The sequence below is a fragment of the Streptomyces sp. NPDC045022 genome (genome assembly GCF_056432605.1).
The window spans coordinates 418,910-506,190 of the sequence record NZ_JBWKIR010000001.1; the positions used below are offsets into that span (position 1 = coordinate 418,910).

At 71.6% G+C, this 87,281-nt stretch carries 71 protein-coding genes, 3 pseudogenes and 1 riboswitch; of the genes and pseudogenes, 39 read left to right on the forward strand and 35 right to left on the reverse strand.

The genetic code is table 11. The features are described 5' to 3' along the window. From AC07C1_RS01810 to kynU, 5 genes are all read left to right on the forward strand, one after another. The coding region (locus AC07C1_RS01810; protein ID WP_478936223.1) for a 2Fe-2S iron-sulfur cluster-binding protein at positions 1 to 1,310 on the forward strand (1,310 nt) is incomplete at its 5' end. Between the two features lie 56 nt (positions 1,311 to 1,366). Further along, positions 1,367 to 2,143, forward strand: coding sequence for an SDR family oxidoreductase (locus tag AC07C1_RS01815; protein ID WP_478936224.1), 777 nt, complete (start codon positions 1,367 to 1,369; stop codon positions 2,141 to 2,143). Positions 2,144 to 2,220: 77 nt separating this feature from the next. Further along, entirely contained in the window at positions 2,221 to 3,069 is an 849-nt protein-coding gene (locus AC07C1_RS01820; RefSeq protein WP_478936225.1) for a tryptophan 2,3-dioxygenase, read from the forward strand. Beyond that, complete coding sequence (locus AC07C1_RS01825; RefSeq protein ID WP_478936226.1) at positions 3,059 to 3,919, forward strand: alpha/beta hydrolase family protein; 861 nt, start codon at positions 3,059 to 3,061, stop codon at positions 3,917 to 3,919. The genes AC07C1_RS01820 and AC07C1_RS01825 overlap by 11 nt, the downstream gene beginning before the upstream one ends. Beyond that, positions 3,916 to 5,169, forward strand: coding sequence for a kynureninase (kynU, locus tag AC07C1_RS01830; protein WP_478936228.1), 1,254 nt, complete (start codon positions 3,916 to 3,918; stop codon positions 5,167 to 5,169). Before AC07C1_RS01825 ends, kynU begins: the two co-directional genes overlap by 4 nt. A 9-nt stretch (positions 5,170 to 5,178) precedes the next feature. On the opposite strand, the gene AC07C1_RS01835 is transcribed toward kynU, so the two are convergent. From AC07C1_RS01835 to AC07C1_RS01875, 9 genes are all read right to left on the reverse strand, one after another. Further along, positions 5,179 to 5,340: a hypothetical protein gene (locus tag AC07C1_RS01835; protein ID WP_478936229.1), complete on the reverse strand. Its 162-nt coding sequence runs from the start codon at positions 5,338 to 5,340 to the stop codon at positions 5,179 to 5,181. Between the two features lie 192 nt (positions 5,341 to 5,532). Beyond that, complete coding sequence (locus tag AC07C1_RS01840; RefSeq protein WP_478936230.1) at positions 5,533 to 5,973, reverse strand: fatty acid desaturase family protein; 441 nt, start codon at positions 5,971 to 5,973, stop codon at positions 5,533 to 5,535. Between the two features lie 122 nt (positions 5,974 to 6,095). Beyond that, positions 6,096 to 7,184, reverse strand: a complete 1,089-nt coding sequence (locus AC07C1_RS01845; RefSeq protein WP_478936231.1) for an ornithine cyclodeaminase family protein — start codon at positions 7,182 to 7,184, stop codon at positions 6,096 to 6,098. A 23-nt stretch (positions 7,185 to 7,207) separates the two neighbouring features. Further along, on the reverse strand, positions 7,208 to 9,118 hold the full coding sequence (locus tag AC07C1_RS01850; protein WP_478936232.1) for a S9 family peptidase: 1,911 nt from the start codon (positions 9,116 to 9,118) through the stop codon (positions 7,208 to 7,210). A gap of 4 nt (positions 9,119 to 9,122) precedes the next feature. Further along, entirely contained in the window at positions 9,123 to 9,305 is a 183-nt protein-coding gene (locus AC07C1_RS01855; RefSeq protein WP_478936573.1) for an MbtH family protein, read from the reverse strand. 16 nt (positions 9,306 to 9,321) lie between these two features. Next, the gene (locus tag AC07C1_RS01860) at positions 9,322 to 12,528 is read right to left on the reverse strand and encodes a non-ribosomal peptide synthetase (protein ID WP_478936233.1); all 3,207 of its coding nucleotides are present in this window, start codon (positions 12,526 to 12,528) and stop codon (positions 9,322 to 9,324) included. Then, positions 12,525 to 14,879 (reverse strand): type I polyketide synthase, encoded by a 2,355-nt coding sequence (locus tag AC07C1_RS01865; RefSeq protein WP_478936234.1) that lies wholly within the window; start codon positions 14,877 to 14,879, stop codon positions 12,525 to 12,527. Before AC07C1_RS01865 ends, AC07C1_RS01860 begins: the two co-directional genes overlap by 4 nt. 3 nt (positions 14,880 to 14,882) lie before the next feature. Further along, entirely contained in the window at positions 14,883 to 20,720 is a 5,838-nt protein-coding gene (locus AC07C1_RS01870; RefSeq protein ID WP_478936236.1) for an amino acid adenylation domain-containing protein, read from the reverse strand. Continuing rightward, the gene (locus AC07C1_RS01875; RefSeq protein ID WP_478936237.1) at positions 20,717 to 21,958 is read right to left on the reverse strand and encodes an MFS transporter; all 1,242 of its coding nucleotides are present in this window, start codon (positions 21,956 to 21,958) and stop codon (positions 20,717 to 20,719) included. Before AC07C1_RS01875 ends, AC07C1_RS01870 begins: the two co-directional genes overlap by 4 nt. Before the next feature lie 93 nt (positions 21,959 to 22,051). On the opposite strand from AC07C1_RS01875, the gene AC07C1_RS01880 reads away from it, so the two are divergent. The 5 genes from AC07C1_RS01880 (at position 22,052) to AC07C1_RS01900 (ending at position 33,530) form a co-directional block, all read left to right on the forward strand. Continuing rightward, a complete protein-coding gene (locus AC07C1_RS01880) occupies positions 22,052 to 24,199 on the forward strand; it encodes an aminotransferase class III-fold pyridoxal phosphate-dependent enzyme (RefSeq protein WP_478936574.1) in 2,148 nt (715 codons plus the stop codon). Between the two features lie 10 nt (positions 24,200 to 24,209). Further along, entirely contained in the window at positions 24,210 to 28,274 is a 4,065-nt protein-coding gene (locus tag AC07C1_RS01885; protein ID WP_478936238.1) for a thioesterase II family protein, read from the forward strand. Positions 28,275 to 28,291: 17 nt separating this feature from the next. Further along, positions 28,292 to 31,540, forward strand: a complete 3,249-nt coding sequence (locus tag AC07C1_RS01890) for a non-ribosomal peptide synthetase (protein WP_478936239.1) — start codon at positions 28,292 to 28,294, stop codon at positions 31,538 to 31,540. A 21-nt stretch (positions 31,541 to 31,561) separates the two neighbouring features. Continuing rightward, on the forward strand, positions 31,562 to 31,945 hold the full coding sequence (locus AC07C1_RS01895) for a nuclear transport factor 2 family protein (RefSeq protein WP_478936241.1): 384 nt from the start codon (positions 31,562 to 31,564) through the stop codon (positions 31,943 to 31,945). A 112-nt stretch (positions 31,946 to 32,057) separates the two neighbouring features. Next, positions 32,058 to 33,530 (forward strand): aminotransferase class I/II-fold pyridoxal phosphate-dependent enzyme, encoded by a 1,473-nt coding sequence (locus tag AC07C1_RS01900; protein ID WP_478936243.1) that lies wholly within the window; start codon positions 32,058 to 32,060, stop codon positions 33,528 to 33,530. 136 nt (positions 33,531 to 33,666) lie between these two features. Here AC07C1_RS01900 and AC07C1_RS01905 read toward each other — a convergent pair whose 3' ends face one another. Beyond that, positions 33,667 to 35,379 carry an MFS transporter gene (locus tag AC07C1_RS01905; RefSeq protein WP_478936244.1) on the reverse strand — a complete coding sequence of 571 codons (1,713 nt, stop codon included), beginning with the start codon at positions 35,377 to 35,379 and terminating at the stop codon, positions 33,667 to 33,669. A gap of 191 nt (positions 35,380 to 35,570) precedes the next feature. Between AC07C1_RS01905 and AC07C1_RS01910 the strand changes: the two genes are divergently transcribed. Continuing rightward, positions 35,571 to 36,380, forward strand: coding sequence for a TetR/AcrR family transcriptional regulator (locus AC07C1_RS01910; RefSeq protein WP_478936245.1), 810 nt, complete (start codon positions 35,571 to 35,573; stop codon positions 36,378 to 36,380). A 65-nt stretch (positions 36,381 to 36,445) separates the two neighbouring features. On the opposite strand, the gene AC07C1_RS01915 is transcribed toward AC07C1_RS01910, so the two are convergent. The 5 genes from AC07C1_RS01915 to AC07C1_RS01935 form a co-directional block, all read right to left on the reverse strand. Next, entirely contained in the window at positions 36,446 to 36,886 is a 441-nt protein-coding gene (locus tag AC07C1_RS01915) for an OsmC family protein (protein ID WP_478936246.1), read from the reverse strand. 122 nt (positions 36,887 to 37,008) lie between these two features. Next, on the reverse strand, positions 37,009 to 39,312 hold the full coding sequence (locus AC07C1_RS01920) for an ATP-binding protein (protein ID WP_478936247.1): 2,304 nt from the start codon (positions 39,310 to 39,312) through the stop codon (positions 37,009 to 37,011). Positions 39,313 to 39,707: 395 nt separating this feature from the next. Then, positions 39,708 to 40,523 carry an intradiol ring-cleavage dioxygenase gene (locus tag AC07C1_RS01925; RefSeq protein ID WP_478936248.1) on the reverse strand — a complete coding sequence of 272 codons (816 nt, stop codon included), beginning with the start codon at positions 40,521 to 40,523 and terminating at the stop codon, positions 39,708 to 39,710. Positions 40,524 to 40,830: 307 nt separating this feature from the next. Then, positions 40,831 to 42,075 (reverse strand): PP2C family protein-serine/threonine phosphatase, encoded by a 1,245-nt coding sequence (locus AC07C1_RS01930; RefSeq protein WP_478936249.1) that lies wholly within the window; start codon positions 42,073 to 42,075, stop codon positions 40,831 to 40,833. Between the two features lie 338 nt (positions 42,076 to 42,413). Next, complete coding sequence (locus AC07C1_RS01935; RefSeq protein WP_478936250.1) at positions 42,414 to 42,824, reverse strand: DUF6234 family protein; 411 nt, start codon at positions 42,822 to 42,824, stop codon at positions 42,414 to 42,416. A 270-nt stretch (positions 42,825 to 43,094) separates the two neighbouring features. On the opposite strand from AC07C1_RS01935, the gene AC07C1_RS01940 reads away from it, so the two are divergent. Genes AC07C1_RS01940 through AC07C1_RS01950 form a run of 3 tightly spaced genes read left to right on the forward strand, consistent with a single transcriptional unit; the run spans position 43,095 to position 45,645 of the window. After that, positions 43,095 to 43,379 carry a polyprenyl synthetase gene (locus tag AC07C1_RS01940; protein WP_478936251.1) on the forward strand — a complete coding sequence of 95 codons (285 nt, stop codon included), beginning with the start codon at positions 43,095 to 43,097 and terminating at the stop codon, positions 43,377 to 43,379. Next, positions 43,372 to 44,424: a polyprenyl synthetase family protein gene (locus tag AC07C1_RS01945; RefSeq protein ID WP_478936253.1), complete on the forward strand. Its 1,053-nt coding sequence runs from the start codon at positions 43,372 to 43,374 to the stop codon at positions 44,422 to 44,424. The genes AC07C1_RS01940 and AC07C1_RS01945 overlap by 8 nt, the downstream gene beginning before the upstream one ends. A 57-nt stretch (positions 44,425 to 44,481) precedes the next feature. Then, entirely contained in the window at positions 44,482 to 45,645 is a 1,164-nt protein-coding gene (locus tag AC07C1_RS01950) for an oxygenase MpaB family protein (RefSeq protein WP_478936255.1), read from the forward strand. A gap of 91 nt (positions 45,646 to 45,736) precedes the next feature. Here AC07C1_RS01950 and AC07C1_RS01955 read toward each other — a convergent pair whose 3' ends face one another. Genes AC07C1_RS01955 through AC07C1_RS01965 form a run of 3 tightly spaced genes read right to left on the reverse strand, consistent with a single transcriptional unit; the run spans position 45,737 to position 48,095 of the window. Then, positions 45,737 to 46,120 (reverse strand): ABC transporter permease family protein, encoded by a 384-nt coding sequence (locus AC07C1_RS01955; RefSeq protein WP_478936576.1) that lies wholly within the window; start codon positions 46,118 to 46,120, stop codon positions 45,737 to 45,739. Beyond that, positions 46,117 to 46,791, reverse strand: a complete 675-nt coding sequence (locus AC07C1_RS01960; RefSeq protein WP_478936256.1) for a TetR/AcrR family transcriptional regulator — start codon at positions 46,789 to 46,791, stop codon at positions 46,117 to 46,119. Before AC07C1_RS01960 ends, AC07C1_RS01955 begins: the two co-directional genes overlap by 4 nt. An 8-nt stretch (positions 46,792 to 46,799) precedes the next feature. Continuing rightward, the gene (locus tag AC07C1_RS01965) at positions 46,800 to 48,095 is read right to left on the reverse strand and encodes a PucR family transcriptional regulator (protein ID WP_478936257.1); all 1,296 of its coding nucleotides are present in this window, start codon (positions 48,093 to 48,095) and stop codon (positions 46,800 to 46,802) included. 189 nt (positions 48,096 to 48,284) lie between these two features. On the opposite strand from AC07C1_RS01965, the gene AC07C1_RS01970 reads away from it, so the two are divergent. The 6 genes from AC07C1_RS01970 to AC07C1_RS01995 all read left to right on the forward strand — a co-directional run bounded on the left by AC07C1_RS01970 (position 48,285) and on the right by AC07C1_RS01995 (position 55,956). Continuing rightward, positions 48,285 to 49,043 (forward strand): ABC transporter ATP-binding protein, encoded by a 759-nt coding sequence (locus tag AC07C1_RS01970; RefSeq protein WP_478936259.1) that lies wholly within the window; start codon positions 48,285 to 48,287, stop codon positions 49,041 to 49,043. Beyond that, a complete protein-coding gene (locus AC07C1_RS01975) occupies positions 49,040 to 49,846 on the forward strand; it encodes an ABC transporter ATP-binding protein (protein WP_478936261.1) in 807 nt (268 codons plus the stop codon). Before AC07C1_RS01970 ends, AC07C1_RS01975 begins: the two co-directional genes overlap by 4 nt. A gap of 5 nt (positions 49,847 to 49,851) precedes the next feature. Further along, the gene (locus AC07C1_RS01980) at positions 49,852 to 50,733 is read left to right on the forward strand and encodes a branched-chain amino acid ABC transporter permease (protein WP_478936262.1); all 882 of its coding nucleotides are present in this window, start codon (positions 49,852 to 49,854) and stop codon (positions 50,731 to 50,733) included. Continuing rightward, positions 50,730 to 52,022, forward strand: a complete 1,293-nt coding sequence (locus AC07C1_RS01985; RefSeq protein WP_478936263.1) for a branched-chain amino acid ABC transporter permease — start codon at positions 50,730 to 50,732, stop codon at positions 52,020 to 52,022. Before AC07C1_RS01980 ends, AC07C1_RS01985 begins: the two co-directional genes overlap by 4 nt. A 5-nt stretch (positions 52,023 to 52,027) precedes the next feature. Continuing rightward, the gene (locus tag AC07C1_RS01990; RefSeq protein WP_478936264.1) at positions 52,028 to 53,305 is read left to right on the forward strand and encodes an ABC transporter substrate-binding protein; all 1,278 of its coding nucleotides are present in this window, start codon (positions 52,028 to 52,030) and stop codon (positions 53,303 to 53,305) included. Between the two features lie 230 nt (positions 53,306 to 53,535). Next, the gene (locus AC07C1_RS01995) at positions 53,536 to 55,956 is read left to right on the forward strand and encodes a SpoIIE family protein phosphatase (RefSeq protein ID WP_478936266.1); all 2,421 of its coding nucleotides are present in this window, start codon (positions 53,536 to 53,538) and stop codon (positions 55,954 to 55,956) included. A gap of 97 nt (positions 55,957 to 56,053) precedes the next feature. Here AC07C1_RS01995 and AC07C1_RS02000 read toward each other — a convergent pair whose 3' ends face one another. The 3 genes from AC07C1_RS02000 to AC07C1_RS02010 all read right to left on the reverse strand — a co-directional run bounded on the left by AC07C1_RS02000 (position 56,054) and on the right by AC07C1_RS02010 (position 59,333). Next, positions 56,054 to 57,670: a sodium/solute symporter gene (locus AC07C1_RS02000; protein WP_478936267.1), complete on the reverse strand. Its 1,617-nt coding sequence runs from the start codon at positions 57,668 to 57,670 to the stop codon at positions 56,054 to 56,056. Next, positions 57,667 to 58,125 (reverse strand): DUF485 domain-containing protein, encoded by a 459-nt coding sequence (locus AC07C1_RS02005; protein ID WP_478936268.1) that lies wholly within the window; start codon positions 58,123 to 58,125, stop codon positions 57,667 to 57,669. The genes AC07C1_RS02000 and AC07C1_RS02005 overlap by 4 nt, the downstream gene beginning before the upstream one ends. 155 nt (positions 58,126 to 58,280) lie before the next feature. Continuing rightward, the gene (locus AC07C1_RS02010; protein ID WP_478936269.1) at positions 58,281 to 59,333 is read right to left on the reverse strand and encodes an alcohol dehydrogenase catalytic domain-containing protein; all 1,053 of its coding nucleotides are present in this window, start codon (positions 59,331 to 59,333) and stop codon (positions 58,281 to 58,283) included. A 142-nt stretch (positions 59,334 to 59,475) separates the two neighbouring features. Here AC07C1_RS02010 and AC07C1_RS02015 point away from each other — a divergent pair, with 142 nt between their 5' ends. Together AC07C1_RS02015 and AC07C1_RS02020 are read left to right on the forward strand one after the other, a co-directional pair. Then, the gene (locus AC07C1_RS02015; protein WP_478936270.1) at positions 59,476 to 60,177 is read left to right on the forward strand and encodes a TetR/AcrR family transcriptional regulator; all 702 of its coding nucleotides are present in this window, start codon (positions 59,476 to 59,478) and stop codon (positions 60,175 to 60,177) included. 120 nt (positions 60,178 to 60,297) lie between these two features. Further along, positions 60,298 to 61,305: an NADP-dependent oxidoreductase gene (locus AC07C1_RS02020; protein WP_478936271.1), complete on the forward strand. Its 1,008-nt coding sequence runs from the start codon at positions 60,298 to 60,300 to the stop codon at positions 61,303 to 61,305. Positions 61,306 to 61,468: 163 nt separating this feature from the next. Here the strand turns inward: AC07C1_RS02020 and AC07C1_RS02025 are convergent, their stop codons facing one another. Continuing rightward, positions 61,469 to 61,645, reverse strand: a complete 177-nt coding sequence (locus AC07C1_RS02025; RefSeq protein ID WP_478936272.1) for a hypothetical protein — start codon at positions 61,643 to 61,645, stop codon at positions 61,469 to 61,471. Positions 61,646 to 61,903: 258 nt separating this feature from the next. Next, positions 61,904 to 62,467 carry a CGNR zinc finger domain-containing protein gene (locus AC07C1_RS02030; protein ID WP_478936274.1) on the reverse strand — a complete coding sequence of 188 codons (564 nt, stop codon included), beginning with the start codon at positions 62,465 to 62,467 and terminating at the stop codon, positions 61,904 to 61,906. Positions 62,468 to 62,937: 470 nt separating this feature from the next. Here AC07C1_RS02030 and AC07C1_RS02035 point away from each other — a divergent pair, with 470 nt between their 5' ends. The 3 genes from AC07C1_RS02035 to AC07C1_RS02045 all read left to right on the forward strand — a co-directional run bounded on the left by AC07C1_RS02035 (position 62,938) and on the right by AC07C1_RS02045 (position 66,305). Next, positions 62,938 to 65,019: a SpoIIE family protein phosphatase gene (locus AC07C1_RS02035; protein ID WP_478936275.1), complete on the forward strand. Its 2,082-nt coding sequence runs from the start codon at positions 62,938 to 62,940 to the stop codon at positions 65,017 to 65,019. A 108-nt stretch (positions 65,020 to 65,127) separates the two neighbouring features. After that, positions 65,128 to 65,273, forward strand: a riboswitch (cobalamin riboswitch). A gap of 36 nt (positions 65,274 to 65,309) precedes the next feature. Next, a complete protein-coding gene (locus AC07C1_RS02040) occupies positions 65,310 to 65,531 on the forward strand; it encodes a CbtB domain-containing protein (RefSeq protein ID WP_478936276.1) in 222 nt (73 codons plus the stop codon). 21 nt (positions 65,532 to 65,552) lie between these two features. After that, positions 65,553 to 66,305, forward strand: coding sequence for a CbtA family protein (locus tag AC07C1_RS02045; protein ID WP_478936277.1), 753 nt, complete (start codon positions 65,553 to 65,555; stop codon positions 66,303 to 66,305). Between the two features lie 62 nt (positions 66,306 to 66,367). On the opposite strand, the gene AC07C1_RS02050 is transcribed toward AC07C1_RS02045, so the two are convergent. Further along, complete coding sequence (locus AC07C1_RS02050; RefSeq protein ID WP_478936278.1) at positions 66,368 to 66,958, reverse strand: histidine phosphatase family protein; 591 nt, start codon at positions 66,956 to 66,958, stop codon at positions 66,368 to 66,370. A gap of 360 nt (positions 66,959 to 67,318) precedes the next feature. Here AC07C1_RS02050 and AC07C1_RS02055 point away from each other — a divergent pair, with 360 nt between their 5' ends. After that, positions 67,319 to 69,571 (forward strand): serine/threonine protein kinase, encoded by a 2,253-nt coding sequence (locus tag AC07C1_RS02055; protein ID WP_478936279.1) that lies wholly within the window; start codon positions 67,319 to 67,321, stop codon positions 69,569 to 69,571. Positions 69,572 to 70,077: 506 nt separating this feature from the next. On the opposite strand, the gene AC07C1_RS02060 is transcribed toward AC07C1_RS02055, so the two are convergent. The 4 genes and pseudogenes from AC07C1_RS02060 to AC07C1_RS02075 all read right to left on the reverse strand — a co-directional run bounded on the left by AC07C1_RS02060 (position 70,078) and on the right by AC07C1_RS02075 (position 71,843). Further along, positions 70,078 to 70,638 (reverse strand): WD40 repeat domain-containing protein, encoded by a 561-nt coding sequence (locus tag AC07C1_RS02060; RefSeq protein ID WP_478936280.1) that lies wholly within the window; start codon positions 70,636 to 70,638, stop codon positions 70,078 to 70,080. Continuing rightward, positions 70,541 to 70,951: a TIR domain-containing protein gene (locus tag AC07C1_RS02065; RefSeq protein ID WP_478936281.1), complete on the reverse strand. Its 411-nt coding sequence runs from the start codon at positions 70,949 to 70,951 to the stop codon at positions 70,541 to 70,543. Before AC07C1_RS02065 ends, AC07C1_RS02060 begins: the two co-directional genes overlap by 98 nt. Then, positions 70,941 to 71,273, reverse strand: a pseudogene (locus tag AC07C1_RS02070) (SLATT domain-containing protein); the annotation flags it as partial. The pseudogene AC07C1_RS02070 and the gene AC07C1_RS02065, both read right to left, overlap by 11 nt. 15 nt (positions 71,274 to 71,288) lie before the next feature. Then, positions 71,289 to 71,843: a DUF4231 domain-containing protein gene (locus AC07C1_RS02075; protein WP_478936282.1), complete on the reverse strand. Its 555-nt coding sequence runs from the start codon at positions 71,841 to 71,843 to the stop codon at positions 71,289 to 71,291. Between the two features lie 238 nt (positions 71,844 to 72,081). On the opposite strand from AC07C1_RS02075, the pseudogene AC07C1_RS02080 reads away from it, so the two are divergent. Then, a pseudogene (locus AC07C1_RS02080) lies at positions 72,082 to 72,309 on the forward strand (SpoIIE family protein phosphatase); the annotation flags it as partial. Between the two features lie 156 nt (positions 72,310 to 72,465). Here AC07C1_RS02080 and AC07C1_RS02085 read toward each other — a convergent pair. Further along, positions 72,466 to 72,879, reverse strand: coding sequence for a (R)-mandelonitrile lyase (locus AC07C1_RS02085; protein WP_478936284.1), 414 nt, complete (start codon positions 72,877 to 72,879; stop codon positions 72,466 to 72,468). Positions 72,880 to 73,054: 175 nt separating this feature from the next. Further along, positions 73,055 to 74,071 carry a zinc-dependent alcohol dehydrogenase family protein gene (locus AC07C1_RS02090; RefSeq protein WP_478936285.1) on the reverse strand — a complete coding sequence of 339 codons (1,017 nt, stop codon included), beginning with the start codon at positions 74,069 to 74,071 and terminating at the stop codon, positions 73,055 to 73,057. A gap of 253 nt (positions 74,072 to 74,324) precedes the next feature. On the opposite strand from AC07C1_RS02090, the gene AC07C1_RS02095 reads away from it, so the two are divergent. Beyond that, positions 74,325 to 75,212 (forward strand): helix-turn-helix transcriptional regulator, encoded by an 888-nt coding sequence (locus AC07C1_RS02095; protein WP_478936286.1) that lies wholly within the window; start codon positions 74,325 to 74,327, stop codon positions 75,210 to 75,212. Positions 75,213 to 75,556: 344 nt separating this feature from the next. On the opposite strand, the gene AC07C1_RS02100 is transcribed toward AC07C1_RS02095, so the two are convergent. After that, positions 75,557 to 76,630: an NAD(+)/NADH kinase gene (locus AC07C1_RS02100; RefSeq protein WP_478936287.1), complete on the reverse strand. Its 1,074-nt coding sequence runs from the start codon at positions 76,628 to 76,630 to the stop codon at positions 75,557 to 75,559. A 306-nt stretch (positions 76,631 to 76,936) separates the two neighbouring features. On the opposite strand from AC07C1_RS02100, the gene AC07C1_RS02105 reads away from it, so the two are divergent. Continuing rightward, positions 76,937 to 77,311, forward strand: coding sequence for a hypothetical protein (locus AC07C1_RS02105; protein WP_478936288.1), 375 nt, complete (start codon positions 76,937 to 76,939; stop codon positions 77,309 to 77,311). Here the strand turns inward: AC07C1_RS02105 and AC07C1_RS02110 are convergent. Both AC07C1_RS02110 and AC07C1_RS02115 read right to left on the reverse strand, forming a co-directional pair. Then, positions 77,278 to 78,066 carry a CAP domain-containing protein gene (locus AC07C1_RS02110; RefSeq protein WP_478936289.1) on the reverse strand — a complete coding sequence of 263 codons (789 nt, stop codon included), beginning with the start codon at positions 78,064 to 78,066 and terminating at the stop codon, positions 77,278 to 77,280. The genes AC07C1_RS02105 and AC07C1_RS02110 overlap by 34 nt on opposite strands. A 436-nt stretch (positions 78,067 to 78,502) precedes the next feature. Beyond that, positions 78,503 to 78,697, reverse strand: coding sequence for a DUF2795 domain-containing protein (locus AC07C1_RS02115; protein WP_478936290.1), 195 nt, complete (start codon positions 78,695 to 78,697; stop codon positions 78,503 to 78,505). Between the two features lie 225 nt (positions 78,698 to 78,922). Between AC07C1_RS02115 and AC07C1_RS02120 the strand changes: the two genes are divergently transcribed. From AC07C1_RS02120 to pqqB, 7 genes are all read left to right on the forward strand, one after another. After that, positions 78,923 to 79,099 carry a hypothetical protein gene (locus AC07C1_RS02120; protein ID WP_478936291.1) on the forward strand — a complete coding sequence of 59 codons (177 nt, stop codon included), beginning with the start codon at positions 78,923 to 78,925 and terminating at the stop codon, positions 79,097 to 79,099. 16 nt (positions 79,100 to 79,115) lie between these two features. Further along, positions 79,116 to 79,433, forward strand: a complete 318-nt coding sequence (locus tag AC07C1_RS02125) for a DUF2795 domain-containing protein (RefSeq protein ID WP_478936292.1) — start codon at positions 79,116 to 79,118, stop codon at positions 79,431 to 79,433. Between the two features lie 122 nt (positions 79,434 to 79,555). Beyond that, positions 79,556 to 81,061 (forward strand): purine-cytosine permease family protein, encoded by a 1,506-nt coding sequence (locus AC07C1_RS02130; RefSeq protein WP_478936293.1) that lies wholly within the window; start codon positions 79,556 to 79,558, stop codon positions 81,059 to 81,061. Further along, entirely contained in the window at positions 81,058 to 81,615 is a 558-nt protein-coding gene (locus AC07C1_RS02135) for a cysteine hydrolase family protein (protein WP_478936294.1), read from the forward strand. Before AC07C1_RS02130 ends, AC07C1_RS02135 begins: the two co-directional genes overlap by 4 nt. 132 nt (positions 81,616 to 81,747) lie before the next feature. After that, positions 81,748 to 81,879 carry a hypothetical protein gene (locus AC07C1_RS02140; protein ID WP_478936295.1) on the forward strand — a complete coding sequence of 44 codons (132 nt, stop codon included), beginning with the start codon at positions 81,748 to 81,750 and terminating at the stop codon, positions 81,877 to 81,879. Between the two features lie 278 nt (positions 81,880 to 82,157). Continuing rightward, the gene (locus AC07C1_RS02145; RefSeq protein WP_478936297.1) at positions 82,158 to 82,556 is read left to right on the forward strand and encodes an SseB family protein; all 399 of its coding nucleotides are present in this window, start codon (positions 82,158 to 82,160) and stop codon (positions 82,554 to 82,556) included. 559 nt (positions 82,557 to 83,115) lie between these two features. Then, positions 83,116 to 84,030, forward strand: a complete 915-nt coding sequence (gene pqqB / locus AC07C1_RS02150) for a pyrroloquinoline quinone biosynthesis protein PqqB (RefSeq protein ID WP_478936298.1) — start codon at positions 83,116 to 83,118, stop codon at positions 84,028 to 84,030. Here the strand turns inward: pqqB and AC07C1_RS02155 are convergent. Then, a complete protein-coding gene (locus tag AC07C1_RS02155; protein ID WP_478936299.1) occupies positions 84,027 to 84,425 on the reverse strand; it encodes a MarR family winged helix-turn-helix transcriptional regulator in 399 nt (132 codons plus the stop codon). The two genes, pqqB and AC07C1_RS02155, sit on opposite strands and share 4 nt — an antisense overlap. 74 nt (positions 84,426 to 84,499) lie before the next feature. Next, positions 84,500 to 84,850: a VOC family protein gene (locus AC07C1_RS02160; RefSeq protein WP_478936300.1), complete on the reverse strand. Its 351-nt coding sequence runs from the start codon at positions 84,848 to 84,850 to the stop codon at positions 84,500 to 84,502. Positions 84,851 to 85,024: 174 nt separating this feature from the next. Here AC07C1_RS02160 and AC07C1_RS02165 point away from each other — a divergent pair. The 3 genes and pseudogenes from AC07C1_RS02165 to AC07C1_RS02175 form a co-directional block, all read left to right on the forward strand. Further along, positions 85,025 to 85,599, forward strand: a pseudogene (locus AC07C1_RS02165) (glycosyl hydrolase 53 family protein); the annotation flags it as partial. Positions 85,600 to 85,787: 188 nt separating this feature from the next. Next, positions 85,788 to 86,075, forward strand: a complete 288-nt coding sequence (locus AC07C1_RS02170; protein ID WP_478936301.1) for an ArsR family transcriptional regulator — start codon at positions 85,788 to 85,790, stop codon at positions 86,073 to 86,075. 82 nt (positions 86,076 to 86,157) lie between these two features. Next, positions 86,158 to 87,117 carry an SMP-30/gluconolactonase/LRE family protein gene (locus tag AC07C1_RS02175; RefSeq protein WP_478936302.1) on the forward strand — a complete coding sequence of 320 codons (960 nt, stop codon included), beginning with the start codon at positions 86,158 to 86,160 and terminating at the stop codon, positions 87,115 to 87,117. The last annotated feature ends 164 nt before the right edge of the window (positions 87,118 to 87,281 follow it).

The window sequence follows — 87,281 nt, forward strand, 5'->3', positions numbered from 1 at the left end:
ACCCCGGCTTCACCGAACGCCGGTCCACCGACCCCGGCTTCACCGAACGCCGGTCCACCGACCCCGGCTTCACCGAACGCCGGTCCACCGACCCCGGCTTCACCGAACGCCGGTCCACCGACCCCCGGTCCACCGACCCCCGGTCCACCGACCCCCGGTCCACCGAACGGCCCGCGCCCGGTCGGTCCGAGGCCGTCTCCGGCCGGCCTCCCGCCGCTGGCCGACCCCGGCGCACCGGCCGGCACCGGCTCACGGTGGCCGCCGTCCGGCAGCTGCCCGGGAACGCCGTCGCCGTCACCCTGGACGTGCCCGACGCCCTGCGGGACACCTTCGCCCACCGGCCCGGCGAGCACGTCCTCGTCCGGCATCACCGCGCCGGCGCGGAGCTGCGCCGCAGCTACTCGGTGTGCCCTCCGCCGGACGATCCGGGCGCTCTGCGCCTGGTGATCAAGCGGGGCGCCCCCGACGGCTTCGGCGTCTACGCCATGACCGGCCTGGCACCCGGCGACGTCCTCGAACTCTCCCCACCCGCCGGTGCCTTCGCCCTCCCGGAGCGGCCCGGCGCCCATCACGTGCTGATCGCGGGCGGCTCCGGCATCACCCCGCTCGCCGCCATGGCGACGGCCGCGCTGCGCGAGGACCCGGACTGCCGTGTCTCCCTGGTCCACTCCGTGCCCACCGCCGCGGACGCCCTCCTCGCCGACGAACTGGCCCTGGTGAAGGACACGTTCGTCGACCGGTTCACCGTCCTGTACGTACTCACCCGCGAGGAGCGGGACAACAGTCCCCTCACCGGACGGATCGACGGCGGCAGCCTGCCCCGCCTGCTGGCCGCGCTCGATGCCGAGCCCGGCCCCGGCACCACGTTCGCCCTGTGCGGCCCGGGCGGCCTGGTCACCACGGTCCGGCAGGCACTCATGGACCGGGGAGCCGACCCGGCCCTCGTCCGCTCGGAGCAGTTCACCCTCGGCGCCACCCCGCCCACCCCGCCCACGCCATCACCACCTGCCGGCCCGAGCCCGTCCCCGCACGGCACCCGCGTCACGGCGCACTACGACGGCCGCCGCCATGTGGTCACCGCGCGGCCCGAGGACACGGCCCTCCTCGACACGCTGCTGCGCCGCCACCCCGACGTCCCCTACGCGTGCCGCGAGGGCTTCTGCGGCAGCTGCCGGGCCAAGGTCCTGTCCGGCCGGGTGGCCACCGGGCCTCAGCACGCCCTCGACCCCGCGGAACTGGCCGCCGGCTACACGCTCGCCTGCCGGGCCCGGCCCCTCGGTCCCGCGGTCACCCTCGACTTCGACGCATGACCCGGCACACACCGGCTCCGCCCCGGCAACACGACTGCCCGACGAAGGAGAAGACGATGACCACCCCCCTGCGGCACGACGGCAGGACCGCCCTGGTCACCGGAGGCAGCCGCGGCATCGGCCGGGCCATCAGCCGGCGTCTGGCCCACGAGGGTGCCCTGGTGGCCGTCCACTACGGACACGACCCGGCCGCGGCCGAGCGCACCGTCAAGGAGATCGAGACGGACGGCGGGCGCGCCTTCGCCGTCCATGCCGAACTGGGCGTCCCCGGTGACGCCGACACGCTGTGGGCGGCCTTCGACCGCGCCCTGGCCGGCCAGGACACCCGCCCCGGCCTGGACATCCTCGTCAACAACGCCGGCATCACCGTCCCACGGCGGATCGCGGACGTGACCGAGGCCGACTACGACCGGGTGTTCGCCGTCAACACCAAGGCGCCCTTCTTCATCGTCCAACGGGGCCTGGACCGGCTGCGCGACGGCGGCCGGATCGTGAACGTCTCCTCGGTGGCCACCCGCGTCGCCTTCCCGGCGATCATCGCCTACACCATGACCAAAGCCGCCCTGGACTACCTCACCCTGGCCCTCGCGCAGGAACTGGGTCCGCGGGGCATCACGGTCAACAGCGTCGCCCCCGGCTACACGGAGACCGAGATCAACCCCACGCTCAGCATCCCGGAGATCCGCCGGCGGTACGCGGACGCCTCCGTGTTCGGCCGGCTCGGCGCCCCCGCGGACATCGCCGACGTCGTGTCCTTCGTGGCGAGCGACGACGCCCGCTGGGTGACCGGCCAGTGGATCGACGCGTCCGGCGGCGTCCACCTCGGCGTGTGAGACCCGAGCCCTTCCCGCCGCGCCGCCCACCGGCCCACGCCCCGGCCGAACGACGGCAGCACTAGGAGACACACACCATGAACGACACCACGTCCGCACTCGCCCGAGAGGGCGCGGACGACTCCCTGACCCAGCCCTTCGCGGGTGCCAGCCCCTACGACGCCTATGTGCACGCGTCCGTCCTCAACACTCTGCAGCACCCCCTCACCGAGGCCCCCGACGAGATGGGGTTCATCATCACCACGCAGGTGATGGAGCTGTGGTTCACCCTCGTCGTCCACGAGTGGCGCATGGCCGGCACGGCCTTCGCCAAGGACGACCTGGACGCCGCCATGGACGCCCTGACGCGCAGCCGGCGCGCCCTGACCGCTCTCAACGCGTGCTGGGCACCACTCGCCACCCTGACACCCCATCAATTCAACGGCTTCCGGGACGCGTTCGGCAACGCGTCGGGATTCCAGTCGGCCATGTACCGCCACATGGAGTTCCTCCTCGGCGACAAGTCCCCGTCGATGCTGCGCCTGCACCAGGGCGACCCAGCCGTGCACCAGGCACTCAGCGAGACACACCGTGAACCGTCCCTGTACGACCAGGCGCTGGGCTACCTGCACCGGCAGGGACTGCCGGTCCCCGACCACGTCCGGGAGCGGGACCTGACCGCCCCCTACAGCGCGGACCCGGGCGTCGTCGAGGTGTGGCGGCGGATCTACTCCGGCCCGCAGCACCACCCGCACGTCGCCCTCGGCGAACTGCTCACCGACATCGCCGAACTCGTCCTGCGCTGGCGTTTCGACCACGTCATGGTCGTGCGCCGCGCCATGGGCGCCAAGAGCGGCAGCGCCGGCTCCACCGGACTCGCCTGGCTCGAACAGCGGGCGACCCGGCCGGTCTTCCCCGAACTGTGGGAGGCGCGCGGTGCCATCTAGGGTGATCTCCGCCTTCGCGGCCGAGGAGGAGAAGCGGGTCCTCAGCCTGAAACCGGTCCTGGCTCCCGTGCACGGGCGGTACGGCGACCACCCGCACCAGGCCTACGACGCCTGGCCGGCCGAGGACCCCGGCGCGCCGCTGGTGATCCTGCTGCACGGCGGATACTGGCGCTACGACCGCATGCATCTGACCCCCTTCGCGGCCTACCTCTCCCAGCAGGGCTTCGACGTGCTGCTGCCCGGCTTCCGCCGGTCCGGCGGCGCCGGCGGCTACCCGGAGACCTTCGACGACATCGCCCGGATCGTGGACACCCTGCCCGAGGGACGGCCGTACGTCCTGGCGGGCCACTGCTCCGGCGGCCATCTCGCCCTGTGGTGCGCGGCCCGCGGCCTGCTGCCGGAAGGCTCGCGCTGGCACACCTCCCTGCTGCCGACGAGCGTGCTGGCGCTCGCGCCGATCACGGACCTCACCGCCACCCGCCGCGACGACCTCAGCAACGGCGCCGCCCTGCAACTCCTCGGCGGCGAGGAGGTCTTCGCGGAGCGGTTGCCCGCGGTCGATCCGCTCACCCTGTTGCGCGGCGCACGCACGACCGGTGTGCCGACGGTGCTGCTGCACGGCGCCGTGGACGAGGAGGTCCCGCTCACCCAGTTCGCCGACTACGCGGCCGTACACGACGACCTGAGAACCGTCGTGCTCCCCGGGACGGGCCACTACACGCTCATCGAGCCGGGAGCGCCCGGCGCCCGCGCGGTCGCGGACACCCTGTGGGAGATGTCGGCCGCCTTCGGCGCCCGGCGACCCGACACCGGCTCCGACTCCGACTCCGGGAAGGCCACCCAACCGTGACGACGGTCCCCACCGCACTCGACGAACGGGCCGCGCGAGCCGACGCGGCCGACGTCCTCGCCCCGCTCGCCGAGCGGTTCCTGCTCCCCGACGGGCTCGTCTACCTCGACGGCAACTCCCTGGGCCCGCTGCCCGCCGCCGTACCCCCGGCCCTGGCCGACGCCGTGACCCGGCAGTGGGGCACCGACCTGATCGCCTCCTGGAACGACAACGGCTGGTGGGACGCACCGCTCCGGATCGGTGACACCATCGGCCGCCTCATCGGCGCCGCACCGGGCCAGACGGTGGCGGGGGACTCCACCAGCGTCCAGCTGTTCACCGCGCTCACCGCGGCCACCGCGCTGCGCCCCGGCCGTCCCGTGCTGGTCACCGACCCGGACCACTTCCCCACCGACCGCTATCTGGCCGAGTCGGTCGCCCGCCGCCGCAACACCCTGGAAGTGCGCCGGATACCCCCGGCCGACCTGGAGGCCTTCCTCGCCGCGGAGGGCGACCGGGTCGCCGCGGTCAGCTACGCACCGGTCGACTTCCGCAGCGGGGAGCTGTACGACATGGCCACGCTCACCGAGGCGACGCACCGCGCCGGCGCCCTCGTGGTCTGGGACCTGTGCCACGCCGCCGGCGCCATGCCGATCCACCTCGACACCCTGGGGGTGGACTTCGCCGTCGGCTGCGGCTACAAGTTCCTCAACGGCGGCCCGGGGGCACCCGCCTACCTCTACGTCGCCCGTCGCCACCACGCTGCCCTGGAAACCCCCCTGACCGGCTGGACCGGCCACGCGAACCCCTTCGCCATGCAGCGGGACTACACCCCCGCACCCGGCGTCGCCCGCGCCCGCATCGGCACCCCGCCCATCCTCTCCATGCTCGCGCTGGAGTCGGCGCTCACCGTCTTCGAGGGCGTCGACCTCGCCCAGGTCCGCGCCAAGAGCCTGTCCCTGACCGGCTTCCTCCTCCACTGCACCACGGAACTCCTCACCCCCCTCGGCGTCGAACCCGTCACCCCGTCCGACCCCGCCCGCCGCGGCAGCCACGTCGCCCTGCGCCACCCCCACGCCCACGGCCTGACCCATGCCCTGGCGGACCGAGGCGTGATCATCGACATGCGCGCCCCGGACCTTCTCCGCTTCGGCGTCAACGCCCTCTACACCACCCACCGCCAGCTGCTCACCGCCGCCCACCATGTGCGGGACATCCTCCGCGACTCGGCTTACGACCCTGCCCCGTCCCGGACGGGCCCGGTCACCTGAGCCCGCCGTTCACGCCCTGCGCTGCCGCCTGATCGGCTCTCCCACGCGGTGCATGTGTGTCAGGGCCTCGCGGTAGGACTGGACCAGTCCGGTCTCGTGGTACGGCACCCCGATCTCGGCGCAGTACCGCCGCACGATCACCCGGGCCCGACGGAGATGCACCGTGGGCATGCTGCGCCCTCCGGCAACCGGTTCCTCATGAACGGTGAGCGCAGCGCCCGCACCCGCGCGACGTGCAGGTTGATGCCCTCCAGGGTCAGCAAAGGGAAGAACAGCAGTGCCTGGTGACCACCGAGGAGGCGAGCCAGGCCCCGGCTGGCGCGGGCCTGTTCGGCGGACCACACCAGGATGTCCGGGGCGACATCAGGGTCGAGATCCTCGTGGTTGGGATGGGCCGTGGTGGCGGGTGTGCTTGTTCATCCACCACCCGTAGCTCATGCCGATACCGAGATTCCCGAACAGCCGTCCTCCGATGTCGCTGTGCCGGCGCCGCCGGAAGACCTGCCGGTGCGCCAGATCGTGCGCCACGAGCGCGACCTGCCCGAACACCAGAGCCAGAAAGGCGGCCACGACCAGTTGCCACCAGGTGTCGCCGAGCGCGAAGAAGGCTCCCCAGCCGGCGGCGAACAGCCCGATCACGAGACCGAGCCGCACCGTGTAGTAGCCGGGGCGCCGCTTCAGCAGGCCGGCCTCGGTGATCCGCCGGGACAGCCCGGCGAAGTCGCTGCCGGCACCGGGGCGCGACGGGCCCGCGTCAGCGGCGCGGCGGCGGGTTGGGACGGAGGCATCGGGAGTTGTCGTCATGCCGGGAATTCTGGAGGCGGCCGTACGACCCGAAGAAGCCTGCCAGCCACCGTATGCGTACGAGGCCCGCCCCACCGACTGCCGGGGGTTTTCCCCCGGGCGGTGGGTCGCGCGGCGTTCGTTCACCCCGAGGCGAACGAACCCGTGGGTGCCGCGACCGCCGTGTGCACGGCGGGCACCGGGTCGTACGGGTTCAGGGCATCGGACGGGACCGATTCCAGGGAAACCCTCTGTCCCACGCCGAAGCGCCGGGCGTAGTCGTAGAAAACGTCGAAGGCGACATGGTCTTCGAGAGCGAATCCCGTGGAGTCGAAAACCGTCCGGGAGAACCGTCCGGGCTGCGCGCGCGACGGGTCGGACACCAGCTCCAGCAAGGTCGGGCCGATGTCCTCGGGGGCGAGCTGCTGGCACTCTCCCTCCCGCAGTGCCTGCTCGAGGTGGTCGGGACAGACGAACGCGTTCTTGAGCACCGCCACCGGGATCTCCACCTTCCCGGGGAGGTCGGCGCCGATCGCGTTGATGTGCACGTGCGGCTTCAGCCCCGCGCCCGTCAGGACGGGGCCCTGGCCGACGTCCACCGAGGTCGCGGTGCAGATGACGTCCGCCCGGGACTCGATGTCGTCCGGCGTGGCCATCCGCACGTCGAGTCCCAGGAACTTCACCCGGTCGGGAAGGGACCTGCTGTGCTCGTCGTCGATGTCGTGGACGAGGACCTCGTCGATGCGCAGGACCCGCGAGAGAGCGTGCAGCTGCGTGACCGCCTGCGCACCGGCACCGATCATCCCGACCACGCGGCTCTCCGGGTGGGCCAGTAGTCCGGTCGCCACCGCCGATGCCGCGCCCGTGCGCATGGCGGTGGGCAGCACTCCGTCGCTGAGCGCCAGCAGATGGCCGGTCTCGTCGTCGAATCGCGCCAGGCTTCCCAGGATCGTGGGAAGGCCGAACACGGCCGGGTTCTCCGGAGCGTACGACACGGTCTTGATCGTGATCGCGCTGCCGACGTCGTGGTGCGGCATCCACTCGAGCACGCCCGTGCGCCGGCTCCCCGTCAGAAATCCCTGCCGGGCAGGGGTGACCGACCTTCCCGACCGTGCGGCCGCGAACGCGCCGCGCAGTCGCTCGATCAACTCGTCCATGATGCGGTCACGTCCGGCCAGGCCGACGATCCGGTGGATGTCGGACTGTCCGAGCACGAGCGTATGGGATTCCACGTCTCTGTCGTCCTTCTCTTCCATCACTCTGCGCCCGTGGGCCGAAGTTCCAACACATCGCTGAGGAAACGCAGTTCGCTCTCCAACGCCGCGACGACATTCGCGTGCCTGGCGAAGCCGTGCCCCTCGTCCTCGAAGAACACCGTGTCGCACCGGATGCCTCGCTCGGTCAGGCGCTTCGCCATCAGCTCGGACTGCTCGGGCGGTACGACTCGGTCCTGCCGGCCGTGCAGGAACAGCACGGGAGCGGAGATCTCGTCGCACCGCTCGATGGGCGAACGGCGCCGGTACTCCTCCGCCGCCTCGGGCCAGGGGCCGACGAGCACGTCCAGCGAACGCTCCTCGAACTTGTGGGTGTTGCCGCGCAACAACCGCAGATCACAGATGCCGAAGTAGCTGACGCCCGCCGCGAAGGTGTCCGAGTCGGCCAGTGCGGCGAGCACCGTGAACCCGCCCGCGCTGCCGCCGCGTACGACCATGCGGTCCGCGTCCACCAGGCCGAGCGCGGCCAGCGCACGCGCGGCGGTGGCACAGTCCTCGACGTCCGCCACGCCCCAGCGCCCGTCCAGCGCCGTGCGGTAGGAGCGTCCCCAGCCGGAACTGCCACGGTAGTTGAGTTCGAAGACGGCGAAACCACGGCTGGTCCAGAAGTGGACGCCGGGCCTGTACTCGGGGAGCAGCTGGGTGGTGGGTCCGCCGTGGCAGACCAGGATGAGCGGCGGCAACGCCCCGGCCGGGCCGGTGTGTTCCGGATGTCTCGGTGTGTGAAAGAGGCCGTGGAGGGTACGGCCGTCCTCCGCGGTGAGCCGGAGCTGCTCCGGGGCCTCGAGCCACTGCGGATCGAGGGCCGACCCGGGGGCGCGGACGACCTCGTGCCGGAACGAGACCGGGTCGATCCGGACGAGCCGCTGGGGCCGGTCGGCCGCCGAGGCGATGGCGTACAGTCCGTGCCGGTTTCCGGCGATCGCCTGGTACCCGGTGTACGGCAGCCCCGTGTCGCGCAGCTCGGCCGCCGGCCCCGGTTCGATGACGGCCAGCCGCTGGACACCGTCGCGGATGACGAGGCAGGCGATACGGCCGTGCTCCAGGAAGCAGTAGGCCGACGGGTCGAGGGTCCACTGGGGCCAGCCGAACTCGGCCCGCATGGGCAGGACCGGTTCGCTGCCGTCGTCACCCAGCCGGTGCAGGTTCCACCAGCCGGTGCGGTCCGTGACGAAGTGCAGGACCCCGTCCGGGCTCCAGTCCGGCTGGAACACCGACTCGCCCTGGCCACCGGCGATCAGCCGGGCGTCGGCGACGGTGCCGTCGTCGCGGAGGCGGCCCAGCCACAGCAGGCTCCCCGTCCAGGGCATGTCCGGGTGGTTCCAGGTCAGCCAGGCCAGCATGGTGCCGTCGGGGCTCGGCCGTGGGGAGGCGTAGAAGTCGTTGCCGCACACGAGGACGGTGGGCCCCTGGGTGCCCGTTCCGTCGAGTCTGACGATGTCGTTGACCACGCCCTGGCCGTCATGACGTTCCCGTACGCAGACCACATCGCCGCCGGTGCCCGGGACGACCCGGAGATCGGCGTAGCGGTGCGCGGCGCCGGGCCCGTGGTCCGGTGTGAGCGGACGGTCCCGCCGGGCGTCGCCGCGGTGGACACGCTGGTCGGCGCCGTTGACATAGTGGACGACGCCGTCGCGCACATGCAGCGCGCCCCCGCCGTACTCGTGCACACGGGACCGTACGTCCGTCCCCTCGCCGGTGACGTCCGCCACCCGGCCGTCGGCCGTACGGCGAACGGCCACGGTGCGACCGGAGGCCGGTCGGCCCTCCAGCCAGTAGAGGTCCGTCCCGTCCAGTTGGAGCGCGCTCATGACGGGCAGGGCGGCGCTGACCGACTCGGCCGTGATCGGGGACGGCCAGGTGCCGAAGGGAAGGGCAGTCCCGGCCGCCACGGGGCTATCCGGCATCGTGGTCCATCGCCTGGCGCAGGCTGAGCGGGCGCATGTCGGTCCAGACCTTGTCGATGTGGGCGAGGCACTCGCTCTTGGTGCCGGTGGTCCCCTCCGCGGTCCAGCCGGCGGGCAGCTCACGGTCGGCGAACCAGACCGAGTACTGCTCCTCGTGGTTCAGGACCACCATGAACTGCTGCTGTTCGTCATCGATCACGAGAGACCTCCTGGACTAGTGCGTCAATGATCTTGGCCTGGCCGCGTATCGACGGGTGGTCGAAGAACGCGGTCAGGGGGAAGTCCGCCGAGAAGGCCCGGCGGATGCGCGAGACGATCTGGGTGGCGCGCAGCGAGTGCCCGCCGAGTTCGAAGAAGTCGTCGTCCAGGCCGATGCCGTCCTGTTTCATGACCTCGGCCCAGATGGCCGCCAGACGCTGCTCGGTGGGGGAGGGACCGGCCGGGCCGGCCGGAACGGGCCCGGCGTCCGCGGCGGTGTCCTCGGCGGGCTCCGCGGGGGCGGGGGCGGCCGGCTCGGGCAACGCCCGGCGGTCGACCTTGCCGTTGGCCGTCAGCGGCAGCGCGTCCAGGAACACGATCCGGGACGGCAGGAGGTACTTCGGCAGCACCTCGGCGAGGAACTGCTTCGCCTCCGCGGCCGAGCAGGTCCGGCCCGGCACCGGCACCGCGTAGGCGGCCAGTTCGCGGTCACCGGCGCCGGTCCGGTACGGGACGACGACGGCGTCGTGGACGGCGGGGTGGCGGCGCAGCGTGGCTTCGATCTCGCCGGGTTCGATGCGGTGGCCGCGGATCTTGACCTGGTGGTCGGCACGGCCGAGGTAGTGCAGGGTGCCGTCGGCGTTCCAGCGGGCGAGGTCTCCGGTGCGGTACAGACGGCCGCCGGGCGGCCCGTAGGGGTCGGGCAGGAAGTGCCGGGCGGTGAGGGCGGCCCGGCCGAGGTACCCGCGGGCGAGTCCGGGCCCGGCCAGGAACAGTTCACCGGTCACCCCGACGGGTACGGGCTCCAGGTCCGGTCCCAGGACGTACGCCCGCGTGTTGCCGATCGGGCGCCCGATCGGCACCGACGTCACGTCCGCCGCGAGATCACCCGGTATCTCGTGGCAGCAGGCGAAGGTGGTGCTCTCCGTGGGGCCGTAGCCGTTCGTGACCGACGTGCCGGGCAGCCGGGTCAGCGCCCGTCGCACATGACCGGCGGACAGCGCCTCGCCGCCGACCACCAGATGCCGCAGCGGCGGCCACTGCTCCGGGCCCGAGTCGACGATCGCGTTGAACAGCGCGGTGGTCAGCCAGGCCGTGTCCACCCGGTGTTCCCGGATGACGGTGAACAGGGCATGGGCTTCGGGCACGGCGTCCGGGTAGAGGACACATGTCCCGCCGTGTGCCAGCGCCCCCCAGATCTCGAACGTCGAGGCGTCGAAGGAGACGGGTGCCGCGGCGAGGATCCGCCGTCCGGGGCCGAGATCCAGGTGGTCCAGGCCGAAGACCAGCCGGGTGACGTTCCGGTGGCTGGTCATGGTGCCCTTGGGCACACCGGTCGACCCCGAGGTGTACAGCACATAGGCGAGGTTGTCCGGCGCCACCACGGTCCGCGGCGCGTGCTCCGGGAGCGAGTCGATCGCCGTCCGCCGCCCGTCGAGTTCGATGACCCTGCGTGTCGCCGTGACGGACTCCGGCAGCAGGCCGTGCCGGGTGACCACCACGGTGGCGCCGGAGTCGTCCAGCATGTGCGTCAGCCGCGCCGCGGGGTGGTTCGCGTCCAGCGGCAGGTACGCGCCGCCTGCCTTGAGCACCGCCAGCAGAACCACGATCAGCTCGGGTGTCCGGGGCAGGCACACGGCGACGGGCCGGTCCACCGTCACGCCCTGCGCCAGCAGATGATGGGCGAGCCGGTTGGCGGCCGTGTCCAGTTCCCCGTAGGTCAGGTTCCCCGCGGGGGACACGACGGCGGGCGTCTCGGGTGCACGGGCCGCGTGCGCACCGACCAGGCGGTGCAGGCACTGCCCCTCGGGCAGGTCCCGCTCGGTGCGGTTCCAGGTCTCGATGACGGTCCGCCGCTCCTCGGCCGACATCATCGGCAGCCGCCCCACCGGTGCGGCCGGGTCCCGCGCGACGCTCTCCAGCAGCGTCCGGTACTGCTCCAGCCAGCGGCGGGCGGTGTCCTCGGAGTGGACGCCGGGACGGAAGATCAGCTCGAGGGAGATGTCCGCACCGCTCTGCACCGCGGTGAGGGTGACGTCGAACGGCGAGCCGGGCAGGGAGTCCATGAGCACCGGCCGGACCCCGACACCGGGGCCGAAGTCGGCGGCCACCGTCTCGCGCTCCATGTTGAAGACCGTGGTCACCGGTCCGGAGCGGCCTGACCCGCGGAAGAACCCGACCTCCTCCGTGAGCCGCTGCAGGGGATAGGAACCGTGCTCGTGGGCGGCGAGCACCTCCGCCCGCACCTGTTCCAGTACGGCGTCGAAGCGGCGCAGCGGGTCATGGACCGGCTCGCGCAGGCAGAGCACGTTGGCACGGTGGGCGACGAGGTCCCGCTCCTGCGCCGAGGCCCGGTTGAGATACGAGGCGCCGATGACCAGGTCGTCCACCCCGGAGACCCGGCAGACCAGGACCCGGAACGCGGCCAGCAGCGTCATGTACAGCGTCGCGGAGTTGCGTGCGCTCACCCGGCGCAGTTCCCGAACGAGGTGCGGTGGCAGCGGAATACGGATCCGGGCCGCCTCCCGGCCCCCGGCGTTCCGCACGGTGCCGTCGGCAGGCATGCGGAAGTCGGGGAACCCGTCGGCGAACTTGCCGGTCCAGTAGGCGCGGTCGGCGGCGAACGCGGGGGACTCCTGGTGGGCCGCGCACCGCTCGCCGTGGTCGGCGAGGCGTGGGGCGGGAGGCAGCGATCCGCCACTGCCCGTGCGACGGGCGCGGTAGAGCGCGCCGAGATCGCGCAGGAGCACGTCCCCCGCCCATCCGTCCGCGACGATGTGGTGATGGGTGATGACCAGGTGGTGCCGCTCCGCGCCCAGCCGCAGCAGGTGGAAACGCACCAGTGGCGCCTGTTCCAGGTCGAAAGCCGCCCGGCCCTCGGCGTCGTACCACTGACGCACCATGGCGTCCTGCCGGGCGCCCGCGTAGTGGGAGAGATCGATGACGGGAACGTCGATCAGCAGACCGTCCCGGATCTCCACGCGGTCCCCGTCCGGGAAGCGGGCGCGCAGCGATTCATGACGCTCCACCAGCTCGTCGACGGCCCCGACGAGGGCGCCGATGTGCAGGGGACCGTCCAGTTCCAGGGCGATCGGGCAGTGATAGGCGCGGGAGTCCGCACCGCCGAGCCTGCTGGCGATCCAGACCTCGCGCTGCTGGTCCGTGACGGGGACGGTCCTCATGCCGGTGGTGTTCATGTCGAGGTCCGCTCCGTGTCGAGGGGCGATGCGTCGGCCAGGGAGGCGAGCTGCTGTCTCATGAGGTCGAGCTGTCCGCCGAGCAGGTGCCGCAGCCGGGTGTCGGACGAGTCCCGGCTCTCCGCCCCGTCGGGGCCGAGCAGCCAGTGCCGCTCGCGGGCGAACGGATAGGCGGGCAACGGCAGTCGGCGGCGCTGCTCGTCCCCGGGCACGCGGTACGGCGCGACGGCGGCGCCCCTGGTCCACAGCTCCGCGAGCACCGCGTGCAGGCCGGTCCGTACGTCGTCCACGCCGCACCCGTGCAGCGGTACGGCCCCGACCGTCGCCCGTGCCTCCGCGGGCCGTGCGTCGCCACCGATCGTCACCACGACCCGCGCGGGGTCGTCGGCGAGCCGGCGCAGGTCCTCGTCGGACGCCTCGTGTGCCGGGGGAGCGCCGCTCGCCAGCCGTCGCACCAGCTCCGTCCGCGGCATCGCGCCGGACAGGAAGGCCGCGGCCCAGGCGCCCACGCCCCGGCCGGTCATGGAGTCCGGCGCCACCCCCCAGGACATGAGCTGCCGCGCCACGGCCGTCTGCGTCGCGAACAGCAGCAGCCGGTCGTCCGCGGCGAGGTCACGGCCGGTCTCGGCACGGACGAGCGCGGAAAGGTCGGCCAGGTCCGCCGCGAAGTCCGGTGCCCAGCGCAGGACTTCGGCCGGCAGCTCCGTGTCGACGCCCGCCGCCGGGGCGGGGCGGGCGTCCGGGAGGACGAAGGCGACCGACGGGGCTTCGTCCCCCGCCCGGCCCCGCACCCACGCGTCCGCCCGAAGCGCCCGTACGGCGTCGGCGGTGTCACGGCAGACCACGGCGGCGCGGTGCGGCAGCGCCCGGCGGCCGACGCGCAGGGTGTGGGCGACGTCCGCGAGACATACGTCCTGGTTGCGCCGCAGGAAGTCCCCGGTGCGCTCGATGAGCCGGTCCAGGGCGTCGGGGGTCTGCGCGGACAGCAGAAGCAGCTCGCCGCCTTCCCCCCGGCCGGCGGAGGGCCGGCGGGGTGCCTCTTGGAGGACGAGGTGGGCATTGGTGCCGCCCATCCCGAACGAACTCACGCCCGCGCGGCGCGGCGCCGCACCCGTACGCGGCCAGGGCGTGGGTGCGGTGACGACGGAGAACGGGGTCTGCTCGAAGCCGATCCGCGGGTTCGGCACTTCGTGGTTCAGGCTTGCCGGAATCAGTTCGTTCTCCAGGGCGAGGACGGTCTTGATGAGACCCGCCACCCCCGCCGCGGCGTCCGTGTGGCCGATGTTGGTCTTCACGGAGCCGAGCCCGCACCAGCGGCGGCGGTCGGTCCGTGCCCCGTAGGCGGCGGTGAGCGCGGCGACCTCGATCATGTCGCCCAGCGGGGTGCCGGTGCCGTGGGCTTCGACGTAGGAGACGGTCTCCGGGTCCACGCCGGCGATGTCCAGTGCCTCCTGGACGACCGCCGTCTGCCCCGCCACGCCGGGCGCGGTGTAGCCCACCCGCGCGGCACCGTCGTTGTTGACGGCGGAGCCCAGGATGACGGCGCGGACGGTGTCCCCGTCGTTCAGCGCGGCGGCCAGGGGCTTGAGGACGACGACCCCGGCGCCTCCGCTCGGCACGGACCCGCTGGCGTCCCTGTCGAAGGCCCGGCAGTGCCCGTCCGTGGAGCTGACACCCTCTTCGGGCCGGTAGCCCCGCTCCTGCGGCACCCGCAGGGAGACACCTCCGGCCAGGGCCATGTCGCACTCGCCGTTGAGCAGACTCTGCACGGCGAGGTGCACCGCGACCAGCGAGGTCGAGCAGGCGCTCTGGACGCTCATCGCCGGTCCCCGCAGATCCAGCCGGTAGGCGACCGAGGTGGCGAGGAAGTCCTTGTCGTTGCCGAGTTCGAGCCGCCGGTACGGGAACCGGTCACGCAGCCCGGGCGACGCCTGGATCTCCCTGAGATACGCGCTGGACGCCTGGCCGGCGAAGACCCCGACGCTGCCCGGGTGCCGCGTGGTGTCGTAACCCGCCGACTCCAGTGCCTCCCAGGAGCACTCCAGGAACAGGCGCTGCTGCGGGTCGAGAAGGGCGGCGTCGCGCGCGGTGTATCCGAAGAGGGAGGCGTCGAACCGGTCGATGTCGGCGACCACCCCGGCCGCGTCGACGGTGTGGTGCTTGGCCGCGCGGGGCGGTCCGGGGAAGCGGGAGATCGACTCCACCCCGTCGCGCAGGTTGCTCCAGAAGCCGTCCGCGTCGCGGGCGCCCGGGTACCGGCACGCCAGGCCGACGACGGCCACCCATCCGTCCATGTCGGTGTCGTCGACGGCCTCGCGCGGCGCGCCGGCCGCGTCAGGTGCGGTCGTCATCCCTCATCCCCCGTCCTGAGAACCGGTACGTCGCACGCGTCTGCCGCGTGCGGCCCTGCGTGTGGCCGCGCGGTCCGTGCCCGCCCGGACCGCGGGCTCGGCGGCCCGCGCCGGCGAGGGCGGAGCATCGAGGAACCGGGCGAGCGCGCGAATCGTCGGGTGCCGGAAGACCGCCACGAGCGGGATCCCCGCCGAGTGTGCCGGGGCGGCGGGCAGGTCCAGCAGCTCCTGGTGCATGCGCACGGCGAGCAGGGAGTTGCCGCCCACGTCGAAGAAGTTCTCGTCCACACCGACGCCGTCCCGCCCGAGCACCCAGCACCAGATGCCCACGAGCGCCTCCTCCGTCCCGTTCCCGGGCGGCGTCGCGCTGTCTTCGGGGAGCCGCTCGGTGCGCTGGGCGCGGAGCGCGGCCCGATCGACCTTGCCGTTGCGGGTGAGGGGGATGCCGGTGAGCCAGGCGTACGCGGCCGGTACCGCGTGTTCGGGCAGCCGGCCGCGGAGGAACTCGCGTACCTGGCCGGTGGGCGGCACCGGGGCACCGTCGGCGGCGACGAGATACGCGGTCAGTATCGGCTCGGTGCCGCCCGGCGGTACCTCGGTGCGCACCACCGCCTGGCCCACGGCCGGATGACGCCGGAGGGCCGCTTCGACCTCCTGCGGTTCGAGCCGGAAGCCCCGCAGCTTGACCTGGCCGTCCCTGCGGCCCAGGAACTCCAGGGCGCCGTCGGGCCGGTGCCGCACGAGGTCTCCGGTCCGGTACAGCACGCTCCCCGGTATCCCGCTCACAGGGTCGGGCAGAAACGCCCCCGCGGTCGTCCCGGGCCGGCCCAGGTAGCCGCGGGCCACGCCCGCACCGCCGATGTACAACTCGCCCGGGACTCCCTGCGGGACCGGCTCCATCCAGTCGTCCAGCACGTACAGCCGGGTGCCCGCGATGGGCCGCCCGATCGGCAGTGGCCGTCCGTCCGCGGGGATGTCGTCCGGTGTGCAGCGGTGGACGCAGGCGCCGACGACGGTCTCCGTCGGGCCGTACTCGTTGTGGATCTCGCATGGTCCGCCCGCCTCGCGCCACCGCGCCAGCACGTCCGCGGTCAGCTGTTCGCCACCGAGCACCAGCGTCCTCGGCCACGAGAGCGCCTCGGCGGGATCCTGCCGGGACAGCAGCATGCGCAGATGGGACGGGGTGACCTTGAGCAGACCCGGCGCCCGGTCCCGGCCGAGCAACTCCACACCCGCCTCGGGATCGTCGGTGAAGGCCGGCATCACCTCGGTGGTGCCGCCACTGATCAGGGGGACGAACAGCGGTGTGACGGCCATGTCGTAGGCGACGGACGTCGCCACGGGAGCGACGCCGGACGTGCCCTCGCGGTACGAGGTCCGCGCCCACCGCAGGTAGTTGGACAGCCCTCGGTGGGTGACGCCGACGCCCTTGGGCCGGCCGGTGGAACCCGACGTGTAGATCACATAGGCCAGGCTGTCCGGGTGCGGTGGGGGCAGTTCTCCGGCCGGGAGAGTGGCGGTGGGGTCCGCACCCGTGCCGAGGGCGGGCACTCCGAGTTCCTGCCCCCCGCTGCCGGTGCCCTCGGCCACGAGCACCACGTGGGCTCCCGCGTCGGCGAGCAGCGCCCTCAGGCGGGCCGTCGGATGCTCCGGGTCCAGGGGCAGGTAGGCGGCACCTGCCTTGAGCGTACCGAGGAGCGCGACGAGGAGGTCCGCGGAGCGGGGCAGGCACACCCCGACGATTTTCTCCGGACCTGCTCCACCGGCCCGCAGCCGGTGCGCCAGGTGGTCGGCCCGGCGGTTCAGCTCCCGGTAGGTCAGCCGTTCGCCGCCGGCCCGCACGGCGACGGCCTCCGGCGTCCTGCGGGCCTGCTCCTCGAAGAGCCGGGGCAGTGGCGGTCCCGGGTGTCCGGGCCCGCCGTCCCCCCACCGGGTCAGCAGCCGGTCCCGCTCGGCCCGCGGCATGAACGGCACGGCCAGGACGTCACGGTCGGGGTCCTCGACGAGTGCCTCCAGCAGGCGCGCGTAGTGCGCGGCCAGCCGCTCGGCGGTGCCGGGCTCGAAGAGGTCGGCGCTGTAGTCGAGTTCACCCGCCAGGCCGTCGCCGTCGTCCCAGAGCGCCAGCTCCAGTTCGAACCGGCTGGTCCCGGTGCCGGCAGCCACCGGCTCCACCTCCAGGCCGGGCAGCCGGGGCGGCCGCGTACCGGTGGTGTGGAGGTTGAACGTGACCTGGGCCAACGGCGGACGGTCCGGACTGCGCTCGGGCCGTATCTCCTCCACGATCCGTTCGAACGGCACGTCCAGGCCGGCCAGCGCGCCGAGCGTCGTCTCGCGCACCCGGCCGATGAGCTGCCGGAACCCGGGCCGGCCGCCGAAGCCGATCCGGAGCGGCACCGTGTTGACGAAGGGCCCGATCAACTGCTCGGTACCGGGGGGCCGGATTGCCGGGGAGGTTCCGACGATGAGGTCCCGTTCGCCGCCGTACCGGCTCAGGAGGACCGCGAACGCGGCGCACAGGACCATGAACAGGGTGGCTCCCTCGGCCCGTCCCAGCGCAGCGGCGCGCGCGGCGAGCCGGGCGGGGACACGGAACGGTACGCGGCCGCCCCGGAAGGACATCTCGGCGGGCCGGGGCCGGTCCGTGGGCAGCTCCAGGACGGTCGGTGCCCCTTCGAGTGCCTGCCTCCAGTGGCTGAGCTGTCGCTCGTAGTCCTCCCCGTGTGCCTGGTCGCGCTGCCATCCGGCGAAGTCCGCGTACTGGAGGGGCAGTTCGGCCAGTTGCGTCGGACGGCCCTCCCGGAAGGCCGTGTAGCACTCGGTGAGTTCGTCGTGGAGCACCGCCATCGACCACGCGTCACCCGCACTGTGATGGAGTACCAGGACGAGGATGTGCTCCTGGTCGGCGACCTTGAGCAGGGTGGCGGAGATCAGCGGGCCGGTGGACAGATCGAGGGGGCTGCGGGCGGCCTCCTCGATCCGCCGGGCGACGGCTGCGGCCGGTTCCCCGGTGAGGTCCGCCTCCGTGAAGGGGACGCGCGCCTGGGCCGGCACCCGGGACACGAGGGTTCCGTCCTCTTCGGCGAACCCCGTGCGCAGTACCTCGTGGCGGTCGGCGAGGTGTGCGAGGGCCTGGCGCAGTGCCTCCCGGTCCAGTTCGCCGCGCAGCCGTAGCGCCGTCGGCAGGTTGAACAGCGCGGTGCCGGCCCGCAGCCGCTCCAGGAACCAGAACCGCTCCTGGACGAACGAGGCGCGCGCGGGCTGCCGCCGGTCACGCGGGGTGATCCCGGGGACCTGTGGTGACGACGCGGGCCCGCACCGGTCGAGCTGGGCGGCCAGGGCCTCGATCGTGGGGTGCGTGAAGACCGACCGGACGGGCAGCCGGACACCCAGCCGCTCCTGGATCCGCGTGGTCAGACGTGCCGCGAGCAGGGAGTCGCCGCCCAGCGTGAAGAAGTCGTCGGTGATCCCGGCCTGGTCCAGCTCCAGTATCTCGCGCCACAGCCCGTGGAGTTCGCGCTCCGTGGCGGTGCGGGGCGGGTTGTCCGCCGAACCGGGCGGGCGCACGGGCTCCGGCAGCGCGGCGCGGTCCACCTTGCCGTTGGGCGTGAGCGGCAACGCGGCGAGCAGCATCAGGTCCGCCGGGACCAGGTAGGCGGGGAGGCGTTCCCGCAGGGCGGACCACAACTGGGCGAGGAGTGCGTCGGGGGCCGCGGGCGGTTCGGCCGGGACGGCGTAGGCGACGAGCCGGGGATGACCCTGGGCGCCGGTCCGGTACGGGACGACGACGGCGTTGTGGATGGCGGGGTGGCGGCGCAGGGTGGCTTCGATCTCGCCGGGTTCGATGCGGTGGCCGCGGATCTTGACCTGGTGGTCGGCGCGGCCGAGGTGGTGCAGGGTGCCGTCGGGATTCCAGCGGGCGAGGTCTCCGGTGCGGTAGAGGCGGCTGCCGGGCGGCCCGTAGGGGTCGGGCGGGAACTGCCGGGCGGTGAGGGCGGGCCGGCCGAGGTACCCGCGGGCGAGTCCGGGCCCGGCCAGGAACAGTTCTCCGGTCACCCCGACGGGTACGGGCTCCAGGTCCGGTCCGAGGACGTAGGTCCGCATGTTGGCGACCGGGCGCCCGATCGCCGGCGGCCGGTCCGCCTCCGGGGTGTCGTCCGGATCCCGTGGGACGTCGCCCAGCGTGGCGCAGACCGCGGCCTCGGTCGGGCCGTAGGCGTTGATGAACCGCGGCACCGGCGCCCACCGGCGGGGCAGGTCGGCCGGGCATGCCTCACCCGCGGACACGCACACCCGCAGGGCCGGGAACTCCTCGGGGGCGAGCTGGCTCAGCACCGAGGGCGGGAGCGTCACATGGGTGATCCGCGCCGCCTTGAGCAGGGCGGTCAGCTCCGGTCCGGCCGCCGCCTCCTGGGGCGTCGGCAACACCAGTTCGGCCCCGGCCGACAGGGCCATGACGATTTCCCACACGGACGCGTCGAAGCTCGGGGACGCGAACTGCAGGACCCGGTCACCGGGCCGGACATCCAGGGTCTCCCACTGGGCCAGTGCCAGGTTGACCGCGCTCCGGTGGCTGATCCCGGTGCCTTTGGGGCGCCCGGTGGACCCGGAGGTGTAGATGACGTAGGCGAGGCTGTCCGGATGGGGGGCCGGGGCGGGGGATGCGGCGGAGCGTCCCGCGATCACCGCGGGCCGCCGGTCGGCCGCCACGATCCGGAGTCCCTCGGTGAGGGAGCGCGGCAGCGCGTCGCCGTCCGTGATCACCGTGCGGGCCCCGGAGTCGCGGAGCATCCAGCGCAGGCGGTCCTCCGGGTAGTCCGGATCCAGTGGGAGATAGGCCGCTCCCGCCTTGAGTACCGCGAGCATGGAGACGATGGCGTCCGTCCGTCCCCGGCGCAGGCAGACGGCCACCGGGACGTCCGGCGCCGCCCCGGCCGCGCGCAGCCGGCCTGCCAACCGGTCGGCGGCGGCTTCGAGTTGGGCGTAGCTGAGGGTGTCGGTGCCCGAGGAGACCGCCGGTGCCCCCGGGGTGCGTGCCGCCTGCTCGGTCACCAGGAGGTGGAGGCAGCGGGCCGCTGTGGGGAGCGGGCGGGCGGTGGCGTTCCAGGACTCCAGCACCGACCGCCGTTCGCCGTCGGGGAGCAGGGGGGAGCGGAGGACCGGCCGGTGGGGCTGCGCTGCCACGCCGTCGAGCAGGGTGAGCAGGCGCGCGGCCATCCGCCGAGCCGTCCCGGCACCGATGACGCCGGGCCGGTGCACGAGCGCCGCCGTCGCCCCCTGCGGCCCCTCCTGGATGTGCAGGCCGAGTTCCACGCTCCGCTCCCAGCCGGAGACGGCCGGATCCGGGAGCCGCTCGGTGTACAGACAGCCGGCCTGTACGAGGGCCGGGCGGGACGGCTCCGGGTCCAGCCGCAGCGCTCGGACCAGGTCCGCGAGGGGGACGGGACCATGGGCCCGGGCATCGGCGAGCCCGGCCCGCGCCGCCCGGAGCCCTTCGGTGAACCCTGGATCGGCGGAGAAGTCGAACGGGACGGGAAGGGCGGTGAGTTCTCCGTCCGGCGTGCGGTGCGCGGTTCCCACGATCAGCCGCGGCTGCCGGGTGTGCCGGGCCAGCAGTACGGCGTAGGCGGTGAGCAACACCGTGGCCAGGTCGGTGCCTTGGCCCTCAGCCAGCAGGCGCAGCCGATCGGTGAGCGAGGCGGGGAGGGCGACGTCGACGCGGTTCGGCGGACTGTCGCTCGCCGGGAGGGGATCGTCCGCCGGCAGTTCGAGCGTCGGGGGGACGTCCCGCAGCACGTCGGTCCAGTGGGCCAGCGCCGCGCGCGTCACTGCGCTGTCACTCACGCGAGGTCCTTTGCCGTCGTGCCGGAGACCGGCGGCGGTTCGGTGGCAGGTTCCCTGACGAGCCAGGCGGACGACACCATCATCAGCAGGGTGCCGAACGAATAGAGCGAGGCCACGATGGCGAAGGGAATCCTGGGCTGGAATGCCGAGAACGCCGGACCGGTCAGGGTGAGCGCCAGTGAACCGGCCACCAGCGTCAGCGTCATGAACGCGGACATGGACTGCGGGCGGAGTCCGGGCGGCGTTCGTTTTGTCTGGAGCGCGGCGGTGGGAGCTTCGATGAAACCCATGAAAATCCCCCCGAGACAGAGCACGGCACCGAAAGTCACCACATGCAGATCGACTACGGCCACCCAGAGCACGAGGGACTCAGCGATGGCCCCGAAGATCATCAGCCGGACCGGTTTCACGGCCTTCATCAGAGGCCCCACCAGAAGGTTTCCGATGACGGCGCCGACACCGAACACGGCGAGCAGCGCACCCACGACGCGCGGATCGTCGTCGTACCGGGAGAACGCCAGAATGGGAATGGCCGCGAAGACACACTGCCAGGCCATCTCGAACGCCACGTTGGCCACGGTCCACAGGCGCAGCACCCGATCCTGACACAGGAACCGCAGGCCGGCCACCAATTCCCCGCGTTTCGTGCTTCTGGGAGAGGCTTTTCCCGTCTGTACGAACAGCGAGATGAGCATGAAGGCGACAAGGAAGCTGCCCGCGTCGATCCAGAGCACCTGCCGGGCGCCGAAGGCGGCCACCAGAACACCACCGAGCGGAGCACCCAGCAGCAGCGTCACTCGATTGGCCACGCCGAGCAGGGAGTTGGCCCTGGTCAGCAACTGGTCGTCCTCGCCGACGAGTTCGGGAAGCAGGACCCGCTGGGAGGCGTAATAGGGCGTGAAAAAACCGCCGATCACGAAGACCAGGCCCAACAATACGGGGAAAGTGAGCAGATCCATTCCGTTCAGCAGGGGAATCAGTGCGATCAGCACCGCACGCGAGCCGTCGGCCAGGCGCATGAAGGTGCGCGTTCCCAGCCGAGCCGCGAAAACCCCTCCCGGAATTCCCCAGATTGCCATGGACAGCATTTGGACCGCGAGTACAAGGCTCATCCGTGCGACGGATCCCGTGGTCGCAAGGACGAACCAGGGTAACGCTACTCGGGTGACCAACGACCCCGAGACCGATACCACCTCGGCACTCAGCAGAGCCCACAGAGATCGCGTATTTTTGGGCACCCCTCAATTCATAGGTTGCATCTCTCGGCGAAGTCAAGATCGAACCGCCTGCGGCAGTGTGTGACTCAACTCACTCGAGTTGCCGACGAGTTGATGCAACCTGGCCGCGATCCACTGCGTCCCGAACCGCTTGGCGTTCCTCCCTTAATCGGCTTTACAGGCAAGCAGTTGCCAGGTGACTATGGCGCCTGCTCCATCGCGCCGCAGCTGCTCCGCCCCCAACGGATTGAAGGCGAGGATTCGGCAAAAGTGTCGAACGCTGAGAGTGCAAGGAAGACGTCAGCATCAGGCGTCGACGAGTCCCCTGCCGGTGAAAACGTCAAGGCATTGAGGGCGTTATTCGGCCAACTTCTCGGCCTTTCCGCGGATCAGGTCTCGACCGATGTGTCCTTCGTGGAGCTGGGAGCGGACTCGCTGCTGCTCGTGGAGGCCACCGAGGTCATCGAAGACCGGTTCGGTGTCGACCTGCCGTTCAGAGACCTGCTCGACCGGTGCGGAGACATCGACTCGCTCGCCGCGCATCTCGCGGAGCTGGGCATCGGCACCGCACCGGCAGCCGAGCCCCCGGCCGGTGAGACCGCGGCGCCGGAGCCCGCGATCGCGCCGCCCGCGCAGACCGAGCCGTCTCCCGCACCGTATGCCGAGGCTCTGCCGCAGTCGCCGGACCACAGCGGGGCGAACTCCCTCGAACGAGAGATCATCGGCCTCCAACTGGAGGTGATGCGACAGCAGCTGGAGGTGCTCCGTGGACGTCGGCCCGGCCCCGCGCTGCCGGGACCGCGGCAGCCGACCGCGGTCCGGCCCCCGTCCGCCGAAGCGGCGCCGACCCAGGCGCTGGGCCCGTACCGGCCCATCGAGGCGCGCGGCGGACGGGAACTGACCACAGGTCAGCTCCACCATGTGAAGACGTTGATCACCTCCCTCGAGGCGCGCACCCAGGAATCCAAGCGCCAGGCGGCACGGCAGCGGCCGAGCCATGCCGACAGCAGGATGTCGGCCGGCTTCCACCTGCTGTGGAAGGAGATCGTTCACCCGATCGTGGCCGACCGGGCCGAGGGCGCGCGCTTCACCGATGTCGACGGCAACGAGTACGTGGACATCTCCATGGACTTCGGCGTCAACCTCTTCGGTCACAACCCGCCGTTCATCCGGGACGCCATCCGCACCCAGCTCGACAAGGGCATGCCCCTCGCGCCGTACAACACCCTGGTCGGCGAGGTCTCCGAGCTGATCCGCGACCTCACCGGGCTGCCGCGCGCCGCCTTCCAGAACTCGGGCACCGAGGCCGTCATGGTGGCCGTACGCCTGGCTCGCACGGTGACCCGCCGGCGCAAGATCGTGATCTTCTCCGGCTCCTACCACGGCACCTTCGACGGCGTGCTCTCCCGTAAGTCGGCCGACCCGTCCCTGCCGCCGGGCACCGCCGTACCACTGACCCGCGGAACCCCGCACTCGATGACGCAGGACGTCATCGTCGCCGACTTCGCCGACCCGTCGGCCTTCGACGTCATCGCCGCCCATGCCGACGACATCGCGGCCGTCCTCGTCGAACCCGTGCAGAGCCGGGTGCCGCACATCCAGCCCTTCGCCTGGCTCCGCGACCTGCGCGACCTCACCGACCGACTGGGTATCGCCCTCATCTTCGACGAGGTCATCACCGGGTTCCGGCTGCACCCGGGAGGAATGCAGGCGCTCAGCGGAGTCCGGGCGGACCTCGCGGTCTACGGGAAGGTCATCGGCGGTGGCATGCCCATCGGCGTCGTCGCCGGCAGCGAGACCTACCTCGCCCCCGTCGACGGCGGCCTGTGGAGCTACGGCGACGGCTCCTGGCCCAGCGCCGAAACCACCGTGTTCGCCGGGACCTTCTCCAAGCACCCGCTCGCCATGGCCGCCGCCCACGCCGTGCTGCGCCGCATCAAGGACGAGAGCCCCGGCCTCCAGGACGGCCTCGGCGCTCGCACGGAGAAACTCCGGACCACGCTGAACGCGGCCATGGAACGCGGCGGGCTGCCGCTGCGCGTGGAGCGTGCCGGTTCGCTGTTCCGCTTCTCCTTCGGCCGCGGCTTCGCCTATCCGGACCTCTTCTTCCACCACCTGCTCAACCGCGGTGTCTACGTCTGGGAGGGCCGCAACTGCTACCTCTCCACGGCCCACACCGACGACGACATCACCTTCATCGCACAGACCGCCCTCGCCGCGGTCGAGGAGCTGGCAGCCGACGGCTTCGTCCGGACCGACTGAGGAGGACGCCATGAGTGAGCGGACAGCCGCGGAGCTGGCGGCCATGCGGCGAGAGCTGATCCGGCGGCGCCTGCACCGCCCCGACCCGGCGTCCGCGGCGACGCCCGGCGTAGCCGAGGGGGCACCGGCACGGGCGGCACGTGACGCGTCACGACCGGTCCTGTCGTCCGCCCAGCGTCGTATGTGGTTCATCGACGGGCTGTTGCCCGGCAGCCCGGCGTACAACATCCCGGCCGCCTACCGGTTGCGCGGCCCGCTCGACGCGGTGGCGCTCGACCGGGCGCTGGTCACCGTCGTCCGGCGGCACGAATCGCTCCGCACCCGGTTCGCCGCCGCCGACGGCGAGCCCTTCCAGGTCATCGACCCCGCCCCGGACCGGGTGCTGCGCCGCGAGGACCTCTCCGGTTCCCCGGCCCGTGACGGGCAGGTCACCGTCGACGCGCTCTGCGCGGAGGAGGCGGGAACACCGTTCGATCTGACGACCGGACCGCTGTTGCGCGCCCGCCTGGTCCGACTCGCCGACGACGACCACCTCTTCCTGGTGACCGTGCACCACAGCGTCTTCGACGGCTGGTCCGCGGGCGTCTTCGTACGGGAGGTCTCCCAGGCGTACACCGCGTGCGTACAGGGGCGGCAACCGGAGCTGCCCGCCCTGCCCCTGCAGTACGCGGACTTCGCGGCGGGCCAGCGGGAGTGGCTCGGCGGGGCGGAGACCGCACGGCAGTCCGCGTACTGGCGGGAACAGCTGAAGGACATCCCGCCGCTCGAGCTGCCCACCGACCGGCCCCGGCCTCCGGTCGCCAGCCATCGTGGCGCGAACGTGGACTTCGAGGTACCTGTACGGACCGTACGAGCCGTGCGGGAACTGGCCAGGTCGCGTGGCACCACGCCCTTCGTCGTCACCCTCGCCGCCCACCAGGCGCTGCTGTCCCGGTACTGCGGGAGCGACGACATCGTGGTGGGCACCCCCGTCAGCGGGCGTACCCGGTCCGAACTCGAACCGATGGTCGGGTTCTTCGTGAACACGCTGCCGCTGCGGGCCCGGCTGGACGACGACCCGTCGTTCGCCACGCTCGTGGACCGGCTGCGAGAGACCGCACTCGACGCCTACGCCCACCAGGACCTGCCCTTCGAGCAGCTCGTGGAGGAACTCTCCCCGAGCCGCGACCTGAGCCGGAACCCCATCGTCCAGATCTGGTTCGGGCTGCTCAACCAGGGCTCCGCGGGCGAACTGGCGGCCCTGCGCCTGCCGGGCCTTCAGGTGACGGAGCTGCCGACGGGCGAGGCCACCACCCGCTTCGACCTCGAACTCCACCTCTACGACGCCGGGGCGGACCGCCTGACCGGGCGGGTGATCTGCGCGCAGGACCTGTTCGACGAGACCACGGCCCGGCGCTTCGCCCGCCATTACCTCAACCTCCTCGACGCCGTCGTACGCGACCCGTCCCTGCGCGTGTCGCAGGCGCCCCTCGCCGACCCCGCCGAGTTGCGTGCCGCCCTGGTCGCCGGGAGCGGGCCGGCCGAGCCCTACGAGCAGGAACTCACCGTGGCCGGGCTGTTCGAGCGGCAGGCGGCCGCGACACCCGAGGCGGTGGCGGTCGTCTGCGGCGAGACGGAGGTCTCCTACGCGGAGCTGAACGCACGCGCCAACCGGCTCGCCCGGCTCCTGCGCGAGCGCGGCGTGGGCCCCGAGGTCCTGGTCGGCCTGTGCCTCCGGCGCGGCCCGGAGCTGCCGGTCGCGCTTCTGGCCGTGCTCAAGGCCGGTGGCGCGTGCGTCCCCATGGACCCCGAGACGCCCCCGGAGCGGCTGCGCTACATCCTGGCCCAGTCCGCGGTCCTGCTCACCGTCACCCAGTCCGACCTGGCCGGGTCGGTGCTCGCGGGGGAGCCGGTGGTCCGGGTGGACGCGGAGCACGAGCAGATCGCCCGTCACCCGGACGAGAACCTGCCGTGCCGGGCCACTGCGGACCATCTGATGTACGTCATCTACACCTCCGGATCCACCGGGCGGCCCAAGGGCGTCATGATGACGCACCGGCCGATCCTCAACCTGGTCTCCTGGCAGTCGCGCCGCACCGCGGCGCACGGGCCGACGCTGCAGTTCGCGGCGATCAACTTCGACATCTCGTTCCAGGAACTCTTCACCACCTGGGCGGCGGGAGAACGGGTGGTCCTGCCGGACGAGGATCAGCGCCGGGACCCCGAGCAGCTGCTGGCGCTCATGGCCGAGCACGGCGTGCGCCGGTTCCACTGCCCGCCGCCCGTACTCGAACAGGTCGCCGCCGCCGCGGCCCGTGGCAGCGGCGCGCGCGGCCCGCTCCCCCCGCTGTCCGAAATCGTGCCCGCGGGGGAACAGCTCCGTCTGGGCACGGAACTCCGCCGGCTGCTCGACCGGCTTCCCGGGGTGGCCGTCGACAACCAGTACGGCCCGACCGAGGCCCATGTGGTCACCGCGTTCCGGATGACCGGAGACACCGCTCAGTGGCCGGACAGCCCACCGGTGGGAACGCCCGTCGCAGGCGTCCGGATCTATCTGCTGGGCAGGAATCTGGAGCCCGTCCCACCGGGACTGCCCGGAGAGGTCCATGTGGCCGGTCCCTGTCTCTCCCGCGGCTACCTCCGCCGGCCGGACCTCACCGCCCGGGCCTTCCTGCCCGACCCGTTCGCCGAGGAGCCGGGCGGCCGCATGTACCGCACGGGTGACCAGGCCCGCTGGCGCGAGGACGGCACACTCGAGTATCTCGGCCGGATCGACTTCCAGGTGAAGATCCGTGGCTACCGGATCGAGCCGGAGGAGGTCGAGGCCTCACTGACGGAGCTGGACGGCGTCGTCCGGGCGGTCGTCATCGTCACGGAGGCGGCCGCCGGTGGACACCAGCTCGTCGCCTACGCGGTGACGGCCCCGGGCTCGCCCCTCGGCCCGGCCGACCTGATCGGCGCTCTCCGGCAGCGGCTGCCCGGCTACATGATCCCGGCCGCTGTCGTCGTCCTGGACGAACTGCCCCTGTCCGTCTCGGGCAAGGTGGACCGCGCACGGCTCCCCCGGCCCGTCACCGCCGTGGAGGACTACGCGGCTCCCCGTGACGCGGCCGAGCGTGCCGTCGCGCGGATCTGGCGCGAGGCGCTGAAGGCCGAACGGGTCGGCCTGCACGACAACTTCTTCGACCTCGGGGGTCACTCCCTGGCGGTTCCCCAGGTCATCTACCGGGTCCGCGAGCACTTCGGTATCGACCTGCCCCTGCGCACCATGTTCGACCGTCCTGTCCTGGAGGACTTCGCCGCCGCCGTCCGGGAGGCGGGTCGCGAACCGGTCGGGCCGACACGTCCGGTCACCTTCCGGAGCCTGGGCCGCCCGGCTCCGGGACGGGCGCAGCTGTTCTGTCTGCCGTTCGCCGGCGGTGGCCCCGACGGCTTCGACACCTGGCTGCCCGCCCTCCGCGACCGCCTCGACGTCCATGTCGCACTCCTGCCCGGCCGCGGCGCCCGTTTCACCGAGCCCATGCCGCACTCCGCCGATGATCTGATCCCCGCCATGGCCGCGGAGATGAAGCCGTTCCTCGGCGAGTCGGTCGTCCTGTTCGGACACAGTCTGGGCGCGCTCCTCGCCTACGAGCTGGCCCGCGAACTCCACCGGTCGTACGGCATCTCGCCCGCCTGCCTGGTGGTCTCCGGCCAGACCAGCCCCCAGCGCCGTGACCCGGCAGGGCTGCACGCACTTCCGCCGGAGGAGATGCTGCGGGTCCTGTCGCGGTTCGGGGGAGTCGACCCCGCCGTCTTCGCCGAACCCGAACTGCTCGAGCTGGTCCTGCCCACGCTCCGCGCCGACGTGGCGGTCGCGGAGACCTACCGATGGGCGCCCGGGCCGCCCCTCGACTGCCCGCTCGTGGTCTACGGATCGCAGGACGACCCGGGCACCACGCGGGCGACCCTCGCCGGCTGGCGCGAGACGACGACGGGTCCGGTGGAAACCTTCCTCTTCCCGGGCGGCCACTTCCACTTCAACGACGCCCCGGAGGCGTTCGCCGCCGATCTGCTGAGCAGGCTCGCCCCCCACCTGCCCACGAGCCTGCGATGAGCCTGCCAGGAGAGACCATGAGCACCGACCGGACCCAGCCGCCGGCACGATCCACCACGCCCGGGGCGCTGCCGTCCTTCGGCCAGCAGCGGTTGTGGTTCCTGGAACAGCTCCACCCGGGATCACCCGCGTACACGATCACCTACGGTTTCCGGCTGCGCGGGTGGCTCGACACCGAGGCACTCGGCCGCGCCTTCGAGCTGGTCGTCACCCGCCACGAGGTGCTGCGGTCGCGGTTCGGTTCCGAGGACGGCACACCGTACGTCACCGTCGCGGAGCCCGGGACGTTCCGGCTGGAGTTCCTGGACCTGTCCGGCCCGGACCCGGTCGGGCAGGCGCGGGAGCAGGCCCGGGCCGAGGCGGAGCACTCCTTCGACCTGGCGCGGGACCCCCTGTTGCGAGCCCGCCTCCTGCGGCTGGGCACCGGCGACCACGTCCTGCTCGTCACCGCCCACCACAGCGTCTTCGACGCCTGGTCCTGGGACGTCCTGGCCCGGGAGCTGTCCGACGGTTACGCCGCCCACACCGCGGGGCGGAAACCGCAACTGCCGCGGCTGCCCCTGCAGTACTCGGACTTCGCGGAGCAGCAGCGGCAGCGGCTGACCGACGACATGGTGCGGGAGCACGTGGACCACTGGCGTGACCACCTCGGGGACGATCCCCAGGAGGTGGAACTGGTCCGCGACCGGTCCCGGCCGCAGGTCCCCGCCCATCAGGGCCGCGTGGTCGAGTTCACCCTCTCCGCGGAACTCACCGACGCCGTGCGGACGGTGGCCCGGCGCCACCACGCCACCCCCTTCATGGTGCTGCTGGCCGCCTACCAAGCCGTCCTCGCACGCTGGGCCCGCACCCGTCAGGTCGTCGTGGGGTGCCCCTCCGCGGGACGTACCGAACCGGAATACGAGGACCTCATCGGCTTCTTCGTCAACCTCCTGCCGCTGAAGGCCGATCTCTCGGGCGACCTCTCCTTCGAAGCCCTGCTCACACAGGTGCGGACGGCGCTGCTGGAGGCGTTCTCCCGGCAGGAACTGCCCTTCGAGCAGCTCGTCGAGGAACTGGGGCTGCCGCGCGAGTTCGGCAGGAACCCGCTCGTACGGCACACGTTCCAGCTCCTGCACAGCGATGCCGAGGCGGGACAGGGCGCCCTGTCCCTGCCGGGGGTGGAGACCGAACCCTTCGACGACGAGTCGCGGGCCACCCGGTTCGAGCTCGAGATGCACCTGATCGACGAGGGCCTGGGCGGATTGCGGGGACACCTCGTCCATGCCACCGGCCTCTTCGGCTCCGCCACGATGGCACGCTTCGTCGACCACTACCGCACCTTCCTCTCCGCAGTCTGCGCCGACCCGGACACCCCGGTGTTCGACGTCGAGTTGCCCGGCCCCGAGGAGAAGAGGCTGCTCACCCGGTGGAACTCCACCGAGCGGGAAGGTGACCGGGGCCAGGACATCCTCGAACGCTTCGCGGACGCGGTCCGCCGCGCCCCGGACGCACCCGCCGTCATCGCCGGGGACGTACGGCTCACCTACGGTGAACTCGACGCGCGCGCCCGGCGACTGGCGCCGGCACTCCGCCGGCGCGGGCTGGGCGCCGAGCGTGTCGCCGGGGTGCTCCTGCCGCGTGGCGCGGACCTCGTCGTGGCCTGGCTGGCCCTGCTGAAGGCGGGGGCCGCCTACCTCCCGCTCGATCCCCGGCTCCCCCGGGACCGCATGACGTTCATGCTCCACGACGCGGGCGTCGAGCTGGTCCTCACCGACCGTGACCTGGCGGGTGCGCTGCCCGAGGGGACGCGTGCTCTGCTCATGGCCGACGGGCGAGCCGAGGAGACGGGGGACGGGCCCGCGACGGAGACGCGGGACGGTGCCTCCGCCGCAGAGGCCCCGCACGGCGGTGCGCACCCGGCCGCCCTCATGCACGTCATCTACACCTCCGGCTCCACCGGACGCCCCAAGGGTGTCGCGATCGAGCGCCGCTCCTTCGCCAACCTCCTCGACTGGCATCTGCGCGAGCAGGGCCTCGGCCCCGACGACACGGCCACGCAGGTCGCCAACATCTCCTTCGACGCCGCCGGATGGGAGATCTGGGGCGCGCTGGCCGCCGGAGCCTGTCTGCGCCTCCCGCCCGACGACACGGTTCCGTCGGCCGAGAAGATGGTGGAGTACCTCGCGGAGTCCGGCAGCACGGTGGTCTTCGCCACCCCGGCCATGGCCGAACAGCTCGTCAGCCACCCGTTGCGCGAGACCACCGCGGTGCGCACCCTGCTGACCGGAGGCGACCTCTTCCGGCCCCAACCGGCGGACGTGGCCAAGGTGTCGGCGGTGAACGTCTACGGACCGACGGAGACCACGGTCCTCGCCACCGCGACGGACCTCGACGTCACACACAACGGAGCCGGCATCGGCCGGCCGATCGACAACGTCCGCGTCCATGTGCTGGACGACCGGCTCAGGCCTGTCGGGGTCGGGCTGCCGGGCGAGATCTACATCGCCGGGGCCGGCCTCGCCAGGGGATACGTCGGCGCTCCGGCGATGACCGCGGAGCGCTTCCTGCCGGACCCGTTCGCCGTCGCCCCCGGCGGTCGTCTCTACCGGACCGGTGACCTCGGCCGCTGGACCTCCGAGGGAGAGCTGGAGTTCCTCGGCCGCGTGGACCGGCAGGTGAAGATCCGCGGCTACCGGGTGGAGACCGGCGAGATCGAGGCCGCGCTCCGCGCCCTGCCCGGCATCCGCGACGCGGCGGTGGCACCGGCCCCGGTCCGAGGCTCCCAGCGGCTCATCGCCTGGTACCTCCCCGAGGGGGACGACGCCCCGGCCCGACAGGAGCTGCGCGACCGGCTCCGAGGGGCTCTGCCCGACTACATGCTGCCGGACATCTTCGTCGCCCTCACGACGATGCCGATGACCGCGTCCGGCAAGATCGATCGCAAGTCCCTGCCCCTTCCGCAGGAGCCGAGCGAGGAGTACGTAGCGCCGCGAGGCGAGTGCGAAGCCGCGATGGCGCAGATCTGGGCGGACGTGCTGCACCTGCCCCGGGTCGGCGTCGAGGACGACTTCTTCGAGATCGGCGGCCATTCACTGATCGCCACCCGGATCACCGCACGCATCCTCGACACCTTCGGAACCGAAGTACCCCTGCGGGCTCTCTTCGAGCAGCGCACGGTCGCGGCGCTGGCCCGGGTGGTCGAGGAACAGGTGGGTGCGCAGGTGGCCGCGATGTCGGAGGAGGAACTCCTCGCCGCGCTGCGCGACACGGAGGAGGGGTCGTGATCGACGAACGGAGGAACCGTCGTGATCGACGAACGGGGCGATGAAGCCGGCCACACGGGTCTGACCAAGGTGCGGGAGTACTACCGGCTGGTCGACGCGGACGATGTGTCGGGGATCGTCGCCCTGTTCGCCGAGGACGCCGTCTACCGCCGGCCCGGTTACGAGCCCATGCGGGGGCACGCCGATCTGAAGTCGTTCTACAGCCAGGAGCGGGTCATAGCCGGCGGCTCGCACACGATCACCACGGCGGTGACGGATGGCCGACGGGTCGCCGTGCACGGAGTGTTCGACGGCATCCTCAAGAACGGCCGCGAGGTCACCCTGGAGTTCGCGGACTTCTTCGAGCTGAACGAGCACCAGCAGTTCGCGCGACGGGACACCTACTTCTTCGTCCCGCTTGTCTGAGGCATCGCCCTTGTTTCGTCCTCCGAGCCTGTGCAACTCGTTCGTGGTGACGGACCGGCCGCCTCACCCGAGCGACGCGTGCCGTCCGTGAGGCACCAGGAGGAAGGCTTTGATGGATCACTCTCGTGTCCCTGTACTGGAGGCGCTGCGGGAATTCCGGCGTCGCGGCGACGTGGTGTACGGACCGCCCGGTCACAAACAGGGCCTGGGAGCCGATCCGAGGGTCGTCGACATCGTGGGGGAGGGCGTGTTCGCCTCGGACGTGCTCTCCCTGAACGGGCTCGACGACCGCCGTGAGTCCCAGGGCGTTCTCACGCAGGCGGAGCGACTGATGGCCGACGCCGTCGGCGCGGAACAGGCGTTCTTCTCGACGTGCGGCAGTTCCCTGTCGGTGAGGACTGCCATGCTGGCGGTGGCCGGCCCGGGGGAGAAGCTCCTCGTCTCGCGCAATGCCCACAAGTCCGTGATCGCCGCGGTGATCGTCAACGGCGTCCAGCCGGTGTGGGTGCACCCGAAGTTCGACACCGAACGGCACCTCGCGCACCCGCCGGAGCCCGACGACGTACGGCGGGCGCTGCGGGAGCATCCCGACGCCAAGGGCATGCTGCTGATCACACCCACGGACTGGGGTTCGTGTGCCGACATCCGCGGTGTCGCCCACGTCTGCCACGACTACGACGTGCCGCTGATCGTCGACGAGGCCTGGGGAGCCCATCTGCCGTTCCACCCCGGTCTGCCGTCCTGGGGCATGGACGCCGAAGCGGATCTCGTCGTCACCAGCGTCCACAAGATGGGGGGTGCGATCGAGCAGAGTTCCGTCTTCCATCTGCAGGGCGACCGTGTCTCACCCGACGTCCTCAAACAGCGTGAGGACCTCCTGGGCACCACCAGTTCCTCCTCGCTGGTGTACGCCACCCTCGACGGATGGCGCCGCCACATGGTCCAGCACGGACACGACCTGCTGGATGCGGCGCTGGGGCGCGCGGAACGGATCCGGAAGGCCGTCACCGGCATGCCCGGCCTGCGTCTGATGGGCCCCGAGGTCGTCGACGCGGGTCTGACGGCGGAGTTGGACCTGCTGAAGATCACCATCGATGTGCGAGATCTCGGCATCAGCGGCATGCGGGCCGCCGAGTGGCTCCGCACCCACTGTCACGTCGACATCGGATCCTCCGACACCTGCCGGATCAGCGGGCAGATCACCCATGCCGACGACGACCGGACCGAGAAGCTGCTCATCGACTCCCTGCAGCGTCTCGTGGAGAACGCGGACAGTATGGAGAACCGATCCCCGGTCCGCCTTCCCGAGCCGTGCTCGCTGCAACTGGAGCAGGCCATGCTCCCTCGCGACGCGTTCTTCGCCCCGGCCGAGCACGTCCCGGCCCACCAGGCCGTCGGGCGCGTCGCGGCAGAGACGATCAGTCCCTACCCGCCCGGCGTACCCGTCGTTGCCCCCGGAGAAGTCATCACGGCGGCCGTCGTGGACTACCTGCGGAGCGGCGTCGACGCCGGCATGCTCATCCCCGATGCCGCCGACCCGACCGCCGAAACCCTGCGAGTGACGGCTCGCCGGCGGGATGCCTGACCAGTGGGCGACGGCCGCACACTGACACCGCGCACGTACAAGGGCGGTTTGTACAGGCCGCGGAAACGGGACGGCCGGGCAGCCCCTCCCGCGGGGTGCCCGGCCGTCCGTTCGCCGATGGTGGTGCGGCCGGGGCTCAGTGCCCGGCGGCCCCCTCGGGGCGTGCGTGGCGTGGCAGGAGGAACGAGAGCAGGAAGGTGAGGGCGAGCATGCCGTCGACGATCCACAGCACCGTCTTCATGACGGAGCCGAAACCGCTCCGGAACGCCGACGACGTGGTGGCCTGCAGCGCGGCGGGTATTCGGGTGCCGGCCTGGGGCGAGGTCACGGCGGACCGGGTGTCCGTCTCCAGGCGCGCGCAGGAGGCAGGGGTCGCGGCAGGGTCCTTGGCGACGGCGCGGTCCGAGGCGCAGGTACGCAGGTCCGCCACGACACGCTGCTGAGCGGCGGGCGGGACGTGCGCGGCGGCGAGCTGCCCCCGCAGGCCGTCCGAGTGGTGGTCGACGGCGGTGGCGACCCCGCCGCCCAGCAGACCGAAGAACACGGTGCCCAGGATGGCCACGCCGAAGGCGCCGCCGAGCTGCTGTACCGCGGTCATCGTGCCGGACGCCGAGCCCGTCTCGTGCTGCTCGACACTGGCGAGCACGATGTCGAAGAACGGCGCCATGAGCAGGCCCATCCCGATGCCGGTCACGAGCAGGGCCGGCAGCAGCTGCCAGGGGCCGACACCGCCCCCCACCATGTCGAGGGTCAGCCACACCCCGAACACGCCGACCGCCATGACCAGCGTGCCCGCCTGCAGTACGGCGCGTCCGAACCGGGCGACGCCCTGAGCGATCCCGAAGCCGACGATCATGCCGCCCGACCAGGGGACCATCACCAGTCCCGCCTTGAGCGGCGAGTAGCCGAGACCGATCTGGGTGTAGAGGTTGAAGACCAGCATGAACCCCTGCATGGTCGAGAAGAAGACCAGCCCGAGGGTCATGCCGCCGCTGAATCCGCGCTTGCGGAAGAGGCTGGGGACGACCAGCGGGTCCCGGCCGGCCTTGCTGCGGCGCGACTCGTACACGCCGAAGGCGACGAAGACGACCACCGAGGCGGCCATCATCACGAACGTCCACACAGGCCAGTCGTACTCTCGGCCCTGGACCAGCGGGAAGATGATGAGCAGAGCGGCCAGCGACACCAGGAGCATGCCGGGGATGTCGAGGCGCGGCTTGCCGGCCGACAGACCCCTCGGCAGATAGCGCAGCGCACCGAGGAAGGCGGCGGCACCCAGCGGCAGGTTGATCAGGAAGATCATCCGCCAGCCGGTGCCGAAGTAGTCGGCGTCCACGAGCCAGCCCGCCAGGATCGGGCCGCACACCGCGGAGAGCCCCATGACCGGGCCGAACATGCCGAAGGCCTTCTGTGACTCCTTGGGCGGGAACATCTCCTTGATCATGCCGAGGCCCTGCGGCAGCATCACCGCGCCGAACAGTCCCTGTACGACACGTGCGGCGATCAGTATCTCGGGCGACTCGGACACCGCGCACAGCAGCGAACCCAGGGTGAAGCCGGCGGCCCCCACCAGGAACATCCGGCGGCGCCCGTGAATGTCCCCGAGGCGCCCTCCGGTGACAAGGCCGACGGCCATCGAGAGGGTGTACGCGGCGGCGAGCCACTGCAGAGTGGAGGCACCGCCGCCGAGGTCGGCCCGCATGGAGGGGCCGGCGATGTTCGTGACGACGGCGTCGAGGAGATCCATCACCTCGGCCGCGAGTATCACGAAGAGCGCAGCCCAGCGCCATCGGTAGGGCGCTGGGGAGTCGGTGGGCGTCTCGGTGGGCGCGACACCGGTGGTGGACATCGGGACTCCTCGCAGAATGGGCCGACAGGGGAGAACGGTGTTCACCCTAACAGAACAGTGCTCAGTGGAAGAACGCTGTTCATCAAGATATAGCGCAAACCGCGATGGTGGGACAAGATATATCGCATTCAGGCTCGCGAGTGCTTCTCGCCGAAGGAGAACACTGTTCTCCCGGCACCTAGACTGTCCTCATGACCGACGCGGCCGCCGACACCCCAGCACCCCATCCGTCCCCCTGGGAGCGCAAGCGCCCCGCTCGCGCCCACGTCGCCCCCGCACGCGCCCCGCTGTCGCGGGAAAGAGTGGTCGAGGCCGCCTTCACGGTGCTGGACCGCCAGGGGCTCGACGGGTTGTCGATGCGCCAGGTGGCGGCCGAACTGGGGGTGACGGTCTCCGCCCTCTACGCTCACGTCAGCTCCAAGGACGATCTCCTGGAGCTGATGTACACCCGGCTCTTCGACCGCTACGAGACGCCGGAACCCGATCCGGAGCGGTGGCGGGAGCAGGTGCGCGACTATGCCCGCTCCTGGCGGCAGCGCCTGCTGTCCCACCGGGACATGGCCAGGATCTCCATGGCCCACGTGCCCTTCACCGCCGAACTGCTGCCCCACGTCGAGGCGTTGCTCGCGGTCTTCCGTACCGCGGGGCTGCCCGACCGCATCGCGGCGGAGGCCGGTGACCTCATCGCCACTTACATCGACGGGTTCGTCGTGGAAGAGGGCATGTGGCAGGACCGGGCCGCCCGGCACACCGGTGACGGCTCCTCCCTGGCCCGCCCCGACTGGCGCGAGATGGCCGGCGAGATGCAGAACTACTTCGCGTCCCTGCCCACAGAGGACTTTCCCCACCTGCGCGCCCTTGCCGGTCTGATGGTGACGGACTCCTCCGACGAGAGGTTCGACATCGGTCTGGAGATCATCCTGCGTGGCCTGGCCAGCTACCTGCCGGACCCGGCCGCCCGCGCGGATCCGGACGCCTGCCGGGCTCCGGACAACGCCTGATCCGCGACCTCCGGGACGCCCTGCCCCCGGTGACAGCCAGCCGACGGGTCGACAGCCAGGCGCTCTCAGGCGTCCTCGACCGCCGCGGTGACGGGCGTACCGGTCTCGACCGTCCGGCTGACCGTGCAGAGCCGGTCATGGGAGGTCCGCACCGCTCTCGGCAGAATCGCCCGAGCCCGATCGGCTCCCGCGCCGTCGGGGAAGGACACGGAGAAGGTGACCCGGAGGTCGGTGAGCCGATTGCCGAGATCGTCCACGATCTTGTGGCCGGTCACCGCGACGCTGAACCCGTCCGGCTCGGCGTGACGGCTGGTGGCGACGTCCACGTCCACGGCCGTACAGCCTCCGATCGCGGCGAGCAACAGCTCGACCGGAGTGAACTCGGTGTCTCCGTCGGCATCGGAGGCGCTGCCGAAGGTGATCGTTCCGCCGCGCGCGTTCGTCGCGACGAAGCGGCCGGTGCTGGTGCGTTCCACTGTGACGGAGCGCAGGGAGTCGTCGGTCATGCCGAGACAGTAGTGCGAGCTGCACCGCGAGCGGCGCACTTTCCCCCGGCTTCCGGCGTATCGACTTCGTCGATGTCATCCAGAACTCGGCCTGGCCCGAACAGCACGGCATCGATCACCGCCTAGAGACGGCGGAACGGCGGCGATGAGCCGGTGACGCGTCGCCCGGACGTGCGTCCGGCCCTGGTCCGCGCGGCCACCCACAGGGCGATCTGTGTGCGTGACCGCATGCCCAGTTTGTCGCGCACCTTGTCCAGGTGCGTGGCGACCGTACGCGTCGAAAGGCCGAGCCACTCCGCGATCTGCCGGTTGGTCAGTCCGTCGGCGACGAGTTCGGCCACCATGAACTCCCGTCCGGTGAGCGTCGATCGGTCGTCGACGACCTCCACGGCGTCCGTCGTCGTTCGGTGGTCGTCGCTCCTCGTCCGCAGCGCGTACGCGACAAGCCGGTCCCCGTGCAGCCGGCGGGCGCCGCTGACGGCCGCGTCCCGGGCGGCTGCCGGCAGTCCTGTCCTGGCCCGAGCCACCGTTCGTTCCACTCGGCGTCGCCACGGAGCCTCGGAGACAGTGTCGAGACGGCTGCGTGCCTGCGCGCTCGCCTCGTACAGCAGGAGGGCTCGCCGCATGTCGCCGCTCTCGGCGGCCACGCAGGCCAGGCCCTCAACCGGGTAGAGCGCGTGGAAACTCGACTCGGGGACGATCCGCAGCACTTCGGCGAACAACTCCTCGGCACTGGTCAGATGGCCCAGAGCCAGCCGCACAGCGCCCGCCGTGTGCAGAGCCGCCGCGACCCGGCTCCAGGGGGCGTGGTCCGTGAGCACGGGCAGGCAGCGGGACATCAGTGTGTCGGCCTCCAGTTCCCCACCCGCTTGGAGCAGCGCCCAGGCCAGGTGATGGGTGCACCACGCGGTGTCCTGCGGCCTGCCCAGCGTGGCGACGACATCCAGGCACTCGCGCAGATCCGCGACGGCCGCGGTGAATTCCCCGCGGCACAAGCGAGCCGCGGCCCGCGCGTCCAAGGCGTTGGCAAGCCCGCCGGGGTCGTTTCGCACGCGCTCCATGTCCACCGCCTGCTCTCCGAGGCGCAGGGCTTGGGCCAGGTCGGCCCGCTGGCAGGCCACGCGCGCGGCGAGCGCCGGTACCGCCCCGCCGAGCGCCCGGCCGCCGGCTTCCCGCAGCAGTCCCGTCAGCAGCGCGTGGGCGGCGGACGGCTGCTCCTGCTGGTAGTGCACGCGCGCCAGCTCCAGCCGTAGGCGCGCGGCACCGACGCGGACGGTGGCGCCGGACAAGGCCGCCGAGAGGTTGTCCCGTTCCACGGCCAGCGGGCTGCCGGCCTGGTCGGCGAACACCTCCGCACCGGCGCGCTCCGCCAGCCCGTTCAGCCACTCGAGGGCCCGGTGCCGAGTGGCGGGCAGTTCACCGGACGCGAGCAGACACTCCATGGCGTAGGCGCGGATGGCGCCCAGCTGCCTGAAGCGCACGGTTTCCGCGTCTGCTGATGACCGTGTGATCAGGGACTTGGCCTCGAGGGCACACAGGATGCCGAGTATCCGCGCCGGTGCGATGCCGCCACCGGCGCAGACCGCCCGCGCCGCAGCCGTGTCGAACCCGCCGACGAGTACCGCGAGTCGCCGGAAGACCGCCTGCTCGGCCGGATCGAGCAGCCGGTGGCTCCAGTCGATCGCGGCGGCCAGCCCGCTGTGGCGCCTGGGCCCGGTCCGGTGACCGCCTGTCAGGAGGGACAGCTGGGACAGCTGGTCGTCCAGTCCGGCCAGGATGTCATGCGGCGCAAGGGTGCCGGCCCGGCGGGCCGCCAGCTCGATGGCGAGCGTCAGGCCGTCCAGTCCGCGGCAGATCTCGGCGACCGTCCGGCCGTTCCCGCGATGGAGCGTGAACCCCGGTGCGCAACTCGAGGCACGTTCCACGAACAGCCGGACGGCGTCGGCCCGCAGAAGGACCACCGGGTCGTCTCCGGCGTCGGCCGGCGGCAGCGACAACTCGCCGACCCGGAGCACGGTCTCCCCGGGGACCCGCAGGGCCTCTCGGCTGGTGGCCAGGATCCGTAACCGAGGGCAGTGACTCAGCAAGGCCGCGATCAGCCGGGCGCACGGCTCGGCCAGATGCTCGCAGTTGTCCAGAATCAACAGCCGACGGGCGTCGCCGATCGCGTGGACCAGAACGTCCACTCCGGATCGTCCGCCCCGCTCACCCAGGGCCAGCGCGGCGGCGACGGACTGGGCGAGCAGGGCGCCGTCACGCAGCGCGTCGAGTTCCACCAGGTCGACCCGTCCGTGGCGGTCGGACAGGCCCTTGGCGAACTCCAGCGCCAGCCGCGTCTTGCCGACGCCGCCGGCACCGGTCAGGGTCAGGAGGCGTGACGTCCTCAGCAGGGTGCGCAGGCGCGACAGCTCCGCCCGTCGGCCCACGAAGGAGTCGAGGGCCCGTGGCAGGCCCCGGGCCTGAGCGATCGTGGAGGCGGCACTCGGCGTGGGGGGTGACGCGGCCGCCGGCGCCCCGCGGGACTCCCCTCGCGCCGAACGCTGCCTGAACGCCCGTTGTCTGCACGCGTTGGAGCAGTAGCGAGCCGGTCGCCCGCCGCGCGGGCGTCCGGTCAGAGGTGCGCCGCACAACTCACACGTCATGCTCCGGCTCATCCCCGATTCCCGGTCGCCCATTCCCTGGCTGTTCCCCCGTGGCCCCCCGGATCTCACGACGACGCACTCCGGCACGCGACGGCGAGCGACCGGTGCTCAGCCGCCGTCACCCACTGGCGGTAGCCGGCACCGTTGCGGTGGACCGGCTACCGCTCGGGCCGGGAGCGTCAGGGTGTGGCGGCGGGATCTATGCCGAGCACGACGGTGCCGGACACGCCCTTGCCGAGATCGCTGCCGATCTGTGTGAGGGTCAGCAGCGTGGAGGACCCGCCGTTGCGGTAGATGCCGTCCCTGGCGTTGAGCGTGCGCGTGGCCGTGTTGCTCCGGTAGGGGGCCAGCGTGGCGACCCTGCTGTTGTACGTCTCCGGGAAGTAGAGCTGGCCGGTGTGGGACACGTGGCCTCCGTGGTATTTCCCGTTGGTGACAGTGCCGCCGGCATGGGTCTTGACATGGATGTGGAGCGCACGGCCGACGTACCAGCCAGGGTAGACGGTGGTGAATTCCGCGACGCCGGTGGAGTCGGTCAGTTGCACCCCGCGCAGGAAGGTCGTGTCCGGGGTGGAGCCGCCGGCCACGTAGCCGGAGTAGACGCCGAGAGCGTCGCAGTGCCAGATGTCCACCGCCGTGTTGGGCAGCGGGGAGCAGGTCCTGGTGTCGATCACCGTGACGCGGAGGGTGAGCGGCACGCCCGGCTTGCCCTCGGTGATGTCCTTGCGGACCGTCTCCAGGTCCAGGTAGTAAGGCCCCTCCGTCTGCTCGGGGGTGAGGACGCAGGCGGCGGCCGGCCGGGCAGGGGGCTGCGCAGCGGTGTTCCGGTCCGCGGCCTCGGTCGCCTGCGCGGCCGTGAGACCCAGAGCGGCCGCACCGAGGGCGGCACCGCCCAGGGTGGCGATGACGGACCTGCGCGTTGCGCCGACCGGGCCGTCGGCCGGCTCGGGATCGTGCTCCGGGTGCGCGGAACGGGTATGGGGGGTGTCAGTCATGCTGTGACAATGGCGCGTGCGGCGGTCCATGAAATCGGTCAGACGACCGACGAACGGCGCGCGTTACGAAAGTCGTCGCGCCGACGCACGGCCGGACCCGTCCTGCGAGGTCAGCCGCCCGCACCAGCGGCATCAAGGCGCTCAACCCCCCGGTCGCCGGCGCACTCACCCTCGACTGGGCGCCCTCGCCGGGTGAACAGCTCGTAGGTCCAGCGGAGTCGTCCTGCGGGCAGCCCCACCGTCCCCTGTCCCGGGCCGCGCCGACCGTGTCAGGCGTGCCTCGTGCGCCTCGGCCCGTCGCTCCCTCTCATGGCCGTGTCCGTGGGGAGCGACCCGGGGCGGGTGATCGGTGAGTGGGTCTGGACACGACTCTGCACCGGTCGTCGCGCGGGACACCGTGCCAGTCCAGAACGATGACAGTGGCGTCGTCCTTGAGATCCCCCCGGCAGGCATCCAGTACGGCAGTCGTCAGGGCGCGGACGGCCTCCCTGGGATGCGCGGCGCGGGTGTCACGCACGAGAGCGGGCAGGTCGACCGCTCCGGCGCCGCGTTCCTGCATGCCGTCAGTGAGCAGGATCAGGCGGTCGCCGGGGCGAAGCTGGAGTTCCTGCATCTGGTAGGAGACGGGTGCCGCCACGCCGAACGGCAGGTTGACGGCGAGCTTGACCTCTTCGGCTTCGGCGGCGCCTCGGCGCAGGCGCAGAGGCCAGGGATGCCCTGCGTTGACCAGCTTGCAGTTGCCCGTCTCGAGGTCGATGCACAGCAGTTGTCCGGTGGCCAGGCCACGGCTGTGGGACAGCAGGGCCTCATGGGCGCGACGTGCCTGCTGGAGCGCGTCGCAGCCAGTGCGGCGGGCGCCGCGCAGAGCACCGACCAGCAACGTGGCCAGCAGGGCGGAGTTGGTGTCGTGGCCCATGGCGTCGGTGATGGACAGGTGCAGTGTGTCGCGATCGAGCGTGTAGTCGTAGGTGTCGCCGCCGATGTCGTCGGCCGGAATCAGCCCCGCGGCGAGGGTGAACTGGGGGGCCTCGCAGCAGGAGGCCGAGGGAAGCAACTGGTGCTGGATCTCGGCGGCCAGGCTGGTCTGGGTGGTGCGCTTGCCCGCGTGGTAGAGATCGGTGAAGCGGCGGTCCGTGACGATGATGTAGGCCAGCGCGTGGGCCGCGTCGCTGATCTGTGAGAGCACGGTGTCGTCGGCGTACTGCAGCGTCACCTCCAGTAGACCGACACAGTCGCCACGGTTGGTCACCGGCGAGATCACGCGCCGTCCGCCCTGGCCGTCCGGTTCCACGTGCTGGCGCTGGCTGCTCAGAACCGTGTCGTAGACGCTGCCCTGAAGGTCGATGCGCTCGGTACCGTCCGCCGCGTCACCCTCGGTGGGCGCGGTCAGGCGCAGCAGCCGCTGCCCTATGAGATCGACGAACAGGAACGAGACACGCTCGGCCCCGAAGCGCTTGCGCAGGTCGTGCGCGATCACGCCGACTGACTCTCCAGGCGGCGCGGCCTCCGCGGCGGCCAAGAGCTCGCCCAGTTCCAGATCTCCACCATCCATGGCAACCTCCCATCCGATGTCGCCACTTCTTCCCCGGGTTCCGCCCAACCTCACCCGGTACCTCCATCACGCCCGGCCAGGACGTCTTCCTTCCCGCCGGTCCCTCGGCTCGGCGCGCACGGCACATCCCCGAACGCGCCGGCATCCGCGGGGCCGAGGAAGCGACGGCGCAAGACGTGCCATCCGTCTCCTACGGCGGCGATGATCGCGTTCACCACAGGGTGACTGCAAGTCGATCCGCCTACGGCCTGTCTTCCGATCCTGCCGGGGCCGCGGGGCGGCCGGGGGGCGCCGTCGGCTGGAGCCGGTCCGATCCGGCATGATCCAAACGAAAGGCCCTAGCCGTCGCACCCCGACGCCGCCGGCGTGTCATGGCACAACCGGTCCTGGTGGGACTGCGCCGCGGCCCCGCCGAAGACGATGACGCAGATCAGGGCGGTCATGACGGCCTGGCTGACAACCGTCACGGTGGCCCCGGCCCGTGCGGCGATCGCGGCCGCCACGACGGCGAGGAGTCCGACGCCACCGGCGGCGGCCAGGTACCCCCACAACGAGTCGGCCCGCACGGTCCTGGCCGGGTCGAGGGTGAACCCGGACAGGAACCAGAGCCCAAAGACCACCACCAAGGCGATCAGCTCCAGGAGCACCAGACCACAGCCGGCCCCGATGTCGGCGCCCCGGTCGGCACGGTAGCGCTGTCGGGGGCCGGTGGTGGCGTCGAAGGCGGGCGGGGCGACGGGCAGTTCCATGCCCGCCACCTTGCCCGCGTGGGCGAGACGGGAGCATGAGTACCTGTACTCAGCTCCGCGTCAGGCACGGTGCGCGATCCGCCGGACACCAGCCTGAGTGTCGGTGTCCCCGCGGAGGCGGCAGGTGGCCGCTGATCGTACGCCCGTGCGGGCTTATCGCTCGATCCGGTATTGCGGGCAACGCGAAGTGATCGCGAAGTCATGCTGATACCGGCAGTGTCGCAAGGAAGCGACTGCTGTGGATGAACGACGGTGCGAGGGGTCAGCAGCATGCCACACACTCCGCACAGCGGATCGGGTCTCGACGAGCAGGCGGTCCTGCTCGTAGCGGGTCTGGCGGACCTCGCGGTGACCACCATCAGCTCGGCTGTCGAAACGGCGCGGCAACTGCTGCGCCGTTCCGACGGCGCCGAAATCGCCAGGGACGCGCAGCAGGACCTGATGTCCCGCGGCGGTATCGCACTGGACCGCTACGCCGCCGCCCCCGCCGCACACCTGGAGACGCTGGCCCAGCACGCTCTTGCCCGGCAGGCGGCATCCGGTGGCGATGTCTGAGCGTTGGGATCCGGCCGCGTTCAAGGAACGCGTCGACGCGGTTCTCGGAGAATTCCTGGCCGAGGAAGCCGCGCACCTTCTCGGGATCGACCCCGCTCTCCGGCCGGTGGCCGAGCAGCTGCGAATGGCGGCCGGGCAGGGCAAGCGGCTGCGGGCGGCCTTCTGCTACTGGGGGTGGCGTGCGGCCGGCCAGCCCGACAGCGACGCCCTGGTGCGAGCGGCGGCTTCCATGGAACTGGTCCACGCCGCGGCGATCGTCCACGACGACATCATCGACGACAGCCCCCTGCGCCATAACCTGCCCACCGTCCACATCGCTCTGCAGACCACCCTGACCGGGCGACCAGGGGCCCGCGCCGCCGCCCGCTCCCTGGCCATGCTGGTCGGGGATCACCTCATCGCGCTCGCGGGGCAGCTGTTCGCCACGAGCGGCCTGCCCGCCGCCTACCTCGCGCGGGCCCGGCCGATGTGGGCGCAGCTCGCTCGGGAACTGATCGCGGGGGAGTGTCTGGAGATCCTGAGTACGGGCACCGGCCCGGACACGGACGTGTCCATGAAGGTCGTCCGCTACAAGACCGCCAAGTACACCGTCGAACACCCCCTCCTCATCGGCGGCCTGCTCGCGGGAGCTGCCCCTGGACTGCGTGCCGGTCTGTCCGCCTACGGGGTGCCGCTGGGGGAGGCGTTCCAGCTGCGCGACGACCTGCTCGGCCTGTTCGGCGAACCCGATCGCACCGGCAAGGCCGGCCTGGACGACATCCGCGGCCACCGGCCCACCACCCTGCTCGCCAAGACCTGGCAGGCCGCTCTTCCCGCACAGCGTGAGCACCTCGCCGACGTGCTGGGACGCCGAGATCTCGACGAAGGACACCTGCGGGACGTCCGCGAGCTGATGATCGCGCTCAAGGCCCCGCAAGAGGTGGAGGACATGATCGCCTCCCGGGTACGGGAAGCCGTCAGCCACCTCGACGGGCTCGACATGCCCCAGCGCGCACGAGGGGCCCTGACCGATCTCGCGCGCTCCGCCACCCACCGTCGCAACTGACCGACCCGGAACGGCTACCGGCCACGGCCGAGCGGCCCGCTGACAAGGACTGCTGTCATGAAGTACACCGAAACGTCGCTGGATGCCCTGCGTCAGTCCGGTGACGAACTCGCCGACGCCGTCGTGGCGACCCTGTTCGAGCGCGGGGAGGTGGGCGAGTTCAACACCCTGATGCGGTATGTCTCGAGCGCCGGCGCACCCCTGCCCGACGGGCTGCCCGACGTCGCCCGCGAGTACCTGCGGGCCACGAGCGTGCCGCCGGCCTGGGTGGACTGGGGCGAGATGGAGAAGGCGCGGCTGTTCTTCATCGACAACAACGTGCACATCTCCACCGCGCTGTCCTTCGCCTCCATGCCCGCCTGCTACGTCGTCCCACACGTCGCGAGACTGCTGTCGACCACGCACGGGCTGGACTACCCGTCCAAGCGGATGGCCGAGACCGGCCAGTTCACCGTCTACCTCATGCAGCCCGACGCCTTCGAGGCCGGCGGCCGCTTCCTTCCCGCCGCGCAGAAGGTCCGCCTCCTGCACGCCTCCATCCGCCACCACCTGAAACGAGGAGACCGGTGGGACACCGCTTCACTCGGCGTGCCGATCTGCCAGGAGGACCTGATCGGCGGGCAGATGTTCTTCTCCCTGCTCGTCCTGGACAGCCTGCACCGCCTGGGCATCCACATGTCCACCGAAGGCGCGGAATCCTACTTCTACGCCTGGCGCGTCGTCGGAGCCGTCCTGGGCGTCGGCCAGGACGCCGTACCCAAGACCCTCGAGGAGGCCCGGGAGTTCCTCGACCTGTACATGATCTGCCACATGGGCCCCTCCGACGAGGGCGCCCACCTGACCCGGCAGCTGATCGACCTCTACGAGGAAGTCGTGCCCGGCACCTTCTTCGACCCCGTCGTCTCCGCCCTCATCCGCTACCTCATCGGCGACACCTGCGCCGACTGGCTCCAAGTCCCCCGCACCGCCTGGGACAACATCGCCAAGATCGTCCCGAGCCTGCTCGGCGTCCTGGAGACCATCGAGGACAACTCTCCGTTCGGCGCCTGGGCCCTGGACCGCCTGGGCCAGCTCACCACCATCTTCGAGTTGTCCTCCCTCACTCGCGGCCGGGTCATGCACTACGCCATCCCCGAACAGCTGAAGAAGGACCACGGCGTCACCGGCAGAGTCCCCGGCACCAGCCGTTGGGCCCCACCCGCCTCCGCCTTCATGCCCTGACAGCATCCTGAGACGGCCGTTTCCACCAGCGCCGTCGCCACGGACCCCGTCAGCGGCGCTGTGCGGCGATCATCGCCTGGCTGTGCGCGGGTCACTTGACGGAACCGCCGGTGATGCCGGCGGCGATGTACTTCTGGGCGAGGACGAGCAGGATCGTCGCCGGCACCGCGGACAGGACGGACGCGGCCATCACCGAGCCCCGGTCACCGACATGCGCGCCGACCATCACGCCGAAGTAGGAGTTGACCAGGCCCAGGTCGACGTACGAGTCGTAGAGCGCGTTGGCGATGACGATGCCCGGCACCATCTGGGTGATCAGCGTGCCGAACACGATCGTCCGCGAGCCGCGCAGCCCGAACCGGGCCGGCCCGTACGCCGCCGGGGCCGCGATCGCCAGGCGGACGACGACCGCGCCGAGCGAGACGGCCAGCGAGGTCAGCAGCTGACCGCCCTGGTCATCGAGGGCCCGCCCTATCGAGGCAGCCGTGTGTTCCGGCCCGGCGGTGCCGACAGATGGACCAGGATGCCGCACACCTCGTCCACGATCTCCCCGGCCTCCGTCGCGTCCCCGCAGTCACCCAGCTCACGCGCCGCCCCTCCGATGACGGTGGTCAGCACGCTCACCCGGACCCGGCCCGCGCGGCGCCGCTCGTCCACCTCCAGGAGCCGGGCGTTGCGCCGTACCCACGCGCGGTCCCACTGGCGGCGCAGCGCGTCGAAGCCCGCCGGACCGTCGTCCTCCGCGAGAACTCTGCCGAGCCGCCGGTTGTCCCAGGCGCCTTCCAGATACGCCCTGGCCCCCGCCACGAAGAGGGCGATGGGGTCGTCCACCCCACGGCTGCGCTCGGCGGTCAGCGTGGCCGCGGTCCGGCGCTCCTGCTCCTCCCGGAACTCCTCCCACAGGGCGAGATACAGTCCGCGTTTGCCGCCGTAGTGCTGGAAGAGGCTGCCCACCGGGATGCCGGAGCGCGCCGCGATCTCGGTGAGGCCGGCGTCGGTGTAACCGCGCTCGGTGAACACCTCCAGCGCGGCGTCCAGCAGCGCGCGCCGGATCGAACCGTCCTGGCCGGTGTGGCCCTCCGACGGGCCCATGCCGTCCTGCCTCTCCGGCGGCCGGCCCGCCGCCTCGGTCCCGGCAGACTCCACGATGCTACTCACTGGCAATCCCCGCTCTCCCCGGCCCCGTCGCGGATGGCGAGGGCGACCAGCAGTTCCAGGAGGTCGGCGATCCGGCGCGGATTGCGGCCGGTGCGTTCCTCGATCCGGCGCAACCGGTAGTGCGCCGTGTTGTGGTGCACCCGCAGCCGGTCGGCGGCCAGCCGCAGATTGAGGTCCGCCTCCGCGAACGCCCGTATGGTGGCGGCCAGCGTGTCACCACGTCTGCGATCCTCCTCCAGCAGCGCACGCACGCGGGGATCGACCAGCTGACGGGCGAGGTCGTCGGCCCGCAGCGCCAGATAGTCGAACGGCGACAGTCGCGGCAGCGCCGCCACCCCGCCCCCGCCCGGCACCAGGTCGAGGACGGCCCGCGCCTCCGCGTAGGCCCGCGGCAGCTCGGACGCATCCCGGGCTACCGTGCTGATGCCCATGGCGAGCATGGTTCCCTCCCGCGCGAGCCGCCGCTGCACGGCCTCGAAGTGGGCACATATGTCCTCCGCGTTCATGCCGGCCCGGACCACGGGCACCGCCACCACCTCGCCGTGGCGCGCGACGACCAGGGTTCTGCCGGCCCAGGGACCGGCGATGCTGATCGACGCGCTGGTGGCATATCCGTTCTCGGCCGAGGTCAGGTCCCCGGTGCGGGTGTCGCCGACACACACCGCCACGACCGCCATCATCGGCGAGCGCGGTCCGATGCCGTACGCCTGCGCGGCGGCGGACAGCGGACCGCGCGTCGGTGCCACGCCGACCAGGAGCTGCTCCAGCAGGTCCCGCCGCTCCCGGTCCGCGTCCGCCACCACATGCTGCTGGTACTCGACGTAGGCCTGTGCGGCATGGGTGCTGGCGTAGTCGACGTACCGCATCAGCGGTGTGACGAGGGACAGCGCGGCCTGCTGGGCCTCGGCGGACGTGCCCGCACAGTCCAGCAGCACATCCCACAGCACCTGCCGGCCGACCCGGAAGGCACTGATCCAGTCCTCCAGCGCGAACCCCGCGCGGGCTCGTCGCAGGGCCGCCGCGCGGCTGAAGGTCAGGTCCTCGGGAGAGAGGTCCCGGTCGCCGACCAGCGCCGCCAGCTGCATCCGGTAGTGCTCGAGCACCTGGTCCCGTACGTCGTCGAAGAACCGCTCGTCCTGCAGCGCGTACGACGGGATCTCGGCGCGCATCACCTCGACGGCGGTCTCCGCCACCTCCTCGATCCGGTCGTGGACGGCGTGCAGGATCCGCCGCCGCTCCCGGCGGAGCGGTTCGGAAAGGAGGAGGGCGCCCAGGGCGGGACCGCGCGTCATGGCGCCGATCGTCACCGCCCGACTCGTGGTCCGTCAACAGGCTCGGCGGGGGACATCTGCCGGCACCTGTGCGCCGCGCACAATTCGGCGACCGAGAAGTTGGGTGCCCACACCCAATGTGCGCCTGCAATGCCCCCGCCTACTGTGACGCTCGCCCAACCCCCCAGCACCTCGGAAGGGGCGTCACTCATGCTCGCGGTCGACGGTATCACCGTGCGCTTCGGCGGGATCACAGCACTGGACGGTGTCGCGTTCACCGTCGAGCCGGGCACCGCCGTGGGGCTCATCGGGCCGAACGGAGCCGGCAAAACCACCTTGTTCAACTGCCTCACCAGGCGCTGCGCCCCCGATGCGGGCGCGGTGCGGTTCGAGGGTGAGGACCTGCTCGCCCTTCCGCCGCACGCCGTCGCCGGGCGCGGCATCGCCCGCACCTTCCAGAACCTGGGGCTGTTCCCGCGGCTCACGGTCCGGGAGAACGTCATGGTCGGCGCCCACAGCCGGGGGCGCACCGGACACCTCGCCGCGGCGCTCCGGCTGCCCCGCGTCCGGCGGGAGGAGAGGGAACTACGTGACCAGGCGGACGACCTGCTACGACGGCTCGGACTGGCGGACGTCGCCGGCCACCCCGCCGCCGGACTGCCCTTCGGCACGCTCAAACGCGTCGAACTCGCCCGGGCACTGGCGGTCCGGCCCCGGCTGCTGCTGCTCGACGAACCCGTCAACGGGCTCAGCCACGGCGAGGTCGACCAGTTCGCGGATCTGGTCCGCTCGGTGCGCCAGGACTTCGACCTCACGCTCGTGGTGGTCGAACACCACATGGGGTTCGTGATGGGGCTGTGCGACAAGGTGGTCTGCCTCGACTTCGGCCGCAAGATCGCCGAGGGCTCACCGGAGGAGATCCAGCGCGATCCGGCGGTCGTCGAGGCGTACCTGGGGGTGGCCGCGTGAGCGAGCCCACCACCGACCGCACCGAGGCCGCCGAGAGCGCGGAACCGGACTTCCTGAAGGTCCGCGACCTGCACGCCGGATACGGCCAGGCCCGCGTCCTTCAGGGCCTCGACTTCTCCGTCGCCCGCGGCGAGGTGTGCGCGGTCCTCGGACCCAACGGCGCGGGCAAGACCACGACCCTCAGGGCGCTGTGCGGCATGGTCCGCGGCCGTGGCTCGGTCACCCTGAACGGTACGCAGCTGCTGGGCCGTTCCCCCGAACAGGCCGCCCGGCTGGGCGTCGCCCATGTGCCCGAGGGCCGCGGCACCTTCAACGATCTGACCGTCGAGGAGAACCTGCGCATCGGCGCCCATCCGCGCACGGGTCTCGGGCGGCGGGGCCGTGCCGAACGCGCGGCCGTCGCGGCCGACCTGGAACGGATCTACGACTACTTCCCCAAACTGCGCCAGCGCTCGCGTCAGGCCGCCGGCAGCCTCAGCGGCGGGGAGCAGCAGATGCTCGCCATCGGCAGGGCGCTGATGCTGCGGCCCTCGCTGCTGCTCCTGGACGAGCCGTCCCTGGGGCTCGCGCCGCTGGTCACCCGTGAGCTGTTCGAGATCGTCCGTGCCGTCAACGAGGAGGAACGCACCACCGTGGTCGTCGTCGAGCAGAACGCCCAGCTCGCGCTGGACATCGCGCACCGGGCGCACGTACTGGAGGCCGGCCGCCTGGTGCTGTCCGGACCGGCCGCACAGATCCGCGAGGACGGGCAGGTCGCCGAGGTGTACCTCGGTGTCTCCGTCCACTCGCGTAAGGCCGGGTGAGCGCCGTGACCGATCTTCTCCAGCAAGTGGTGGAAGGACTGGGCTCCGGCGCGGTGTACGCCAGCCTGGCACTGGCCCTGGTGCTGATCCACCGGTTCACGGGCATCGTCAACTTCGCGCAGGGCGAGCTGGCCATGCTCTCGACCTACGTCGCCTGGCAGCTGGTGGCGTCCGGGATGCCGTTCTGGCTGGCGCTGCCGGTCACCCTCGCGGTGTCCTTCGCCGGCGGCATGCTGGTCGAGCGGCTCGTCATCCGCCCCGTGCAGGGCGCGCCCGAGCTGACAGTGGTCATCGTCACGGTCGGCCTGTTCATCTTCGTCAACGCGCTGGCCGGCCTGATCTGGTCGTTCACCGTGAAGGACTTCCCGCAGCCGTTCCCCGACGGCGGGCTCGACCTGGCCGGAGTACGGGTGGACTGGTCGACGCTCGGGATCATCGGCGTGGTGGCCGTCGTGATGGGCCTGCTGTACCTGCTGTTCCAGCACACCTCCATCGGCCTGGTGATGCGGGCGGTCGCCGGCAACCCGGCCTCCGCACGGCTTTCGGGCATCCGGGTCGGCCGGGTGCTGATGCTCGGCTGGGGACTGGCCGCGACCGTCGGCGCCGTGTCGGGCGTGCTCGTCGCCCCGCTGCTGTTCCTGGAGCCCAACATGATGGGCGGCGTACTGATCTACGCGTTCGCCGCGGCCACCCTCGGGGGCTTCGACAGCCCCGTCGGCGCGGTCGTCGGCGGCCTGTTCGTGGGTGTCGCCGAGACGCTGACCGGGGCGTACGTCGATGTGGTCGGCGCCGATCTGAAGGTGGGCGTCCCCTTGGTCATCATCCTGGCGGTGCTGCTGGTACGGCCCCAGGGCCTGTTCGGACGGGCGGCGGTGGAACGCGCATGAGCACGATCGTCGCAACACTCGGTACGGACCGCGCCCGGCGCCTGCGAGCCGCGCTCACCGTGCTGCTCGCGGCGGCGGCCGCCGTCGGCGCACCGTTCTACTTCGCCCCCTTCCAGGTCTTCCAGCTGACCATGGTGCTCCTGTACGCGGTGGCACTGGCCGGTCTGAACCTGCTGGTCGGCTTCGGTGGGCAGATCTCCCTCGGGCACGGCGCCTTCTTCGCGGCCGGGGCCTACACGGCGGCGGTCATGCTCGACCGGTACGACACCGGCCACCTGGCCACGCTGCCGGTCGCGGCCGCCGCGTGCTTCCTGCTGGGCCTCGGCTTCGGTGTGCCCGCCCTGCGGCTGCGCGGCCTGTATCTGGCCCTGGTCACGCTCTCGTTCGCGGTGTTCCTGCCGCCCCTGCTCAAGCGGCTCGAACCGGTGACGGGCGGCTCCATGGGGCTGACCGTGGACAAGCTGCAGCCGCCCGCGTGGACCGGGCTGGCCGAGGACCAGTGGATGTACCTCGTCGTCCTCGCCGTCACCGGGGTGGCCCTGCTGCTCGCCCGCAACCTGCTGCGGTCCCGGGTCGGCCGGGCACTGCTGGCCGTGCGGGACAACGAGAGCGCCGCCGAGGTCATGGGCGTGCGTCTGTCGCTGCACAAGACCCTCGCCTTCGCGTGGAGCGCGATGTTCGCGGGCGTCGCCGGGTGTCTGTACACCTGGGTGATCGGCTTCGTCTCGCCGGACTCCTTCAGCTTCGTTCTCTCCATCACGCTGCTGGCCGGCCTCGTGGTCGGGGGGCTCGCCTCGCTGTACGGGCCCCTGCTGGGGGCGGCGTTCGTGATGTACGTGCCGAGCGTGTCGCAGGACCTCAGTGAGGCGGCGCCGGGAGTGGTGTTCGGCCTGCTGATCATCGCGGTGATGTTCGTGGCCCCGACGGGACTGGCCGGTCTGCCGGGCCGTGTCCGGGCCGTTGTCACCCGTCGCCCGGCCCGCACCACCGCCGCCCTCGACCCGGCCCCCGAAACCGGGTCCGCGCCGGACGCGGAGCCGGATTCCCGGGCCGAGTCCGCACCGGACGCGGAGCCACGGTCCCGGGCCGAGTCCGCGTCCGACGCGGAGCCACAGTCCCGGGCCGAGTCCGCGTCCGACGCGGAGCCACAGTCCCGGGCCGAAGCCGCGCCCGACGCGGAGCCGAAGCCCCAAGCCGCATCCCGACCCTCCGCGACCCTCACCCCCGCGGACCCCGCAGTTGTCGACGCCGAGCCCGTGGGCGCACCGCCCCGTACCGAAAAGGAATGAATCACATGCGCAAGACGACCGTTCTGCGGGCGGCCGCGGCCGCTGCCGCCGCCCTGCTCACCGCGACCGCCTGCAGCAGCCAGCGCGGGCAGGACGCCCAGGACACCGCCGCCGGCGGTGCCTGCAAGGGCCAGCAGACCACCGGCATCACCGACAAGACCATCAAGCTGGGCGGGATCTACCCGCTGTCGGGACCCGCCTCCGCCTACGGCACGATCAGCAAGGGCGTGGCCGCCTACTTCAAGTACGTCAACGACAAGGGCGGCATAGACGGCCGCAAGGTCGAGTTCACCGTCCGCGACGACGGCTACCAGCCGCCCAAGGCGGTCGAGGAGGCCCGCAGACTCGTCGAGCAGGAGAAGGTCTTCGCGGTGTTCCAGACCCTGGGCACCCCGTCCACGGCGGCCGTGTGGGACTACCTCAACAAGCAGAAGGTGCCGCAGCCCTTCGTCGCCACGGGAGCCTCGGCCTGGGGCGCGGACGACAAGCACCCGTGGACCATCGGGTGGCAGCCCAACTACGTCGCCGAGGCACGGGTGTACGCCAAGTACCTCAAGGACGAGAAGCCGAAGGCCAGGGTCGCGGTCCTCTACCAGAACGACGACTTCGGCAAGGACCTGCTCGGCGGGTTCAAGAAGGCCGTGGCCGGCAGCGGCATCAAGGTGGTCGCCACGGAGAGCTACGAGGTCACCGACCCCTCCGTGTCGGCGCAGATGGCGAGCCTCGCCCGCTCCAAGGCGGACGTGCTGCTCAACATCACCACGCCCAAGTTCGGCAGCCAGGCCCTCGCCGCCGACGCCAGGAACACCAAGTGGAACCCGCTGCACATCGTGAACAACGTGGCCTCGTCCGCCGCCGTGCTCAAGCCCGTCGGGTTCAAGAACGTCCAGGGCGTGGTATCGGCGACCTACTTCAAGGACCCCGCCGACCCGCAGTGGGCGAAGGACCCCGAGATGAAGACGTACACGAACGCCCTGCACAAGTACGCTCCCGACGCCGACCCGGCCAACCAGTTCAACGCCTACGGCTGGGCCGTCGCCTCCAGCCTGCACCAGGCCCTGGACGCGATGAAGTGCCCGACCAGGGAAGGGCTGCGGGACGCGGTGCGCCACCTGAAGAACGTGAAGGTCGGCATGCTGCTGCCCGGGGTCACCATGTCCACGGGCCACGGCGACGCCTTCCCGCTCGAGACGATGCAGCTGATGCGGTTCAAGGGTGAGCGGTGGCAGCTGTTCGGCAAGCCGGTGGACACCCGCAAGGAGTTCGGCCCGGTCGCCGAGTGAGCCGGCGGGGGCGGTCCCGGTCGATGCCCTGACCCCTGGGGACCGCCCCCGCTCCGTCAGCCCCCGCCGACGAGCGGGCCGTCATGTCCGCAGTCCCCCCTGCGCCCGCCACGCCGTGCCGCGTGGCGGGCGCGGTCGTGGCCGCACCGGGTTCAATAGGCTTACGTGGCGGACCCCGAGGCAGAACATCGCGACCGAGTGCAAGGTGGTGTCCAGCGGTGGAGAAGCGGATGACGGAGCTCAGCGAAGGCCACGACGATCCGTTCGCCCTGCACCTGGCCGCCCTGGCGGTGCTCGACGACCGGGGAACCGTGACCGGATGGAGCCGGCGGGCCCAGGAACTGCTCGGCTACCCGGACACAGCCGTGATCGGCCGTCCGGCGTCCGAGGTCCTCGTCGATCCCCGCGATCTGCCGGCTGTGAGGGACGTCGCGGCGAGCTGCAGGAGAACCGGCGGCTGGTTCGGGGTGTGCACGGTGCGGCACCGCGACGGGCGGCTGGTGGAGATGGGGCTCCGAGCCCATGCGGTCTCACGCGACGACCGGGTCCGTGAGTGGTTTCTCGCCGGGGCACCCGCGGCCGACGTCCTGGAGTGGCAAAGGGACCGCGCGCTGCTCGACGGGTTGTTCCGCAGGTGCCCGATCGGCCTGGTCGTTCACGGCCCCGATCTGACGGTTCTCCGGGTCAACCGGGCCATCGAACGCTTCACCGGCATCCCTGCAGAACACTTCCGGGGGCTGCCCACCGGCTATCTGCTCCTCCCCGACGACGCACGCAAGGCCGTGGACCGTGCGCGCCAGGTCATCGAGACCGGGAAACCGCTGGTCTACTCCGAGCAGTTCGCTCGCCTGGAGTGGGATCCGGCACGCGAGCGGGTCGCGTTGGTCTCGTCCTTCCGGATGGAGGATCCTGCCGGGCGCGTCCTGGGCGTGGCCGAGATGATCGAGGACATCACCGAGCGTCATCGGGCCCAGCGTCGGCTCGCGCTCCTCGACCAGGCCGGCAGCCGTATCGGAACCACCCTCGACGTGGCGGAGACCGCCCGGGAACTCGCCGAGGTGATGGTGCCCCACCTCGCCGACCATGTGTCGGTGGACCTGCTGCAGCCGGTGACCCGCGGTGAGGAACTGGCTCAGGCCATGGCAGGGCCCCTGGTACGAGTGGGGGCCAGCGGCGTCGGCGCCCGGCAACCCGGGCCGCCCCACCCCCAGGGCGAGCCGGTGGAGTTCGCGCCGGACACACCCCAGGCCAGATGCCTGGCCGAAGGGCGGCCCGTCCTGGAACCGGTTCTCCCGCCCGACTGGTTCTCCACGGAGGGCCGCCAGGGGACCCACGCTCCGGACCTGGGCGTCCACTCGCTGATCGTGGTACCCCTGGCCGCACGTGGCCTGGTGCTGGGCGTGATGACCCTGTGGCGTTCGCGCCGCCCCGATCCCTTCGAGGCGGACGATCTCACCCTCGCCCAGGAACTCGCCGCGCGCGCCGCCGTCGCCATCGACAACGCCCGGCGCTTCACCCAGCAGCAGGAGACCGCGTTCACCTTGCAGAGCAGCCTGCTGCCCCGGACGGTCCCGGACCAGTCGGCCGTCGAGGTGGCCCTGCGGTACCTGCCGGCCAGCGCGGCCCCGGGCCTGGGCGGCGACTGGTTCGACGTCATCCCCCTGTCCGGGGCCCGGGTCGCCCTCGTCGTCGGCGATGTGGTGGGACGCGGCCTCCACGCTGCCGCCACGATGGGCCGGCTGCGGACCGCCGTGCACACGCTCGCCAGCCTCGACCTGGAACCGGACGAGGTCCTCTCCCGCCTGGACGACCTGGTCGATCTGCTGGCGGCCGAGCAGGAAGCAGCGGGCGAACGGCCGGTGGGCGAGCAGGTCGTCGGTGCCACCTGCCTGTACGCCGTGTACGACCCGGTGTCCGGGCTCTGCTCCATGGCGCGGGCCGGCCATCCACCGCCGGTGGTGACCACCCCGGAGGGACAGGTGGCGCCGCTCGACCTGCCCGCCGGTCCACCCCTCGGCCTGGGCGGCCTGCCGTTCGAGGCCCGGGAGGTCGAACTGGCCGAGGGAAGCCTGCTGTGCCTGTACACCAACGGGCTCATCGGCGAACGCCACATCGACGCCGACATCGGTCTGACCAAGCTGTGCGGAGCGCTCACCCGCCCCGCTGACGCGCTGGAACGGACATGCCAGGCGGTTGTCGACGCGCTCGTGCCCGCGCGTCCCAGCGACGACGTCGCCTTGCTGGTCGCCCGCACCCGCATGCTGCCGCCGGACGATGTCGCCTCCTGGCAGCTGCCGCTGGAGCCCGCGAGCGCCGCCCGCGCCCGGGCACTGACCGCGGCCAAGCTGACCGAATGGGGTCTGGAGCACTTGGCGTTCACCACCGAGTTGATCGCCAGCGAACTGGTCACCAACGTCTACCGGTACGCCAGCGGCCCCGCGACCCTGCGGCTGATCCGGGAACGGTGTCTGGTGTGCGAGGTCAGCGACACCAGCCATACCTCGCCCCACCTGCGCCGCGCCCGTACCACCGATGAGGACGGGCGCGGCCTGTTCCTGGTGGCCCAGATGGCCGAACGCTGGGGTACCCGCTACACCCGCGAGGGCAAGACCGTGTGGACCGAACAGCCGTTGGCCGGCATGTTCAGCTGACCGTCACACACGCACCCGGGCCCATACGGTCCCGGCCACGCCGGGCGGGCTGCGGCGGCACGGAGACCGTTCGCGCAGCCCGCCCGCCCTGCCGTGGTCACTCGGCCGCGGCCAGCAGCTGTGCCTCGCTCTCCTCGTACAGCCGCCGGGTCTCCAGGCTGCCCGCGGCGCGGCGCCGGTGGTCCAGGCGGCTGCCCAGCCAGCCCGCCAGGTAGCCGAACGGGACGGAGACCAGCCCGGTGGACTGCATGGGGAACAGATGGAAGTCGGCGTCCGGGAAGACCGCGGACGGCATGCCCGACACGGCCTTGGAGAAGACCATCAGCAGCAGCGCGCAGGCCGCGCCGCCGTAGAGGGCGGCGAGCAGGCCGGTGCGGGTGAATCCGCGCCAGAACAGGGAGTAGGTGAGCGCGGGTGCCACCGCCGACGCGCCTATGCAGATGGCCAGAGTGGTCAGCACGCCGACATTCCAGTCCTGGACCAGGGTGGCGAGCCCGATCGCGGCGGTTCCCACGGCCACGCTCGTCCACACCGCCACGGTCATCTCCGTACGCGGCTCGGCCTGGCCCCGCCGTACCGCATGGGCGAACAGGTCGTGGGCGAGCGACGAGGCCGCGGCCAGGGTCATCCCCGCGACCGACGACAACAGGGTGATGAACACCATGCCCGCCACGGCCGAGTAGAGAATCGTCGTGCCCACGGAGCCATGTGTCTGGCCGAGTACCTGCGACAGCATGAGCACCGACGTCCTGCCCTGCGGATCGGCCTCGGTGATGTACCGCGATCCCACCAGTGCCGCCGCGCCCGTACCCATGATGATCACGAGCAGACAGAACGTGGTGACCGTGCCGACCGCCCACGACATGGAGCGGCGTACGGCCGGCACGTCCCGCGCGGAGTACAGACGCATCGTGATGTGGGGCAGGCAGGCCACGCCGAGGACGACGGTGATCTGAAGACCGATGAAGTCGAGCCGGTCGACGGCCGAGGTGCCCAGTTCCAGGCCCTGCTGGAGGAAGGCCGGGCCCGCCCCGCTGCCGTGCTGAGCGGCCCTGAGCACGTTGCCGGGGCTCCAGCCGAAGCGGTTCAGCACCAGGGCGGCGACGAGGGCGCTGGTGCCGAGCAGGATGACGATCTTGATCATCTGGATGAGCGCGGTGCCTCTCATCCCGCCGAGCGCCGCGTAGATGATCATCAGGCTGCCGACCATGATGATGCACACCGTCCTGGCGCCCGCCACGTGCGGGAGGTTCAGGATGAAGGTGAGCAGCGACCCGGCCCCGGAGAGCTGGACGACCAGGAAGGGCAGGGTCGCCGAAAGCGTCACCACGCAGGCGGCGATGCGCACCGCCCGCCCGGGCATGTTGCGGGCCAGGACGTCGCCCATGGTGAACCGGCCGGCGTTGCGCAGCGGTTCGGCCAGCAGGAACATCAGCACCACCAGCGACAGGGCGGTGCTGACCGCGAGGACGTAACCGTCGTATCCGGCGAGCGCGACGATGCCGGTGGTGCTCAGCACCGTGGCCGCGGAGATGTAGTCGCCCGCGATGGCCAGGCCGTTCTTGAACGGGGTGAGCGAGAGGTAGCCGGTGTAGAAGTTCGTCAGGTCGTCGCGGTCCGGTCCCGCCATCACGCATATCAGCAGCGTGAGGGTGACCAGGGCGGTGAACAGGAGGAGGACGGCGGCCTGCGTCCCGGAGCCGAGGTCGTTCATCTCGCCGCCCTCGCGTCCCGGGCCGTGGGGACCGCCCGCTCCCTGACGGCGCGGGCCAGCGGATCGACCGAGCGTTGTGCGCCGCGGCCGTACCAGAAGACCGCCGCGAAGGTGACGACGAGCTGGAGGACCCCCAGGGCCATTCCCAGGCTCAGCTCCCCGGCGATCTTGGAGCCCATCAGGTCCGGCGCACAGCAGGACAGCACGACGTACACCACGAAGGAGCCGAGCGCGGCGAACGTGGAGGTCCGGCGGAGCACGCGATAGGCCGAGCGGAGGGCCGCCAGGTCGGCGCCGTGCCGATGGGTCTCGTGCGTGTACGGCTCGTCCCAGGGGACGTGCCCGTACGCGTCGTACCGGCGCGCGGCCTGTCCGTACGACTGGGGGTCGGTCTGCGGCAGGGGCCATCCCGGTGGTGCAGAGGGCGGATACGGGTTCTCGTCGGGGTATGTCATCGCCTGGCCTTCACTGCGGCTCGGATCCGTGGAGGGATGAGGGAGAGGAGTGGTTCAGGCGGCGCACCATACCGACTGGTTGGGATGTCTGTAAGTCTGCTGCGGGTCACGTTTCGGGTTCGGTGCGCATCCCCGGGCGAAGAACCCCGTCGCGGTCAGCGGGCGGGGTCGAGAAGGATCTTGCGGACGCCGGCGGCGCGGCTGTTGAACAGTTCGTACGCCGCGGGGCCCTGGGAGAGGGCGAAGCGGTGGGAGACCACGACCTCCGGCGTGATCCGGCCGGCCTGGGCGAGGGGGATCAGGGCAGGCAGCTCGTAGTGGATCGAGCACAGTCCGATGGCGAACTCCAGCTCCTTGATCTGGGCCAACCCCATGTGGAAGGGGAAGGCCTTGTTCTGGCTGACGCCGATGACGCTGACCCGTCCTGCCTGCCGGACGGCTTTGAGGGCCAGCTCGATGGTGGCGTCCGAGCCCACGGCCTCGACCACGGCGTCCGGTCCGCGTCCCGCGGTCATCTCCCGTACGGCCGTTCGCGCGTCCTCGCCCTCCACCGGTTCGACGCCCAGGGTGGCGGCAAAGGCACGCCGCTCCGCGACGAGGTCCGCGCCCAGCACACGGGCGGCGCCCATCGCGAACGCGGATTGCGCGGCCATGAGGCCGACCGGACCGAGACCGATGACCAGGACGGTCTCGCCGGGCTGGATGCGGGCTCGGCGGCAGCCGTACCAGGCCGTGGGGGCGTTGTCCGTCAGGACGACCGCGGCCTCGTCGGAGATGCCTTCGGGCAGGTGCACCAGGTTCACGTCGGCATGGGGCACAGCCACGGCCTGGGCCTGACTGCCCGGAAGTTTCGGGCTCACTCCGTAACAGAGGTCCGTCGGGGCTTGGGCGCGCTCGCACCGGGCGGTGAGCCCCTTCGCGCAGGTTCCGCACAGCGTGCAGCCCACCGAGGCGGGAACCAGGACCCGGTCACCGGGCTTGAAGCGGGTCACCTGGTCGCCGGTGTCGACGACCACGCCGACGCACTCGTGCCCCGGGGTGTAGCCGGTCTCCGGGGTGAACCCGTTGCCGCCGTAGATGTGCAGGTCGCTGCCGCAGATACCGGCCGTGGTGACCTGGACGACCGCGTCGGTGCGACGGGTGACGGCGGGGTCGGGGACGTCCCCGTAGCGGATGTCGTGGCGGCCGTGGTAGGTCAGTGCCTTCACTGGATACCTCCATCCGGGCGCAGGCCGGCGCCCGTGCAGAACAGGGATTCCGGAGTGGTGACGGGGGACGTGCCGAGGCGCGTTCATCACGCGTTAATGCACCCGTATTACTTCGGCGCTGGCGACGCTAGCATGGGCATTCGTGACAGCACATGAGACGCAGGACACGTCGCCTCGGACCCGGAAGGCCGGCGACACGCGCGCCGCACTCATCCGGGCCGCCGAGGAGTTGTTCGCGGCGAAGGGCGTCGACGGTGTGTCGCTCAACGAGATCAAGCGCGCCGCCGGCCAGCGCAACGCGATGGCCCTGCAGTACCACTTCGGCGACCGGGCGGGTGTGCTGCGGGCCGTACTCGACAAGCACCTCCCCGCGGTGGACGCCCGCCGGGAGGTACTGCTGCAGCAGTACGAAGAGAGCGGGGCCGGCGGTCTTCGGTCTCTCGCCGCCGCGCTGGTGCTGCCGGCCGCCGCGAAACTCGCCGACGCCGACGGCGGGCGGGCGTTCCTGCAGATCGTGGCGGAACTGCTCAACCGTCCGGAGCCCCTGGTCGAGGTAGTCGTGACCGACGGGTCGAGCATCCATCCCTGGCGGCGCCTGGTGGAGCCGCTGCTCGCTCCGGAGTCGACCGCTGTGTTCCACACCCGCTTCACCGCCATGCGCTTCTGCCACGCCGAACTCGCCGCTCGGGCCGCCGCCCGTCCTCGCAGGGACGACCGGTTGTTCACCAGCAGGCTGGTCGACCTGGTCACCGCGCTGCTGGCCGCGCCGGTGTCCGAGCAGACCGCGCGACTGCTGCACGAGCGGGACGGCAAGGACCGGGAGCGTCGGGCCTCGACTCGCTGACCGGTCCGCCTCGCGGTCGGCGTCGGGGACGGGGATGAATGGGCTGTGGTGAACATCACACAGACGCCCATACCTACCGGTCGGTACCCTGCGGCGAGGGCCGTGAACGAAGGAGGCGCGATGTCTGCGACCAACCGCCAGATCCGTCTGGCAGCCCGCCCGGTGGGCGAAGTGAAATCCGACGACTGGGAGCACTGTTCGGCGCCCGTCGACGAGCCTGGCCCGGGCCGGTTCGCGGGCCGGACACGCGTCATCTCCCTGGACCCGGCGATGCGGGGCTGGCTCGACGACCGTCCCTCGTACCTGCCGCCCGTGGGCATCGGTGAGGTGATGCGCGCCGGATCGGTCATCGAGGTCACCGCGTCCGACCACCCCGACTTCCAGCCGGGCGATCACGTGGTGGGCACCTTCGGCGTCCAGGAGTACGTGGTCTCCGACGGCAGGGGCGCCATGAAGATCGACACCTCCCTCGCCCCGCCGTCGACGTACCTCGGCGCGCTGGGCATGCCCGGCATGACCGCCTACTTCGGCCTGCTGGACGTCGGGGCGCTGCAGGACGGCGACACCGTCGTGGTGTCCGGCGCGGCGGGCGCGGTCGGCACCATCGCGGGCCAGATCGCGAAGGCCAAGGGGTGCCGGGTCGTGGGCATCGCCGGAGGCCCCGAGAAGTGCGCGTTGCTCACCGACGAACTGGGATTCGACGCGGCGATCGACTACCGCGCCGAGGACGTCAGGAAAGCGCTGCGCCGGGAGGCCCCCGACGGAATCGACGTCTACTTCGACAACGTGGGAGGAGACATCCTCGACGCCGCCCTGACCCGGCTGGCGATGCACGCGCGCGTCGTGATCTGCGGTGCGATCAGTCAGTACAACAACGCCACGCCGGTCAAGGGCCCCTCCAACTACCTCTCGCTGCTGGTGCGCCGCGCCCGCATGGAAGGCTTCGTCGTCTTCGACTACGCCCAGCGCTACGCACAGGCCGCGCAGGACATCTCCGCCTGGATCGGCGCCGGCCGCATCAAGGTCAAGGAACATGTGGTGAGGGGGAGCGTGGACGACTTCCCCGAGACGTTGCAGATGCTCTTCCGCGGAGAGAACGTCGGCAAGCTCGTCCTGGAACTGGCCTGACCGCTGCCCGGAGTGGGCGGCCGCGCCCCTGACCCCGCCGGAAGACAAGACGCGGTGGATCGCGGACCGCGATCCACTCGCCGGCCCGGCACGGTTCGGTCACGGCGACGGCCGCCACCGCTCTGCCGCACTTCGGCGCACATGCCCGAGCGGGACCACAAGGTCACTTGGTCGCGCCCTGCGCGAAGCCGTTGTTGATGTAGCGCTGGAGGAAGAGGAAGACGATCGCGGCCTCGTCGAGTGACACCTGGATCCCGCGGAAGCCGATGTCGTCGGGGTCGGCGTCGGCCTTCTCGGCCGCGTCGCGCATCTGCGTGATGGCCCATGAGCCCAGCTGCATGGTGGCGACCTTGCCCCGGGCGATCAGGCCTTACGAGGCTTCCCGGTTGGTGGTGTTGGGATCCTTCTCGGACAGGCCGTCCTTGACGATGTCGTGGAGCAGGGAGTCGATCGCGTTCAGCTCACCGCCCTGCTTCCAGGGGGAGACGGCGCCGGCGAGCTTGTCGCTGGCCTTGGCGTCGCAGGTGACGGAGCCGATGTTGTTGCTCCATGCGGTCAGCGGCCAGGCGTCCTTGAAGTCACCTGCACGCCGGCCTCGTCAGTGGGCGGCTGTCGCGTGCGCGGTCCTCTTGCGGGCGCGGTACGCGGCTGCCTTGCTCTTGTTGCCGCAGGACTCCATGCCGCACCACTGCCGGCGCGTGCCCCGCGAGCGGTCGATGTAGACGCGGGTGCACTCGGGGTTGCCGCACTCCTTGAGCAGAGGTACGTCCGGACCGCTCAGGAGTTCGATGGCGAGCCGTGCCACGGTGGACAGCGCCTCTTCGGGGGTTGCCGCCGTCCAGCGCCCGGACGGGGTGAGCTGAGGCACCGCGGGAGGCTTGCGTGCCGCGCTGTTCACCACGGCGAGTGCCCCGTTGTCGTACTCCCCGCCGAGTCGGCGGGCTGTGACCAGCCCGTGGATGGCTTCCCGTACGGCCGTCGCCTGCTCGACGTCGGTCTGCCGGCCGGGGGAGACCGCATCGACGATTCCCGACTCCAGGTACCAGGCGTCCAGCCTGTCCGGCGTCGCGAACATCTCGAGACGTGCCGAACGTCGAGCGCGGAGCGTCGCGGCGAAATCCAGGGCCGGGTTTCCGCAGACGAAGACGTGGTCGAGCGTCACATCACTATCCTGACAGGTGACTGCCCCTGCGCCAAGACCGCAAGGACGTCCTGGCGGTCCTGTCCGTGACGCTCTGGCGTGCCACGTCGATCTCCGCTCAGTGGGTGGCGGATCGAGCCTTCTGGCTCCGCGGGTGCCAGATTCCCAACCCGCCTTCATCACCTGTCAAGGTGGTTACGTGACGAGGCGGCAGGCAGTGCTCCCCGACCGGCCCTCGGTCGCCCCGGGTCATGGAGAGGGCGACTGATGGCCGCAGCGGCGAGATGCGCCCACTATGGATCTTGTGATGTTTGTCCGAGATGAGAGGATCAACTTTGGACGCGGCGCTCTCCCCGGCGCGTCCCCCTGGCCGCCGCAGTCTCCGTGCCGCATCGTGGACGGGGCTGTTGACCTGCGGGAAGACCGCTTCACCTGCTCTGCGCGCCGAAGCGGGTGCGTGGCGAGGTCGGCAGGTGGAAGGAGCGAGTGCGATGAGCCGAGCGAAGCAGCGTCCGGAGCCGGCGGATCGCCCGGAGGACAGGGCGTCCCGCCCGAGTGGGCTGATGGACCTGCTGGGTGTCGCCGCGGTGCTGCTGGAGGCCGACGGCCGGATCGACATGTGGAGTCCGCAGGCCGAGGAACTGTTCGGCTACACCCGCGGCGAAGCGGTCGGGCAGTACGCGGCGCCGCTGCTCCTCCACCCCGAACACCAGGACGCGGCGATCATGCTGTTCGCCGAGGTGATGGAGACCGGCCGGGGCTGGGCGGGGGCGTTCCCCGTCCGGCACAAGGACGGCAGCACCCGGATGGTCGAGTTCCGCAACATGCGGCTGACGGACAACCTCGGCGACCACTACGCCCTGGGGCTCGCCACCGACCGTTCCACGCTGCGGCAGGTGGAGCGGGACGTGGCTCTGTCCACCCGGCTGGTCACCCAGGCCCCGATCGGACTCTCCGTCCTGGACACCGACCTGCGGTACGTGGCCGTCAACCCGGCCCTGGCGTCGATGCACGGCGTCCCCGAGGCCGGCCACATCGGCCGGAGCCTGCGCGAGGTCCTCCCCGGCCCCCAGTTCCCGGCCGCGGAGGCCGGGATGCGGAAGGTCCTGGAGACCGGTGTCCCCGTGGTGGACCAGCAGGTCGTGGGTCGTACGCACGCCGACCCGGACGAGGACCACGCCTGGGCGGTGTCGTTCTATCGGCTCGAGGACCACCACGGGCGCGTGCTGGGCATCGCCAACGTGGTGGTGGACGTCACCGACCGGTACCGGGCAGCCCAAAAGGCCGACCGGGCCCAGCAGCGCCTGCGCCTGGTGGCCAACGGCTCGGCCCGCATCGGCACCACGCTGGAGGTGGAACGGACCGCACAGGAACTGGCTGACTTCCTCGTACCCGACCTGGCCGACATGGTGGCCGTGGACCTCCTGGACTCGGTACTGCAGACGGGGCGCGTGGACGTGGGCGAGGGTCCGGCGTTGTTCCGCGCCCTGGCGGTGAAGACCGCCTACCCCACCGAAGCCGCTCAGGCGATCGTGCCCCCCGGCCGCCTCACCGCCTACCACGCCGACCATCCGGCGTCCCATTGCATCCGCACCCGCCGCCCTCAGCTGATCACCCACCTGGAGGGTGGCGACCTCACCCGTATCGCCGCCGACTCCGACGCCGCCCGCCTGCTCGCCCGGGCCGGTGTCCACACCGACATGACGGTCCCCCTCATCGCCCGCGGACAGGTCATCGGTGTCATGGCGCTGGCCCGTGCCCGCAACCCCCTGCCGTTCGACGAGGACGACCTCACCCTCGCCTGCGAACTGGCCGCCTCCGCCGCGTTGAGCATCGACAACGCCATCCTGCACCAGCACATCCGGAGCGCCGCCGAAACCCTCCAGCGCAGCCTGCTTCCCCGACTCTCGCCGCGTCACCCCGGTCTGGAGGTCGCCGCCCGCTACCGGCCCGCGCAGGCCTTCAGCGAGGTCGGCGGCGACTGGTACGACGTCATCCCACTCGACCGGGACCGCACCGCCCTCACGGTCGGCGACGTCATGGGCAGCGGCATCCCGGCCGCCACCACCATGGGCCGCCTGCGCACCGCCACTTCCACCCTCGCCGACCTCGACCTCGACCCGGCCCGGATCCTCACCCACCTCGACAAGATCACTAGCGGTCTGGATCCCTACATCGCCACGTGCGTGTACGCGGTCTACGACCCGCATCACGCCCGATTGCACATCGCCTCCGCCGGCCACCTGCCCCCGGTGCTGGTGCGGGCCGGCAGACCGGCCGAACTCCTCGACCTGCCCACCGGCATCCCCCTGGGCGTCGGCGGTGTCGCCTTCGAGACCAGCACCCTCGACCTGAATCCCGGGGACCAACTCGTCCTGTACACCGACGGACTGGTCGAAACCCGTGACGACCCCATCGATGAACGCCTGAAGGACCTCCTGGGCCAGCTGTCACCGCCGTACCCCTCCACCGAGGAGACCTGCGAGCGACTTCTGCGGCAGCTCCGGGACCCGGCCGGCCATGACGACGTCGCCCTTCTCATCGCCCGCGCACAGCCACTGGCGACTGCCTGAAACGCCACCCGGGCCCCGCCACCGCTGACCCATGACACCCACCGCCCCCACAGGAACTCGCACTTGCCGGGAGAGGAAGATCACGCAAGGTGGCGCGGTCTTGGCGGGGCACCCGTCGCGCGGTACGGTCTGTCCGGTATCGACGACGGCGAGACGGAAGCCGGTGGGAATCCGGCACGGTCGCGCCACTGTATGCGAGATGCCTTCCGAGGCGTCGCGTGAGTCAGACCCGTGGCCGTCGTCCCCTGCACCACCGAGACGGGACGCGAACTCCCGGAGGAGGTTCTGCCATGGCGCAGACCGTCGCCCAGCCGACAGCCACCACTCCCGCCATCCCCGCCAAGCTGCCGCTGAAGGCGATAGCTCCCTGGGCGGTCTTCTTCGGCATCCTGATGCTGATCCTGCTGTACTTCGTCGGCGCCGAGCAGGGCGCCACCTCCGTGTTCAGCGGCACGGACGTCCACGAGTGGGTGCACGACGCGCGCCACCTGCTCGGCTTCCCCTGCCACTGACGCGAGGGACGCCGCACCCCCATGAACTCCGCAACGGTAAGACACCTCCTCGTGCGGGGCATGCTCGCCGGCCTGGCCGCCGGTGTGCTCGCCCTGATCGTCTCCTACCTCCTCGGTGAGCCGAACGTCGACAAGGCGATCAGCTTCGAGGACGCCCACTCCCACGAGCACGAGATGGAGGTCGTCTCCCGCTCCCTGCAGTCCACCGCCGGTCTCGCCACCGGTGTCCTCCTCTACGGGGTCGCCTTCGGCGGCATCGCCGCGCTGGCCTTCTCCTTCGCGCTGGGCCGCGTGGGCCGCTTCTCCCCGCGAGCGACCGCGCTGCTGCTGTCCGGCTGCGCACTGCTCGCCGTGTACGTGGTCCCGTTCCTGAAGTACCCGGCCAATCCGCCGTCGGTCGGCGACCCCGACACCATCGGCAAGCGGACCACCCTGTACTTCCTGATGATGCTGCTCAGTGTCCTCCTCGCGGTCGCCGCCACCATCCTGGGCAAGCGCCTGGCGCCCGGTCTGGGCACCTGGTGGGCGACCGTGGTCGCGGTGGCCTCCTTCGCCGTCGTGATCGGTCTGGCCTACGAGTTCCTGCCCGCCGTCAATGAGGTGCCGAAGGACTTCCCGGCCACCCTGCTGTGGCGGTTCCGCCTGTCCGCCCTGGCCATCCAGGGCGTTCTGTGGGGCGGGTTCGGGCTGCTCTTCGGCGAGTTGGCCGAGCGGAAGCTGAACCCGAAGCCCGCGACAGCCCCGTCCGGGCGGACAGTTCCCGTCTCGAACTGAGCGGTCGTGCATGACGTGAGGGACCCTCGGAACCATCCGGGGGTCCTCTCGCGTGCCCCATGTCAGGGCGCCGCGGCGGTGCCCGACGCGTTCAGGGGCTGCCCGAGCCGCAGATTCCAGCGTCCGACCCGTCCGCTGAACTCCGTGGCCGTCAACGGCGGTACGTCGAGCCGCCAGAAGGCAGCCGCGGGCAGGCCGAGGACATGTGTGACCGCGGCCCGTACGACCTCTGGCTCCACCACGGCGACCGTACGGCCGTCCGTGTCCTGCGCGGTGTCCAGCCAGCGCCCGACCCGCTCGCACATGTCCCGCACCGACTCCCCGCCGTGCGCCGACCAGTCGGCGTCGGCGAGCCAACGGCCCACTGCCTCCGGTTCGGCGGCTACCACCTCCTCGAGGGTGCGGCCTCGCCAGCGGCCCGCATCCAGACCCGCCAGTTCCGGCGTCGCCGTGCCGTCGAGGCCGAGCGCCGCCGCCGTCTCCCGGCAGCGCACGCTCGGGGAAACGGTGACGCGGGCGTACGGGGACAGTGTCCCGGCCGCCGAGCGGGCGAGGGCCGCGCCGACATCGTCGACCGAGTCGCCGTCGTAGAAGCGGGCCTGCCGCAGCGACGGGCTCGTCGCGGGCGAGACGAAGGTGACGCGGCTGGTCACGTGGCTGCTCCTCCTGCGGCTGCTACGGGGTGCGGGTCGCGGGTCGCGCATTTGGCGTCCCGTTCGGCCGGCCGACGGGCCGTGTACGCATCTCCTCGTCACCCCGTCGGCTGGCGAACATAGCATCCGCGGGATCCGCAGCTTTCGCGGATGCGCGGCCCCGCGCGATCGGTGGCCGGGCCGGGAACACCCCGGCACCGTGCGCTTCGCCGGACGGCGATGGCCGCTCCGGCCAGGCGGACTTCCCCAACTCGCCCTGGCATGGCACGGTTTGATCGCGGTATCGCTGGAGCGCGTACGGCGAACGGGGCGCACGCGGACCACAGCAAGGACGGGGGAGCACATGGGGAGTGACGCCGCATGGCCGGAATGAAGCTCTATTCGCTCGAATCCAGCGATCCACGGCGGCTCGGCCCCTACCGGCTGCTGCGGCGGATCGCCACCGGCGGCATGGGCCGCGTCTATCTCGGCCGGCGGGAAGCCCCGGGGACCGCCGGCGCCGCCGGGCCCACCGGAACCGTGGTGCTCCCCGGGCTCGTCGCGGTCAAGACGCTCCTTGCCGAGGGGATCGTGAGCAGGCCGGACCGGGAGCGGTTCGCCCGCGAGGTGGAGCTGGCGGGGCGGGTCGACAGCGCGTACACCGCCACGGTGCTCGACGCCGACGCGAAAGCGGAGCGCCCGTGGCTGGCCATCGAGTTCATTCCGGCGCCCAGCCTGGCCGAACTCGTCGTCAGCGCCGGGACCCTGCCGGTCGACGCGGTGCGTTGGGTCGCGGCCGGGACCGCGCGGGCGCTGGTCGAGCTGCACGCCCTGGGGGTCGTCCACCGTGACATCAAGCCCCTGAACATCCTGCTGCCCCATGACGGCCCCCGCCTCATCGACTTCGGCATCTCGCACGCCCACGACCACACCAGCTCGACGACGACCATCGGCACCTTCGCGTTCACCTCACCGGAACAGGCGTGCGGCAGAAAGTCCACCGCCGCGTCCGACCTGTACTCCCTCGGAGCCACGCTCTTCTTCCTCGCGGTCGGCCGCCCGCCGTACGAGCAGACGGACCACTCCATCGGGATCCTCGCCCTCGTCCAGCGCGGAGAGCTGGACACCCGCGGACTGCCGGCGGAACTGGAACCGCTGATCCTCCCCCTGCTGGAGGTCGACCCCGGGAGGCGCCCCGTCCCGGCCGACGTCTTGCGCGACGTCCTCGCCGGACTCGACCGGATGGTGGCGGACGGGGACGCCGAGCGGTGCCTGCCGCCGGCGTGGACCGCGTTGATCGGGGAGTACGCGGAGCAGGGCCGCCAACTGCGGGACGGAGCAGTGGACTTCGACGCGGCCGAAGCGCTGACTCAGGTGAAGCCCGAGGGTGCTTCGGGCGGCGCGGACGAGGCGTTCGGCGAGATGCGCGCGCAACTGGATGCCCTGCGCCGGCAGCGGGACGCCTTGCTGCGGGCGCAGGCCGAGGAACAGGCGGAGGCGGAGGCACGGGAGGTCGCGCGCCAGGAAGAGGAGCAGCGCAGGCGCCGGGCACAAGCGCGGAAGGAAGAGGCGGCACGCAGGGAGCGGGAGCGCAAGGAACAGGAGAGACAGGAGAAGGAACGGAAGGAGCGGGAGCGGAAAGAGCGGGAAAGGCAGGAGGCGGAACGCAAGGAGGCGGAACGGAGGGAACGCGCGCGCAAGGAGAGGCAGCGCCAGGAACGCGAGCGCGTCGCGCGCGAGAAGACCGAGACGTCCGCCAGGAACAAGACCACCGGCACGGCATCCACCTCATCTCCTCCCAAGGCACCACCGAAGTCCGGAGCGGCCAAGAAGCCGGGTTCCTCGGAAGGCTGGGGCGGCCTGCTGGTGGCCGCACTCGTCATCGGAGTCCTGTTCTGGCAGCCCTGGGACAAGAACGGCGACGACACCCCGAAAAGCAGCCCCACCTCGTCTTTCACCTTCTCGAGCACCGGCGGCACCAGCGGTCTCGGCGGCAGCGGCAGCCTCGGCGGTACGGAAAGCGGTACCGACAGCGTCACCGACAACGCGGGCTCCTCGGGTTCCTCGAGCGGCGGTTCCGACGACAGCGAGCCCGAACCCGAGGCGGAGACCAGCTCCCCCGAGCCGGACCCCACCGAAGAGGCGTTCAAGGCCGTCTCGTACGGGAACTGCCTGGACGTCGTCGACACCGGTTACGGCGGCACCACCAAGTACGACTGGAGCGAGGAGAAGCCGAACACGACGCCCTGCGGCTACGGAACGCGCGTGGAAGTCACCGGCACCACCGGCGACTGCGCGTCCGGCGTGGGCAAGGCCACCTGGTCGTACTACTCCACCAGCAGCGGCGAGCGGACCGCGCTCTGCCTCACCGGCCAGTACCACCAGGGTGACTGCCTGCTCGCCAAGCGCACCGGCAACTACGTCAGCAGCGTCGCGATGCTGTCCTCCCCGAACTGCACGGACCGGATGGTTCCCGCGGCGTACAACGAGATTCTGGTCGTCACGGACATCTACCGGGCGACGGGGGGCGCCGGTAGCGAGGTCTGCCGCCATGGGCAGTACGACGCCAATACATACTGGTCCACGAAGGTGGACGACGGCGCGACGCTGCTGTGCCTGAAGGCGTACGACTGAGCCCACGCAGAGCGCAGGGCGTCAAGCCGCGTGGCGCCGGTTGCAGGGAGGGCCCACACTCACGTTCTGGGGCAGGTTCGCCGGTAGGGCATCCCGGGGACGTAGGTCTGCCACTGTGCGCGCGTCAGTCCACCGCCGGCCACCGTACAGGCCCTGGCGTGGAAGTCGCCGACCGTGGCGGGCAGCCGGCCCAGGTCCCATACATCCGTGCCCTCTTCGCTGCCGATGACAAGCGTGCGGCCGTCTCGCGAGAAGTCCAGGCTGTGCGCTTCTGTGTCCGACGGCAGCTTCAGCAGGCGGTTGGCCTGTCGGGGTGCACCGATCTCCCACAGCTGGGTCGCCCCGGACCGCGACGGCCAGCAGATTCGCTCGCGGGTGAAAGCCGAACACATACTGATCGACGCTGCCGGCACCGCTGGGGAACGAGGTCAGACGGCGGGGATGTGCCGGGGAGGCCATGTCCCACAGGGTGACGCCCTCTCGGGACACGCTGCCGCTGGTGGCCATCATGGCGCCGTCCCCGCTGAGAACTCCGTAGCCGCCGTCCACCTCGTACAGCCGACGGCTGCCGACCAGCGTGGTCGAGGTGAACGACCGCAGGACCAGCATGCTGCCGTCCGGGTGGTACTCGATGGCACCGGAGAGCATCGTGCCCCGTTGAGCCGGCCGCGCTCCACCGGTCTGGCCCCGCTGACGTCCCAGGCGCGGGTCCAACCGTCGTTCCAGTCGCTGAACGACGTCCCGTTGCCTGTCGCCACGAGGGTGCTGCCGCGGGGAGCGAAAGCGAGTGAACCCACCGGCGTCGGCCGCTTCATCGTGAGCACCCGACGCGGGTGGCGTCGATCGTTGATCGTCCACAGCAGGATCCGTCCGTCGTCCCCGCCGCTGGCCACCATCGTGCCGTCAGGGCTGAAATCGACCGTAGTGACGGTTTTGCTGTGTCCCCGCAACGTGACCAGCCGGACGGGTCTACGGCGGTCGGTGATGTCCCACAAGGTCACGTTCTCGTCGATACCGCCCGTGGCGACGGTCCGGCCGTCCGGACTCAGCGTGGTCGCTCTGTCCACGTAGCCGGACGTGGGCAGTGTCGGCGATTTCCCGGCGCACCCACTCGGAGGCGGCCGATTCGGCGGATGCCATGAGGATGAAGTGGGACGAGTCGCGTAACGCCTTCTCGATGGTTCCCCAGACGTCCTCCGTGACCGAGAGACTCGACTGGTCGTAGAACACGCGCAGCGCTCGTGACCTGTTCCATGGCCACGCCAACCGGTGCAGCCCTCGCTGGAGGGCCGGCGCCAGCTGTCCGTCGACCGCGTGACTGTAGGAGATGAACGCGTCGTAGCCCCGGTCAGGACCGGGCCGGGCGCGGTCAGCCGCCATGGGAGGCCCGCCACAGCGTGTGTTCCCGCGAAATCGCCTCCTCCGCGTCGGCCACGAAGGACGCCCAGGACCCCTCCGACGACGTCGCGGGCACGCGGACGGCGATCGCGGACAGTTCATGCCCCGTGACCGCGTACGCGGTCGCCAGGTTCTGATGCTGCTTGGCCTGCACCCAGGCAGTGCCGGCCGCCGCCAACGCCGCCGCGAACCCCATCAGATCCACGTCGACCAACCCCGCCGCCCTCGCGATACCCGCGCCCAGGCCGAGCAGTTCGAGTATGGCCAGGGTGACGGACCAGCGGACGGCGACCCGTGCGTTCGAGCGAGCCTTGCGCCACTACCAGTCGAGCTGATCCTTGATCCGGTGCTCCAGATAGAACGCGCGTCGCTCGTCGAGCGACAGAGCACGCACGCGTGCCATCACGGGTGTGATCTGTTCGGGAGCGCCCCCGTCCGGGATGAGCCACAGCCCACGAACATCGGCCTCGATCTGGGCGAAGCGTTCCAGGAGCAGTCCGTTGGCGCTCGCGTCGTCTGCGGCCTCGACCTGAAGCGGTGCGCCACCGACCATGTAGCGCCAGGTGAGCGTCTTCGCGGACTCCGCTACCGCCCGTCCGGTGTACCACTGCCGGTCGGGCCGCTCCTTCAGCAGATAGACCTCGCTGACCAGAGCGGACGCGAAGGCCACCGCTGCCAGTACGGCGGCCATGTCCGCACGGCCCACTTGCCATCCGAAGATGCCGAACAGAGCGGCGGCGACCAGGGAACCGAGTTGCAGTCGGGTCGTCCGCAGATATCTCCGCTGCCCGCTCAGGGAGTTGGAATCAGCGGCACGGTATAAAGCCGGAAAATCCTCGTACTTGACGGCCAACGTAGGCGTGCCCCCGGTCACGACTCCGTCCCTCCGGGCGGTGGTCCGCCCCACAGCGCCAGGCCCAACCCTCAACGACTCCTCATTCAATCAGGTCGAGGAAGGGGACGACAGCGGGTTCGTGATTGCGGACAGTGCGCGAGGTTCTCGTGTTCGCAGGTGAGCGGCGCCGCATTCGGGCCGCGACCGAAGAGGCCTAAGCGGGCGACGGCAGGAAAGCAGCCGAGAGCGGAAGCGGGCGACGGCAGGAAAGCAGCCGACGATGCGGATGCGACTGCCGCCCCACTCCACCCTGCTGATGTTCACCGACGGTCTCATCGAACGACGCGGCGAACCCCTCGGTGACGCCATGACCCGGCTGCGGCAGCACACCGCGGCCCCGGCCCGCGCCCCGCTCGACGTCTTCTGCGACGAGCTGGTCATCGGACTCGGCACCGATGCCACGGACGACATCGCCCTGCTGGCCCTCCGTCCGGCGCCGCCCTGAGGGCGGCCCGTGGTGTCTCAGCGGACCCGGATCCCGGGTCAACCCCGTCCGCAAGGACTTCGAGGGCGTTCCGGGTGGCGCCGGCGAAGACGATCGCACGCTCCCTCGCGGACATTGGGCGAGGTCGAGGCGGACGTACGCCGATGGCACCGGAGGTTACCGGTCGTGGGTGCGCGGAGCGTTGTACTCCTGGTCGGTGACGGGTTCCGCCCAGGTCGTTTCCGGGGTGCCGTCTGTCGTGGCTTCCCACATGGCGATGTGTTCCATGAAGCGGTCGGGGGCGGCGCCGTGCCAGTGTTCCTCGGCGGGCGGGCAGGTGATGGTCCGGCCGGGGTGGGCTTCGAAGACGGTGCCGTCGCGGGTGCCGATGAGGGCGATGCCGGAGACGAAGTGCAGCGTCTGTCCGACGGCGTGGCTGTGCCAGTTGGTGCGGGCGCCGGGTGAGAAGCGGACCAGGTTGGCGCGCATGCGGGAGGGTTCCTGACCGGCGACGATGACGTCCCACCAGACGTCACCGGTGAACCAGTCGGCCGGGGCCTTGCTGGTGGGCTGCTGCTGGACGAATTCCACGATGATCCTCCTGCGGATGAGCGGGTTCCTGGTTCCGGGTCACTGGGCGACGTAGCCGCCGTCGACGGGCAGGGCGACGCCGATGACGAAGCCGGCGCCGGGGCTGCGCAAAACGGGGGCAGGGGCCGGGGCGGGGTGGCAGGCGTCCCGGTGCCGGCCCCCGGAGGGTGCGGTGTCAGGGGCGGAGCAGGGCCTTGATGGCGCGGCGCTCGTCCATGGCCCGGTAGCCCTCGGCGACCTGGTCCAGCGGCAGGGTGAGGTCGAAGACCCTGCCCGGGTCGATCCGGCCCGACTGGACGAGGTTGATCAGGTCGGGCAGGTAGCGGCGTACGGGGGCGGGGCCGCCACGCAGGCCGACGTGGGAGAAGAACAGTTCCTGTCCGTCGACCGCGACGTCGTGGGGGACGCCGACGAAGCCGACGTTGCCGCCCGGGCGGGCGCTGTGGACAGCCTGCTGCATGGCCTGGGCGGTGCCGACGCACTCCAGCACGCTGTCGGCGCCGATCCCGCCGGTCATCTCCTTGATCCGGGCCACGCCCTCGTTGCCGCGCTCGGTGACGATGTCGGTGGCGCCGAACTGGCGCGCGAGCTTCTGCCGGGACTCGTGGCGGCTCATCGCGATGATCCGTTCCGCGCCCATCTCCTTCGCGGCGATCACCCCGCACAGGCCGACCGCACCGTCGCCCACCACCACGGCGGTCGAACCCGGCCTGACCTCGGCGGCTTCGGCGGCCCACCAGCCGGTTCCCATCACGTCGGAGACAGCCAGCAGGCTGGGCCACACCTCCTCGCCCGGCACCTCGTCGGTGGCGACAAGCGTGCCCTGCGCGTTGGGGATGCGGACGTGGTCGGCCTGGCAGGTGCTCATGAACTCACGGTGCAGGCAGTTGGACTGGAAGCCGTTGCGGCAGTTCGCACAGGAGTTGTCCGAAGTGGCGAAGGAGCCGACCATGAACTGACCCGGCTTGACCGAGGTGACCTCGGCTCCGACCTCCTCCACGAAGCCGACGTACTCGTGCCCCATCGGGTGCGGGTCGCCGATGGGCTCTGCACCGCGGTACGGCCACAGGTCCGAACCGCACACGCAGGTGACGGCCGTTCGGATGATCGCATCGGTGGGCTGGAGGATCTTCGGGTCGTCGAGGGTCTCGAAGCGCACATCGCCGGGGGCGTGGATCACTGCTCCGCGCATGGGTGGGACTCCTTACATCCTGAGGGCGTCGGGTACCGGCGCGGTACCGGCAGGCGCCAAGTGCAGTTGCGTACCCCGGGCGGGCCGGTCGCCCGCGGGGCCCGTGCGAGGCATCCCTTTCCCTTCGCTCAGGCGGAGGGAAGGAGCGCCACACCATCCAGGTAACCGGCCTTCCGTCCGCGCAGCGAGTCACCGTCAAGAGGTGTATTGGCAGTACATCCCTCCCGCGGCATGCCGGACGTACCGTCGAGGTGTGGACAACCAGCGAGAGGTCCGCGAGTTCCTCATCTCGCGGCGAGCCAAGATCACCCCGGCGCAGGCCGGGCTGCCGGCCGGCGGCCGGCGGCGTGTGCCCGGCCTGCGCAGAAGCGAGGTCGCGGCCCTTGCAGGCATGAGCGTCGAGTACTACGCCAAGCTGGAGCGCGGCAACCTCGCCGGCGTTTCCCCACCTGTCCTGGAAGCCGTCGCCCGTGCCCTTCAGCTCGACGACGCCGAACGCGCCCACCTGCTCCATTTGGCGCAGGCCGCCGACGGCACTGACGCCCTCACCCGGCCCCGCCGCCGCGCCACCCGGCAGTGGAGAGCGCATCGCAGCCTGCAGTGGACTCTGGACGCCATCACCGCCGGCCCGGCCTTCGTCCGCAACGGCCGCATGGACCTGCTCGCCGCCAACCCGCTCGCACGCGCCTTCTACGCGGACGCCTATGCCAACCCGCACAACCAGGCGAACCTCGCCCGCTTCAACTTCCTCGACCCCGCCTCCCGCCGCTTCTACCCCGACTGGGACCAGGCCGCCGACGTCGCCGTTGCCATTCTGCGCACCGAAGCCGGACGCAACCCCCACGACAAGGACCTCCACGACCTTGTCGGCGAGCTGTCCACCCGCAGCGACGCCTTCCGAACCCGTTGGGGCGCCCATGACGTCCGCCACCATGGCACCGGAACCAAGCGCTTCCACCACCCTGCAGTCGGCGAACTCATCCTGGCCTACGAGGGCCTGGAGATGGCGGCCGAGCCCGGCCTCACCCTCACCGTCTATGCCGCCGAACCCGGCTCACCCTCCGAAGAGGGCCTGCGCCTGCTCGCCTCCTGGGCCGCCACTCAGGAAACGGACACCCTCACTCAGCAGGCACCCGGCTGACCTGTCCCGCCACGGAGTTCCCGACGAGTCGGCGCTGCATACCGACGTTGACGAACTCGACGCCGGCCGGTGCAAGTGGCGAGGGTGCGGACGGGTTCTGCGGCCATCCAGGACGAGAATCGGCGAACCTGCCGCTTCTGCGCGCCCCGGGCGGAACCACCGAGCAGACCGTGCGCCTGTCCTGCAGTTGCGGCGGCCGGCCTGCCTCGGCGTCTACCTGGACGTCCTTCGACCCGGGACGGTGCGTCTGGGCGATCCGGTCACCGTGCACAACCTTTCGTGAGGGCCCCGGGTCCGCTGGTCGGCGGTCAAGACCCGGCGTGCCCGGCACTGCCGCGTACGCCTCAGGAGCGCCACGACGTCTCGTCGGGTGCCGGAGGCAGGGCGAGGTGCGTGAGGTCGCCGGGCGGCGCAGTGGTCACCGGCCACAGCGGGGCGGCGCTCCCGTCGGCGAGCGCGGCCGGCGCGTCGGTGAGGTTCATCCGCTCACGCAGCCGGCCGTAGAAGTCCGTCGGGCCCAGCCGGACCGCCTTGAGCCTGCGGGGAGCGGCGTACACGCCGATCCAGTCCCCGGGGCTCAGCACACCGCGCAGCTGGCCGTCGATGCTGACGGCCGCCTGACCGGACCGTTCCAGCACCCGCAGGGCGATGGGCTCGTCCGGGGCGGCCACGACCGAGCGGTTGAACACCATGTGCGGGGCGACCGGCGTGAAGACGAGGCCTTCCGCGCGGGGCGAGACGACCGGACCGCCGGCGGCGAAGCTGTACGCGGTGGAGCCCGTCGGCGTGGCGACCAGCAGCGCGTCGGCGGAGTAGGAGGCGAGGAGCCGGCCGGCCAGATAGACCCCGACCGACACCTGCCGGTCCCGGGCCAACTTCTCCAGGACGACGTCGTTCAGCGCCATGACGTTCAGGGCGACGCCCCAGTCGCCGCCCGCCTCGCACTCCGTGCGCACCCGCGGCGGCGGCAGCAGCGGACCACGGCCGTACCGCAGCAACGCCTCCATCTGCGCGGGCACCTCCAGCCGGCACGACGCCCGCATGGTGAGGAGCATCCGGCTCTCGACGGTGATCCGCTCCTCCCGGACCGCGTCCAGCGCCGCGCGCACCTCCGGGGCCGGGACCTCCGTCAGGAAGCCGACCCGGCCCAGGTCGACGCCGAGCACCAGGACGTCGTGCTCGGCCGCCAGCCGGGCACCGCGCAGGAAGGTGCCGTCGCCGCCGAGGGTGACGATGAGGTCCGGATCGCCCGCCGCCTCGACCTCCTCGCGGGCGCTGTGCCGGCCGCCCTCCTGCCACACGTCGATGTCGGTGCACCCCACGGCGTGCTCGGCGCACCACTCGCGCACGGCCCGCGCGGCGTCCACGGCCTCGGCGCGTCCGCCGTGCACGACCAGGCCGATACGGTTCACCGTCATAGCCGCCTCCCAGCCGTCTCTCCGCACCCAACGCCATCCTCGCCGCGGACCGGGCCGGCCCGGGGCGCGCCACGCCGCCGGATGCCGCGGCCGGGGGGCGCGCATTCCCGCCGCCCGGGCGCGGCCGGACTGGAGGGGGCGCGAACGCGAGTACGTGGGTAGGGGCGCGTGCGAACGTGCGTACGGCTACTCGGGCCGCCGTCACCGGATCACGGGATCGGAGACGCAACCGAACGGCGCCTGACGCCCGCGCCGCCCACCTGACCGGGCATCGTGTTCGCCCCCGGCCCCGCCCTGTATCCGTGTGTGTCGCTGACCTCCGCCGGGCTGTACGTCCCGTTCTCCCCGCAGGTCACGCTCGGCCAGGGCCACCTGTCCTCACGTATCGGCACCGCCGGTGGCATCACCTTCGGTCTGACCGTCGGCATCGGCGGTCTGGTGAGTCCCCTCATCGGCCGCGTCGCCGACGCGACGTCCCTGCGGGCCGCCCTCGCCCCGCTGGTCGTGATGCCGGCGTCGAGCTGGCTGCTGTTCCGCACCCTTCCGGAACCCGCGGGCCCCGTGCGCCGCCGCGAACCGGCCCGGCTTTCCGGTCCGGTTCGGCGGCGCCGTCCCGTGCGCCGATCAGAGGAGCCGGCCGCCGCCGCTCACCGGGCCGTGCCGAAGTCCTGGGTCCAGTAGCTGTTGGGCTGCGCGAGACCGACGCCGATCTCCTTGAACGCACAGTCGAGAATGTTGGCCCGGTGGCCCGGGCTGGACATCCAGCCCGCCATGACCTGGTCCGCCGTGGCGTAACCGTAGGCGACGTTCTCCCCGTATCTGCTCCACTCGTAGCCGGCACGCGTGATGCGATCGCCGGGGGACGACCCGTCGGATCCGGTGTGCGACATGTTCTGGTGGGCCGCCATGTCCGCGCTGTGGGCTTGCGCGGCCTTGCTCAGCTCCGAGTTCAGAGTCAGGGCCGGGCAACCGGCCTTGGCCCGCTCGGCGTTCACGAGTCGCACGATCTCGGCGGCGATCCCGGAGGCCGTGGCGGTGGGCTTCGGGGTGCTGGGCGCGGCAGGGGCGGCGGATGCGGGAGCGGTGGCCCTCGGAGTGGTGGGAGTGGCGGTCTTCCGGGGCACGCTGGGTGCGGCGGTCCTCTGGGGCGCGCGGACCGTGACGTTCTTCTCGGCACTCGGATGAGTGGTGACCCGGGGCTGGGGCGACGCGGTGGTCTGCGGTGTGCCGACGTGGTGGCCGTTGCGGTGGTGATGCCTGTGGATGTGCTGCCACTGCGCCACGGGCGCGCTCGTCACGGGAGCGTACGACGGGTCTTCCGCGCCGTACGGCCAGTCGGAACAGGCCAGGGCGACGGACGGTACGCCCACGGCTCCGATGGCGACGGCGGTGATGACTATCCGCCGGTAGTGCTTGGTTTTGCGGTGCTGGCCCATACGTCAACCTCACTGCTGATCGCCGAGCGCTCATTCTCAGGACGGCGTCACAGTGAGTGCAAAGGTGCCTTTCTACTACCGCGTTTCGTAGACCCGGGCGGCCCTTGCCAGGCGGCTCGAGAGATGCCGACTTCGCGTACGCGACGTTTGCTCTATGCTGTCGGCCCGTCAGAAACGCGTGTACGGCGACGGATGAGGAGAGCAGCCCGGCGGTCGACCCTCCATCGAACGGAGCGTGGCTCGCGCCCACGGCAAGCCGGACAAATCCCATATGTCGCGGGGGCGGTGTCTACTATGCGGCCCGCTTAGTCGCCGACGCCGCTGTGAGGGATGTCACCTCGGACGCGGCCCGGTGCCCTCGCCTGTCGGCGGACGGACCGCGCGAGGGCCGGGCTAGACAGCTCGGCCGCCGCGCGGTCCGGGGCCGCACGTTCGGTCACTCGTTCCCGAAGACGGCCTTGCTGACCTCGGCCGGGTTCTGGAACTCCTTCTTCCCGAGGTGCGAGATCCGCTCGGTGATCTCCTTCGGCGCGTGGTTGTTCTCGGCGACCTTGCGGAGCTGGTCCGAGTCGGCCGGGTACTCCACGCCGGACAGGGCTTTCTGCAGTTCAGGAGGGCTGATACCCGCCATGACTCCTCCAGGCGGTGAGATGGTGCATGCTCCTTGCGCCGGCGCCGCATGCTGCGCCGGACCGGTCAGGTACCCACCCGCTGGAAGCGGATTCACAGATTCCGACGGCTGATCCGACGGCTGATCCGAAAGGCGATCCGGCAGGTCATGGGACGCGGTACGGACGGGTAACGGCCGGGTACCCGGGAGCTTCCGGACAGGCACGGACGTTTGAGGGAGGCCCCGATGAGTGAGTACACCCCCTCCCAGGCGGAGGGCGAGCCGGAGACGGACGCCGCGGAAGAGGAGCAGCCGCCGCGTACGACCCCGTCCCAGGCGGAGGGCGAGGACACCGCCGTCCAGGACCAGGACCAGGACCAGGAGAAGGACAAGGACAAGGGAACCGGCCAAGGCGAGGAGTGAGGGAGGCGTCACGGCCATGGCACACACCAGCGTCCCCGAGGTGCTGGCCGCGGTGAAGGACGTGACCTATCCGGCGGACAAGGGCCGGCTGGTCGCGGCCGCGCGTGCGGCGGGTGCGTCGGAAGAGGTCGTCGAGGCCCTGCGCGGCATCCCGGCCGAGGAGTACGCCGGCCGTGAGGAGGTGGCGCGGTCGGTCCCGGCGGACCCGGACCCGGATCTCGGCCACACCGGCGCTCAACGGGCGGAGCGGGCGCGGCACGGCGGCAAGCCCGGGGTGGCCCAGCACCTGAGGGAGGAGCCGAGGACTTCGATCCAGGAGGAGTTCGACCGCTGAGCAGAGCCGGTCGCGCCACCCGCGAGGCCTCGTCTCGACCGCCCCGATCGTCCTTGACCCTCTGCCGCCCCCGACCTAGCGTGATCGAACACGTCTGGACAGGTAGGGCAGGTGGCTCGGCGATGACGTATCCGCAGGACCCGCTCGACAGCAGATCCCCCGGCCGCCCGATGCGGGTGGAGACCCACGGGCTCGACGTGATCGGCGACGCGGACCGCAAGGGCACGCCGAGGACCCTGTTCTGGCCCTGGTTCGGGGCCAACGTCTCCGTCCTCGGACTGAGTTACGGCGCGTTCGCGTTCGGGTTCGGCATCTCGTTCTGGCAGGCCCTCGTCGCAGGCGTACTCGGCATCGTCGTCTCGTTCCTGCTGTGCGGCTTCGTCGCGGTCGCCGGAAAACGCGGCTCGGCGCCCACCATGGTGCTCAGCCGGGCCGCGTACGGAGTGCGCGGCAACCGGCTGCCGTCCGTGATCTCCTGGATGCTCACCGTCGGCTGGGAGACCGTCCTCACCGCACTCGCCACCTTGGCGACGGCGACCGTCTTCAGCCGGCTCGGCTGGGGCGGCGGCACGGAGACCAAGGTGGTCGCGCTCATGGTGGTGGCCGCGCTGACCGTGGTCGGCGGAGTCATGGGCTTCGACCTGATCATGCGCCTGCAGACCTGGATCACCCTGATCACGGGCGCGCTCACCCTCGTCTACATCGGTCTGGTCGCCGACCACATCCACTGGAGCACGGTCAGCGCCGTCCCGGCGGGCTCCGCCCAGGAGTTCATCGGTGCGCTGGTGTTCATGATGACCGGCTTCGGCCTCGGCTGGGTCAACGCCGCCGCCGACTACTCCCGCTATCTGCCCCGGAGTTCGTCCAGCCGGGGCGTGATCGGCTGGACCGCCTTCGGCGCCTCCCTGGCCCCGCTGCTCCTGCTGGTCTTCGGCCTGCTGATGGCCGGTTCCTCCCCGAAGCTGAGCAAGGCCATCGCGGCCGACCCGATCGGCGCGCTGACGACGATCCTGCCCACGTGGTTCCTGCTGCCGTTCGCCGTGGTCGCGGTCCTGGGTCTGGTCGGCGGCGCCGTCCTCGACATCTACTCCTCCGGCCTGGCCCTGCTCTCGGCGGGCCTGAAGGTGCCCCGCTACCTGGCCGCGTTCTTCGACGGCGTCCTGATGATCGCCGGCTCGGTCTACATCGTGTTCTTCGCCGGCGACTTCCTCGGCCAGTTCATGGGCTTCCTCACCACACTCGGCGTCCCCATCGCCGCCTGGTGCGGGGTCATGCTCGCCGACCTGGCCCTGCGCCGCCGCGACTACGACGAGGGCGACCTGTACCGCCCGCACGGCCGCTACGGCGACATTCCCCTGTGGCCCCTGGCGCTCACGCTGGCCGCCACGGCCGTCGGCTGGGGCCTGGTCACCAACACCGCCGCCGACTGGCTGACCTGGCAGGGCTACCTCCTGGAGCCCTTCGGCCTCGGCGGAAAGACCGGGGCGTGGGCGTACGCCAACCTCGGAGTCCTGGTCGCGCTCGCGCTCGCCTTCACCGGCACCCTGCTCGGGAGCCGGGGCCGGGTGCGCGAACAGGAGGACCAGGCGCCGAGCACCGCCCCGAACGAGGGGGAGTACAGCGTATGACCGGCGCTCCCGGCCTCCTCGCCGTGATCGACATGCAACACGTCTTCGCCGACCCCGCCAGCCCGTGGGCGACGCCCCGCTACGCCGACGCGGCGGCGGGTGTACGCAGTCTCCTGCCGGCCTTCCCCGACCGCGTCACCTTCACCCGATTCGTGGCCCCCGAGGAGCCGGCCGGCGCCTGGCAGGCCTACTACGCGCAGTGGCCCTTCGCCCGCCGGCCCCCGGACGACGAACTCTGGGAACTGACCGACGACTTCGCCGCCCTGGGCGGCCATGTCGTGGAAGCCACCACCTTCGGCAAGTGGACCCCGGAACTCGCCGCCCGCCTCGGTCCCGACGACCGCCTGGTCCTGGCCGGCGTCAGCACCGACTGCTGCGTGCTGTCCACCGCCCTGGCCGCCGCCGACGCCGGCACGGAGGTGCTGGTCGTGGCGGACGCCTGCGCGGGCGTGGACGACGACTCCCACCTCAGGGCGCTGCGGGTCATGGAGCTGTACCGGCCGCTGATCCGGGTCACCACCATCGCCGACCTGCTCGCGGAGACCGGGCCATGACCGGCGTCCCGCTCAAGCACCAGCGGATCTCTCCGAGGAGGGCCTGATCACCACCCGCACCGGCAAGGGCGCCTACGTCCTCTTCGACGGCCGCCCGCTGGACGACCGGCTCGGCCGGGCCTGTACCCCGGTGTGCCGACCCTGGGCGTACGCGAGACGCAGGACGGCACTCTCGCCGCCGAACTCGTCCTGCAGCACGACGCCTTCGTGTGCGTGGAGCGCTCGTGGACGGCACCCTCCTCGCCCTCGGCCACCACCAGCTGACCTACACCTTCGGCTGACCCGGCGGAATCCGGGTGGTGCCGGCATGCCGCCGCGCTCGGCCGCACCATGGGGGGCGTGTGGGCGGCGATCACCCACTGCCGGCCGGGTTTCACCATCCACCGTCACCCTCGGCATCTCCGTCTCCACCGGCCCGCCACCGGAGCTCCCGCCGATCCTCGCGCATGCCCCGGACCCCACCGGGTACGCGAGGCGGGAGCACGCCCGGGCAGCAACCCGTCCGGACAGCCCGTACGACCGCCGCTACCAGGGGATCTGCCATGGAGACACCCGCACACGACGACCTGCCGACGCCGGCGCAGCAGGCGCTGGACGCGCTGACCGTGAACGCCGACGACCAGGCCGCCCTGGACACCCTCGCCCACACCGATGTGCTCGTGCCGGTGCCGGACGACGCGATCGACGGGGAGGGAGCCGACGCCACGACGGTGGCCCTGCCCGTCCTGGAACAACCCGGTGGCGACTCGGTCGTCCCGGTCTTCACCACGGAGGGCGAGATGGCCGAGCTGCTGCCGTTCGTCTCGCGCTACCGCCTGATCCCGCTGGGCGCGCTCGCCTCGCAGTGGCCCGACGAGAACCTCTCGCTCGCCATCGACGGCAGCTCCGCCCACGCGCTGACACTCACCTCACAGGGAGTGCGCACCCTGCTCGCCCGCTGACCCCGCCAAGGGCCCTTGCGGGTGCTGCGCCGAGCGCTCCGGCTCACCACCCCGCGCGGCGGCTACGACGGCATCGACCGCGCGCGGCCCGGCTCGGCCCGCTGATGCTGATCGGCATGCTCGCGACCTGGCTCGCCGGGGCACTCCTCGGCTTCGGCCCTCCTGCTGTACGCGCTGACCTCGCTGTCGTGGGTCACCGCCTTCCGGGAGGCGGCTCCAGCCTGTGCACACCCGGTTCCGCCGGCGGCGCCCGGCTGAAACTGTCGGCGCTCGGCCTCCTGGCCCGCGCCACCGGACCGGTGAGGTCCCCCTGCTCCAGGCGCGGGCCGGCGAGCCCGCCCGGGGGCCGGAGCGTCGCGGCGGCGGCACAGCCCGTGGGCGATCGGCTCGTAGTTCACCCGCCGGCCCCCGAAACGCGGCCGGGCCGCCCGCGCGTCGGCCCGATCCCGCCCTGGCGCCGGCGGACCGGCAGCCGGACCCAGGTCGGCCGGAACTGCGCCCCGCCGAGAGGTAACACCCGCCTTCGCGCAGGGAAGATCCCAGCGGGAGACACATCCGGGTGAGCGCGAAGGAGCCGATGGTCGTGAGGGTCGTCCTGCTGGGCACCGCCGCCGGGGGCGGCTTCCCGCAGTGGAACTGCGCCTGCGAGCTGTGCACCGCCGCCCGGAGCGGTCTGCTGCCCTCCCGGACCCAGGAGTGCGCCGCCGTCACCGGCAACGGCCGCGACTGGTGGCTGCTGAACGCCTCGCCCGACCTGCGCACCCAGCTCGCCGCCACCCCGGCCCTCTGGCCCGGACCCCGGCCCCGCGACACCCCGTTGCGAGGTGTGCTGCTCACCGACGCCGAGGCCGGTCATGTCACCGGCCTGACCGAGCTGCGCGGGGCGGCGGGCCTGAAGGTGTACGCGGCTCCGCCGGTGCGCGCCGTCCTGGCCCCGGTACGGGCCGCGCTGGACCGTTACGCCCCCTGGGAGTGGGTGGACAGCCTGGCCGACGGCGGTTTCGTGCTGGCCGGCGGGCTGGTCGTCACGGCTCATCCGGTGGAAGCGAGGATCCCCGGGTACGTGGCCGCCCAGGGACCGCTGCCCGAGGGTGCCTGGATGACGGCGTACCGCATCGAGGACCTGGCCAGCGGGGGAGTGCTGCTCTACGCGCCCTGTGCCGGCGCCTGGAGCCCCGCCCTGGACGAGCTGTGCGCCGAGGCCGACTGCCTGCTGCTGGACGGCACGTTCTTCACGGCCGAGGAGAGGGGCACGGCGGTGCGGGCCGGAGCCGGACAGGCGGCCCTGGGGCATCCGCCGGTCACGGGCCCGGACGGCACCCTCGCCGCGCTCGCCCGCCACCTCGGCGTACGCCGGATCTACACCCACCTCAACAACACGAACCCGCTCCTCGACCCCGCCTCACCGGCACGCGCGCGGGTCGCCCAGGAAGGTGTCGAGGTCCTGCCGGACGGGGCCGAGCTGGTGGTCTAACGCTCCTGCCCGGTCAGCATGCGCTGGAGCACCTCCCGCTGCACCGGCAGTACCTCGGTGTGCAGTTCGCGGCCCTTGTGGGTGAGTGCGACCCACACCCCGCGCCGGTCCTCCGCGCACACCGAGCGCTCCACCAGTCCGTCCTTCTCCAGCCGGCCGATCAGCCGGGACAGCGCGCTCTGGCTGAGATGGACCCGCCCGACGAGGTTCTGCACCCGGCACTGGTCGCCCTCCCCGGGCGATTCGGACGCCAGGATGTCCAGCACCTCGAAGTCGCTGGCGCCGAGCCCGTGCGGGTGCAGCGCCCGGTCGATCTCGCACATCGTGCGCGCGTGCACCGAGAGGATGCCCCGCCACCGTTCCTCGAGCCGGGCGTCGGCCGTCTTGACTGCCATACCCGCACGGTAGCACCGATCCAGCCAATCGTTGAGTGTGCAACTAGTGCGCTGTGCCGGTCGCCGCGCGAACCTCAGGCCGCCGTGTCCTGGAGCAGTCCCACCAGGTTGCCGTCAGGGTCCTTCACCGAGGCGATGAGCCTGCCGCCGCCGACGTCCTGCGCGTCCTGGAGCAGCTCGGCCCCCGCCTCCAGCAGGGCGGCGAGCCGCTCCTCGAGGTCCGTCACATGCCAGTACGGCACCGGCCCGGTCATGCCCTTGGCGTGCCCGTTCGGGTCGAGACCGACGTCCTGCCCGGCGGCCTTGAACCCGACGTAGTAGGGCTCGTCCGCGTACGGCTCGACGCCCAGCAGGGCGGTGAACAAGGGCTTGGCCTTCGCCAGGTCCTTGACGGGGTAGATGATCGTCTGCAGGCCGGTGGCCATGGGACCCACTCCTTCTGAGCTGCGTGATCCGACGGATTCCCCGTCGGTGCTCTCACGCTAGGGCCGGGAGGCCCGCCGCGGCTTCTTCGATCCTGACCGGTCGCGGCGGCCGTCGTCGTGGAGGCCGCACTCGCCGTGCCTTCGCCGAGCCCGGCCTGGGGTCGACGGACAACTTGGAGCCGGCTGGCCGGGTTGATCAACTCGGGCTACAAGGCGGTAAAGGCGGTCAACGCGTCAACGGTGGTCGCCCTGCATCTCACCAAGGGCGGGGACAAGGCCGGCACCGAGTGGTGGTTCGACAACGCGGTCGCCGGCGGCGTGAAGTTCGACGCGGGCTCTCGTACTACGGCTACTGGCACGGCCCGCTCGCCGATTTCCAGACCACCCTGGACGACGCCGCCTCCCGCTACGGCAAGCCGGTGTTCGTCGCCGAGACGGCCCACCCCTTCCGCCTGGCCAGCGACGACTCGCTCACCCACCAGATCGACACCACCGGCGAACTCGTCGCCGGCTACCCGGCGACCGTGGCCGGCCGGACCAAGTGGATGAACGACGTGGCGAGCATCGTGGAGGCCGTCCCTGACGGCCGCGGTCTCGGCGTCTTCTACTGGGAGGCGACCTGGACCGCCGTCACCGGCAACGGCCGGGATCCCACCGACGCCTCCTCCGGCAACGGCTGGGAGAACCAGGCTCTGTTCGGCTACGACGACAAGGCGCTCTCCTCCATGACGTGGTTCGGCCACCGCTGAACCCCCTGACGGGGCCCGGCCGTAAGGGGCGGCCGGGCCCCGGCCGGTGTTTCCGGGGCGGCGGCCGGATTCCCCGGTCGCACGGCCGTTCGGTACCGGACAACGGCCACCGAGTTCCGGACGTGACGGCGTCGCCCGCGCCACAGTGGGCAGACTGCGTACGAGGGGCCGGGATGGAGGGCGGACGGATGATGGGAACTCCCTCGGGCCGCACACGGCAGACCATCCTGAAGTGGCTCAAGGACCCGGCGGTCCACTTCCCGGCCGCGCGCCACCGTGACATCGCCGAGACCGGCGTCACCGCCCGGGCCGTTGCCGCCAAGCTCGGCGTCCCCCGCCGGACCGCCCTCGCCCACCTGGACCTCCTCACTCGCCTCGGCCTGCTCCGCACCCGGCGGATCCGCTGCCGCACCTTCTACCGGCGCGACGAGATCCGCATCGCCGAGGTGGCCCGGATGTTCGAGAAGGGCTGGTGAAACCGGAGTCACCAGTCGACGTGGGCCGGCCCGACGGCTCACGTGCCAGGATGGGCCGACCCGACGGCGAAGGACACCGCACATGGACCGACCCACGGCACTCGTCCCGCTGCACTACGTCTCCCTGGGCGCCCGCGGCCCCGAGGACGTGGTGGCCGATGCGCACGGGCGCGTGCTGACCGGAGTGGAGGACGGGCGCATCCTGCGTGTCCATCACCTCGGCGACCCGCTCACGGCCCGGGTGGAGGTGCTGGCCGAGACCGGCGGCCGCCCCCTGGGACTCGAACTGCTGCCGGACGGCGGGCTGTTGGTGTGCGACGCGGAACGCGGCCTGCTACGCGTCGGCCCCGACGACGGCACCGTCCGCGTGCTCGCCGACTCGGTGGCGGGGGAGCGGCTCCGCTTCTGCAGCAATGTCGTCGCCCTGCCCGACGGCACCGTCTTCTTCACGGTCTCCAGCCGCCGTTACCCGCTCGACCAGTGGATCGGCGACATCGTCGAACACAGCGGCACCGGGCGGCTGCTCCGGCTCTCCCCGGAGAGCGGGGAACCCGAAGTCCTGCTGGAGGGGCTTCAGTTCGCCAACGGACTGGCCGTCGGCGCCGACGGTTCCTTCCTGGTGATCGCCGAGACCGGCGCCCGCCGGCTGACCCGCTACCACCTCACCGGCCCGCGCGCCGGACACACCGACCTCTTCGCAGCTCTCCCCGGCATGCCGGACAACCTGTGGCGCGCGGGTCCCGACGGCCCGATCTGGGTCGCCCTCGCCGCCCCTCGCGTCCCCCCGCTGGACGTCCTGCACCGCACCCCGCCCGCCGTCCGCGCCACCGCCGCCCGGGCCGCCGTCCACGCGCCGTTCCGGCCGGGCGGAACGATCGGCGTGCTGGCGCTCGACGACCACGGCCGCACCGTCCACCACCTCACCCGCCGCCGCTCCGGCTTCCGGATGGTCACCAGCGTCTGCACCGCCGGCGAACACCTGGTCCTCGGCAGCCTCCGGGAACCGGGCGTCGCGGTCTGCGCGCCGCCCACCGCCGGCTGATCCGCAGACCGGGCCCCGCGGCCCGACAGGCGGGGTACCGATGCGACGCGCCGGGGCCGCGCTCTGCGCGCGAGCCGCCGCCAGTCAGGTCGCCGATTTGGCACGCCGGGCGCCGTGATCCACGCACGAGGCCCCGCCTGAGGAGGCTGGCACCGTCCTGCCGC

Coding starts and splice junctions, on each gene's coding strand:
- AC07C1_RS02120 (WP_478936291.1), top strand. CDS start 78,923: ATGAGTGAGTACACCCCCTCCCAGGCGGAGGGCGAGCCGGAGACGGAC.
- AC07C1_RS01995 (WP_478936266.1), top strand. CDS start 53,536: ATGACGGAGCTCAGCGAAGGCCACGACGATCCGTTCGCCCTGCACCTG.
- AC07C1_RS01880 (WP_478936574.1), top strand. CDS start 22,052: ATGCAACCTGGCCGCGATCCACTGCGTCCCGAACCGCTTGGCGTTCCT.
- AC07C1_RS02170 (WP_478936301.1), top strand. CDS start 85,788: ATGATGGGAACTCCCTCGGGCCGCACACGGCAGACCATCCTGAAGTGG.
- AC07C1_RS02115 (WP_478936290.1), bottom strand. CDS start 78,697: ATGGCGGGTATCAGCCCTCCTGAACTGCAGAAAGCCCTGTCCGGCGTG.
- AC07C1_RS01935 (WP_478936250.1), bottom strand. CDS start 42,824: ATGGAACTGCCCGTCGCCCCGCCCGCCTTCGACGCCACCACCGGCCCC.
- AC07C1_RS01965 (WP_478936257.1), bottom strand. CDS start 48,095: ATGACGCGCGGTCCCGCCCTGGGCGCCCTCCTCCTTTCCGAACCGCTC.
- AC07C1_RS02035 (WP_478936275.1), top strand. CDS start 62,938: ATGAGCCGAGCGAAGCAGCGTCCGGAGCCGGCGGATCGCCCGGAGGAC.
- AC07C1_RS01970 (WP_478936259.1), top strand. CDS start 48,285: ATGCTCGCGGTCGACGGTATCACCGTGCGCTTCGGCGGGATCACAGCA.
- AC07C1_RS02125 (WP_478936292.1), top strand. CDS start 79,116: ATGGCACACACCAGCGTCCCCGAGGTGCTGGCCGCGGTGAAGGACGTG.
- AC07C1_RS01940 (WP_478936251.1), top strand. CDS start 43,095: ATGCCACACACTCCGCACAGCGGATCGGGTCTCGACGAGCAGGCGGTC.
- AC07C1_RS02160 (WP_478936300.1), bottom strand. CDS start 84,850: ATGGCCACCGGCCTGCAGACGATCATCTACCCCGTCAAGGACCTGGCG.
- AC07C1_RS02145 (WP_478936297.1), top strand. CDS start 82,158: ATGGAGACACCCGCACACGACGACCTGCCGACGCCGGCGCAGCAGGCG.
- AC07C1_RS02005 (WP_478936268.1), bottom strand. CDS start 58,125: ATGACATACCCCGACGAGAACCCGTATCCGCCCTCTGCACCACCGGGA.
- AC07C1_RS02155 (WP_478936299.1), bottom strand. CDS start 84,425: ATGGCAGTCAAGACGGCCGACGCCCGGCTCGAGGAACGGTGGCGGGGC.
- AC07C1_RS01930 (WP_478936249.1), bottom strand. CDS start 42,075: ATGGATGGTGGAGATCTGGAACTGGGCGAGCTCTTGGCCGCCGCGGAG.
- AC07C1_RS02000 (WP_478936267.1), bottom strand. CDS start 57,670: ATGAACGACCTCGGCTCCGGGACGCAGGCCGCCGTCCTCCTCCTGTTC.
- AC07C1_RS02020 (WP_478936271.1), top strand. CDS start 60,298: ATGTCTGCGACCAACCGCCAGATCCGTCTGGCAGCCCGCCCGGTGGGC.
- AC07C1_RS01865 (WP_478936234.1), bottom strand. CDS start 14,879: ATGACGACCGCACCTGACGCGGCCGGCGCGCCGCGCGAGGCCGTCGAC.
- AC07C1_RS02100 (WP_478936287.1), bottom strand. CDS start 76,630: ATGACGGTGAACCGTATCGGCCTGGTCGTGCACGGCGGACGCGCCGAG.
- AC07C1_RS01945 (WP_478936253.1), top strand. CDS start 43,372: ATGTCTGAGCGTTGGGATCCGGCCGCGTTCAAGGAACGCGTCGACGCG.
- AC07C1_RS02065 (WP_478936281.1), bottom strand. CDS start 70,951: ATGGCGGCTGACCGCGCCCGGCCCGGTCCTGACCGGGGCTACGACGCG.
- AC07C1_RS01925 (WP_478936248.1), bottom strand. CDS start 40,523: ATGACTGACACCCCCCATACCCGTTCCGCGCACCCGGAGCACGATCCC.
- AC07C1_RS02045 (WP_478936277.1), top strand. CDS start 65,553: ATGAACTCCGCAACGGTAAGACACCTCCTCGTGCGGGGCATGCTCGCC.
- AC07C1_RS02025 (WP_478936272.1), bottom strand. CDS start 61,645: ATGCAGCTGGGCTCATGGGCCATCACGCAGATGCGCGACGCGGCCGAG.
- AC07C1_RS02130 (WP_478936293.1), top strand. CDS start 79,556: ATGACGTATCCGCAGGACCCGCTCGACAGCAGATCCCCCGGCCGCCCG.
- AC07C1_RS01860 (WP_478936233.1), bottom strand. CDS start 12,528: ATGAACACCACCGGCATGAGGACCGTCCCCGTCACGGACCAGCAGCGC.
- AC07C1_RS01910 (WP_478936245.1), top strand. CDS start 35,571: ATGACCGACGCGGCCGCCGACACCCCAGCACCCCATCCGTCCCCCTGG.
- AC07C1_RS01820 (WP_478936225.1), top strand. CDS start 2,221: ATGAACGACACCACGTCCGCACTCGCCCGAGAGGGCGCGGACGACTCC.
- AC07C1_RS01900 (WP_478936243.1), top strand. CDS start 32,058: ATGGATCACTCTCGTGTCCCTGTACTGGAGGCGCTGCGGGAATTCCGG.
- AC07C1_RS01905 (WP_478936244.1), bottom strand. CDS start 35,379: ATGTCCACCACCGGTGTCGCGCCCACCGAGACGCCCACCGACTCCCCA.
- AC07C1_RS01855 (WP_478936573.1), bottom strand. CDS start 9,305: ATGGTGGTCCTGAACCACGAGGAGCAGTACTCGGTCTGGTTCGCCGAC.
- AC07C1_RS02135 (WP_478936294.1), top strand. CDS start 81,058: ATGACCGGCGCTCCCGGCCTCCTCGCCGTGATCGACATGCAACACGTC.
- AC07C1_RS01985 (WP_478936263.1), top strand. CDS start 50,730: ATGAGCACGATCGTCGCAACACTCGGTACGGACCGCGCCCGGCGCCTG.
- AC07C1_RS01840 (WP_478936230.1), bottom strand. CDS start 5,973: ATGACGACAACTCCCGATGCCTCCGTCCCAACCCGCCGCCGCGCCGCT.
- AC07C1_RS02040 (WP_478936276.1), top strand. CDS start 65,310: ATGGCGCAGACCGTCGCCCAGCCGACAGCCACCACTCCCGCCATCCCC.
- AC07C1_RS01915 (WP_478936246.1), bottom strand. CDS start 36,886: ATGACCGACGACTCCCTGCGCTCCGTCACAGTGGAACGCACCAGCACC.
- AC07C1_RS01835 (WP_478936229.1), bottom strand. CDS start 5,340: ATGCCCACGGTGCATCTCCGTCGGGCCCGGGTGATCGTGCGGCGGTAC.
- AC07C1_RS01815 (WP_478936224.1), top strand. CDS start 1,367: ATGACCACCCCCCTGCGGCACGACGGCAGGACCGCCCTGGTCACCGGA.
- AC07C1_RS02175 (WP_478936302.1), top strand. CDS start 86,158: ATGGACCGACCCACGGCACTCGTCCCGCTGCACTACGTCTCCCTGGGC.
- AC07C1_RS01890 (WP_478936239.1), top strand. CDS start 28,292: ATGAGCACCGACCGGACCCAGCCGCCGGCACGATCCACCACGCCCGGG.
- AC07C1_RS01950 (WP_478936255.1), top strand. CDS start 44,482: ATGAAGTACACCGAAACGTCGCTGGATGCCCTGCGTCAGTCCGGTGAC.
- AC07C1_RS02090 (WP_478936285.1), bottom strand. CDS start 74,071: ATGCGCGGAGCAGTGATCCACGCCCCCGGCGATGTGCGCTTCGAGACC.
- AC07C1_RS02110 (WP_478936289.1), bottom strand. CDS start 78,066: ATGGGCCAGCACCGCAAAACCAAGCACTACCGGCGGATAGTCATCACC.
- AC07C1_RS01990 (WP_478936264.1), top strand. CDS start 52,028: ATGCGCAAGACGACCGTTCTGCGGGCGGCCGCGGCCGCTGCCGCCGCC.
- AC07C1_RS01885 (WP_478936238.1), top strand. CDS start 24,210: ATGAGTGAGCGGACAGCCGCGGAGCTGGCGGCCATGCGGCGAGAGCTG.
- AC07C1_RS02055 (WP_478936279.1), top strand. CDS start 67,319: ATGGCCGGAATGAAGCTCTATTCGCTCGAATCCAGCGATCCACGGCGG.